Here is a 115,343-nt window from a genome sequence, read left to right as displayed (position 1 = left end):
TCGGACAACTTTTATGCTTACCATTGAAAAGCTGTCCGAACTTGTGGCTACTTCGGACAACTTTCGTGCTTAGCGTAGAAAAGCTGTCCGAACTTGGGGCTACTTTGGACAACTTTCGTGCTTACCAGTAAAAAGCTGTCCGAACCTGGGGCTACTTTGGACAACTTTTGTGCTTACCAGTAAAAAGCTGTCCGAACCTGGGGCTATTTTGGACAACTTTTGTGCTTACCGTTTAAAAGTGTCCGAACTTGTGGCTACTTTGGACAACTTTTGTGCTTACCAGTAAAAAGCTGTCCGAACTTGGGGCTGCTTCGGACAACTTTTGTGCCTACCGTTTAAAAGCTGTCCGAACTTAGGGCTACTTCGGACAACTTTTGTGCTTAGCGTAGAAAAGCTGTCCGAACCAAAGGTTACTTCATACAAATCGTATCTTAAGCCACCTATCTATAATCCTTCATCCCATTTTCAAAAGCCTGGGAGTCATCATTTTCGACTCCATGCAACGCTTCTTGCAATGCGAATGTACTTTTATAGAATTTTACTCGGTCTGCAATTTCTTTACCGCCTGGGTATTGGCCAATGCACATATTAAAAAACTCTTCTCCATAGCTTGCAAGTATGCCTGCAAAGTCATACGCCGGATCTCCCAAACCAGAGCCGCCAAAATCGATGATTCCTGATATTTCACGACTCTTTGGATTCCATAAGATGTTGGACGCTCCAAAATCACCGTGTATGAGTGTTACCTTTACATTCAAAAGTGCCTCTCCTTCTAGAAAAACCTTAAACGACTCTGACACTTTCTCTCGTGCAACATTCGTCATAAAAGGGAATAGTTTTTGTTGGATCTTCTCGTAGAGGTCGTATATTTCTTCCCGTGGACGACGAATCTCAAGATTCAGTTCCTGTCTTGCTTTTTCTTCGGGAATCGAATGAATTACTGCTAGAAAAGCAACAAGTTGTGTGGCCAGGTTTCTAATTTTCTCATCATCCTTGATTTCTAATAAACTTTTCCTCCATAAAGGCTCACCTTCAATTTTTTTATATCCAGTAAAGACCTTCCCTGGTTCTGACTCATGAAAGGAAGCGTAAATAGGGTTAGGAATTGATACCGAAATGGTCTTACTAATATACTCTAAAATTTCCGCTTCTCTTTTTAATTGTATAATCCCGCTTTTATATTTCGGAAATCTGAATACAAGCGAATTGTTAACAATTAAGACGTCATTATTCTGGCCAATTTCATTTAACTGATAATCTTTAATGTAAATATCGGGGTACACCTTTTTAATGCTTTCAATCAATTTATCTTTCATGTCATTCTGCTCCCTGATAAAAGTCAATCCAGCGACTTGATCATGATCAAGTCTATTTGCACTACATGTGCACCACTTTGCACAAAACCTATTTTATGCTCTCATCCTTCCCAATTTACAAAAAATGCACGAAGGTAAGAGCCCTCTCCCCTTTACTGTAAAAAGCTCTTTAACCTTTCTAAATTTTCTTCAAGAAACACTGCATTTTTCTCAAGTCCCCTGCGTTTACACCAGCCAATACTGTTGAACGCATCGGTAAATTGGTAAAAAGGCAGGACTCTTTCTAGTTCGATTAATGATCTTATGCTGTTATAACCTTCTCGAAAAGCAATATATAAAGTAGAATCAAAGCGCAAAAAATCCCTATACAGTTTTGTAAAATCAACTTCAGCCGACCCAAAACGGACGCTTTCAAAATCAATAATTCCTGAAACTGAATGATCGTTAACGATAATATTGGCAGGACGGAAATCCATATGTACAAAACTTGGTCCATCTGGGGATGGCAGCTGATGCTTCATTTTCTCAAATCTCTCAATCGCTTGAGTATATAATCGTGAATCCAACAAAACTTTGACGTCCTCAGCAAAACTATAAAATTGCTGCTCAACAAAATCAGACCAGTTAGCAAATTCATTTTGTATTCCAATTAGCTTTTTTCCAGCAGGTGGACGAATGGCATGCATCTCCGCCTGAAGAACTCCAACTTGGAACGCCACTTCAGGTGAAGCATCCAGCTTCAATGGTTTCCCTTTTAATTCAGATAATAAAAATGCACCGGGGCACTCTTCATTCCCATGCCAATAATCCAACATTTCAGGAATGGAGACACGTCCTTTTAAAATTTCATAGGCTTCTAACTCGCGCTGAAATTTCAGTTTTGTATAAGGGATTTTCAAGAAAACATTTAGACCGTTTGACAATTTACTTCTACAGACTGTAGAACTATGCGAATCTTCAACCTCATTCATTTCTTGTATCTGCAATCCAAATTGCTGAATGACTCGATTTAACATGAAACTTCCCCTTTTTTGCTTATAAATTTTTGACTATCCAGCTATGCTTTTTTCACGATTTCTCCGTGGTGGTATAGTATCGTTTGAATACAAAAGGAGCCTCTAGTAGACTTAATTCTTTTATTTTCAAAAAAGCCCTTCTTTAAAATTTTTTCGAATTGGTACTATTGTAAAAATGATTTGGGAATTTTCTGCTTTTTGTAGGCCAAAGGTGTCATATTTATCGATTTCCTGAATTTATCAATGAAATAACTTGTGCTGTTAAATCCTACTTGGTAGGCAACATCTGTAACGTTGGATTCTGGTTGTTTCAATAAAATTAAGCTTTTTTGAATCCGATAATCGTTCACGTAATTTAGAGGTGACTTTTTTAAAATCCGCTGAAAGTATCGACAGCATTCTGACCGGCTTAATTGACCAGCTCTTGCAATGTCCTCTAATAGGATTTTTTCGTGGTAATGCTGGTGGATCCAATTTAGCATTTGCTTCATTCGCTGACCCTTTATGATTTCCGTATGTTCGTACTTTAAAGAAAATCCGTTTTTAATCAAGTTTTTCCAAATAAACATTAGCTGGCTGCTGATGTCGATCTCATAGTACGGTGATTTTTCCCGTATCAATTGATTGATATTTACAATAGCCTCCACTATATTTTTCGCCCAATCCTCCTTTGGGACCAGATGCAAGTATGATAAATTAGTTGCTTGAATATAAGGGTGCATATAGGTAGTGTAAAGTTCTTGTGATATCATGAAGGATGGCGAAACATTTAAACAAATATAGACACAGCCTGACTCTTCGTAATCTTTTGCCATGTGCAGCCGGCCACTATTTATAAACAGACCCTCGCCCTCACTTACGTTTATATTCATTTCATTTACTTGAAAAACGGAATGTCCTTTAACAACATGCACGAATTGAAATTCGTCATGCCAATGAAGTGGTATATACCCATTGATATTCTGATGAATGATTGTTTCGTAACAGGCAATAGGCAGCTCAACTGTACGATGTTCTGTTAATTCTCTTAAACTTTGATCCACCATAAAATTCTTCATCTGCATAATACCACCTCAATATTCTTATATTTTTTCATTCGATTCAGGTATTATTCCATACATTATCTACTTATCATATAAAATATCATATACTATTCTTATAATTAAAGGTGGTAGATCAAACATGAATAGACGAAAGGGAATCTTCCTTGTTATAACAGGAGCAGTATTTTGGGGAATCGGAGGAACAGTGGCAAAAAAGCTTTTTCACGAATATCAGATCGATGTAAATTGGTTGGTAACAACCAGATTGCTTATAGCAGGTTTTTTACTTCTTGGAGTTCAATTTTTCAGAGCTGACCGTTCCCAAATATTTGATGTTTGGAAAAACCGTAAGACAGCAGCCCATTTAACAACCTTCGGGTTGCTCGGTATGCTGGGAGTGCAATACACCTATATGGCATCCATTGAACATGGAAATGCTGCTGTAGCAACACTCTTACAATATTTAGCTCCCGTAATGATTATTGTATACTTACTTGTCCGCAAACAGACAGTGCTTACACGAAAAGACGTGTTGACTGTCTCCCTGGCGTTAGTGGGGAGTTTTTTCTTATTGACGAACGGCTCATTTTCTCAGTTATCGGTGCCGGCACCTGCTATTGTTTGGGGTGTTTTATCTGGCTTAGCTTTAGCTTTTTATACACTTTATGCCATTCCGTTACTGAAACAATACGATTCGCTTGTCATTGTGGGATGGGCCATGATCATCGGTGGTTTTGCATTAAGCTTCATCCATCCACCCTGGCAAATGGACTTTGAAAAACTAAATCTGGAAGCTTATTTTTATTTAATATTCGTAATCATATTTGGAACAATGATTGCATTTTGGTTCTATATCGAAAGCCTGCAAAGCCTTCAGCCTAAAGAATCAAGTCTCCTAGGGAGCCTGGAACCACTAGCAGCCGTACTTACCACAGTTTTTTGGTTAAAAGAACCCTTTGGACTCTTTCAATGGCTTGGCACTGTTTGCATCATTGGAATGATACTTTTATTGGCATTTAATAAAGAGTCTACTTCTAATGATAATCAACCTAGCATAAACGATGAACCTCTCAAAGTTAGTTGATCAATCTCTAAGGGCATTGCAAACATTGCAATGCCTTTATTAAGTAGATTCAGTTGTTTTTTGAATGGATTTTTACAAAAACCCATTCAGTCATTGTCTCCATCCTGCACCTTCTCTTGCTTTACTGATTGAATCAAGACTGCATTGGCTAACAATAACCCCGCAGACAGCAAAACAAGTTTAGTCCCCAGGATAAAAGATAGAAGAGCAGCTAGTAAAGCACCAAACAATAGAAATTTACTTGATGGACTATTCATATTTACCCCCCTATTATTGATCTTAATTGGCTTTCCTAGTATACAGATTTCTTCATGGATTCCTTAAACCTAAACTACCTCTCCAGTTGCCTTAGAGTTATAGAAAATGCCACCCATGTAAAGCCTGAAAATATTGCTAAAGGAAGTGTTTTAGCTAACATGAACTCAGGAAGTAAATGGGAAAATATTGTTCTGAAAAATAAAAAAGTAGAAAATAAGGCTATTAAGAGTAATATACCAGAAGAAATTAAAGAGAGTTTACTAGGCATTTGGCTATCATCCTTTCATCTATATGACTCGGCAGTTATTCCTTAACCACACATTTGAAATTTATATAATCTTACCTTCTGTTGAAAAGCCAGCTCTCCTTCGTTTCTCTTAAGACTTCACTCAGCTTTGCTGACCTAAGTGTCATTCATCCGGTGTCTAATTTTGTTTTTTGCTACTAACCTGTTCATATGACCTCTCATCCCACCGTATGAATGTTTCAAGCACTATGGATAGTAAAACACCCATAATAAACCCATTCGATAGCAGCGGCTGTAAAATCACTGGGAAAACGGTAAAGAGCACAGGATCCAAATTCATGATACTCAGTCCCAGCAACACTGGGGCCGCGAGACGGAAAATAGATTTGGAATCAAATGTATAGCCGTTTAAACTTTTCAAAGAGGTTCCAAAGAGCTGAAGATAAGCAACAAACAGTACAGCATTACCCACTGTGATCGGCAAAGTAGCCAGCAATGCACCAAGGACAGGAATGATCCCCAGTATGGCCATCAACCCTCCGCCGATCAGGAATGGTTTCCGGTCAAAAATCCGTGTGCTCTCCAGAAATCCGACTGACGAGGTAAATGGAGCATAAGGGACAAGGCCCAAAAAAGCGGCCCCAATCGAATACGTTCCGGTCAAAAGATACGACCTATCCAATCTGGACTGCGTGGCCCCTTCGCCAGTAAGCTTGGAAGCTGCCTGGACAGATGCAATCGTATTGCTTAAATTAATGACACCGGCAATAAAAGTGATTGCGATGATACCATAATTCAGGTTTGGTGTTCCAAGCGGAAAGAAAGAAAACTCCATTGAAGATTGGCTGTTCATTCCTTGATCGGAAGGAAACAGTATGACATAAATTACCCAGCCCAGAATCATTCCAATCAAAATCGAAAAATTACCGACAGTCTCGTTCCCTTTTATTTTCATTAAACTGACCAGAATCACCACCGCAAAAGAAAACATGCTAACCGGCAGCTCAAGCGTCCCATCCTCCGAGACTTTTAGCATCCCTTTAAAAAATATGAGGATTAGCTGGAATGTAAGGAGAAACAAGTAAACAGTCATCACCATTGGGGTGAAGATTTTTTGTATATAAGAAACGATCCGAAATACGCCAAACACAAGGGTAACAGTCCCGGCAAGCAAAATTCCTGAGGCAATTCCCCCGCCAATCTCCGGAAGACTCATCCCGAGAGACGATGATGCCAGACTCAAGTTCAGGACCAATCCCCACATCAATCCCGAATGCCCTTCCATTAAGGGGAAACGATGACCAAACGCTCCCTGCAGGACGCAAGCCACCCCTGTAAAAATCAATGAGCTTCGCAGCATAGCGGCAATTTCCCCGCTATCCAGGCCAAAGGCAGCTCCAATCGAAACCGGAACAACAACCGTATTCGCAAAAATAAAAAACAACCATTGCAAAGACGCAAAGATTGTTTTTACATATGATGTATTCTCCATGCGCTCACCTTTCAGATGTCAATTAATCAGTTTTTAAGCGTTAAGTTATTCAAACAAGGCTCAGTTTTTAATATTAGCAAAGAACTCTCCCATATTAACTCCAAGACGATAGGAGCCATACCAAATCCATAGGGTTAGGAGCAAAGTTGTCAGGACTGGGTACTTTTTTGTTATTCTTTTCAGTTCCTTTGTAAATTCATCCATTCTCACGGTCCCCCTCTTAGAAACTTAAGTAAATTTTTTCCATTTAATTATAAACACAAATTATCTTTTTACTCAACAAGAAGATTAACTTAAGTTACTAGAAAAAGAGACTTCCGTTTTAAACTTACAATGATGGATCCGTTTTAGTTCCCTGGTGAAAAACCATTTTCCATTCACCCTCAACTAGTTTCCAAATAGAACTCCTTAAGGCATGCTGCTTCGTCTCCTCATTAAAAGTTCGGTATGTCGCCAACACAATCTCTTCCGATAAAGGATGAATCTCGAAATCGCTGAATTTAACTTTAATAATACCTATTCCACCTTCAAAGTCCTCATCCTTATACAGCACTCTTCCAGAACTGCCAAACTCAAAGAATTCATCAGCTAATAATTTTTTAAGTTCAGTTTTTGTTGAACGGACTTCTGGGGTCAGCAATTTTTCCTCTAACTGTTGTAAGTGATTTTTTAAGTTCATAGATGATATCTCCTTTAATACGAATAGAACTTTAATTCAACATAAAGGAGTGGATTTCCTCCTTGGGAAGAACGTTGAAACCTTTTCAATATTAGAAACGTATTAGGAAATATATTGAAGGGAGATGAACTTTATGAACAAATCAAGGTTGAAATGCCATAGCTGTGGCGGAAATTCGTTTGTCCAAGCAATGGATTATATCAACCTTAGGCCAGTGGATAAAAAAATGTCAAATGGGTCAGAGAGAATCTACACAGTTTGCCTGGAGTGCGGAGAAGTGATTTCGATAAAAGTGAAAAACCCTGAGAAGTTGCTGAAGTAACTGTACGCCCATCAATTCAAAAATATGTATTGGCTAATTTATTCCGATAATGCATTGGTTTTGGGCTTCTTTTGACAACTTTGCGGAATTTTCTCGTTAACCTGTCAAGATTACGAGCTTTTCTTGACAGCTTTGCGGAGTTTCAACGAAAACCTGTCAAGATTTTGAGCTTATTTTGACAACTTTGCGGAGTTTTGACCTTAACCTGTCAAGATTACGAGCTTTTCTTGACAGCTTTGCGGAGTTTCAGTGACAACCTGTCAAGATTCTGAGTTATTCCTGACAGATTTACGGAGTTTCAATGGAAACCTGTCAAGATTACGGGCTTTTCTTGACAGCTTTGCGGAGTTTCAGCGCAACCTGTCAAGATTCTGAGTTATTCCTGACAGATTTACGGAGTTTCAATGGAAACCTGTCAAGATTACGGGCTTTTCTTGACAGCTTTGCGGATTTTCAATGACAACCTGTCAAGATTCTGAGCTTATTTTGACAGCTTTGCGGTGTTTTAGCGAAAACCTGTCAAGATTATGGACTTTTTCTTAACAGCTTTAATAAATCTCGTCTAGATCATATAACAGAAAGTGGGTATCACATTATGGAAGGATTTAATATAGCTTCACTATTTTTCATTGGAATTGTTATTGTACTAATAATCTTGTTCGTGGTTTCATTCACGCTTTTTATTCGCAGAATAATAATAAATACTTCTTCAAAAAGCACCCAAACCAATGAAATTGAAAAGAAAATTGATAAAATTATTGACTTACTTGAAAAGAATAATAAAGTTTAGCAATACCTTACATCTCAACCTTCGTATTAATCGTTGAGATTTTTTTGCTTCACTTTATAAACAAACAAAAAAACAGAAAGAATTCCTTCCTGTCTACTCAACCGTTCAATCTCTGTCTATACTTTGTAATCTCTTTTGTTTAAAGCTTCAATCTTATCATCAATATGCTCACAAATTTGTCTGTGTATAATCCTAAACATTTCTTAAAGGGCACTGCTTTCAATGATGAACTTTGACCATAGGCCAAATAGCTTTCCAATTTTTCTTAACCAGCCGTTGCTCATAAATGGCAAGCCGTTCACTTGATTCTGTAAAAAAAGGAGTCGGCTTCACCTCTAGATTTAGTACATCCTCAATACCACAAGGAACTGTAAGTACCAATTGATTTTCCCTATCCAGTTTCACTCCGAGAGCTGTTGCCGTTTCAGGAAATTTGGAAATCGCATCTTCAGAGGATGTATACGGCGTAATCCGGTTCACAAAATGCATCCTTGCTTGATTTTTTACTGACCAGGGTATGCCGGGCAATAGGGCTGTCAGCTTTTTTTCCAATGCTTTTTCATATTCCTCATCAAGAATTGTTGGGTCAAAAAAAATCACGTCCACATCCGGTGTGTTGGTTCGCTTCTTGAATCCGTGTAAGGTGTCCCAAATTTTCGACCGGACAAATCCCGCACATATCCACCAGTCAGGCAAACCAAGAGTGCTTGCAGTATGTATAATCTCCATCATTTTATCATCGGACTGGATTAAGCTTATTACATCTTCTTTACTCTTTAACATATATCCCCCTCCAAACATCGAACATCTATTCTTATATTATCATAATTTATGGAAAAAGAAGTAATTACTCATCTATTAAGTACGGTAAAAGAGATCAACCTTTCTACCCTTACTGAACTTGGATTTTACAAAAAATCATGGCAACTAAACCCTACTTTCCAAAAATTCACGTTAATCTTCGGGTGAAATATACCGATAATAAAAATTGTGTGACTTATACGAAAGCAGAGGAATGAATTTATATGAGTATTAATAAAGAAGAATTAATCAAAAGGGCCAGTGCTGTATTAGGACGAGATGTGAGTCATGAAACAATTATGAAAACCGTTGAATCTCTTATCGAAAAGCTAGAAAAGGAACGGAAAAGCTAATTCGGAGCTGCAATAGGTTGGAATCCAGAAATGAATCATTAAAAGCATTAAAGCACAGTTTCGTTTCCGCTCGCATTTCAATAATTCCAAAAAAGCTGTCCGAAGTTGATCATACTTCAGACAGCTTTTCACCATTTCCCCCTAAACTTGTCCAAACTCACCCCTACTTCAGACAGCTTTTCTTCATTTCTAGCCAAACCTGTACGAACTCACCCTTGCCTCTAAAACCTTCCCTCACACCGACTCAAGTCTAATAGAATCTGCTATCATCCTGGAAACTCTGCATAAAAATTTTCCAATTGGCTAACGATATCTCTGTTGGGAATGAATCTGGTGGTGATTTCGTTTGAATTATAATCTTCTAAGGGCGAAAGAAGTGTTTTTTATCATGGTCCTGTCGACGGGGCTATTTAATCATGTGATTCTGATTCCGATGCTGTTGGAAGCAGCAGCTAGGGATGCATGGTTAAGTGTTTTGGCTTCTGTCTTTCCCTTTTTATTTTTTATCTGGATGATTTATTACATTACAAAAAATACCGAGCAGGAAAAGATAACGAACTGGCTTAAAAACCGTTATGGAAAGTTTTTAGCCGCCATGTTTGTGCTGCCATTATTGTTAATTCTTTTTGTACATGCTTCCATTACTTTCTTGGATACTTCTTACTGGGCAGAGATTTATTTTCTTCCCACCACTCCCAGTTTTCTTATTTCTGCGGTAGTGCTTACATCATGTTACTGGCTTTCTACCAGGTCTTTAAAGGTACTTGCCATCATGTCAACCATTGTTTTGCCATTGGTTGTAACGCTGGGGTTCTTTATTATGAGTGTAAATACTACGCAAAAAGACATTGAATACTTGTTTCCTTTGTTTCTGAATGGATATGTTCCTTTTATAAAAGGGATCTTCTATTCATTATCTGGTCTTACCGAAATCTATGTGATCATTTTGATTCAGCACCATCTTACGCAAAAAATTAAGTTCAAAGATATTTTTTGGTTAGGTTTTGTGTTAATTGGCTTAACCATTGGCCCCTTGTCTGCTGCTATTATGGAATTTGGTCCTGTTGAAGCCAGAAATTTTGCCTTTCCGGCTTATGAAGAATGGAAGCTTTTGAAAATTGGGGAGTTTATCTCTCGGTTGGATTTTCTGGCCATGTTTCAGTGGGTAAGCGGAGCTTTCTTCCGCATCGGATTGTTCCTTTATATCATTAACCAATATCTAAATAAACGGAAAAATAAATTTTTCTTGCCATTTTTATTTTTGATGATGTATGGTACTACCTTTCTGAAGCTGGATACTTATGACATCAATAAATTCCTGTACCTTTATTTCCTTCCATTCTGCTTAATTTTAGTAGTGAGTGTTACAACTGTATTAACCTTTTTGGTCTACTTATCAAAAAGAAGGGAGAATAATCCTCTTGAAAAGTCATAATCTGATTACCCAACTAAAAAAAGAATTCTCGAATTGTGACGACCTAGTATTCACACAAAAGAGGTACTCACATTTCTCCCTTGAAATCTCGTATTTCGCAAGTCTTGTCGATATGAATTATATTGACCAGGTTATAATACCAAAGTTAAAAAAAGCTGAAGGGAAAGTGCATGATTTTACAAATTTTATTAACGACGAATTTCTTGTCATTGATTTGTCTGATTCTCCCCTTGATGAAATACAACTGCACCTTCTCTCTGGAAGCCTTCTTATTTTTTTGGAAAAAACGATACTGGCTATCAGTGTCTCTAAAATCCCTTCCAGGACGCCGGAAGAATCTTCTATCGAACCTTCCGTACAGGGTCCTAGGGACGGCTTCATAGAAGATTTGAATTCCAACCTGGCGCTGATCAGAAAGCGCTTTAAATCAAATCAATTAAAAGTGGAGAAATTTGTAATAGGCAAAAGAAGCAATGTTAACATGGCGCTAATTTATATTGATGACATTATCAATAAGCAATTATTGAATGATATAAAAAACAAAATCAATAATCTTGATTTGGATGTAGTGTCAAGTCTTCAACAAATAGAGAAATTACTAGCAGATCAGCCAAGGTCTCTTATGTCAACTTCCGATAATAGCGGCAGACCTGATTTTGTTCTTGAAGCCCTAAATCAAGGCAGGTATGCGTTGATGATTGATGGGCAGCCTTTAGTTTCAATCGCACCTGTCCATCTTGCTAACTTAATAAAATCACCAGAGGATTTAAATCAAAATTATTTATATGTCTCATTTGAAAGGATGCTTCGTCTCAGTTCGCTCTTTATTTCCATCCTTTTGCCCGGATTTTGGGTTGCTCTGACCACCCATAATATTGATCAAATCCCTTTTCAACTTGTTGCCACCATCAGTGTTTCGCGATTAGGCATCCCACTTTCTACATCAATGGAAATGGTCATTATGCTTTTTCTTTTCGAACTTTTCCATGAGGCAGGAATGAGGCTGCCGCGTTCAGTCGGACAAACCGTTTCGGTTCTTGGCGGGTTGATCGTCGGCGATGCTGCCATTCGTTCCGGTCTTACTTCTCCTTCCATGCTGGTTGTCGGTGGTATCGTTTTCGTGAGCGGATATACTCTTGTGAATCCCACTCTCGGAGGCGCAGCAACGTTACTAAGGATTGTCATTCTATTATTAGGCACTTTTTTCGGTATTTTCGGGATTGTCGTTGGAACACTCTTGATTATTTCTTATTTTTCCACTTTAACATCCCATGGTGTACCTTATTTGTCCTTCTCATACCCTTTTTCATTATCAAAACTGGGTGTATCTTTTTTCAAAATGCCATGGAATATGCTTGCCAGAAGAGACGCTTCCTTAAGGTCAAATGATCCCACCCGACAGGAGGATTAGAATGCGGCTTTTAAAAAAATTTGCACTAGTGCTCTTGGTCCCTATTTTAACAAGCTGTGGTGCTAGCCAAAATATCCAGGATTTCACCTATGTAGTTGCCATCGGGATCGATTTCGATAAAGAAAAAAATGACTACTTAATTTATGCTATGGCCCTGGATTTTTCTGGTGTGGCCAAAACAGAAAGCGCAAAACCCGTAGGGCCCTCTCCTATTTGGGTTGGGAAAAGCTCCGGCAAAACCTTGAGTGAAGCTCTTGCAAAATTACAGAGAAGTTCCCAGCCGCAATTATATTTGCGACATGTAAGGACTATTTTATTATCTGAAGAGGTACTGCAATCAAGATTTTTAGAAGTAACCCAAGAATTGGGGAGGCTGGATTTCTTCCGTCAAACCAATTTCATCCTGGGTACTAAGGAATCTATTCCGGATATATTCACTACCCATGGGTTATTTTTTTATCCTCCGCTTTACACGATTCTCTTGAAGCCAAGGAAAGAAGATACCGAAAGCCTTCTGAAGCATTTCACATACAGAGAGTTTATTTCTCAGTTCTATGAACCAGTTGGAGCTACATATGTACCTTCAATAGGTGTAGAAGATAAATGGAGTGAAGATCAATCATCTTATAAAAACTTAACCTTTACTGGTGCTTACTTTTATGAAAATCAGACTTATCAAGGTTTTAAACCTGTTGATAAAATCAAGGGGATTAGATGGAGAGAACATGCACCTATGAAAAATACCTACATCCTCGGTGACCCAGAAAATCCACATACAGTGGTAAGAGTGAAAACTTCGAAAATGGATATTCAATTGGTCCAGCAAAAAAACAAGCCAATTTTTGATGTTTCAGTTAAAGGAGATGCAGATATTCTAGAAAGCATCCAAAACGTATCAGAAGCAAAAATAAAAGAGGACATAGAAGAAATCATTCATGAGGAAATAAATAAGAGCTTTAAGGAAGGACTGACTATTAATTCGGATGTGCTCCGCCTGGGCGTCGAATGGTTCAGGATTCACAAAGGCTCCTACCTGGATTTTATAAAAAAGAATAATCCAAATACACTTTATCTAGATGAAAATTCACTCAATAATATAAAGGTTACAATAAATTTGCATTCTACCTACAATTATAAGTTAAAAACCCGGACAAACATCTGGGATCAAAAATCGATTTACTCCAAATAAGTGACAATGGGCAGTTCTGGGCATAGGGCTGCCCTGGATTTTAAGGTTGGTTCAAAAATTACTTATGCTATATCGAAAAAGCTGAATTCATGTCAGCATATTTCAGAAGTACTACTCATATCCCCCTGTCCCTTCACAAGACAGCTTTCATTTCTCTAAGCTGGACAACTTGATTGCCCAAAAATCCATTTTCATTTTAACAAAAAATAAAGCCCTCCAGCTTAGAAGAGCTTCAATACATACACTATAGCAATGTTATTATCACTGCAAACGATATTAGCTGAGAAAAAGTTCGATTGCGACAATCGTTCCTTTCCCTTCTTCACTGGAAAAATCGATTTTCCCATTATGGTCATGAACGATTTTCAAACTGCGCATTAATCCCAGGCCTGTCCCTTTTTCTTTGGTGGAATAGTAAGGCTCGCAAAGATGTTTTAACCGTTCAGGACTGATTCCCTTTCCTGTATCGATGACACTTACCAGGACTTTTTCACCCATGCATTCTAGTTTGACCATTAGGCTTCCGCCGTAGGGCATGGCCTCAATCGAGTTTTTAAACAGATTGATAAACAGAAGCTTTAAGTGTGGCTCAATGCATTTCACCAGAATATCCTTATTACAATTGTTTTCTATACGAGTCTCAATATTGTGATCAGCAATTTCCGGCTTTAGCAAATTCAGTGAATATCGAATGATTCCGCCAAGATCTGAAACCGTCCAGTTAGATTCTTTTGAATAGGAAAGTTCGATAAATTCGTTCATGAACCTATTGATTTGTTCCAATTCCATTTTCATGACAGGAAGGTAATCAAAAATCTTATTCTCATCCTGGCCCTCTTCCGCGAATTTCAGAAGTCCCATAATGCTCGTTAGAGGGTTACGTATTTCATGAACCACTCCAGAAGCCAGCCTGCCAATCAGTGCCAGCTTTTGCGATTGCTGCATGATTTGATCCATTTCCTTTTTTTCTGTAATATCATGGAAAGTAGATAGGACGTATTCTATTTTGTTGCTGCTGCCCGCTTCAAATATTGCTCTGGTGTCAACAAGAATCCACCTTTTTTCGTTCTTCATAGGATTGAATACAAACATCTCAACATTACTGAATTCTTCACCAGTCGCTAACGTTTTCATTGCAGGATGTTCCTCGCCGTTGAATGGCTCCCCTGAAGCATCTTCAGCATCCCATTCAGCATTCAGAGAAGTCATATTGGTTAGCGAATGTTCGTCATATCCCAATATTGCGCAAGCATTTTTATTAGCATAGACTATCATCCCGTTTGTGTCCTGGAGAATCATGCCGCTCGTCAAGGCTTCATAAATCCTCTTATGGTGCTCCTCAAGGTTTTTCTTTTCTGTTATGTCACGAGTTACTCCGACAACCTCTTTTATCACGTTGTTATGTAATAAGATCGGTGACAATACACTGTGAAAATAATGAGTTTTACCATTTATCTCTAAATCCCATTCGAATTCTGCATTTTCTCCTGAAAGAGCTTTCAGGACTTCTTGTTGCTGGATTCTTGAATCGTTAAATAGATCATGTATGGATTTTCCTTCAAAGGCTTCCCGGGTAAAATCATTGGTTTTAATCCATTTCCCATGAACACTGGTAATTTTGAGGGACTGGTCAATCGTAATGACAAGGTCTTGCATTGAGGATACAAGCGCTTTATATTTTTCCCTGCTTTTCTCCAACTCTTTAAAAGAGAGAACTTTATCAGTAATATCAACACCAGTTGCTAAAACAAATTGAATATTCCCTTCTTGATCTTCAACTTTTTTACTCTTCCATTTGATAAATCTTTTTTCACCATTCTTCATTCGCCAGAAATTTTCGTGTTCTGCAGGAATTTTACCAGATAAATAATTTTTTATGATTCGTTGTTTCTCAGAATTATCGATAAAAAAGTCCCAAAACTTTTTGTGCTGTACTTCTTCAAGGTGGTATCCCGAAATTCGTTCTGTATATTGGTTCCAATTATTAATACGTCCATCTTTATCAAGAATCAATACAAAAGACTGTATCGTATCAATCACAGTACGCAAATAGTGGTTTTCTTCTTCAAGTGCATCATGATGACAGTGACGGGTTGAAAATTCTTTTAACATACAATAAATGAATTGTTGATTGCCAATATTCAATATTGATGCATTGACTTCTACTGTAATCATATTTTCATTTCGATCAGGAAGGTCTAATACAGTTGATATTTTGCCATCTTTAACGAGAAGCTCTTTTACAGTCTTTAACACTTCAGGGGCTAAATGACTATATAGAGACAAAACCTCTTTTGACAGTAACTCTTCTTTGGAATAATTCAATAAAGCACATGCGGCGTCATTCACTTCATTAATTCGATATTCCCTTAAGTTTTCATCAGCTTTTTCGAATATAATTACGGGGAATGTTAGGTTTTTAAACATATGCTCAAAAAGTGATGGCTCATTCACTACTGTTTTCATGTAACACCTCCTGTATCTAATACATTTATTTTAATAATTGCTTTACTGGACGTCCACTATCCAGTTCAGGAGAATTGGATTTTATTTTTTACAAATGAATGAGTAATAATGCGTATAGTTTTTTCTTTACCGACCACTTCATCTATTTACATATTGGAATCAAAAACGGCTATTCAGCACATTCTAAAAAAAACATGTTCAGGGAGGATTCACCATGCCGGATAAAGTACCTATAACATCTTCCGAACTAGGATCGTTATGGCTTACCTATCAAGAAAAAACAATGATATTAAGGATGTTGGAATACTTTATAGAGAAAGCCGATGATGAAAAAGCAAAGAAAATCATGACTAGCATGTATAGTGAATTAGAGGGGTTTATAAGTAAAATCGTTGCCATTTATGAAGAGGAAGGCGCTGTCACTCCCACTGGCTTTACATCACAGGACGTGTATAAGGATGTCCCAAAGTTATATGATAACGGCTTTGACATCATGTTCGTCCGGTTGTTAAAGGAAATCAGCATGGGACTCCATGCTTTGAACATATCAATGACGTTCAGGGAAGATATCAATATCCTGTTTGCGGATTTGACAGCACTTACCCAGAAGTATTTCATGCAATCCTCTCAGTATCTGCTTGAGAACGGGCTTCTTGTCAGGAGCCCATTCGTAACAATGCCAAAATCAGTGGAATTTGTTAAAGATAACGATTATTTAAGCGCAAGCAGCATCAATCCATTCACTCAGAAAAGGACCTTCAATACTGTCGAGGTAGCGCATATTCATAAAGGGATTGAATCAAACCTAACAGGACTGCAAATGATATTAGGTTTTGCCCAGTCCGCTAAAGACAAGGAGGTCAAAAAATACTTTTTTGAGGGAGCTGAGCTGGCTAAAGGAATCGTGAAAGAATTGAGTGAGCTAATGATCCAGGAGAATCTCCCGGTCCCGCAAACTGCTGGTGGAAATGCGACAAAATCTACAGAAGCTGCTTTTTCAGATAAATTAATGATGTATTGTACAAGTCTGTTTTGCAGCTTCTCGTTGGGAAGTAACTCTCTCGGAACAGCTTTTAGTTTACGGAATGATTTGCCTGCAAAGATGACTATTTTTACAAAGGATGTTTTTGAGTACGCCCATAAAGGCGCGAAAATCATGATTAAAAATGGCTGGATGGAAGAACCGCCACAAATGATTACACGCAAATAAATAAATAAAAAATGCTGAAGAGGCTGAAACACCTCTTCAGCATTTTTCCCCTTGCAAAGGTAACCTTCTCTTTACCATTACATAAATTCTGAATGAATGAAGCCTTCCTGAATGCCTTTCCTCAAAAAAGGACTCGGTTCACCTACACTGAAAAGCTGTAAATTATGCATCGCCCTGGTGCAGGCAGTATAAAATATCCTGCGCAAACTCTCTTCACTATAGACTTCCGCCGATGCATCATAAATAATGACAGCGTCGAATTCAATTCCCTTGGATAGATAAGAAGGGATGACGACTACTCCTTGCTCATATTCTATCGCCCCACTCTTGATGTGTTTAATTCCTTCAATTACGGAAAGCGACTTAAAGGCCTTTAAACTTTCCTCAGCAGATTTGCAGATGATAGCAATACTGCGATATCCATTACTTCGCAAATCATTGACCCTGGAGACAATGCACCTGTGCAGTTCTGTGTGCTCAGCCAATTGAGTCAGGACTGGACGTTCACCGTCACGTTCAAAAGGAATGATTCTTTCGCCATTTGGCACAAGCCTTCGAGTAAACTCAATAATCGGTTTTGTCGATCGGTAGCTTCGCGCCATATTGATCACTTCTGTATCTTCAGATCCGTACAGACCAGTCAATCTATGGAAATCAACCGTTTCACTGGCATGTGCGAAGATCGCCTGATTAAAGTCACCTAACACAGTCATCCTTGCAGCTGGGAACAGCCGCTTTAAAAATTCGAATTGAAAAGCTGAATAATCCTGAGCTTCATCCACCACAATGTGTCTTATCGAACTGTTCGTCTGAAAACCAAATATTATCTCTTTTAAAAATAAAAATGGTGTGGCGTCCTCATAATAGAGTTTTCCTTCGTCAAGCATGTTTACAGTTAATACGCAAAGGTCCGGCCACTCCATGGGTACCCTCCCTGCATACAACTGGTTGATCTTTGTGTGATCGGTAAATAGCTGCCTGTATATTCCCTTGATGTTAACAAAGCGGTAAGCCTTAATCCGCTTTCGTATTGGTTGAAACTTCCGTCGAACAATCAAACGCGCCAAGGCTTCGTCCTCGATCTCATAATCGTGAATGGATTCCCCTTTATATCCCTTCTTTTCAGCTAAATAGGTATAGGCCTTATGATACTCTTCATCACTAAGCAGCTCTATTTCCTCTTGGACCCAAGGCTCAGTCACTTCAAGCTTCTCGGCCTTAGCAATTTGCTTCAGCAGCCAATCCTTCACTTTTTCCAGGCGGCTATGGAACTTCGAAGAATCCTCACCATGATAAAATCTGTCCGCTATTTGCTGGGATGTAACAAGTGGCTCACCTCTAAAATTGATGTTATTGAAAACCATTCCAGATACCTCAAGCGATTTCCTGTAGGATTGAATCGCTTCAAAAAAATCGGCAGAAGCCTTAAATCGAATTCCAGCAATTCTAGTATTGTAATAATGGGTATTCGTTGCAGTTAAAACATACTCTAATTGCTCATATGGGTTTTCAACTTCAAATTCCTTACTCAAGCGATGATCCAGGTATTCCTGGAATGTTGCCTGCTGCATATTCTCTTCTCCAAGTTCAGGAAGAACATTGGATACATAACTGCTGAACATTTTGTTCGGAGAAAACAGGATAATTTGATCAGCATTTAGATGGTCGCGGTATTTGTACAGCAAATAAGCAATACGCTGCATCGCAGCTGAAGTTTTTCCGCTTCCAGCAGCACCATGGACGATGAGCAGTCTGCCTCGGTCATGCCGGATGATTTTATTTTGCTCTTGTTGAATCGTCGCAACTATATTATGCATATGGTTATCAGTGCCTTTTCCAAGCACCTGCTGGAGAATCTCGTCACCAATCGTCAGGCTCGTATCGAACATAGATTGCAGAACGCCTCCGCGTATCAGGTACTGCCACTTTTTCTCCAAACTGCCATGGATTGGACCACCGGGTGTTCGATACATTGCCGCGCCAGGCTGGTAATCGTAGTAAACACTGGAGATTGGAGCTCTCCAGTCATAAATCAGGAACTCTTCGCCTGCAGCATCAACGAGTGAGGAGATCCCAATATAGATTTGATCCGGAACAGAAGTACCTTCTTCGGTAAAATCAATCCGGCCGAAATATGGAATTTCCTGCATACGTCGTAGTGTAGCCAGTCGCTTGGATGAATGACGATGGGTACTTTGACTGACAGAAAGGGCTTGTGCCTCCTGCCTCAAACCGATGATAGTTTCAAGGAAATCATCAAAAGTGTCCGTATTTATTTTGACCTCATCCCAAAAGTGTTTACGGATGTGAACGACCTCGTTTTTCAGCCTGGAAGTTTCTTTTTCCATTTTGCCGATTTCATTTCGAATCGTCTCCATTACCCCGTTCAATCGCTTTTGCTCCCGCCGAAGTTCCATACTCATAGCAACACCCCTAAATTTTTTTAATAAAAGAGTTGACTAACTAATCGAATGCATTGTATAATTAAAATAGGGATAATTATATCCATTTCAATTAAAACGGTGCATATCTATATAAATTTATCACAGGATCCATCTTTTTTCAATGAAATTCTGTGATTCTGATACTTGAAAAGAGCAGTCATTTACGTTTGAGTACGTAAATGGCTGCTCTTTTTTTGTAGCTGTTCCCCTTCTAACAAAATAACCATCACATATTTGACAGCTTAGGCTCCTACAACTTCAAACCTGTCAAAATAACCTCGGATTCTTGACAACTTTACACTTTACACCTGCAAACCTGTCAAGATAACCTCTGATTCTTGACAGCTTTTCACTCTACACCTGCAAACCTGTCAAAATAACCTCGGATTCTTGACAACTTTACACTTTACACCTGCAAACCTGTCAAGATAACCTCTGATTCTTGACAGCTTTTCACTCTACACCTGCAAACCTGTCAAGATAACCTCGGATTCTTGACAACTTTACACTCTACACCTGGAAACCTGTCAAAAAAACCTCGGATTCTTGACAACTTTTCACTCCACACCTGCAAACCTGTCAAGATTACCTCGGATTCTTGACAACTTTACACTCTTCAACTACAAACCTGTCAAAATAACGATGGTTTCTTGACAACATTTCACTCTACACCTGCAAACCTGTCAAAATAACGATGGTTTCTTGACAGCTTTACACTCTTCACCTGCACTTCTGTCAAAAAAACCTCGGATTCTTGACAACATTTCACTCTACACCTGCAAACCTGTCAAAATAACGAAAGCCTATTACCACTTTTCTAACCAATTCCAGTTGAATGCTTAAATACATCTCACGCACAACTTAAACTGTAAGTTAGTTAATCTTTTTAGCCACATTATCTATTACCGTTCCTACCTTCGCATTCCCATGATACCTGACATACATGACGGAATCCCCTCGTGAAGCAAATACCTCTTTCGTACCTTTCTCGACATGGACAATCAATAGATCTAAGTCGGGATGGTTCTTCTTCCGATACTCGTCCTGGCTGTTTTCATATTTGTATCGTTTGATCAAGTCAGAAACCAGATTATCCGCCATGCCTGGAAATGTCAGCTTGTAGAACTGTGTATGGATTCCCGGAGAATAGTCACCACTCCCATCATTCCATTGCTTACCCGGCACCTGGCCGGACTCATCTGTTTCGTATTGCACTGGTGCAAGCGGACTCCATTTTTAAGAGTAACGGTTTCCCCAATCAACATTGTCATTCATATAAACAATTTCAGAACGAACCAATTCGGGATTCTGCTCTACTTCTGCCAATCTGACAATCGGCAAATCCTCACTTGTTTCGGGCAAGGTTTTTGTATCCATTTTCACCAGCTGCATGAAGGGAATAACCGCACTCGCACCAGCTAACACTGTAAACAGAAAAGCTGCAGCTGTGTGAATGAGGTGATGTTTCTTCCAAGGTGCTCGATGGTCAATCGGTTTACCTTCAACTAGTCTTTTACGCAAAGCACGGATTGATAGAGCTGCAACAAGTGAATGATAGGCCATATAAGCAATAAGAAGCGTAAAAATAGTCAGCTGGATGGCTGCTCCATCCACCATTGCATAAGTAGGAATACCATCGAGAAACCAAATGGAAGTCATCATGCCAATCATCAACATTAATACAACAATCACGGCTCCGGCATTAAACGCCAATTTTTTATCCAGTTTCTTTAATTTATAAGACTGTTCAGCAGGATCGGTATGAAGTTCTGGAGCTTCTAGCTCTTCAGGTGATGAAAAGACGTGAAAATTCCCGTAACTGGTGACAATATCCCAGCCTCTATCGGCATAAGTCTCAATTTGTTCAGTGGAGATTGTCTTTTTCGCAGTTACATCAATTCTATATCTCATCTTCCTCGGTTCACTTTTTTCAAACCTGGCAAAATGAATGCCCATCTTTTTCAAGAATAGCCCCTGCGCAGCCATATCTGCAAACCAGCTTTCATGCTCTCCAATTCTCCAATAATCACTTGGGCGGAGCTTATAGACCGGTTTATTCATTCTCCTCACTCTCCTCTAGGATCCAACTATCCTGGATCAGTTCTTATAACCGATCATAGTCGATTCTAAATGCTTGTTTTCCTTCCCATGTGATTTCATAAGTATTTCTTCGACCATCATTTTCAGCCAAAGCAATTAGACCGTCCTTCTGCATTCTCGAAAGTACTCCGTAAAGTGTCCCTGGTCCCATATTCACTCGGCCTTAAGACTTCTATGTAATACCATGCATAAGCTGTAGCCGTGATTGGGACGCATTAAAGCTACATAATACATCGTCATCGGCCCTCCGGGGTATGCCATTGCTTACACCATACTAAGTAAGACGATATCCTATAACATAATAGTACAGCAAAATTTTCCAGCAACATATAAAAAATAAGCACAGGAAATCTCCCTATGCTTCTAGGTGGTCAGGTATGATGTAAAATAACCCCAGAAAAACTGCCTTTCAATACTTCCTTTCCATTCTGGTTCACACAAGCAAAAGTCGCGAGAATGGCTGTACGGTGATTTGCCTGCTTTTCATATTGCTCGATTTTCACCTCACAGACAATCGTATCGCCGGTAAAAACGGGACGGATGAATTCAAAGTCCATATTCCTTGCGAGGACATTGTGATCCCCGCCCACTTTGGTTGGCAGGGTGGCCGTCAAGAGACCTTGTACAACAACCCTTCCCTGTTCATTTGGTGTCAGATGGTGGATCCCTTCGTCACCAGAAATCTCTGTGAAAAGTTCCACCTCTCTTTTGGTAAAAGTGCGTTCAAAAACAATACAATCCCCAACATTCAATGACACGGAAATATCTCCCTCCCCTGAATATCACAATAATAACAGTCAGTATTCACCTGAAGTATAAAATGAGTTCCTGACATTTTTAATTATTCATTATTAGTTTTCGAGATAAACCAATCATGAAACCATAAATAATGAAGACTAAACTTTACTTATTTTCCCTTCGCTTTATCAAGGGAAATATGTTAATATTTAGAGAACATTCGGAATCTTCAAAAACCTCTACGAGCCCTAATTCTCCATCTCTCCACCACACGCTTATTTAAGTACTTAATCAAAATCATTTCTTTATTATTTATCAACTTGCTTTCTCTTAATGCTAAACCATAAGCTTTAAGAATTCAAACGTGAGGAGACAAGAAATGTCAAAAGAAGAGTTCGAATTCATAGGTAGGAAAATATTTGAAAACCGTGACAAGCTAGCAATAATTTTTAGTGAAAATATCCTTAAATTTACCACTGAGCATTTTGAAAAGTTTAAAATGCCAGAGTCGGAATACTTGAAGTATCGATCTCAACTAATAGGATATTTTGGAGAAGCACTTTATAAAAATCAAGAAGAGGTTTATAAATCTGTAGGTAAATGGGCGAGGGAAGTAGCGAACCAAACCATTCGATATGGCGTTTCTTTAACCCAGGCACTAAGAATCATCTCCCTTTTCCGTCTGGTCATTTGGGAAATATTCACCGAGGAATTAGAGCAAAATCGAATTTCCTGTACCACGATGGTCCAGATAGCTGACCGATTCGACAAACTGATTGATTCAATCTTTAAAATCACGGGAGATGTTCACGAAAAGCATAACAACGAACGGATGAAATCAGCCTTCACAGAACTAAAGGAACTTTCTGTCCCGGTTGTTCCCATTGCTTCTGGAATTGCTGTCTTGCCAGTGATTGGATCCATTGATAACGATCGGGCAAAAATGATTATGCAGGTTTCATTGAATGAAGCGATGAGGCTAAAACTGAAATATTTTATTGTAGACCTTTCAGGAGTTACAATCATTGACAGTGTTGTTGCGAACTCCCTTTTTCAAATCGTAAAAACGTTACAACTAGTTGGGGTGGAAATTATTATTACAGGGATTCGCCCTGCAATTGCACAAACGATTACACGTATAGGATTGGATTTTAATATAACAAAGATTAGCAGTTCTCTAGAAAAAGCATTATTAGATCTAGGCTTCAAACAGGTTGCTGTCTTCTAAAATAAAGAAAATTTTTTTTTCTTGATAGGCATGGAACGTCCCTTGCTATATTTATAGTTCATGAATTCAGGTAGCAAGTCACTCTGTAAATTTGCAATGCATTACATACTTTTTGTCCTGCTTAAGCAAAAGGAGCACATTTTAAATGAGTTCAAAATTTGCTCCTTTTCTAATTAATTACTTATCTAAATCTCATTAGGCAGAAATTTATTTAATTCCAATGCTGAAATTTCTTGCTTGTAATTCGTCAATTAGATTGGCATATCAGTTCAACAGAATTCAAACATTACTTGGCTTACTGATAGGGATGCCTCCACGAAGAACCATATATGAATAAAAGAGAATTTTAAATCTGATAATTTCATGACCGATTATATGCGCCCAATTTCCCCCGCAAAACGCCTAACATCTTCATTAACTGCTCATACTCTGCATACTCAATATTGCAAAGCTTCAACTCTGTGGCGATTTTTTGCACGATTTCTTCCTTTTGTTCTTTGGCTTTTGGGAGAAGACTTATGGAAACCTTCCTTTCATCCTCAGTCGAACGCTCTCTCTTCAGCCAGCCATTGGCTTCCATCCTTTTGATCATTGGAGTCAATGTGCCTGTGCCTAGGTTCAACTTTTCACCCAGTTCCTTAACAGTAACCCCATCCTTCTCCCAAAGGGATAATAAAACCAGATATTGAGGATAGGTGAGCCCGAAGGAATCCAGTGCTTTCGTGTAAAGCTTTGTAAACTGGCTCCCTGCATCATAGACAGCAAAACACAGCTGATTTTCTAATGTTAGTAAATCCTTCAATTGACTCACCCTTTATTATGATTAAAGTAATTCGGAAAGATCATGCTCGATTTTTTCAGGCTCAGTCGTTGGAGCATAACGTTTCACAACGTGTCCTTTACGGTCGACAAGGAATTTAGTGAAATTCCATTTTATATCCTTCGTCAGTACCCCGCCTTTTTGTTCTTTTAGATAAGCAAAAAGGGGATCCGTATTCGCACCATTCACATCGATTTTAGCAAACATAGGAAAAGTGACACCATAATTCAGTTGGCAAAACTGAGTCGTCTCGTCAATATTGTCATACTCCTGATTATTGAACTGTCCACAAGGAAAACCCAGAATTTCTAATCCTTTTTCCTGGTATTGGTCATAAAGTTCCTGAAGGCCTTTAAACTGAGGAGTCAAACCGCATTTACTTGCAGTATTGACAATGAGCATTGGCTTCCCTTCAAAATCTCTCAAGGATTGAGTATCTCCATTTGCCTTTTTAACAGTAAAATCATATACCGTTTCCATTAACCGTTCCTCCTCGTAAAAATTAAATCGTGTACGATTTAATCGTATCAAATTTATAACTGTATATCAAAAATTAGCTCATTAAAAAACACAGGATGATGATTCCTGCGCTTATTTGAAATATTATTGGTCACTCAGCATGTTCAAGACTTTACCTAGCTGAAAAGTGACCGATGAAATTTTCCAGGCTGCCTTCCCAAATAAAATCCGTTAATTTTTACTCCTAAGGATGATTCTCTATATACTTTTTAAGGCGGCTGCAAAGCGCAATAACTTCTTCATTGTTTCCCATCGGCGCCTCTTCCCAATCGTAAACAGCATTAGGTCCCCAAAATTCCTTAGGTGTATTCGGATATCGAGCAACCAGGTGCATATGAAGGTGCGGAACTGAATCCCCCGCCACAAAAGAATAAATGTGTTCTGCACCCTCACTTTCCATGAGTGCTTTGCTTACTTTAGTCATTATCATCCCAAACACTTTTGCTTCCTCCATATTCATCTCTCCAAGCGTAGGAACATGCCTTTTCAAGTCAATCATAATATGACCCAAATAGTTCGGATCCCCATTACGATCGATATGACCAACATACACAAAATCATCCTCATAAATTGCTATTCCCGAAGTTTGTATATTGCCGCTGTGTTTATTGCAGATAAAACAACCATCCAAAGAAATCACCCCGATTTTTTGATATTTCTAAAAGTATAATATAAACATAGTAGGAATGGTATTATTTTCTAGAAAAATACAATCGTAGCTTTGGAGAGATTTAGATTCGAAATTAACACTGGGTATACCTGGTTCGTAATAAACAAGTGCGAGATTCCCTCAAAATAGGCTGAAAATATGTATTAATCTGCTACAATAAAATAATTGCCCATTTTTGCGTAAATTAAGGATTCGATGACCAGTATTTAATCATTTATAGATTTTCATTTGTGAAAACCAGCAGTTTATTCGCTAAATGATGATAATCTACATCCATAACATGAAAAAGCAAACGAAATCCCTTTAGATCACGTTTGCTTTATGGGAAAATCCTTTTCCAACACACAATTCAATAATGCTTTCTCCACGAAAGAAAATAAGCAATCGATTGGACAAATGGAAACAGCATGACGATAATGATTGGATAATACGGAACGGTTTCAGAAATAAACGGATAAAACAGCATGAGAGCTGTCAGAACAGGAAAGGCATACCACATCATGACATAGGAAGCTCTGCAGGCTTTCGCCGTGATTTCCTGTTCTCGCTCATCAGATTCCTCAAACTCAGGCGGCAGAAAAAATGCCTTGGCAAAGGATTTATTCTTCTTTTTGCTTTTCCTAAACAAGATGGCTGAAAGGATCCCGCCGAATACCAGGGCTGCAAAAACAGGAGTTGCATTGATAGTCACAGTCCATGGCGGTTCAGGATTTTTTATCACTTCCGCAAAATCCATCTGTGCATAATAAAGAGCGATCATACCCCAACCAAACAAAACGAAGATCCCGATTGACATTAAAAATTTTTGATTCATCGTACTTCTTCCCCCTCCATAAAAAAGATCTCTTCAATTGGCAGCTTGAACGTGCGTGCAATCTTCATGGCCAGCAATAAGGACGGTATATAGCTTCCCTTTTCAAGTGCAACAATCGTCTGCCTTGTCACGTCAACCGCTTCGGCCAGATCATTTTGCGTATAATGATGTTTTGCTCTTAATTCTTTGACACGATTTGCTAACCCCATCGGCACCACCCCTCCCTACAAAGCTTGATGCAAACTTGACTTTACATTTTGTAAAGCCAACTATACATTATGGGTAAAAAAAATTAACCCTTTCTTTCCTTTATTATCCTTATTGTATAGTCTATTTTACATTTTGTAAAGTAAACTTTACTTCTTTTCATCCATCTATTCCTCTTCCAATAGAACCTACTAGATGGGCAGATGGCAATAAAGGAAATTAAAAACGCCCGGGAATATATCCAGGCGTTTGTGTTTGCTATTGAGTTAGATTTCACTTTTCAAAAGGCTATAAATGATCAAGTCTTCATAATGATCATGAAGATATTGCCCGGCCCTCTTGATTCCTTCCATTTTAAAACCCAATCTCTCAGGAACTCTCTGGCTTTTGATGTTATTTGCAGCACATTGAATTTCAATTCTATTCACAGAATACCTGTCGAATAATTCACGAATTAACCTCTCTAAACTGGTTGTAATGACCCCTTTTCCTTCACAGTCCTTTGAAAGAAAATAACCAATACTCGCGGTTCGATTTCCCCAATCAAATTGAACGCCAATCATTCCAACTAGTCGGGCATCATACCTGATTGCCACATCAAACCCTTGATTATTCGCCAGATTCTCGAGAAAATACTTAATTACCGGAACCATATCCTCTGCCGATTTTCTCTTATCGACCCATAATAACCATTCTCTTAAATGCTCCCTATTGTCATCAATCAGCTGAAAAATTTCCTCTGCTAGATGCTGCTGCAATAACTCAAGACTTATAGATTCGTTTACTTGAAAGCTGAACATACCCATCCCCCTGTCCAACAAAAAATGGATGATTCTGGTTATAAATATGATAATCTATTAATGGAAATATTTCACTAATAACTAATCAATTATCCGAAAAGGTGAAAAAGATGAATTTCAATCTAGAACTGGACGAACAAAATTTAAAAAGCTTTTTGAAAACCATCGATCGTGTCGCCATAAGAGCCATCATTATGAAAAATAATCGTATTCTACTAGTTGAGTCCAACTGGGGAGATTATAAGTTTCCTGGAGGCGGCCTAGAGGAAAATGAAACCCATGAAGATTGTCTAAAACGAGAAGTGAGAGAAGAAACCGGTTATGTAAATAGCCTAGTTAAAGACAAGGTTGGGATTGTCATAGAGCGAAAAATGGATGAGTATGAAGATCACACATTATTTCAAATGACTTCACATTATTATCTATGCGAATTGGCAACAGACGAAAAGGTAACCCAGCAACTAGATGATTATGAAGCCAAAATGGATTTTACAGCAAAATGGGTAACCCTGGAGGAAGCTATAATCCAAAATGAATCCCTAATTAATAATCTCGAGAAAAATAGCTGGTTGAAACGGGAGACATTTGTTTTAAAACACATAAAAGAAATGCATGCTTTTAGACTTTAAAATTCATTGTGATAGCTCGTTATCAGTCAAAACTCTAAATATAACTAGCAATTCTCGCTGCTCTATTTATCCTATCAAAGCGGACGAAAGAATCAGTGTCCTATAAATCAGCATTAAATAATCTTATTTACATCATTTTCATAAAACTACTATAATTAAAAAGTCGGTTATATAGTTAGGAGTGGAGTTTTTCGTGCAAGATTTTATTATGAATGTTTTAGACTGGTTATCAGGGCTGGGTTATCTCGGAATAGCTATCGGCTTGATGCTTGAAGTAATTCCGAGCGAAATCGTCCTTGGGTATGGCGGATATATGATTTCAGAAGGGACAATCGGATTTGCAGGCGCTGTCATTGCGGGTACCATCGGAGGAACAATTGCACAGCTGTTTCTGTATTGGCTTGGCTTCTATGGCGGCAGGCCGGTATTGGAGAAGTACGGTAAATATCTTCTGATTAATAAACACCATATTGACGTATCTGAACAATGGTTTAAAAAATACGGGCCAGGTGTTATTTTTTCCGCAAGATTCATCCCTGTTGTCAGACATGCCATCTCCATTCCAGCCGGAATTGCGAGAATGTCTTTCGTAAAATTCACGCTTTATACTGTGGCTGCAGTCATTCCATGGACAATGTTCTTTCTGTATTTAGGAATGGTCCTTGGCGAAAACTGGGCCGGAATTAAGGATGCAGCAAAACCTTATATCATTCCAGTCGCCATCATTGCATTAATAGCTGGAATCATCTATTTCCTTTTGAAGAAAAAAAACAAGCGTTAAGATCTATAAGAGGCTGTCAAAAATGATTATTTTGACAGCCTTTCGCTATTTGCTTTACGGTTCAATTTCGAATCTTGCCAGACCATTTTTTGCTTTTATCCCTCACATGCAATTTACAGCCAATGAATTAAATACAACCTCTTTCATTTAAGTTTCTAAAATAGCTACACTAAAAACAGTTCAGCAAAAAAAAACTGCAGATAAGTTTGTCTGCAGTCTGAATATCAACAAGTAATTAATTTTTACCTTCAGGCCATTTTAGTTAAAACAACAATTCATAAACCTTCCTTGGCCTGCCTCTTTGTCCTGGCTGTTCTTCACCCGTGACTTTTGCAAGACCAAGGCGCTCAAGTTCGACCATGATTCTTCTAGAATTGCGTTCGGTCCTTTTCAGCCATCTAGAAACTTCCTGTGCTGTCACGATATTTTTTTTGTAATGTCTTGATAGATACTCGATTTTGCTTACGATCCCGGGGCTGATTTTGGCTTCTTTAAAGCGCTCTTCCCATTCTTCACCCCATTTACGTTGCTGGTAGGTTATGTTCAGTTCTCCCGTTTCTGACTGGTGCTCATTAATCTGTTTCTTTTCATCGACACTGACAACAGATGGGGTCTGTTTTTCCCTTGCATAATGTAATGCAAGCCGGACATTTTGTTCCGCGTCATAAGCGGTCAAACCGTAGCCTATTCCAATTCTGAGCTTTAGCTTGCTGTGAACTTTTGCTTCTTCTATCAGGGAATACATAGAGGATTCCTGGAATTGCATGTCCATCTCGCCCCTGGTCGTATAGATAAAGAACAAACCGTCACCGATTTGTACGAAGGAGCCTTGTAGTTTTTCGGCATGGTCCAGCATGACCTGCTTGATTTCAAGTTCACGGCGCTTCATTTCATAAGAAAAATACTGCTGATCCAGCGAACTTGCTGAATGGATCACCTCAAGCCCGATGATAGCGATCTGCGACTGTTTATACCAGTTGGATTGTCCTCTTTCCTTCAGGTTTTGCAGCACCAGTTTGATAGCGACTGGAGAAGGAATGACTCTGTAACAAGGAATCCCAATTTCCTTTAGGCGGTCATGAACTTCCTGTACACAGGTAAAAGCCACCTCAATTTTACCTTCATCATACAGTTTTTTATGGAATGAGATAATTTCCTCGGCTGGTTTATATTCGTTATAGGAAAAAGAATGGATATTGATCTCTCCCAAATAATAGGTACTGGTCAATGTGTCCAATTCTGATTGTTTGATGGTATCAAGGCTGGCATTCTGAATGGCCCCTTCCTTCAAAAGAGCTCCAAGGAGGGTCCCTAGCAAACTTGAACCATATAATGGGGGAAAATAAGAAGTATCTTCCCTGATCAATCCTTTAGAACGTGCATAATAGTATGGAGCCTGGCCAGAGAAAAACCAAAAATCCACTTCATCTTGATAGTCACGGATGATATTTTCCGTCTCCTTTGTTTCTTTATATATATAAGGAACCATTTCAAGATCGTTATGTTCCCGACCTAAAGCAAGGATGTGGCCAACAGAGTCTCCTGGTCCAACTATCCCGACACGGATTTTCATCTTTTACACCTACTTCTTTCGCTTCAGCTATTAACCTGCTTCATTTTTTACATATTGTGTGAGAATGTCTGTACCTATTTGTAAATCTTCAAGTGAGGCAAATTCATCAGGGTGGTGACTTAAACCGTTTCTACACTTGATAAAAATCAAGCCTGATGGCCATTGAGCGGCCATGTTCATCACATCATGGCCAGCGCCGCTTTCGAGAACCATGGCTTTATAGCCTAGAGATTCCCCCGAAGCCTGCAGTTTACTTCTCACTTTTCCATCTAACTGAACAGATGAATTATTTACCAGAGTGGTCATTTCCATTTTAACACCAAATGACTTTTCAAGCTGTATACATTTATCGCAAATTAGATCTTTCATCTTCTCCTTTAATTGATCATCCACACTGCGTATATCCACACCAAGTTCAATGATTCCCGGAATGACATTCATGGCATTAGGTTTCAATACAATTGTGCTGGCCGTAGCAACAATTGGCACTTCACTCGCATCCGAGAGGGACTCAGCTGTTTCAGAAATTAAACTGATCAAAGGTGCAGCAGCAACAAGGGCATCCTTTCTTTTCCCCATTGGCGTCGTTCCCGTATGCCCCATTTGCCCTGTAATCGTTACTTTTAAGCGGATTGGGCAAGCAATCGCGGTAACAACACCAAATTCTGCACCATTGTCCTCAATCCTGGTACCCTGTTCAATATGCAGCTCAATAAAACTTTTCAGCTCGGACTCAGTCCGATGTGCCTGGTCTATTTTCTCCCAATTAAGTCCCATACTTTCAACCGCCTGGAGGATAGTGGTGCCATGCTCGTCTTTCATGCCTTCAAGTTCTTTCTTATTCAATAACCCGCTCATCGCTTTACTGCCAATTGTTGAAACGCCGAATCGCGATGATTCCTCGGACGCAAAGCAAATTACTTCAATAGGGAAAGCAGGCTGGAAACCTTCTTCTTTTAATTTCTTAATCGCAGCAAGGCCGCATAGGACACCTGCCACACCATCATATCCGCCTCCGCCTTTTACCGTATCCAAATGGGAACCGATAGCAACTGCAGGTAAAGATTCAGCCTCGTCTATTTTCCACCTGGCAATGGCATTCCCCGCCTCATCCCTATGTACGTACAAGCCTAGAGTTTCAGCTAGTGAAACAAAAACATCAATCGCTTTCCACTCTTCATCCGTATAGCCTAGACGACAAAAACCCTCCGGACGCTCCATTGTTTCTGTTGAATTTAACTCGCACAGATGCTGCTCAAGCCAATCCTTCATTGCCATTCCTCCCTTCAAATGGTTAGATTGAAAATGAGGCAGATGTCTCTGCCTCACTCCAATACTTAATTTAGTTTCTTGATTGATTCAAATAGTACATGAACAGCGGACATTAAAGTCTTTTCATTAATATCAAACTTCTCATTATGATGGCCGGCCGCAAGCTCTGTTCCGAAAACACAGTAAGTTGCCTGCCCGCCGTTTTTCTGTACCCTTTCGATAAAGAAGGTGGCATCTTCAGAACCTGCAGGTGAGTTATCCTCTAACACACTTTCCAGAATATATGGCGATTCTTCGGCACAAGCGTGCAGCACACTCGCAAGTTCTCTCGACCCCTCCGCACTGATTGCTTCTCCAACCGTCTGAATTTCATATTCTACACCATACATTTGCGCGGACCCTGCAATTACGGCTTCGGCCTGAGATTTGACAAACTCATTGATCGCGGTGTTTTCCCCGCGGGTTTCTACTTTTAAAAAGGCCCGGTCAGCGATGATGTTTCTGCCAGAACCTGCATGAAGTTCACCGACATTGATTCTTGTCGCACCTTCCGAATGACGAGGAATGGCATAAATATTCAGTGCAGCAGACGCAGCTGCCAGTAGAGCGTTTTTCCCCTGTTCAGGATTTCCGCCTGCATGTGAGGCTACGCCTTTAAAAGTGATGTCAAGCTTCGAAGTAGCCAGGAATCCATTTTTTGAAGCCACAAAATGGCCATCTGGAACACCAGTACCTACATGGGAGGCGATAAAATAATCGACATCATCGACTACATTCGCTTCGACCATCGAGCGGGCCCCTCGGGTTCCCTCCTCAGCTGGCTGGAAAATCAATCTGATTTTCCCTTTGAGACTGTCCTTATTCTCAGCTATCAAGGTTGCCAGTCCCAATCCAATCGTTGTATGAGCGTCATGGCCGCAAGCATGCATCTTATACGGAAGAGTAGACCGGAACCCCTCAATTTCTGGGAAGTGGCTGTCCTCCTGCGATTCGTTTATGTCCAAAGCGTCCATATCAATCCGGAAAGCAATGGTTGGACCTTCCTTTTTTGTATCCCATGTGGCGACAATCCCTGTATAGCCCTCAGAAAAAGGCTCGATATACTCTTTATTCGCACCATTTTCGAGTGCCCATTGTAAATGAGCCTCTGTTTCCTCTTTACTCGGTTTTCCCATGCAATGGTCTGGTGACATGACTTCTTTTCCCACTCGAAGGTCAAAACCAAGATTGTCGAGAATGGAAGCAACAATGGAAGCTGTACGAATTTCCAAAAATCCAGTTTCAGGATAGCGATGGAAATCCCGGCGCCATTCTATTAATTTTTCTTCTAGATTGTTCATTGTATCTTTCACATCCTATTTTCATTAAAGAAATGGTGTAATACCAGGGCCAAACGGTAGTTCAAAGAAGAAGAAGATTAAAATCATGATGATCCATGTCAATAAGAACATCACCGAATATGGAAGCATCAAGGCAATGAACGTTCCAATACCGGCCTTTTTATCATACTTCTGCATGAATGACAGCACGATGACCATATATGGCATTAATGGCGTCACGATGTTTGTTGATGAATCCGCAATACGGTAGGCTACCTGTGTAAATGCTGGATGGTATCCAAGCTGCATGAACATCGGTACGAATACGGGAGCTTCGAGAGCCCATTTTGCAGAACCTGAAGTAATCAGGAAGTTCAATGCCGCGGTAAAGAATATATAGCCTATGATCAATCCTATTCCAGTAAACTCGATATCTTTCAGGAATTCCGCTCCGTTGACCGCAACCCATGTAGCAATATTGGACCAGCTAAAATAGGCGATAAACTGTGAAATTGCGAATATTAGGACAATATAGGACGAAAGATCCCTCATCGCTTCAGCCATAAAGCTGGCAACATCTTTACTGCTCTTAATATTACCAACAGTTATTCCATAGACAGTACCGATAATGATAAAGAAGAACAGAATAATCGGGATGATGCCATCCAGGAATGGTGAAGGAACCAGGCCGCCGTCCTCATTAGTCAATGGACTGTTCGGCAACAGGATCGCACCTAGAATAACCGCAATATATAGCCCGCCAGCAATAGCGGCATTACGTAAAGCTTTACCTGCTTTAGGAGGATCTTCTGTAAGTGCTTCCTCTACCGCATCCCCTGTATACTTACCAAGGCGCGGTTCAATGAATTTAGTTGTGATAAGCCCGCCAACGATTGTAAGGACAAAAACGGATACAATATTGAAATACCAGTTGTCAACTGGTGTTACGACAATATTCTCATCAATAATCTGTGCAGCTTCAGTGGTTATACCCGCTAGCAGTGCGTCCGTTCCTGCAATCAATAGGTTCGCTGTAAAACCAGCACCCGCTGAAGCGTATCCTGCCGCCAAACCGGCAATTGGATTCCGGCCAACTTTGTAGAAAACCATTGCAGCCAGAGGGGGAATCAAAACCATCGCAGCATCGGAAGCGATATTTCCCATAATGCCTACAAAAACAACCGTGTACGTGATCAGTGCGGGAGGTGCTTTCAGGATGGTTCTCTTGATCGCATAATCAAGCATACCGACCTTTTCCGCAAGGCCAATACCAAGCATCATTGATAAAACCAATCCAAGAGGCGCAAAACCAGTGAAATTATCCAGCATAGATGTCAAAATATACTTTAGGCCTTCACCAGAAGCAAGGTTTTTTACTGGAAGTTCTTCTCCTGTCCCCGGATGGGTGACAGATGCACCAAAGGCACTGAAAATAGCTGAAGCAATGATGACCAGCACTGCAAGGATTGCAAACAAAATAAATGGGTCTGGAAGCTTGTTCCCTACTCTTTCAATTCCATTCAGAAATCGCTGGGCTAAGCTTGCTTTCTTCTTCTCTGTAACCATATTTTCGCCTCGCTTTTTAATTTATTTTAATGTTGATGGCTTAACGTCTTTTGGTATTGGACATGTGTAAGGGTTGGCTTGGAGGAACTCCTCGAATTCCTGTTTAACAGTCTTCAATTTCGCATCATCCTCAAACAATTGAACCGCTGTCAATGCCATTGACTCTGCTGCCCGAAGCATTCCTTTATGGGCAAAACTGCTTATGCCCTGTGTCGTCATTTGCCAGGTGTGCAGCGGAGTACCCAGTGCTGAAGTCGCGGCAGTCAGCTGTGCGGTCGGAACAACCCAGCTTACATCTGATACATCCGTGGAGCCGGCAAGAACTTCATTAGATGCTTCATAAGGCGAGATGCTGTCCGAGAGATACTTCCCCTCGAATTCAGTTCCATTCCCCACATATCCAAACCCTTTTAAAAGATCCAAATAACTCTCTTTTTCCCCGTCTGACAGTGTGGACCAAAGTTCTTTAGCAAAAGCATTTTCTTCCTCGGTCGGCTCTTCAGTTCCAGCTTCCACAAGATTTTCATGGAGAAGCTTTTCAAGACTTCTGTTTGGTATATAGTTCGAACAAGCCTTGTCAAATTCGATGGAAAGCTCTGTTTCTGTCATCAATGCTGCACCTTCTGCAATCTTGCAGACACGTTTGTAGATGCCATCTACCTGCTGCACTTCAGGAGCTCGAATCAGATACAGCACTTCCGCATCTGCCTGTACGACATTTGGCGAAATGCCACCAGTGTTTGTCACGGCATAATGGATTCTTGCTTCAGGCACGATGTGTTCTCTTAAATAATTGACCCCTACATTCATCAGTTCTACTGCATCCAGCGCGCTTCTGCCCAAATGCGGTGAGTTTGCAGCATGGGAGGAGACTCCTTTAAACCTGAAATACACCTGATAGTTTGCCAGACTGGAAAGACTCATGATGGCGTTTGCTGGAGAAGGATGCCAGGATAACGCAGCATCTACTCCGTCAAACACGCCTTCCCTAACCATGAACGTCTTTCCAGAACCGCCTTCTTCCCCCGGACACCCGAAAAATTTCACGGTACCTGAAAGGCTATGATCTTCCAGATATTTTTTGGCTGCGCTTGCAGCGGCAAAAGCACCAGTTCCGAGCAGGTTATGGCCACAGCCATGACCGACGTTTACTTCTGTTGGCTCATAGACTGTTTTGTCTGGCTTCTGCCCCAACCCGGAAAGTGCATCAAACTCACCAAGGAACCCTATGACCGGGTAACCGCTTCCAATAGTTGCAACGAATGCAGTTTCTATACCTCCTGCATTCCTTTCCACAGAGAAACCGGCTTTTTCACACTCAGATGCTAAATACTCCGCTGACTCGTATTCTTCGAATCTAGTTTCAGGATGATCATAAATGTACTTGCTAATTCTCTCAAAAGTCTCTTTGTTTTCGGCGAGATACGTTTTCACATTGTTGTTTTTCATGTCTCCTCCTTGAATAAAACTATTAATCAATTAAATCTAGAACCGCCATTAATGATAGAGATGAATGTATCCACCGCAACCAACAGAACCTCTTCTTGAAAATCAAACTCAGGATGATGGTGCGGATGGTCAAGCTTGGTCCCGAATAGCATATAAGTCGCCTGCCCGCCGTGCTGTTGAACCCGATTCATCATCAAGCTGACATCTTCAGATCCTGAAACAGTCACGGATGGCAATACTTCTTTTACATACTCGCTTTCGGCACACCATGCAGTAATTTTCGGAATCAGCTCCTCATTGCAGACAACCACTTCGGTCAAGCCAACCGGTTCAATCGTGCAGATTACGTCGTGCATATCGGCTGCAGCCTGGAGAATTCTCGTTGCTTTATCAGCCATGTATTCGGCAATCTCAACTGTTTCTCCACGAACTTCGATTTCCATGTAACTATCTTCCGGAATGATATTTCGGCCGCTTCCAGCAACTAATCTTCCAACGTTCACCCGTGTCACACCATCGTGGTGACGGGGGATTGCATATAAATTATTGGCCGCTGTCGTTGCTGCCAGCAACGCATTTTTGCCAAGTTCCGGATTCATCCCCGCGTGGGAAGCAACACCTTTAAAATAGGCATTGTATTTCGTTGAAGCCAGGAAACCTGGTGTCGTAGCGGCAATCGTTCCTATCGGAAGAGTTTGAATGCCGATGTGCCCGGAATAGAAATAGTCAACATCATCAAGCCAGCCTTTAGCCACCATCGCCCGCGCCCCGCGTCCGCCTTCTTCAGCTGGCTGAAACAGCAGGGTGAAACTACCCTTCAGTTGATCATTATGAGCTGCAATATATTGAGCGACACCAAGACCAATCGTTGTGTGTCCGTCATGTCCGCAAGCATGCATGACATTCTGTTCCTTGGATACAAATTGGTGTTTTGCCGGAAAATGGTCCGAATCTAATGATTCATTAATCGGCAAAGCATCAATATCAAAGCGGAAGCCAACATGGTCTCCTTCTTTTCCTGTATCCCAGGTTGCCACCAGACCAGTATTTCCGCTGCGCATTCTATCCAGCCAAGACTCCTCTACTCCCCAGTTAAGAGCCTTCAACTCATGGGCCAACAAATCACTCTCCGGTGGAATCCCCATACGAGATTCCTCATCAAGCGCTTCCTTTCCAACAAACAGCTTAAAACCTAGGGCTTCAAGCTCCTTCCCGATCCTGTACGTCGTGATGTACTCCATAAATCCCAATTCTGGTAAGGCATGTAAGGAACGTCGCCATTCAATTAATCCTGGAGTTAAATCTTTTACGAAACTACTTGTCATAGATGTCTCTCCTCTCTGTAAAAAATTTATGTATGAGCAGGTAATTATAGACTACAAACGGAAAGTTGCCGTATATAAAAATGTTATTACGGAAAATTTCCGTTTAGTATCCTTAAATGCTATTATACATGAATATTTAGAAAATTCAATTTAACGGAATGAAGATTAATGGGGAAATTTGCGTAATTTCCTTTTTGTTACAGTCTTTTTGTCTTCCCTGAAAATAAAAAAGCACAGCATAAACCGTGCTTTCCATCCTTTATTTATTGACTTACATTTTTCAAAAACGACTATTTTCCGGTTGGAAAAATAAATGGGACTCCTGTAAATAATCAGGAATATCCGTTTCTTGAATACTAGCAATTGCCCCAAAAGTGACTCCTTGAGTTAAAAGGAAATTGACCATTTCCCACCCCACGTAATATGCTTCTCTCTCGTGATTCGTGGTGCCATTCCCAAACGTAAACCTTGTCACGGCTTCTGAGGAGGATTCTTCTAAATATGGATAGATCCCCTTTATGATTTCTCCTCTGTTTTCCTTACAAGATTGAAGCCAACCTTTTTTATGCTCAATATAAAGCTCATCTGGATGTCCTGGTATTAAAAATTGGCTTACACGAGTTGCTAATCCCTCTTGTAAAATAGTGGAGGCAATTGTTCTTTCCCAATCAGCAGTCAGGTTGGCAGTATAATTATGTACGACATGTGTGAGTTCATGTACGAGAGTAATAGCTGACTCTCCTAGTTCAATTGGAAGACATAGAGCCAGTCGTCCATCGTCAAAAGGGGCAACAAAAGGATTATTTTCGAACCCTCCAACAAAATAAACTAAGACAAAATCAATTGGCTGATCATAGCTTAGTAAATTTTTAACTTTTGTTAGGTATTCCCGAACTCTTTCCTCATTTGGTTTCCAATTTTCAATAAACGATAAATGCTCTTCATACCTAGCCCAAGCTTTGTCCAGCAAATTTCTAGCCATCCTTCTTCCTTCCACTCCAGGAGGGACCGCTGCAAAATTATAGTACTCCTCCCAAAGTGCCCATCTTTCCTTACTATCAATTTCAAGTTTATTTGCCTTATGATAAAAAGCTAAAAACTTAGGCACTAAATTCAGTATTTCGATTTTATCCAATTTGTCTCCCCCTTAACAGTCTAATTATTAAAATGCTTCTTAACGTAACTCCTAAAATCAATAAACAAATAAGCGAACCCAACAAAAATGAATAGACCAGCAATCCAATTACCTTGATCAGGTGGATAATATCCTTCAAAACGATTAAGTAAGTGGAACAAAAAGCCGAACGATAAATATATTGCGCCAGTTAATTGCCGCATTTAAAACGACTCCTTTAGAGATCAAATTTGATATTTAGATTTTACTAGATTAAAAATGGAAATAATAGGTTTTTAAAACAATTAATTATACGAGTAAAAATATACGCCCTAACTTAATTCATTTCCTTCGCCTCCCTCTTCAAATACAACTATAATTAAATTAGTACTCACAGGTGAAAAGCTGTCTGAACTTGAGGCAACTTCGGACTGCTTTTGTGCTTAGCATCGTATAGCTGTTTGAACTGGAGGCAACTTCAGACTACTTTTTTGCTCACGCGTGAAAAGCTGTCCGAACTACGAGCAACTTCGGACTACTTTTGTGCTTAAGCTTGTAAAGCTTTCCGAACTAGAAGCAACTTCGGACAAGTTTTGTACTTAAGCGTGAAAAGCTGTCCGAACTTGAGGCAACTTCGGACTACTTTTGTGCTTAAGCGTGAAAAGCTGTCCGAACTAGAGCCAGCTTCGGACTACTTTTGTGCTTAAGCGTGAAAAGCTGTCCGAACTAGAGACAACTTTTATAACGAAAAAATTTGAAAGGGTGATTTACAGTGAGAGAAGCGCAGCAAACAGTGTATGTAAACGAGTTTACCAATGGAATCCTGGACCCTGAACAGGAAATGCTTGGCCCTGTTAAAAATGGCGGACATATCATTGCCAACACGACGCCGGGGTGCTGGGGACCGATGATTACACCTTGCATCCGTGGAGGACATGAAGTAACAAAACCGGTTTTTGTGGAAGGTGCTGAAGTTGGTGATGCGATTGCTATCCGCATAAAGTCCATTCAGGTCACATCCATGGGAACTTCATCTGGAAACGATGCCCCTGTTGAAGGCAGGTTTGTTGGCGATCCATTTGTCGCGGTGAAATGTCCAGGCTGCGGACAGCTTTACCCGGATACCAAGGTTGTAGGCACTGGCCCTGAGTCTGTTCGCTGCAGCAACTGCGATACAGATGTAACCCCTTTTGTTTTTACAAATGGCTATACAATCGCGTTCGACTCCAATAGACAGGTGGGTGTCACTTTAAATAAAAAAGCCGCAGAAGAAGCCGCAAAACAAGGGCGAGCATTTATGAACACTCCGGAAAATTCAGTACAAAATCCAATCGTCGCATTTGCCCCACATGATTTGGTCGGAACGGTCGCAAGGCTTCGTCCTTTCCTTGGCCAGCTCGGCACAACACCTGGCAGAGCCTTGCCTGATTCACATAATGCGGGTGACTTTGGCCAATTCCTTGTGGATGCTCCTCACGAATACGGGATCACCAGGGAACAGCTTGCAGACCGAACTGATGGCCACATGGACATTAACCGAGTCCGTGAAGGCGCCATTCTGATTTGCCCTGTAAAAGTAGACGGCGGCGGAGTGTATATCGGGGACATGCATGCGATGCAGGGAGACGGTGAAATTGCAGGCCATACAACAGATGTATCAGGTATTGTCACCCTTCAAACCATCGTCATAAAAGGATTGACCATCGACGGTCCAATCCTGCTGCCTGTTGGTGATGACCTCCCTTACCTGGCAAAACCAATCACGAAAAAAGAAAAAGCAACCGCACAGAAATTAGCCGGACAATGGGGTGTCCGCAAGCTGGAGGAATCCCTGCCAATCTCCTTCATCGGCACCGGGGCCAACTTGAACGAAGCAACCGATAACGGCTTGCAGCGTGCAGCTGAGGCATTCGGAATCACAGTTCCAGAAGTCATGAACAGAGCAACCATTACTGGCTCGATCGAAATCGGCCGCCATCCAGGAGTTGTTACGGTGACTTTCCTTGCCCCAACTAGTTACATTGATCAATTGGGATTGACTCATTTGGTAAAAGACCACTATAGTGACCTATTGGAAAAATAGTTTTTTATTCAAACATCTTTCAAAGAATAAATACTCAAAGAGAAGATCACTTTAATGTCTTCTCTTTGTTTTTCCAAGTCAGACTGTTTGAGAATGATGAAGGTAAAAGTTTAATGTCAGGAGTTAAAATACTGCCCCTGACTAGATAAGCTTTTTTTTTAAAGAAAACACTTCGTTGGTAACCTGCCAGTCTGTATCTTTGAAATCACCCCTGCCCTTTTATTGTGGTGGAACAGGTGCGGTTCCCTTGCGCACACAAACCTTCACGATATCTTTCTCCTTAAATGACCAGGCAACTTCTAAGTCATTTTCAGGGTCTCTGGGATCCTGAACCGTCCCAATATTATCTGTGCGTGCAAATACATTGCAAAGGATGGCAGCTCCTGAAATGTAAAAGGTATCGCCAGCATTTGCATCTTCACGGTTAATCATGCATTGGAATGGGACCTCATCCTGAACCTGATAGCCTGTGAAGATTCCATCCCTTCCTGTTTCCGGGTTGAATAATATCGTATCATAGGTAATTGTTTTACGAAGGACTCCGCAAATCATGACCTCCTCTGGACAAACAGCTTCAACTGCTGCTTCAATCACATTTGTATAGGTAACAGGGTTGAATTCATCACCAATTAAAGCAGGCGGAACAAGCTGAGTCTTATGTTCAATCATTTGTTTGCAGCATGTCTGCGGATTGGCAACAGGACAAACGATCCTGCACACCTGAAAATTATCTATTCCTGTTTGATTAGAGCCGCCGATAATTCTAAGTCTGGCGATAGCATTCGCACCTACATCCACCGTGACTAAATCCCATACATCATATACTGGCTCCCTGAAATTTGCCGGTTTTATTAATCTTGCAATCAGCTTGCCAGCGGTATCAAAAGCCTCTATTGTTACCTGCACTGAAGACGAATAATAAAAACTGATTGAAGACACTTCAGGACTAAAGGTCATATCCCGCTCATTGCCTTCGAGCCAATAAATCACAGTACGGGGAGATGGCCAGTTCGCAACATTGCCACCAGTGATTGTCCGCCAATTATTAAACGTAACGGTGGAAACACAAAGATCCAGAGGTGGGACGAGGGTAAAGGTTGGAGGGCCTTCAAACGTAGTCATTCCGCAATTGTCCTCACAGATAATTTCAAAATCACTATCTTGCGCAGGAGCTACCTTACTTGGAGGTTTTTCGTTACAAATAAAATGAGCCATACACTAACCTCCCTTCAAAATTACATTTTATTAATCGTAATATTTTATTCATAACAAATTTTAAAGGTATGGACTTCACGGAAAAATTTACACTGCGGCATACATAGCTATTGTCCTCAAGGACCTTCTTCAAAAAACACATTGTGCTTTCTAAATGCTAATTACAAAAAGATCATTAGTTAATGACCCCTTTGGAGCTCGTTTCTCTCAAACTTAAAAATGATTAGAATTAAGAAAAAACAAAAATATTAGCTGAATAGAAAGCAGCCATATAAAAAAATGCCGAATACAATTGTATCCGGCAATCTTGTATTCCTTTTACTTAACAACCGTAACAATGCGGTTCTTGCCTACTTGCTCTGTTGGATATTTGTCAAAAACAGCCATGTCATGTCCGGGGATGATAAAGTCTACATTTCCTCCGACCAATTTATTTACTTTTTGAATGGACATGAGCTGTTCAACATTATCAAGTCCAAGTCCCAAAGGTTTATAGTCGATAACATTTTCGTATGTGTACGCGACGTCCTGGGTAAGCGCATATGTTCCATTCCTTGTCTCGACCGTAACGGCTTGTGTGCCGAATGTGTGTCCTTTGGCATTATGGGCCTTAACTCCTTCTGCTACTTCAAAATTGTCTTCTTCGATCAGCGTCAGCCTTTTTTCAGCAGCCACTTCCAACAGATCATTTATATGGTCAAGATCGGTTGCCTGCCAAACCCATTCACGCACCTTTTCAGGCAGTGACAGTGAAGAAACCCAGCCGTCAAGCTCCTCTTTTTGGACATAAAACTGGGCTTTTGGAAATTGATCAATATTCCCGGCATGGTCAAAGTGTAGATGGCTTAAAATGACGATATCTATGTCATTGGGAGTTAAGTTCACTTTTTTCAAAACCTGGGCTGGAGCTTCGATATTGGTCCCACCAAATAATTTTGACCAATCCTTTTGGGGTTTAGCAGCATCATTTCGGTACCCGATGTCATAAAGAATATTGTGTTCCTTATTCTGAATCAAAATATAAAAGAATGGCAAATACGTGGTTCCTTGATTATGAGCACCATACACCACTCCGGATTTCGGATAGTCCTGGATACCACCATACTCCAGAAGCTTTACAGTATAGTCGCTTTTTTTAGCAGCATAAGCGCTCCCTGCTAGAAGAAAGGAAAGAATCAAAGTCAGAATAAAAATCACCTTTTTCATGCTATTCATTCCCCTCCTTTTAATTAGATTTAAATATATGTATTCATTTCATAGAGGACAATTTTTATGTTATTGTTCGCCTTATTGGACGTTTTAAGGTGTTTATCAACAAATTAATTCCATTCTTATGGTGTCCCGAAATGGTTCGCACCATTAACAGCGATTTTTCAAGTGATATCGACCTTTTGCATTTTTGAACAACTCTTAAGGGTATAGTTACTTATTATTTGTTTTTACACAAACTGTTAAAGACCTTTATGGAAAAATAATAAAAAACAGACAGGATGAGTTCCTGGCTGTTTCAGTTCATTGATAGATAAGTATCCTCACAAGTACTTCTTCATAAGTGAAGCTACTTCTAAATCATTTTGATTCGAAGATTTATCTAAATTCTCAATAATCAACCCTTGCCTTTCCGCTGGATGGTTTTGACTCAGTTTTGCCTTTGCCTCTATTTTTATAATGTTTATCTTAAACGCAACAATACCTTTACTCATACCTTCAATATATTTGGAGTCTACATTTTTCAAATTGTAAGGACTATCTGGCTTTTCATATTTATTGACCATCTCATCCAAACAATCATAAATTACTTTTTCATCTTCAATTATTTCTACATTTCCGTATATATGGATGGATACATAATTCCAGGTTGGTACGGCATCCTTTATTTCATACCAGGAAGGTGAAATATAACAATGAGGACCCTGGAAAACCACGAGAACAGATTGATTCTCTATATCCTTCCATTGACCATTTGGCCGAGCAAAATGTCCATATAACGCATTTTCATCTTTTTTTAGGATCAATGGCAGATGTGTAGCATAATGTTCTCCCAGATGAGTTGAGTATAATGTTGCAAAACTATACTTCTCAATGAACTCATAAATCTTGACTTCATCCTCAATCTTAAAATGTTTGGGTATGTACATCACATATTCCCCCCTTTATTTGTTTTGATTTTCCCTCAGCCTATGATTAGTTATAGTGCGGACCAGCACACATATGCTCGATCTGATAACCTTACTTTATTGAAAATTAAATTAGGAAAAAGAAAAAAGCTACCTTGATTAGGCAGCTCTATCAGTAGCGCTCAACTCATTGATTAGAAAATTACCTTTTTTCCATTACTGCAAAATAATTCTCTTCATAATCTGCAAAGTTAAAAACTCTGCCAGATGGCATAGCTACAATTTCTCCGACTGTAATTTTTTTATCCATTAAGTCACTGTGTAATTGCTCGAGATTCTCTGTGAAAAACATTAAAGAAGGGGTACCGAGATTTAAACCAGGAGACATCTTAGAAACGAAATCCTTATTGTGCAGAATTAGGCTTGTTTCTGCACCTTTAGTAGGGGCTATTTCAATCCATCTAAATCCCTGATTATTGTTCTCTTCAGCTACAACAGAAAAACCTAATATTTCTGTCCAGAATTTTACTGCCTCATCCTGGTTATTGACATACAACATTATTTGACCAACTTTGCTTATCATATTTCCCATCCCTTCCTTATTTGAATTTAATCTATTTAATTAATATTCTTTGTTGGAACAAAAAATCCTGCTAACCTTTCCCATTGGTGGGCATCTTTTATTCCCTCATCAGGAACCATGAGAAACACAGGCTTCAAGCAGAAGTTCTTTTCTTCCAGCATCCAGGGTTAAAATCGTTAAGCTGGTTCCATGAATGAATGGCGGGTCCCATAACCGTTTTAACGAAGAATTACGGCATAGCAAGTATAGAGTTTTAATTACTACGCCATGTGTAACAATCAGGACATTGCCATTCGTCACTGTCTTTTCCAGATCATCTAAAAAACCCGCTAGCCTTTGCTGGACCTGAAAAAATGTCTCCCCTCCAACACTAGTATAGCTATCAGGCTCGTTCCAGTAAGAATGGAATTCATCGGGATACATCGTTTCGATTTCTTCCTCTGTTTTTCCCTGCCACTCCCCTAAATCGATTTCCATTAACCTTTCGTCGGTTACCAAGGGAATTCCCCTTTCTCCTCTTACCAGCCTGGCTGTTTCCAATGTTCTTCCGCTTGGAGACGAAATAATCTGGTTGAACTCTGTATCCTGAAGCCTGGCTCCCAGTAAGCGGGCATCTCCTTTTCCTTTTTCAGTAAGTGAAGAGTCGAGACGGCCCTGGCTTCTTTTTTCTTTATTCCAATCTGTTTCTCCATGTCTGATCACATATAAATTAAGCATTTTTCACCCCGAATAGATTAATTCATGATAATAGCGGCCGGAAATCGATTTCAATTCATCTAGTTTTTCTGTCGGACAAACTGCAACAAAGCAGGTAGATGGACCGGATGATTTCGTTAGTTGGATTGTTGAATCCACATTTTGTTCAGTGAATGGCGTACCGTCAAACAGAGCATTCAGCTCATGAAGGATTCCCCTCGAACCGACTGGAATCGTTACCACGTCTTCGATGGCGCAAACCTCCATAAAAACCGACAATGGCACAACCTGTTCTTCCATTTCCAAAAGCTCTTGCCCGACCAGCGGGGAGCCAATGACAGCTATGCTTGTTCCTGAATGGTATTTCAGCTTATCACTATGTACGTTTGCCCTTCTTTTTCCCAGTACAGTTAGGCCAACTGCCGATTGGTTCATCACAAAATTGGTTTCCGTGCTCCCAGTGATTTGGATGTCTAGCTTTCCAAGCTCACTTATTCCTTGTTCAATACCTTCTGAAAGTTCATGCCAGGCTTTATCACCACAGAAGTTCTGGATAACGACCGAAAAAGGTTTTCCAGCTGCACTTATGCACTCCATGACAGCCACCCTGAATGAATAGTAAGCAACCATTTTATATGGTACCTGCACCGCATCATCGTTCTTGATTCCAATACTGCCGCTGTTATCACTGGCTATCACCAGATTTTCCTCTTCTGATAAAGGAATGATTAAAATATCTCTCACTAGCTTTGTCCTCCCTGTACCGTTTTAAGTTGGTTTACGCCTGTGCAAGGCTGCGACCAAACACTCTGGCAATTCTCGGCAAAACGATAAAAGCAAGGATTGTGTTTAAAATGGAACCAAAAAACAGCGATGGAACGATTGCCAGGTAAAAAGACTTTCCCATTAGCAGAATAAACGGCAGCGGTGCGGCGAAGCTGTTGCCCAGAATAAATAGTACGCCTGCTGACCATTGTTTCCCGTTTCTTTTTAACATGCCGAAAAAATAAACCAGCAGGGCCATTTCACATGCAATAAGGAAATGAAATGGACCCAGCGGCATTCCAGAAGCCAGTGCAGAAAGCAAATGGCCAATACCGCCGACTGCTGCTCCTGCAATTCCTCCCAGAACTCCAGCAGCCACAAGGGCAGGCAAGGTATCTAAAGCGACACTCCCTATCACTGCGGGAATCTTGATGAAAGCTCCAACTGCTGAAAGAGCGATGAACATGGCTAACCAGGATCGTTCCCTATTTTTCACCCTGCTTTTCCTCCCTGCGCTTTCCTTCCCTGAACACTTTCGCACTTCTTACATATTCGACATCCTGGAGATTGAGCCTGAAATTAATCACCCTGGCGAGAGCGAAGAAATAATCGGACAATCGATTCAAGAATTGTAAAGCTGTATCTGAAACGTCCGGGTCAGCTTTCAACAATGAAACAACTAATCTTTCAGCCCTTCTTGTGACGGTACGGGCAAGGTGGACCGAAGCTGCAGCAGGAGCTCCTCCAGGCAATATGAATCTCTCAAGCACTGGAGCTTCCAAAATCAGCTCATCTATTTTCTTTTCCAGGTATTCTATTGATTCCTTTGTCAACTTGAGCTCACGGCTTTTTGTTATATTTGCCAGATCCCCGCCGCAATCGAATAACTCATGCTGGATCTTTTCAAGGTCTTCAAGCACATCAGCAAAAATCTCAGGATTCAGCTGGGTAATAGCCTGGCCAACAAAACAGTTTACTTCATCGACTGTTCCGTATGCCTCTACACGAATATCATCTTTTTCAACCCTGCCTCCGATAATGCTTGTTTTTCCTTTATCGCCTGTTCTCGTATATAGTCTCATATCCATTCCCCTTTATTTTAGTTTCTGACTGAGTCCATACCAGATCACATCAACCCGTTCAGCAGCTGATACAAGATCCTGGTAAACCCATCCTGTTACGTCGCGCCACAATCGATCTTCCGGTGCAATAGGAACGATGCCCTTAGAAATGTCATTTCCAATCAGCACCAGTTTTCGTTCTTGGTCCTTACTTTCCCACTTAATCCACTCTCGGACAAGTGACTGCCATTTTTCCCGGCATGCAGCTGCCGGAATGCTTCGAGTCACTTCTCTAATCCATACTTCGATGCCTTCCAGAACGATGATTTTCTTACCATGAAGTTCTGGGATTTCCTCGCCTTTGTAAGCAGAAATCCAAGTATGTTCCAGGTCCTCTAATTGATATTGTTCTCTGACCCATCTTGATTTTCCATTGAAGGCACCTCCTGTAACGAAATGCACCTTTCTCCCCTCCTTAAACCCTCTCTGCTCCAGGTTAATTGATAGCCTTGGCCATAAGGAATGTTCCAGTCCCAAAACTTTCTCTCTTCAGTAGCATACCGCGTCAATAAATAACGGATCACTCCTCCATGAGTGACGAGTGCAGCTGTTGGGATTCGATTTTCAAGTATCCTTTTAGTAATTTCGTTCCAGCCTTTTACTACACGCAGAGTAAAAGCAGAATAAGATTCACCATTTGGAGGAGATACCTTGAAAGGTTCATCCAGCCAATTTTGATACATGATATCGTCTTTCAGCTGTTCATATGTTTTTCCTTCCCAGTCACCGAAATTCATTTCCCGGAGCTCAGGTAAAATCTCTGGTTCATTATTGGGAAAGAGGATTTTAGCTGTTTCCCTGCATCTACCAAGATCGCTGGTAAAAATCCAATCGAAGCCCCCGGGAATCTTGGTTAAAACCTGTCTCGGGACCAGAGTTGAATCCGTCCACCCCAGGTACGCTTTACGTTTATTTTCCAAAGTCATCCCATGGCGAAATAATGCAATAGCCACAATGTCATCCACAGCAAAACCTCCGTCAATTCGACACTGGCCCCAAGCGTATCTCCAGTCGTTCCGCCGAACCACTCAATAATTTTCTTCTTAAGGAACATCACAATGAGAATGACTGCAGCGAAATAGCTGGCCGCGCCAATATATAAGCCGTAAAATAGCAGGATTCCCACAAACCCAAGAAGATATAAAGGGTAAATCCATAACGTTGTTTTTGAAGAAGCATTATTAAACAATGCCCCAAGCCCCTCATTTTTGGCGGGTCTGACAGTAACGAGCAGGGTCCCCATCACGATCCGGGCGAGGAAGGGAATAGCAATTGCTAGCAGATAGGTAGCACTGTGCAGCATGCCTGCAATTTCGTAAATAAAGAAAAACTTTGCACTCAAAAGCATAATTACGGACAAGACACCAAACGCCCCTGTCCTGGGATCTTTCATGATTTCTAAACGTTTTTCCTGATCGCGGTAAGAAAAATAGGCATCACTGGAATCGATCCACCCATCAAGATGGATTCCTCCGGTTAAAATAATGTAAGCCAGCCATACTGCAAAGGCAGCCGCTAAATCCGAAAACGGACTCCACTCTACAATCGCAAAGAGAATACCAGAATAAACGGCACCCTGCAGAAGCCCCAGAATAGGAAATGTCTGTATTGCTCTCTCAAGATGCTTCTTGTCCATCGGCAATTCAACAGGAATTGGAACCGTCGAGAAGAACTGCAGGTTGATCAGAAGCCCTTTAAACCATTTCATTTCTGCTTCTCCATTGTTCAGATATTTCCTTCAGCTTCTTCCAGTCAAGATGTTTCACAAGATGGCTAGCCAGTTCATCATACTTCTGGTCCTTTTGCCTGCTGATATAGACCGGATCTCGAAGTGGAATTCCCTTCGCACTTCTGATTGAATTCAGCCAGTGATTTCTCCATTCATCATTGTGGAAAAGATGGTGAAGGTATGTGCCGATGACTCGGCCATCACTCCCATAGAATCCATCCACTCTTCCGCCGTCTAATAACAATAGCGGCTGGTGTACTGAAGTCATTTCAGTTTCTCCAAGATGGATTTCGTAACCTGCCACAGAAAGTGCGGTTCCTAACAAGGGATGAATCACTCCTTCTGCCCTGGAGGTTGTTTTTACCCTGGCAAAAGTAGTATCCGCTGGTATAATACCTAATCCATCCTCTACGGAAGAAACAGCCCCGGTATCACTGCCGAATGGGTCAATGAGCTTTTCGCCAAGCATTTGATAACCCCCGCAAATCCCGACAATAAAACCGCCTCTATCCGCATAATTGCGGAGCCAGCTATCAATTCCGGCACTTTTAAAATATTGAAGGTCCTTGATAGTGCTTTTTGTGCCAGGCAGGATGACCGCGTCAGGTACACCTATTTCCTCAAGCGAATTGACCCAGCTGACTGAAACGTCTTTTTCCAGATAAAAAGGCTCTATATCAGTGTAATTTGAAATATAGGGGGGCTTAATTACCGCAATATCAAGACCCGAGATGTATTTGCGAGTTGGAATCGACAAGGAATCCTCGCCATCAATCATATGGTTTTCTAGAAATGGAAGGACACCAAGAACAGGTATCCCTGTCCTGGATTCCAGCCATTTTATTCCGTCTTCAAACAAGGATCGGTCTCCGCGGAATTTATTGATAATCAAGCCTTTTACCCTCGCTTTTTCTTCGGGGGACATAAGCTCCAAAGTGCCGATAATGCTGGCAAAAACCCCGCCTCTGTCAATATCCGCTACCAGTACAGCGGGAACATCGGCGATTTCCGCGACTTTCATGTTAACAAGCTCTCGGTCCTTCAAATTGATTTCCACCGGGCTGCCTGCACCCTCCATCACAACCATGTCATACTCTTCCTCAAGTTTTTCAAAAGCGAAAGAAATGGCTTCAAGTCCACGCTCGTAAAATACCTCTCTGTATGCCTTTCCGGATAAGGTATTCGCCACTTCACCAAATACGATTACTTCAGCGTCCTGGTCGGACCTCGGCTTTAGCAGAATAGGGTTCATCCATACCGTCGCCTCTGTCCTTGCTGCTTCTGCCTGGATTCCCTGGGCTCTGCCAATCTCTTTTCCATCAAAGGTGACATACGAGTTGTTGGACATATTTTGCGACTTGAACGGCGCTACTCGAAAGCCCTCTTTTGCATAGGCCCGGCAGATTGCAGTGGCAATCAGGCTCTTCCCCACATCAGATGCTGTGCCGAGAACCATAATCCCTTTCACGGAGAACCCTCTCCCTTCATTAAAATCGGCAGCCCAGCTTCAACTAAATATGCATATTCCGCCTCTTTTATAAGAGCTTGGTGGATTTGGCCAAGGACCTGAGCATAAGTGAAGACAAGCCGACCATCGCCTATTGCGTCCCCTAAGACCTCATTACTGACAACGATAAATGCCCTTGCCTGTTGAGCTACTTGCCTCAGTTCATTCATGACCTTTGTAACAATCATTTTCGGGAAGTCAGCTTTTTCCCACTGCCCATCTTCATAAAAAAATTCATTATTCAACAGTGTGGTTAGACAATCCAGCAGGACAATATCATTTTTAGTCAGAAGTGTTGAAAGCGGAGATAGATTTTTGGGGATTTCCCATGTTCTCCATTTCAGCCCGCTGAGTTCACGGTCCTGTTGATGCCGCATGATTCTCTCTCTCATTTCCACATCGCCTGGATGCCCTGCAGCGATGTAGTGCAGCTGTCCAGAATATTCTGCTTTCATTCTTCCTGCAAGGATTTCGGCAAAACGGCTTTTGCCGCTGCGAACACCACCGCTGATAAAAATCAAAGACGACTGTCCAGCCATTTTTCCACCTCCCCCATCAATTTGTCGTTGGCTTCAGGGCCCTTGATAGCAAAACGCAGCCATTTTCCTTCAAGTCCGGGAAAGTTCACAGTATGTCTTGGGATCATTCCTTTCTGAAGCAGGTATTGCAGGAAGGAATGCTGGTCATCAAGGGATGTATCCTTTAGGAGATAAAAATTCACTCTGGATGAAGAAACAAGTAGGCCCTGTTTTTGATAAAAATGGAAAAGCCGCGTTCTTTCCTTTTCGACTAAGGCTATCGTTTCTTTTATGTATGCTTCACTGTCGAGGCACCATTCACCCGCCATCAAGGCAATCGCATTTGTGCTCCAGTGCGGCTGGAATGCTGCTATCTTCTTAATGACAGCTGGATCTGCAAGCAAGTAGCCAAGCCTCAGGCCAGGTATTGCAAACATTTTTGTCATCGAACGGATGATGAGCAGATTAGGATATTCCTTTATGTCAAGTGTGATAGATTCGTATTCTGCGAGGAAGTCGTAAAACGCCTCATCTACGATCAACATGCATTGATGCCTCCTGCATTCCTCCAGCAAATAAAGGATAATGGACCTTGAATAATACACTCCAGTTGGATTATTGGGATTGCAAAGAAATAAAGCATCAGCGCTCTTTAGCTTTTCATTTAAACCATCATCCGTCCATTCCCATCCAACTGCTAGCTGGTGGTATTCTACATGGCAGCCACTTACCCTGCAAGCTTCTTCATATTCCGAAAAAGCAGGCTGGACAATTACCGCACGCTTACCAGCAAGCATCCTGCCAATCAGTGAAATGATTTCAGCACCACCATTCCCAAGCAGGACATGGCTTTCCTGCAATCCTTCCCTTTTTGCAATCTTACTTTTCAAAATCGTTCCTTGTGGATCCGGATATTCCATAACAGACTCAAGAAGCCGCAACCAATTCTCTTTTAACACAGGAGGCGGACCCAGCGGATTAATGTTGGCGCTGAAATCCAGCTTTTCGTTCGGAACCGGCAGATTCATCGCTTCAAATAAATAGTGTGGATTGGCACCATGAGATGGCCACTTCAACAAGAATCCCCCCGAGCCACAGCACTGCTAGAAAAAGCGGAACAGTAGCTGTTACGATTTTATTTACTGCTAAAATATGATTTTTCTCTAATATAACAAGTGCTTCACCCATCTTAGCGCGTTCTGAAATAATCCCTTTATAATAATTGGTGCCTCCGAGCTGTACTCCCAATATGGCTGCCACCGCTGCCTCGCCCCAGCCGCTGTTTGGGCTCGGGTGCTTCTTGGCATCGCGCCTGACCATTTTCCAGGCGGCAATTCTTGTGTTGTAAAGCGGGCGGTTCATCGTGACCATACAAAGTGAGGTAATCCTGCTAGGCACCCAGTTCACCAGATCATCCAGTTTCGCTGATGCCCAGCCAAAATCTAGATACCTTTCGTTTTTATAGCCCACCATCGAATCACAGGTATTAATTGCCCGATACAATAGCGCAAGCGGAGCACCGCCAAGCACCGCCCAGAAAAGCGGGGCTGTAATGCCGTCGCTCGTGTTTTCGGCAACTGTCTCGACAGCAGCCCGGACGATTTCTGGTTCCTCAAGCTGCTCTGTATCACGGCCAACAATCCAGGAAAGCTTTTGCCTCGATTCTTTTAAATCATGATTTGAAAGTGGATAATAGACCGATAATCCAGCTTCTTTCAGGTTTTTTTGGGCAATGGCAGTTGAAATCATCACAGCTTCCATAAGGATTCCTGCTAAGGGATGCAGGAAGTAAAAGAATGATGTAAGCAGAATACCGATGCCTCCAACAATTAACATGACGGCAGCGACCATTGCCATTCCTTTGGCTTTTCTGCCGCTGCCTCTATTCATTCTACTGTCTAATTTGTAAATAAGCGTTCCCATCCATTTCACCGGATGCGGCCAGTCAGGCGGATCACCAATATACCAATCAAGAATGACCGCCAGTGTCACGGCGATAAGGTGATTAAAGATCATGTCTTCACCCTTTTCTTGCTGTTCCTGATTGCTTCCACGGTACATTCATGGACTCCCCTGCCAATGATTCGTCCCAGGGGAGTAATCGTGCCGGCGTAGTCAATTTTTTGCCCCCGTTGTGTTGAGGCAACCAGGATGCTGTCAGTGGATGTTCCTGTTGCCACTGACCCTGATAGCTTATCCCTTATTTCCAGATCGTGAAGCGCCTTTGTCTTCGCTTCAGTAGCTGTCATGATGCTCTGAATGAAAGCTTCCTCAGTCAGTTCTCCGCTGACGAATATCCAAATGTTTATCGTTCCAGGCGACATATCAAAAGAATAATACTCACTGCTTTTCGTGGCGTCTACAGCGTTTCCAACACCTGCCGTAACAACGATAAAGATTGAAAATCCTTCTGCCTGATAGTGCTTATAGGATACATCTTCAAGCATCACTGCCGTCATCATCCCGACTGTATCTTCAGGCTGTAATCCCTGCCCCTTCAAATATTGGATCATTTCTTCCCTATGGTCGCTGCAGTCATACCCTTTATCCACATGCCGGTTTACGAAAGTGCTGTACCAGCCGGTTCCCGCTCCGACAACTCCGGAAGACATCGTTCTTAATGGGATCGGAGAATTCAAGACAATGTAATCTTGCTTCATCTGAAGATGATTTTCTCCTAATTTTACTTGTGCTGGTTCATCTGAGCCGGCTGCTGGATTCAAGACTATTTCCTGCGCAGTAGCCATTGACTGTGGCTGCTTTTTTGTGTTCGTCTGTAAATTATTTGAAAACATCCGGGTAAACGGCTTTGGCAAGCTCCTCTACTCCTTCTGTCAGTCTCGGCCCAGTTCTTGTCACCTTATCGGAATGAACATCAACCACACGGTTTTCCTTTACAGCGGTAATCTTGTCCCAGCCTTTCCGGCTTATCACATTTTTCACCGGCTCATTCGTATAGTATCCATGCGTCGTGATGATCACATCCGGATTACTCTTAATGATGGCCTCTGGGTCCAGCTTTGGCCAACCTTCTTCTTTTACAGTGTTATCCGCATTAATGATTTGCAGCATTTCGTCAATGAAGGTATTCTTGCCAGCTGCATAAATTTCTGGTGTTGGTGATACTTCAACAAATACCAACTTTCTGTCTTCTTCTTTGATTTCCTTTGCTTGTGTTTTGATTTCTTCAATCTTTTTCTTCATGTCTGCAATCAAAGTATCGGCCTTTTCCTGTTCACCTGAGGCAGTACCAATCATGCTGATCGATTCATAAACTGCATTGAATGTCGTTGCGTCGTTAACGACAAGAACAGTGATTCCGGCATCCTTAAGCTGCTGGAGGCCAGCACCAGACGTATGTGCACCTGAAGCATGTGCAAGGACCAGATCAGGTTTTAAAGAAATGATTTTCTCAACATTAAATTCCATTCCGCCAATTTTCTCTTTCTCGGCCACTTCTTCAGGGAAATTATCAAAATCAGAAACTCCAATAATTTGATCATCAAGACCTAACCCGTATGCAATTTCTGTATTGCTTGGAATCAGGGAAACTATTTTTTCAGGCTTCGATTCGATTGTGACTTCTTGTCCGGTCCCATCCTTTATGCTAACAGGGAACTTTGCTTCTTCCTGTTGAACCGTTTCAGTTTTATTTGTCTTCTCCGCGTTCGACTGCTCAACATTGCCACACCCTGCCAATGCGCCAATTGTTAATAATAGTGCGAATAAAAAGGCATTCAACTTCTTCATCTGTCATTCCTCCGAATTATCATTTCGATTTGTTTCTGTAAACTTTTTGCACAACAAAATAAGACCGTTCTATAAAACTAAAAAAACACCTCCATTTTACTCATGGAGATGTTTGTATCGGTTCCTCTAATAAAAAGCCAGAATCGTTCCCAAACACCTCCTATCCTCGTAGGTTGTGACGCGAAGAATCAGGCAGGTCTCCTGGCTTCTGGTCATTGCTATCAAGCGCCTTCCCATACAAACAGTACAGTGGCATAAAGCTTGAAGCTCCCAGTTACAGTGGCGGGACCGCGTTGGAATTTCACCAACTTCCCTATTAAGTCTCTAAACTATTAAAATTCGTTTAGCAGACACCAGATTCTTTATGTATTAAATTTTCCGCTGGTATCAATTATACACAATTCGTGTCGAAAAAAGTGTGAATTTAGATAAATTATCTAAAATTAAATTTTAATAAGGGTCAAAAGCAGTAGGATACCATAAATAAAAAATCAAAAGACATCAATATAGCCTTTTGATTTTAAAGTTATGACTATCCTAATATTGTTTAGAAACTGCTCATGTTTGATTATTCTTCTCGCAATAGAATGGCTTCCTTCGCCATGACCGCAAGTTCGATTTTTTCAATTGTTTTGCAATAATTAGTTAAAATTTCTCCATCCACACTGACTTCCTTATGAAAATAATCGAGGACATGCCAATCCTCAAACCAATCCCCGCTCTCTGCCTCTTCATGACGGGTATCCGGCCAGGTGTATTTCAAGGGCGGGCTGTATAACCGCTCGGCACCCTTTCTTAACTCGCAATTCTTGATCCGACGCTTATAAAAGGACCGGGGGAAAGATTCATTTATATCATTAAACAAATGAGGCCAATAATCTTTCCTTGAGCCTGTGTGAGGATGTTCTTGGGCCCATTTCAAGACCCCAGCCAGAATTCTTTCTTGCTGAAAAAGAAGCGAATACAACTTTTTTCCAAATAAAATTCTCTCGTGGAGCGAAGTGAAGTAGCGTAACGTGCCGCCGTTAAGGGAAGCTTTCACCTTTTTGTTCCCGGCACAACAGGGAAAAATGATATTGTTGAAATTCAAAAAATCGTACATTTTAAAGCTGACCGTACCTGTTACGATTTTTTTATAATGCTGATTTTGGATCAATCTTTTTTCCAGATAGCTCTGTTCATTGATCACCATCGCAAACGCCAATGCAGCTTGATCACCACTATTCCAAAAATAACGCCACATCGTTTCCATGAAGGTGGAAACATGAAAGTACCGTAAAAGATGGAACATTTCCTTTCTGCCTCTCACACTCAGGTCATAGATCAAAAATTGAGGATACACATCTTGAAATATCAACCAGCTGCCGCGCTCCAAAAAGGAAAAAAGGTCTTTCTGATCCTTATCAGATAAAAGCTTTGTCAGCAACTCCCCTTTTAAATCCGTCATGTTCCATCCGACGTTTCGCGATACCATATGTCCGAGGAAAGCCCAATGGATTTCAGGGTGTTGTTGGTAAAACTGAAAATAAGCCTGCGTCCGTGTTACATTGTTTCGATTGAGTTGTCTCGTCTGCTCTTTTATAAAATAAATCCATCCTTTATCTTTTTCTGATAAATCAGGCAGATGACCGAAAGCTTTCTTTTTCGACTTTTTCTTTAATTCTTTTTTTACATCTGAGAAAGATTTAAGCAAGAACGGCATCATCCTTCATAAACGTTCATTTTGTGTGGATCATTCATTCCCATCAAAGGAATGCATATTCATTTTGCACAAGGAATATGAATACAAAGATGTATATTCGGGAGAGGATGGGTTCAATGAGGCATCGGGTATATAAGGAAATGAGCAGAATCGTTGATCAGCTGATCCAGGACCAATCAGAAAACGGTGCCTGGCATTACCCTTTCGAGACCGGGATCGTAACGGACTGCAGTATGATTATCTTATTACGGACATTGGAGATTGATGATGAAGAATTAATAAAAGAATTGGTGGATCGGATTGCCGGAGAACAGCAGGAGGATGGGTCATGGAAGTTGTTTCATGACCAAGAAAAAGGAGATCTAACATCCACTGTGGAGGCTTATTATGCCCTTCTTTATTCTGGTTACCGGGATAAAAAGGATCCGGAAATCCAGGCAGCCAGGCAGTTTATTTTGGCCAACGGAGGTGCCTCGGAAGTCCATTTGTTTCTAAAAATCATGCTGGCCCTGACAGGACAATGTGAGTGGCCGCACCTCCCTATAAATATTGAAGTGATGCTTATACCAGACTCCTTTCCAATCAACCTTTTTGACATCTCCGTATACGGAAGAGCCAACCTTATCCCTTTTTTGATTCTCGCCAATACGAATTTCCGTAAGCGAACACCACGATCACCCGATCTCTCCGATTTATTTCAAAACAAAGAAGTTCGTTTTTTAACAGAAGATCAAGAAGAAGATGCGCGCTCGCTGATCAATTGGATTAAACAAGGGATAAAGGGATTGAAATCCCATGGAAACCTTCGCGAGTTGGCCTTATATCGTGCCGAAAAGTATATGCTGGACCGATTCGAACCAGACGGTACCTTCTTGAATTATTTCAGTTGTACTACCCTAATGATTTTTGCCTTAATGGCTAGAGGCTATCATACTACACATCCGGTGATTACCCGTGCAGTGCAAGGGTTGAAAGCAATGGCCACCCGGATCGACGGAAAACTCCACTGCCAGTACACGACGGCTACGGTCTGGAATACAACCTTGGTTAATTATGCTCTGCAAGAATCCGGTATTACCTATTCATCCAACACTGTTCAAAAAGCAAATGAATACATTCTCTCCCGTCAGCATCTCAAATACGGGGATTGGGCCAATCATGCACCAGACCTGTTACCAGGAGGCTGGGGATTTGCGGACCTGAACACGTTCCACCCAGATATTGACGACACAACCGCTGCACTAAGGGCGATCCGTACTTTGGCCACAGAGAAAGTGGATTGCCGGCAGGCATGGGATCGTGGAGTAAACTGGCTCACTTCCATGCAAAACAATGATGGTGGCTGGGCGGCATTCGAAAAGGATGTAGATAAAAAATTATTGACCTTGTTACCGATAGAAGGAGGAAAGGATTTATTGATTGACCCGTCCACGGTTGATTTAACAGGAAGGACATTGGAGTTCTTGGGCAACTTTACCAATTTGGATTTTCACCACCCGATGATTAAAGATGGCATTCGCTGGCTGTTGCGGCATCAAAATTCTGATGGTTCCTGGGTGGGCCGTTGGGGTGTGTATATTTATGGTACGTGGGCGGCAGTAACAGGAATGATTGCAGTTGGGGTATCCCCAAAGCATCCAGCCATTCAAAAGGCGCTAACATGGTTGCGGTCAATCCAGAAACCAGACGGCGGATGGGGAGAATCCTGTAAAAGTGATATCAAAAATCGTTATGTACCGTTGGGCGAAAGTACTCGCACGCATACCGCATGGGCTCTTGACACACTGATTACAGCAGCAACTGAAGTTACACCTGAAATTGAAAACGGTGCAGCTTTTTTAGTGGATAGGAAGGAAAAAGAGTGGACGACAGCCTATCCAAAAGGAAGAGGAATGGCTGGATCCTTTTATATCAATTACCATTGTTATGAATATGTTTTTCCATTACTAGCTCTGGCTCATTTTCAAAAATTAGCTGGCGGACAGCTACTAACCGGTGAATAACATACCAATGATTTGTATTTTCATAACGTCTCTTGTTCGGCCTTTGGCATATTATAAAATCCTGTCCCATAAAATGCAAAATAGATGACAGTACAAGGAGGTAGCGAAAGATGCTAGAGGCGCTCCACCAATTTTTAGATCTGAAAACATTAATCTGGTTGTTTCCGATTATTTTCATTTTCCATGATCTAGAAGAAATCATCACCATTGAATCTTCCATGGATGCAAACAAATATCTGAAAACCAACTTCGTCGAGATGACATTAAGAATGAGGAAAAAGCTAGGTTCCACCGCTGCCGAGCTTGCTGTTTCAGCTACATGGATTTTACTGATTATCTCCTTCACTTCAGTGATGACCGCTAAATTTTCATCTAATGCAGAAGGTTTTCTTATGTTTACCGCCATTCTTAATTTATTTGTTTTGCAGGCAACCATGCACATCGTTCAAAGCATTAAGTTCAGGAGTTATACACCTGGGATCATAACGGCACTGTTCCTGCTTATCCCTTACTGCCTCGTTACCTATTATTTTTTAGCCAAATCTGAACTGATGGACTGGCAATTGATCCTCACCAGTCTTCCGATTAGTTTGATCATGATCCTGGTTTTCCTGGTCGGCAATCTTTTAGGGCGGTATTTTATTCGATAACTAGCCCGAAATTTTTTATAGGCCTCCCAGAATGATGATGTGTTCAGACTTTGCTTATTTTAACAACACATTAATAGTCTCCGAACTTCTTATAATAACAGTTATCTTTTACCGTATTTCTACTGGTGACTTGTATTCAGTAAATTATTGGATGTGACCACGTGCAGGTTACCAGTTTTTCACCATTGGACGATCAATCAACTATTTTAAATACTGCTTTTGCTAATTTTGAAATCAAACGTATCAGTCCCTCAGAAAGTAAAATTAAAACATCAAATACAGCATCGAAGAAGGCTCACCATTTTCCTTCTTTATACTCTATTTTTCTTCTTCGTTCCTCTCTTAATATTTTACGTTCTGCTAAAGACTTCATGATCATCCCTCCTATATATTTCCTTAAATACGGTTATACTCCATAAAAGTTTCGTTAATACTCAAAAAATTAATTTAAGAATTTTAATCCTTTCGATAAGAAGCAGAATCGTAAAGTAGAAACTTCTTTTTTTCTAAAAATGGATAATTTTTCTGAAAAATATGTTACGATAGTTTTAGTTATATTTACCTATAGGAGGCACACAACTCATGGAAGCTTATATTTTACCTGTATTGATGTTTGTCATAGTTTGGATTCTGAACCGTAATTTTGCCACTATTAAGGGCTGGGTAGGAGAAAGACGAGTGGCCAACATCCTCTCTACTTAAGATCCGCAGGAACATACCTTGATGAATGACATCTATTTACCAAAAGAAAATGGCCAAACTACTCAAATTGACCATATTCTCATTTCACCTAAAGGCCTATTTGTCATAGAAACGAAGAATTATAAAGGCTGGATTACCGGCTCAGAACATAGCCAGTCTTGGAATCAGACAAATTATAAACGAAAAGATAAATTCTACAATCCAATCTGGCAGAATTCAGGCCATATAAAAGCACTTCAAACACAATTAGGAGATTTGGCCGCAGATCTACCCATCCACTCCATCATCGTTTTCGGAAAAGAAGCAACCCTGAAATTCAAAGAACCATTTAAGAATGCCTATGTCATCAAGAGCGGCGAACTCCTGTCAACAATACAGCAGATTGAAGTAACTCAGGAAATATCTCATTTCAAACGAGGAAAAGTGAAACAATTGCTTTCTCCTTTTATCATCAAGGATTTCAAACAGAAGAATGAAATAAAGAAAAAGCATGTATCCGATATTAAAAATGACCTTCAGCAAAAGAAAGTCATGGTGACAGAAAACATTTGCCCCCGCTGCGGAAGCCCGCTTGTATCCAGAACAGGTAAGAAAGGAAAATTCAAGGGTTGCAGCAGCTTTCCAAAATGCCGGTTTATTGCTTAGTTTTCTAAGTAATAATCCATGAAGACTTTCATTCCAATGTGTGTTCTTAGCTTTCCATGGACGAACTCATAACAAAAGCCTGTTTCCTGCACTTTCAGCAAGAAAACAGGCTTCTTTTATCTTTCTTAGTTGCAATTATGAACTTAATTTATTTCCCCAAAAATCCACCCTCAGATTTTATCGTTTGTCCAGTAATCCAGCCAGAGTCATCACTGGCTAGGAACGTTATTAATCGCGCAGCATCTTCAGGTACACCTATTCGTCCTGTTGGAAAAAGTGGCAGCAGCTGTTTTCTCAATTCATCATTAATCCAACCTGAATCTGTGGGACCAGGATCGACGGAATTCACAGTGATACCGATGGGTGCTAATCCAACTGATAAAGGTTCGGTTATTGCGATGATCATTCCTTTAGTTGCTATATAGGCCAGATTGTTAGGATCAGGACCTTTAGATACCATATTAATGATTCGGCCATCTTTCCCCTCAGGAAATGTATTTTCATACCTTTTTGCAAATTCCAGAGAAAGCATTAGTGTTCCACTGTTATTCACACTGTAATGCAAGTCCAGTATCTCTCTATTCAAAGTTCGAAAATCCGCTGGCGATTCAAAGGTAGCATTGTTCACTAATATACTAGGTGTCCCCAGCGTTTCTTCAACCCGGTCCATTATAAGACCAGGTGATTCACTCCTACTCAAGTCAACTTCCATATGAGCAGCATGAACTCCGATTTGTCTTAACTCTTCACATAACAAATTAGGAAAATCCTTATCTGATCCATTACCGCTAACCTCATCAAATGGAGACCAATGTGTAAAAAATACATCTGCCCCAGCATTCGCAAGTGAGCGGCAAATCGCAGCCCCTATTCCTTTAGTGCGGCTTGCGCCAGTTACTATTGCAATTTTGCCTTTTAGGTTGGTCATTGTAATCCTCCTGAAACTCATTTTGAACTAGAACAATTAAGAAAATAAAAGGTTAGCATTGAGAAAGATCATTAACGCTTTCTAGAATGATCTGTAAATAAAAGATGCTGTGTTCTTATAGATGCTGATAAGCTTTATTATTTTGTCTCTGACAACTACGTTAGTTCCTAATTATTATTTTTCTTCTTTCATCTTTTTTGAATCTGCTAAGCCGTTAAACAAATAGGCAATACCAGTTAGAAAGAATCCAAAAACAATAAAGTTATAGGCGTGCGTAGCTTTGAATCCCTCAAAGCTGTTTAGTAAATAAAACAAAAACCCAAACGATAAGTAAATGGCTCCTATTAATTGTTTCACTTAAAACGTCCCTTACAAAATGATCTTCTGGAAATCTTAGAGACAGTAATAACTCAAGCTCTCAACCCATGAAAAGAATTTTGTCCTATTCCTTTCATACCAATCATTACAAACAAGATATTTTTCTTGATGTATAGTAACCGGCATTTAATTATCTTTTCTACTCCTCAACATCAATCAAATAAATCCTTTCCTTAAACCCACCTCTGACCTCTGCTTTCCGTTGTCGTATTTCCTCAATCTGATCAAATTTATACCCGTGAACTTCTGCTAACGAATGCATTACTTCTAATAAATCCGCCAATTCTTCAGCAGCTTCTTGATTGTTAGCACTATTTGTGTATTCGTTCAGTTCCTCAAATGCTTTATTTTTCAGCTCTTTGATATATTCCTCATTTTCTAGTTTTATTGTATTAAATGATTTTCCAGACTGATTTATGATTTGTGGTATCCGATCTCGGACTAGTTTGTTATACACCATTGACTTGCCCATACTTAAACCAATAACCCACTAAAAATATTTAAATAAATACTTCTGCCTCGCATGTTACTTGGCAATTCAAATTTCTCCTGAGTGATAGATGCCATGTTATTTTCCCTCAATTCAGAATAAAGTATAGTTAAATTATACCATTCAGCTAACCTAAGTGATATATTCATAGAAAAAGGGAGTGTTATTTATGGCTATAAAGATGTTTGCTGAAATCCTGAAATATCCTTATGTAATCGTTTATGACAGCGCTAATGGAAACAAGCTTCATAAGACAAGCTGCTCCTATATCACAAAAAAGAATTTTGATCTGAAAGTGATCATTAATAAGGAGAAGAACGGATACTATCATCCTCTGGAACATCTTGAAGAGCTAAACGATCCATCCGTTAAACCTTGCAAAGTGTGCAAGCCAATCCATGATTAAATCGCATTCGAAGTTTCAAGTAATATAAAAAGGCAGACCCATTAGTCTGCCTTTGATCAATCTATTGTTGAAGCATCTCCATCAATTTCTTAAAAACCCCTGAAGGATTTTTCTCTAATTGATCAATCGAAACTGCTTCTTCTGAGTTTTTTTGAATGAATCGGATTTCCCGCTCCTGCTTATCCATGATCACTTTAATATCCTTAATCTTATACTCTGATATTCTAGAAGCCCGATCAAGATTCTCGTGGTCCAAATCAACCCTAATTTGATCAGAGACCCTTCTAAGCATCCGCCAGATGGTCATCTCTTCCTTAGACTTCATAAATAATTCAGGAAGTTCCCGAGCTTCCTTTAAAGCATTTAAGGTCGACATCACATAGCTTGATATGCCGTAATTAACGGGCTTGATATTCTGTTTTAGTTTAGACCAGGCAGCTACATGGAAACGAATATATTCATCTGTTCCATTATTAAACGGCCTGACATCTTTAATCTTCGCATAAAGCTGAACGCCATTATCAGTATTCAAGCTGTTTTTAACATACAAAGCTACATACTCTGCTTCCTGCCAGCCTTTCCTTAATTGATTGACCGGAATTTGATAATACGCTTCCTTGATGAATTGGTCAAAACTCTCTTGATCAGAAACAAGCCCAACCAACACCATTTGATCCAGGCTCGACTTCCATTCTTCATGTGCACCCCTTGGCAGGATGCCATCCCTTTGAATCTCTTCTGGGCTCTTATCAATCAATCTTTCTAAAAACCGTTCAACCATATTCGTGGTATTCGGCAGGAAAGGCAGCCCGCCAATATTCACTTTATCGATACTCTTGTAAAAATGGTGCTCTTCATAGACGGTTTCGTCAAACCATGGGAATAATACATAAGCTCCAAAAGCGGTTCTTTCAAATGGACCCCCATTTGTTGCAACAATCGAATCCCGATAGCGATGCATCGTATTAATATCATCTTCCATCGGACCGGGGGTTTTATATCGTTTTTGATAATAGCTGTCTTCCTGGGCATAATCAATCCGATATTTAGCATCAAAAATATAATGGTATTTGTAGCCCTTTCCCTTTTTCTCAATGCTCAGCATCGTATCAGGTATTTGCGAAACTGTCGGCAAGCTAGTCTCCCGCTTTTGATACGCTAATATTATTTCTTCATTCGTAACAGGGTGCTTGAATATTCTCCTGGCGGCTTTGTTTGCTTCCAGATTGACAAACAAACCTTCCCTGTTAACCTGAACAATATCCTGACTAATAAGCTTATACTTTTGACCAAGAATCTGTCCCAATTTCAAGAATGTCCAATATTCATAAAGAGTGGCAACGTCCTTTACCGACATTCGGTATAGTTTCCCCTGCAGCATCAATCCTTTTGAAACGGTTAAATAGATTTGAAAAGCGTCCCGATAACCAGGCGCCATTTGCAGAACCAGACTCATAACGGAACGGTCCAGCTTGCCAATAGACTTCCAAAAAGGACTGCTCAGTTTAGACTTTAATTGTAGAGACATTGATTTAATTTTCTCAACTAAGTCATAGTCTAGATTCTCTCTATTCCATCTATTTTTACTCGTAATAGAGTCCAACAAATCATCCAGCTTTTGTTTGATCCGCTCAATCATCCACTTAACATAGCGGTTCTCCAAAGTATCATATGTAAGCTCTTTTTTAATTTTCAACCCCTCTGATGGCATGACTGTCCTGCTATGAATGTCAATCCCTTTTGATACATCGACAAAAACGTTCGCACGCTTCCGCAAAAAATTCCTGCTGACAGAGTCCTGCTTCCTCAGCTGGTCCCCGCGTGCTTTTTCATACGTCTTCTCCAATTTATGATGAGGTTGGAACTCAATTCTCGCAACGGCCTGAAGGAATTGATGAAAATGCTCACTTATCAGCCGGTAAAATTCCGCTTTTGACGGATTTCCCTCCAGCCTTAACCTGGCACCCAAATATGTTTTTCGGATAAAATGAAAAGCCAAGTTATAGATTTCATCATTCACTTCATCTAAAAGATTTTGATAATCCTTTTTATAATCAAGTTTCACAGGAAATATCTCCAACGTGACTTCAAGGATCGCCTTACCATCCGCCCTTATTTCGAATGTTGTAAAACCAACCTCGTTTTGGAACTGCAGATTCCCCATAAGAATCGATTGGCTACCAATTGGTACTGGAGAGACGGCTTGTCTGATAAGAGGATATTCATGATAAAAAGTGAACTCCTGATCAGCTTTAGGAACGACGATCAGTTGATAGACCCCATTTTCAAAGAAGATCGGCCTTTGATCAGAAGGAGTGACCAGCTCTTGATTGGCGATATCATATACCCTAATCTCCTGAATGCTATCTCCATCCACTGTAAAATCCATCACATCATGACGGTCCATAGTCTTATATTGCCGTAATCCTTCATACCTTTCATGATAAGGTTTTCCCTTTATCACTAATGAAAGATCCTCAGTCTCTATTTTTACTAATTCAACATCATCACGAGATCCAGAAGGAAGTGAAGCCATCGTTTCTTAACCTCCCAAGCATTTCAGCAACTTTTGCTGCGCTTCGTGGATAATCGCCATTTTGAATGTCAATTTGGCCATCTTCTTCATATTCTTGATTCGCAAACAAACTATAAAGCCCTCTCAGCAATTGTTCCACTCGAGTGTCGCTGCCTGCAATTCGCGGGAGGATCTTCTGCAAAATACAGTGGTCAAATGCAGGTTCAAACTCCATTAAATTTGATTCTTCATTGTAAGCCAGATAAAAGCAGATCTCATCGCGAACACGGTAACCAACATGCGCATTAATCAACTGAAGCGCTTCATTAATCTTAACCAGTTCATCCGTGGCCCTAGCAACCATTTTTTGATTTTCTTTATATACATCCTTTAAATGAAGATACTTAGAAGCAAAACGGTCCTGACCGATAACTTTCGGCTCCACTTCTTCAAGCTCACTTAAAAAGGCCAGGTTACCAAGATTTACACGATTAAACTCAATCGTATTTGCCCGGTCCAATACCTTTTTGCTGAATGGATGTGTCGTTTCATCCATATTAACCGTTCCGATAATATAAAGATTGTTTGGAAGAGTAAGGTCCTCCCCATAAACATCACTTGAGAGAAGAGTTGAAGAAACAACCTCCCCATTCTCCCACTTGCGACTTTCCATCACACTTAAAATATCACTAAAATAATACTCAACACGCGCCAGGTTCATCTCATCCAGAAGCACAAAATAAGGCAACTCAGGATTCTGGTGAGCGCTCTTGATTACCTTAGTTAAAGGCCCCTCTTTAAATTCACCCTTAATATCAACGTAGCCAAGCAAATCAGATCCATCATTCCAATCTGGACGGATCGGGATTAAACTAAATTGCCCATTCTTTTCAGTCGCTCCTAAACTTTCAGCAAACCATTGTACGATTTTTGTTTTTCCAGTTCCTGATATACCGGAAATGATGACGAATGGTTTGGTTTTTAGGGATAAAAACAGGTTGATAACTTCTTCCTTATCGTAATAAAAGCCTTTACCTCTAATGTAAGAGAAAATATGTTTAATTAGTTCATTGTAGGATAAGTAATCATCCTTTTCTCTAATTAGATCTTTCTGATCATCATTTTGATAGTCAGTAGGAACGTTTCCATTTTTTATAGAGATGAAGTTTTCATAAATATTAACCATTTCCTCCAAATCTTCTACAAGTTCACTCTCAGCAGGCATATCCTCAAATTCATAATGTATGTATACAGCAGTAGAAAGAGCGTAATCTCTTGCTTTTTTGCTCTCTCCTAAAAAGATATTTTCATCTTTCCTAACATTACTTGCCGCAGGTATTGATTGACGGATTTCATCCTTTATCTTTAACATGTCTTGCTTCGATGTTTCTGTAACGCCCTGAGCAAGAGTAAGATAAACTCTTTTCATATCCTCACTAAACAGATAAACAATATAATATCCCCGTTGGGTAGACACAGTAATAGACCGGTTCATAATGGCAATCCAAGGTACAAAAGCCCAATTACCCTGCCCTATAGAACCTGTAACCACATAGTCAGAAGTATCGATGAAAGAAAGCTTATAGAACTCATCAGGAAAGTCATTCCTAACAAAACTTCCTAAAGGGTGGTTTGCTAAGGGCTCTGTTTTCGAGTCTAAATACTCGCTCATTACTTTTACAAAACTTTCTTTAATATTAGTTTCCATTTTGGACTCCCTATTGCTTAAAGTATTAAAGAACTGTTCAGTTGGATTCCATTCTTGATCAATTAGGTTGGTGTTTTCTAACCACATAAGAAGATTATGTGTTCTCTCCTTCGCGACTGATTCAACCATTAAATTATCCCCTCTAGAATTCCTAACAATAAGCATACCTAATTGTTCTAGAGCAGTCTTTTTCTCTCTTTTTGGTAACTCTCTTATAAGATCTAAAGTAATAAGTGCGACCCTAAAATAACCTACCTTTATTAGAATTTGCTTGATATATTCGTCCTTATCTTTTGCACTTTGGTAAAGATTAAATTGACTACTGTTAATTTCGTTATTTTCATCAAAAAAACCTAATAACCTCGCATCCTGCCGACCTCTTGACTTAATTCTATATAAATTTCCTTCTATTTGATCACTCAGATTTTTAGGGTCATACTTTCCGGTAATAACTTCATCTAAAAAGACTTTAACCTTGTGGTATTGTTCACTAGGCAAATCGTCAGTTTGAAATTCCTTTAATTTAATAGCAATCTTATTATTAATACTTACTACCTCAACAAATGGCAATTTAGCGAAGTATACCATAAGGAATGAAGAACGTCCTCTAGTCTTTTGAAAACCATCAGCTGTTGCTTCCCTTAGTAAAACAAACTCTTTCCAAGCCTCGTTAATAAACTCGAAGGACATAAATTCAAATGGCTTTTCTTTTTCTCCCCTACTAAACTTTTCTCTACTGGACTCTGTTTCTATGTATAAACCTAAATCATCAACTTTTGAAATCCAATTTGTCTTTTTTGTTCCTAAAGTTTTTAAGATATTTAACCTTTTGGCGAGGTTATATACAATTGTTTCAAACACCTGATCAACTCCAATAACTTAGCATACTTATATATATCTTAACAAAAAATGACAAAAAAAGAACCATCCTTAAAATAGGTGTAGGAAGGTTCGCTTTTTGCAAACATACTGACTTTTTTAATTTTTAAATCATAACTTTCTTATTTTAATTACTTCTGAAATACGATCGCGCACTATTTTTTTGTAATTCGGCATAAAATCCCCTCGACTAAATTCAACAATAAATAATAAAAAATCCCTATCCCTATCCCTAGTCTTTGGATACTGGTGGACAGGTTCGAAATAGGTCTTAAACCTTTGATACTGCAAGGTTCTGTATGATATATGTGTAAAATTTGTATAAATAAACAATAAATGAGATATACTGGTGCATTTTCCGTATGAAACGGTTTCCCATGATGTATCTAATAGAGAAAAAAACTTAATACTCTTCTTCTATTTCAAAATTCCTAATGTTAAAGGCTTTGTTTACATTTGTTGTTAAAAAATAATATAACCAGTTGTTGTCACTTCCTTGTGCCCTTACAATTTCAGGAACTTCTTTTGTTTCTTCGTCTTCCTCAATTTCTCCATCTGATCCTTCTTTTTCTTCTGTTTCTTCGTCCGTTCCTTCTGTTTCCCCTGTTTCTTCATCCGTTCCTTCTGTTTCTCCTGTTTCTTCATCCGTTCCTTCTGTTTCCCCTGTTTCTTCATCCGTTCCTTCTGTTTCCCCTGTTTCTTCGTCCGTTCCTTCTGTTTCCCCTGTTTCTTCATCCGTTCCTTCTGTTACTTCTGTTTCTCCTGTTTCTTCATCCCTTCGTTCTGCGTCTTCTGTTTCCACAACCGTTCCTTCTGCTGTTTTTATTTTATTAATTTCATTCAATAACTCATTATTTAATTCTTCTATTAAATTAGCTTCTATTGAAAAAGAGTAGTCTTCAATTACTTTTGACATAATATCCCGTGCTTCCATGGTCTTCATATTAGTTTGATAGTGTTTAAGGCATAAAGAAATGATTGAGTGCTTTACTTCCTCTAATACCTTAGAATGTGTCGGATTAACAAATGATACATTATTATTCAAAAGCTGTACAAAAAACTTATCATTTTTAATATGTTGATTATTTTTGTCTTTACCTAGCCAACCATGAATACAGCACTCATAGTAGAAGAGCCAATTGCTATCATACAGACTCTCTTCTGTAAGAAAACTTTCATAATATGAAAAATCTAATGCCCCTTTTAAAAGGTTCTTTGAATTTAAAACCATTACTAGTATATTTATTATCGCATTATCATTCTTTAACAATAGTTTACTTACATCTTCTTCTATAGAAATATCCAACTTTGCTGCAAAACTAAGAGCCCATGATACCTCAAAATCATTTTTTAACTCTACATTTTCTTTTATAAGAACATTTATAAAATCTTTTATTCTTTCATCATTTAATGGATAACCTCTATATTGATAGCCTTCAATAGTTTCAAACACTGTAGGTATTATTGATGAATCTACAAGGATAGATTGTAATAGTAACGATTCAAATATATCCCAATTCTCCCTATGTATCACAACTCCCCTCAATACTTTTACTGCATAGTTTAATATTCCCTTTTCATCTAATTGAATCTTATATCTAAAAGCTGTACTAAAGAATTCTTTTATATCTGTATGCTGCAGGTATATTGATTTTCTCTTATCCTTTTTATTTCTTCTAAATTCATACTTTTTAAAGTAGTACAACCACTCAGATTCCAAAACTTGCGGTATTTTAATTACTCTAGTCTTTGAATTATTTAGATCTAGCCCATAATTTTTTAAGATTTTATTCAAAATATTTTGGGCTCTTTCTGCTTCTTCTGATGAACCAAAATAATATTCCATATCATCTGTATATCTATAACCTACTAAACCATCGCCATATTCTCTTTTGAAATCAACGTCAATTGTTGTACCGACTATTTCCTGTATTATTAATGATGCAACTGGCCCAATAGGAATTCCTACAGTTTGTCCATCCTGCAAATTTCTTACAAATCTATCAATCACATTACCGTAGTATCCATCATCTCTTTGATTTGCTTTTGCAACCTCTTTTGTGTGTAGTGCCCACGGTATAGAATGAGTATAAATACTTGGGTAATACCTTGTAATATCAGCTTGTAAAATATATCTTTTTAAAACCAGATTATGTATCCTTCTATTAATCTTTTCAGACATTTTATATTTTGGTTCTATGTTATCCTTAGTAACTTGTGGAGTTGTTAAAGAAAACTGTGACTTAGAAAAATGCACCTCTAAATCTCCCCAATTATCTTCAATTAATCTTGCTAGCAATATATAATGTAGCGGGTGTGGAACTGATATAATCCTTCGGAAGTTTTCCGTCTTCGGTATTGAAAAATCTATTAGTTTACACCATTTGTTTAAACCTTCTTTTGATAGTCTTGATTTTGTTAAATCAAGTATATCTATATTCTCACTTAAAGATGTTGATTTAAATTCACCTGGTATTTGACTAGCAAAATATCCCGATGATATTATTTTTTTTGCAATTTCCTTTTTTTCTGACATTTAATCACTTCCAAATTAAAGTTCTCTTTCAATCCATTGGTATAAGACCTAATAATTCTTCCTTAATTTCTATCAAAAGCTTACGAAACTCATCACCTAAGTATCTTTTATTTTTAAAATACCTAATTGGCCCACAGTTCCTTTAGCCTGTAATAAGGTCTTTTTCTAATAAAGTAAACTCATTAACGAACCGTTCATCAAAACTAGTTTCTGATAAATCAAATTCTGCCAATGCAGGTATGTTATCTGCACCATTAAAAACTTAAGTATGTGCACCTTTTCATTATCTCGTTGATTACTTCATCTAAGTGATCTCCACATGGATCTAAGTTCACCAATGAATCGCACCATTTAAAAATCAACTAAAATAATTGTCTTTAAGGATTTGAAATTGCCTCGTAAGTTGTTTTGTTCGTTCGTATTTTATCAACTATATCCTAGACAACATATTGGTAGTGTACAAAAAGGAGCCATATAGCTCCTTAAATAAAGAAATTATTCAACTCCCAAAGCCTTAAACACTGCATCTTCTGGACTTTGGTAAAAACTTATCTGAAATTTCGCAAAGAGTTCTGGTGGAACCGTCCCAATATCAACAGCAGAAGCCATTGGTAATAGAACCTTTTTAGCCCCTGAATCAAAGCAAACTTGAAGAACATTTGCTAATTCTTCAACTTTATTAATTGTCCCGCTAATACTAATAGCTCCAAGAATAGCCAATTGACTTTGTACAGGCTTTTGCATAGCACCTGAACATAATGCTATAAAGGCTGCTAGTGACAATTCACTAGTTAATCCAATACCGTGAATATCTTGAATGTGCATCAAATAATCCTTCAAGGTAGTACTAATCGAGCCACTAATATTCTTACTATTTGCCTTAAAGTAGCGGAAAGCCGTATCAATACTTTCCTTCGCTTCTCGATCTGTTCCAAGGCCGGTTCTTTCAAATTTTCCACTTCCACTTACGACTTCAGTTTCAATTTTAAATGTTCCGATCATGCCTGATTTACCACGGGCAATAGTGTATATATGTCCCGGTTTACCTAAACCGTCAGGAATAATTTTGCCGCCACCCTGTTCTGGAACAGACACAAATTCTTCCATCATTGTTTCATTATTAATATAGGAGAAATTAACATCGTAAAATTCCATGCCACCAATTTTCTTTAACTGCTCCTTTACCCGCCGTCTTCCAATTAGGGCGTAACGAAGAATCTCCTCCACAGCTTCTACACTAAACTCTCCATTTGGATATAAAAGCTTAATTAAACCCGATACTGTCTTCCTTACTGCAATGACATCACGTTGGTTCAGATTGTTACCGAAACGAAAATATTTTTCTGCAGTATCCGAAAAAGATCGTTTCCGCATTTCACGGAAAAATTCTGCTAAATAATCAACAATAAAGCCGTATTCATTTGTTAGAAATTCTGGTCGCATCTTCGGGATTTCCCAACCTGGGAGATAAAAGTGCATCCGATCAAAAAATGCTGAGTCATATGCCATCGCTTCAGGAAATGGATCAAAGAGATGAGAAGTTTTTAGAAGCACATCCACACTTTGATTAATGTTTCCAACAAAAACCATTGATGCATTAGCATTTTTTTCTTCACGCCCCCTAGCAAAAGAACCAGAAGCCATATAATCTTTCATAATTTGTATTCCATCTTTATCCTTAAAAGTAATACCTGCTACTTCATCAAACGCTACACAGTCCCACATCCCTACTAATCCAATTTGACGGGATGACATATTGTAGAAAAGATTTGCAACTGTCGTTTGACCTCCAGAAACTAGAATGGAGTTCGGAGAAATCTCTTTATAAACATGGGATTTCCCTGTTCCCCTTGGCCCAAGTTCGCACATGTTATAGTTATTCTCTACAAGAGGTACAAGGCGTAAAAGCATATGCCATTTTACATTCTCTTGAAGTTGAGTAGGTTCCATTCCAATGGAGCGAATAAGGACGTCAATCCATTCTTCTTTAGTAAAATGTTTGCGTTGGTCAAATAGTTCTTGTAAATCCATAGTAGGCATTTGAATTGGAGTAATACTTTCTATGCTAAAAGGACTTACACCTTTTTGCTCCTCATCATAGAAGTATTCCATCTTCAAAATGCACCAAATACCACCTGCTAGTAACTTATCAAATTCTTTTACAAATCTAGATGAGATAGATACACCCTTCAAGCCTAAATTTGAAAATTCAGCTTCGTAAACATCTTTCTTCTCATTTAGTTTAACTGAAATTTTATCAATAACAGTATACCGGCCAAGCTCTTTTATTTTTGATTTAACCTTTTCAGCTTCATCTGGACGTACAAAATTGTCTGAAAGAATTTTCTTTACCATTTCAACGCCATCTTGAATACTATTTTCATCAGTAGTGGCACAATACATTCCTAACAAATATTCTAATACGTAGACTGGAACATTAGCTCCTTCTTTAATCTTTTTCGTTAGATCTTTACGCACTACTTTCCCGGCAAAGTATTCATTTAATTTATGGTTTAAATCCTCCATTTTTTCAACCCCGCATTTCTCCTAAAAACCGAAATCATTTGATATGGCGATATCAATTGTAAATGCTATTTTGTCATAAACATTCTCTACTGACTCTTCTTCATCCTCTATAATTAGATAATACTTTTTCACCTTGTCATAAGTCATGTTTTTAAACACAAATTTCTCTTTAAAAGTTCTTTCTTCTGGCTTTGATGATTTACTATCTGCAATGATAATATTTTCATTTGACAGACGATTTCCTTCTTCATCGGCAAAATAAATCTTAAGTCGAAGTGGCTTCTTTTTATCTTCAACTTTTACTGTTTGGAAAAAGTCTAAATATGTAATCATACTTGTGATTTTTCTTGAAATGCTTGTAAGTTTTACCTCAACTTTACTAACATCATTTTTTCCTGATTTCCCTCGGTCATTTTTGAACTTAATGACAGGAATCACGATTTCTTGCAGCATTTGCCCACCATGAACATAATTTGCTCCTGCTCCTTGAACTGAAAAGCGATTAGAACCTCGTGGGACGATTACATGTTTTTCATCACCATGTAAAAGGTAATTCATAGAAAATTTCATTGTGCCTTCAAGTTCTGCATTCGCATCCGAATTTAATAACAAAAATCGCCTTTTCTCAATTATTGCATTATCAATGTTTTTTATTACCTTATCACTTGCATGTAATGGGTTTCTATTATAGATAAAACCATGATCAGTAGTAATTACAATATTGGACGCACTAACACTATTTACTAGATGATTTACTAATGACCGGATCTCTACAAAAGCATCCTCCACAGCATCAAAAACTTCCCGTTCTGTTGCCGCATGATCTCCTCTAGCATCAATAGAATTATGATAAATATAAACAAGCCTTTTGCCAGATATGGTCTCACGAAGTTCTTGGCGGTTCATATCAATAATATTTCTATACTGAATAGCTATTGAATCATCTACATACTTCTGTAAGATATTATTTCGATTTTCTATACCAGATGCCCTAATACCATCTACTTCAACTTGACCATCTTGATATGTAATATGTTTATGGGGCAAAAGTACGGCCATTCCGAGATCCGTATAGGATGGTAACACACCCTGCATTGTTACGATTTCAGTCGAACCTTTTCTTTCATTATTTAAGAGCTCACTTAATTCTTTTGCTGCCTCAAATCGGAGAGCATCAGAAATTATAACAAAAACCCGTTCACCTTTGTTTATATAAGGTTGGATAGTTGTTTTATAAAAGTCATATTGTTGATCCATTCCGGTAATTGCCCAGTGATTCCTTAACTCGCCCTCAACTGAATTACACCATTTTATCGAAAGCTCATCTGCAAACCAATTCGTATACGCATTATCAACTTTTTCTTTAATTGATAATAATCGTTCCTTATTTTCAAGCTTATCGAACGCGACATAAAACTTACGATACGCTGTATCTATTTTATAGTAATTCTCGCTATATTCTTTAAACATTTCAAATGGACTTTCTTGACGAATAAAAAAGTCTAGATCATATGCCTTTTTCAGTAAATGAATGGCCTGAATTAATGATTCATACTCATATTTAAACTCAGGGTACCAGTGTAGTGTTCGTCGTTCAGAGATTAAATCAACATATGAATCATACTGATGAATATCATTTTTTAGCTGGGTAGAGATATAGTTGATGATTTTCTCATCAAAGATCTGAAATACATCAGTTTTTATGAAGTCTTTTATTTCCCATTCATCAATGTAGTCACTAACCTTAACCATATTTTCAATCTCTATTGCCAACTTGTTGTATTCCAACCGATCGGTCTTGTTATTCATAAACTGATTCATAAGGACAATACAATTTGTAGGGCTACTAGAAATATACTTTGTCCATGTATTAGGAAGCAAAAAATTCAAAGAGGCAGAAATATTTGTAAGGGTAAAGAAAATAAATAAGTCTTGAATGGAGCGCTCATTTAATGAATAGTAATAATGTTTCTCCATCAAATTCCAAAAACTATCCTCATCGCCAAACTTTTGAATGCTCTCCCACGCCTTTTTATCATCCTGATTCAGTTCTTTAAATAAGGTCTTAACTACTTCATCAAGATTGTTAATGTAACTCTTACAGAGAGTTGAAAGGACAGCTATATCTATCTTTTCCTCAGTATATTCTTGAATATCATATGATTGGAATGTAGCATAACGATCTTTATTATTGAAAAACTTCGTGTATTTCTTAAATACAGGACGAAGTGAATCGTTTGTTACACCTAAGTCCCTCATAATTACTGTAATTTTATCTGTTGCAAATTCGAAACTATATTTATATACACCAAGTAGCCAGTCTTCTCTTGGATTAGGTTTAGCCATATTTGCATAGATTAAGAAATGTGAATGAGGATCATTTTTTTCAAGTTCATATTTCGTAGCAAATAAATTATATTGTGTAAGTTTCCAGACCCTAATATTCTCGAGATTTAGGCCGTCAATATCTTCAATAAATTCCCCTTCTTCGTCATACCAAAATACAATATGACGTTTCTTTCCTTCTGTTAATTGCTTATTAAACGTATCTTGTAAAACCCTGTTTACTTCCTTGAGATTCATTTTTACACCAACCCTACATTTATGATAGCTTCAGCAATTGCTTACAGAAGCTATCACAGGTAAATATTATTTAAATCTTAGATAATAAGTTTGCTTTAAGTGGTTTTTTCCCTTCACCTTGTGGCACTTCGATATTTTGAAACTTTTCATAGTTTACCTTAACTCCATCATCTTGATTTATTTCAATCTTCTGATTAGCAACATGAGCAACAACTTGGTCATACTGTTGACATTCTAATAACTGTTTTTGAATCTTTTCTTTTAGTTTCTTTGCTTTTGTTTTTTCTTGCGTAGAAACATCCGCCTCTGAAATTAAATCTAATCTAGACATTTCTGCTTCGTACTTACGCTGTATAGTGTGTAAATAGTCAGTTCTCATTTTTGCAACAGTTCCTACATCATAACGGTGGAGGTAAATTAGTGCTTTAAACCCATCATTTTTCCCGCTGTCAAAGAGCCAATATATTGGACATTTTTGGTATGTTTGCAGATGGTCTTTATAAAACTCTTTTACAAAATAACGACGAATTCTTTGACGGGATGTCTCATTATTTTTTCGTGTTAAAGAATTAGCAATAAAATCAAGATTTTCTTCTATTTGACTCTGACCAAATGTAACTCGTACAAAATCAATAAAACGGCTTAGAACATCATCCTCGAAGTATTCATCATCAGTAATAGGAATGATATTATCTTGATCCGGTATATAAGTTACATAGTTTTCCTCATTGTAATCTCCACCAGCTAGAACTAACCCTTCATGATCAATCGAATAACGGCCAAACATACAGCCTACAGCATAAGATATAAATGATTTAATGTCTCTTTCTCTTTCGGCTTTAATAATTGTTATATCATTATCTGTAATTTCATAATTTAAAACTGACTCAAGTCCAAAAATTTTAATAAACGTTTTATTAAGCTCTTCTTCATTCTTTTTTACACATTCAAATTGTTTAATTGTGTGTGACTCCCATTTTTCATATGCTTTTTTCAAAGAATCGTTCTTATTAGCAAAATTTAAAATAGGATGCTTTTTAAAATCCCAAGATTTTTCGAAGGAATCCCAATCCCCTTTAGATATGTTAATATTTTCCTTCACTAATGTAACAATACGATCATTAATATTATCAGTTGAATAAGGTATCTTTGAAATATATCCAGATTCGAACCCAATACTTGGCGAGAGTAGATTTAAGATTTCGTATACAAGCTTAGTGTTTAAAAAACCTATTAATTTGTATGCGTCTTCATGATTATCAATAATAATTCCTTGACCACTATTACTATAAATAAATCCGTTTTCTAAAAATCTAAAAGCAGTGCTGGCTGAACTAACAACAGTCCAAGTTATTCCCATTTTAAAATAATGTTGTACATTTTGCGGTCGTGATCTTTGTTTTCCTTTTGAATCCACAAAGTTTTTTATTTCATAGCCGTCATTTTCCCAATTTACTACATATTCGTTATTTCCATACCATTTTCTGTATTCTCCACCCTTGGTATAAGGAAACCATTTTTTTTGAATTCTCTTTGATTCATCTACACTTGAAACTCCAAATCCTATTTTTTTATTACTAACTTCATACCAATACCTTAAAAAACGATTGTTATCCGCTGTAATCAATCCTTGAATTAATGTATGTTTATTTCCAAGTGGTTGATATTTTTTAAAAACTTCTATCATATTTGGTGATATCCAATAAGCTATTGGATGCCCGGGTATATTTTTATAACTAAGTTGGTTATTTACAAATTGATTAATCCCTGAAAAAAAATATTTTTCTTTTGTATTGACATCATCAACTGCACCTTGTCTAAGAAAAAGCTTTCGGTAGCAACCTTTAAAGTTTTCTATATATTTATTTCTAAAAACAAATGCAGTTGTTCCAAAATCGGATCCAAAAACTCCTCTTCCAAAATGTAACATGTTCTGAATTGTATAAGATTCAATTATTAAATCTCTATATTTTTCATAAGTTGACAAAAACATCCAGGAGGGAATGTTTATCATAGCCATAAAGCCATTTTCTTTACAGAAAAGCATACTCCTTTCCATCATTACAGTACTCATGTCACTTTTGGTTAGCTCATAATGATTATTTATATATTTTAATAATGTCGGATTTACTCCCTTACTCCCCATATAAGGTGGATTCGTAACCACAATATCGTATTTTTCACTTAAAATTGTAGCTTGTTTAATTAATTTTGGCATATGCTCCAATAACAAATCTTTAATATAAAATGCCATCAAATCATTAGGTTCAGTTTTTCCAATTTCCTCTAACCTCTTCTGAAATTCATTATAATTGATTGCATTTACTTTAATTATTGAACCAAATTCTTTCGCATCCCTAAAATCCTCAATCAAACCGAGAATGTCTTTTCTTTCTAGTGTATCACCAACAAAATAGCTTAAAGCTTCATCTGAAATAACATTACTTTCTTGAATTGAACAAACATTTACATCCAGTTTATTACGAAATATTCTTCGGTTATAACTTCTTGCCTTCATCAGTAATGCAAAATAAGCTAACTGAGCAGCACGATCATCAATATCTAACCCATAGAGGTTTTTTTCTAAGATCAATTGTGGGATTTCACGTTCTGAATACCCTGCATTTTGGTAAATTTTATATAGAACATCAAACGCATAAACAAGAATATGACCAGATCCCATACATGGGTCTAATATTTTTATTTCTTCAGGGGAGAACTCCTTGTTTTTTATCTTAATAATTTGTTCTTTAACCTTTAATTCTTGTTCTGCATCTTCTACAAAATATTTCAACTTTTTTTGCAATGCTTCATCAGGGTGTGTCTCTAACCAATATCTTCCTAAAGAGTTTTCAACCATATATTGAACAATCCATTTAGGTGTAAATAATTGAGTAGCAGCAGGAATATCCTCTTTCGAAATCTTTTTATTTTTCTTTAAGTCAGAAAAAACTTGGTCTTTCTTTTCAGATATATAATACTGATACAACCATCCAATTATTTCAACTTGTTCTTTCCAATCTAGCTCATCAATTGTTAATATTAAATCACGTACAACTGAACCTTCAGACAATAACTTATCAGGTAATAATAACTCTGTGTAATCTTCAATTTTTTCAAACATAATGGGCATAATTTCGCCTAATTTGTTACATTGCTTTACAAATATGTATTTAAATAATTCCTCTGAATTATTTTCGTCTTGCAAACGGTAAACAACGTCTAAATCAAGCTTTAGATCATCAGCAATGGTCAATACGTCTGACACTGCATCAGGTTCTACTTTGTTACTATCTATTGATGAAAGAACTCTTATTCCTGTTGGGAGGTATTCATTTACCTCCATAAACCGAATTGCAATGAAACGGTTAAACCATGTATAGGCTACTTCCTCAACTAATTGGTCAAATCCCTTATCCTGGATTTTTTGTATAAGCTTTTCTCGTTGTTTCATCTGATATTTCTTAAAAAATTTATCGTTTACCCGAAAACCATCTTTGTAAACTTCCGGTTCCTTAATACCTAATTTTGTAATTCCGAGTTCATAGGCTTTTTGTTCTATAGCTTCCAATAATTTAACCCGAGCTGTTACAGCAAAGTTTTTAATTGCTAATTTATTCATTCATAAACCTCCCTCATTCTAGGAAAGGGGGAATACAACATATCCCCCTATATCCTAAACAAGCTTAATGATAGTGTTTTCTTTTAATTCCCTTTTTAATTCCTTACGTAATTCATTCAATAAATTTTCAATATCATCATCATTTTCAATTGTTTTAGTACCACGAAGAACAGTCGATTTACTAATTGTTTTTGTTTCTTTATATCCTATTGGTGGTTCAACAATTGTTGTGCCTCCAGTACCAACAACTGGTCGAACTGGAGGTGTGTCGATTGGTTTATTGCGTCTCGCCATTTCGAAGTTTATTTCATCTATACAACGAACTTTCAATCGGTCACTCTCCGTTTGCATGGCAATCACTTCGTAGAAATTATTTACGTGTTCTAGACGGTTTTTTAAATCGACAAAACGATTTCGAAATGTTTGCCTAAACTTTTCTTTATTGCTGGCATTTTTAGACAATTCGTCCATAACAACTTTAAAGTCTTGTTCAATAATTTGACGGATTGGTTCACACTCTTTTTCTAACAAAAGAACAAAGAGATCATCGAAGTCTTTATATAAACCAGGCAATTTTTGTATATTATCGTAAGGTTTACTATTTTTGACGATTTTCTCAATTGAATCAATTATTTCACGAACATTTTTATCTGTAACATAAGACCGATTATTCTCAAAAATACCTAAGCGTTTAACAGCATTATCGTAAAGATCCTTTTGGTTTCCGAAAAAGTCCTTCACATCACCGACAGATTCTGCATAATCAAGTAAGTCGTCCTCAAACTCTTTTATTTTTTTATAAAAACTTCCTGTGTCTGTAATGGACAATAATTTCTCAATAGGTTCTTTTCCGTCCTTTAAGACATCCTGTCCTGGATATACCTTATTCCTGTAATTCATTAGTAACAATTCTATTTCATTCAGTTCTTTTTGCAATAGTTCCTTACAACGCCCCATTAGGCCATCTTCATCACTTGGAACAGCTGTAATCTCAAACATATCTTTAATAATATCTTTAGTAATTTTAATTAAATTCTGGGGAATTCTCTCTCTCTTTTTTATTACCACCTTATCAACATAATCACGTTTAGTTAAATAATTTAGAATGTCACGATCTGAAGTATTTAAGATTGACTGATTTAATTCTAACTTTATTTCCAGGCCCTTAAAAAGCTTGATGAGTATTGCTGTAGTATCGAGTTCATTCCATCCGTATGGCTGTTTAGAAAAGTAGGTGGTTAATCCTTTTATTGTAACTTGTTGTTTTCGAGAAGTTAGCCTGTCTATATAACTATTTACTTCTTGAAGAGCAAGTTTATTTAGTTCATCTTCCCCTGTTAAAGTTAATTGAGTTGTGCTTTCTTGTAGTAAATCATTTAGTTGTTTTGTCGTATCGACATACTCTTTAACATAATTTAGCTTACTAAATAGATTCTCAATCAAAGCTGTAAAGGCATCATTAATTCGCTCAATCGGATTTTTATCTTTAACCTCAAGTTGCTGTGAATTCACAAATACTTCTGCAACTCTTAAGGCTTCGGTTAAGTGTGTTGTGACTCGCTCTTTTCTTTCTGTCACTTCACGGGCTTTTCTGGTTTTAATATCCTCTATTGCTTGAGAAACAGATGAACCACTTTTCACCTTAAGATACGCTTGAATTTTTAAGATATTTTCCATTTCATCCAAATAGGAGGTATCAGCAGGTAATTTTAAAATGACATTATTCTCACGCATAGACATCATCTTTAACTCAGATTGGTTTAAGTCTGCTGCCGCTTCATAGTATGGTGTAATGATTTTTAATCCTATATCATGCGTCTGTATTCCGATGGGACGATCATCAATGATTGTGTTAAAACTAAAATGATGTCTTGTTGAGTAGCGATACTTTTTGTCAGAATAAATTCCACCAAATATTTCCTCACCTATTTTTTGGATTACCTCAGCAGTATCGACATGCATATTTTTAATTTCGCGGTTTACATCTTGTTCGTCATTGGTTAGGAAAATATATTCATCACCATTTTTTTGAATTAAGGTTTCTTTTGCTAATCGAATAAGCGATGCTTCCATTTCCTTTTTCAAATCCAACTTGTCAACATCAATATGATCGACCATTAGAGTTGATAAGTTTTCTAAATTGGACGGTAATTCTTTAACATATTTAATTAGAAATAGTAATTTTAAGATATCAACATCTTGTTCTTTAAGACGAGAATTTTTCTTAGCATGAATAATAACTGTTCGAATTGATGAATCAAGAAAAGCCTCGATTGTTTCGTAAAATGCAGAAAACGGAACCAATGATCCTTCTTCACGCTCAGCAAAACGGATAGCAGATTCCTGAAATGCACTTAAAAGAGAACGTTCCCCTTCTGACAAACTTTTCCCTGATGCCCCATGAATTCTTACACCTGTAAATACTCTTTGCAAAAGGTTAAATTGGTATGGTATAAACGGATAAACATTGACGAAATCCTCTTCAGAAGAGAATGTTTTCATTTCTGCTGTATCCTGTGAAAACACAAATAGGTTCTTTAGAATAGAACTCTTTTGCCGGTAAACTTCTTTTAACGTTGCTTTACCTTCTTCATTCTTTATAAGAATACGTTTTTTGATGACTTCATCTACATAAGCACTCGATAAACTGAGCTTGGTATCAAAACGGCCCTGGATTTTAGAAAAATCCTTTCCTTTTACACTTAATACGGAATCAATATCCTCTTGGCTTGTTACAACTATCCACGCCTTACCGCTACAATGAATTCCAAATTGATGAACAATAGTTTGTAAATTTAACATGGATTGCGAGTTATCTCCTATATACTGTCCTACTTCGTCCACTAGGAAAACAACATGATGATCTTTAGTGTTGGGTTGTTTTCTTTTATCTTCTATATACTCGCTAACTCTTTTCGCAAACTTTTCAATACTGATTGAGTACTCCTGTTCTGCTAATTCAAACCAATGCTTTGCAGCATCTTGACTCATTTTTGTAGTTTTACATAATGCTTCAATGATAGAGTCTTCTTCATAATAAAAATCTTCTCTCGAATCTTCCCATCGATTGCCGGAGATTTCTTTGAATGTTTCTTTAAATTGTTCATACAGCCCATCTTTAGCCATTTTTCGTTCAATATCAGCAATCCATGGAATAGAGCCACAAAAACCTTGCATTTCATTAAATACTTTATTTAAGACTTTAACAATTGAATCTTTGTCTGCCTTTGAATCCGATTCACTTTTTGCATCAATATCAAAAAGGATGACGTCTGTAGTGATGTCACCAGCCATTTTTAGATCCCCGAAAATCATAGGGTCCTGAATTTTTTTATCGAAAAAGCTAATGGCTTCTTTACCATTTACCATTTTATTTTCAATAAGATAGGAAAGAATTTTTAGAAAGTGTGATTTACCACTACCAAAGAATCCAGAAATCCACACACCTACTTTGTCTGTATATCCCCTTATTCCTTTTTTATAGGATTGAAAGAAATCACCTATATGTTTATGAAGTTCATTGGTTACGACATATTCTTCTAATTCCTGATAAATGTTCTTTTCATCATCTTGACCAACTTTTACTACACCCTTAATATCGCGGTGAATTGGCTTGTCAAACATTTTTTGTATTTGCACAATAATCCCCCCATTTAATTACTTATCTATTAGCTGAAAAGCTCTATAATAATTGTCATCTTTAATTTCCCCGAAAAGGACTAATTCCTGTCCATCATAGCTACCTGGAAAAAACATAACTACAGGTACCTGATCAACTTTTTTTTGTAATGTATTTAAGACCGTATGTGAACGAATAATTGGGAACGCCTTGCCAATACCGGTCAGAAACACAATATCTCTCGATGTGACACGATCAGATATGAATTGAACTACCAAATCATTATTTAATGTTAGTCGTAGTGCCTTCTTTGTTGCATTTAAAACAAAATCGCTGCCCTTTTTTTCTTCCATCTCAAAATTTTTATTAAGGAATCCCTTTTCTTGTAAAATTTCTAGAACTACTTCATATAAATCGAATTCTCTTATATAAATCTTGGAATTGTCAGTATTAACTCTTTCCTTTAAGTAAGCAACATGCTCTCTTACTATCATTTCGTACTTAGGATCATAATCGAAAACATGATACCCAATTTCATTGCCTAATCCTTTGCTTTGTCGAAATGAAGGCTCTGTTATTCTGGGAAGAATTTCATCTAGCCTCTCGTAAATACTCCGTGTTTTCATTTTACTCACCCGCTAAAATTTCAATATAAAGTTGGTCACCAATTTCCTTCAGATACTGTTTCACTTCAAAATCAAGATATGTTCTGTTGATTTCTCGGTTACCTTTCTGATTTTTTAATAACCCTGCTTCATGAAGTATTCGAATATAAACTTGTTTAAGTTTATAAAATGTATAGTCATCCCAGGAAGCAACTTTGTCACTTTGTTGCTTTTTTGAATCAAAAAAAATATTAAAGTCTTTGTCAGTCAAAAATTTTTCTTTGAGAATGAACTTTTCTCGGAACACCTCATACATAAACTCAAAAAATAATCTGTCAGTCTTCATAATGGAATAAAGAACTAACATTTTACTCGTGTCAGAATCACCATGAGCAATTTTCTCTAGCAAATAAATATCCAAATCTTTCAATCGCGTGAGAATTATTGATGCAATTTCCTTTTTTCGCGCTTCGGTTTTCACTTGGAATATATTTTCATGTTTTGCTTTATCTTTTATCTCAAATACTTTTAACCCTTGATATATAAGGTTTGCAACCTTTTTTGACTCTAAATAAAAGAAGGGTCGAGATTTAATTGTTGATTTATAATTTTTCATTTTTTCCATTTAAATACATTCCCTTGGTCCAGAATAATAACTATTTTATATTGTAACATTAATAAGATTAATTGGGTACAATATCCCTATTTATTCAATATTGCTGTTTTATTGGCAGCTATTTTTCTGAACAAATAAAATAGCCATCAAGTATAAAAAAACACTAGATAGGTGATATTTTGTATATCATGGCTTTTTAAAAATTTTATAACTGATTTGGTTTATTCTTGAGAATACTTCTGGTTATAGTGCTTCGTATGAATGAATCTTTCAAAATTGATTAACTAATTTAAGAAGAGCTAAAGTGAATTTATTCAACTATTATCTTCCTCATTATATATCCTTACGGGCTTTTGTTGAGACCATAAATTAATTAAGTACAAAAAGAAGGCATAGATAGTGTGTTGACACTTCTCCTTGCCTTTTGAATTTTAAATAAAATACTCTTCAATAAATTCATTTGATATAGGTTTTTCATCTGTGACAAAGGTTACGCTGTATCAAGCCCTTGTAAGGGCAACATAAAAACCAGCTTTTGGTTTACTAACTGTTTGAACATCGCCAGTTTTTAAATATTTATTGATTGGACCGTTACTAAAAATTAATACTCTGTCAAAAGTTAGTCCTTTTGATTTCCCGAAAATGATAGCATGGATATTTTCTGGTACTTTTGTTATCTTACTATATCTAAGTATCTTCGGTGAATATCTTTGCACATAAGTTAGAACGTCTTTACTTCGAATATAAAATATCCCATCATGACCTGTAAAAGTGTTATTTAAAGAAATGGTTTTGGGCATATTAGGGTAAGTGTATCAGGTATGTTACATATTAATTGGTTGCTTCTACGACACTCCTGCTTGTATTCAAGTGAACAAATACCTTTAGTTTCCCAATTCTTGAATAGTTCAAAAATGTTTTCACCTGTAAACTTTTAATTCTTTCTAGCGTTGTTCCTGAAATAGGTTGCTTGTCTATTATCTCCCACCAATATTGTTTTAATATTGGATTCCAGCAACTAAAAAAAAAAATCCAAATCAGGACCGGCAAGGTCTTGGATCTCATCAATCATTATTGTATCGTACAAGCCTTCTAACCTACCCACAATTTGATTAATCGGATAGATGATAATTGCTTTAAAATTAGTGGCTCCACCTGCGCTGCGGATTACGTCTTCCATATTTGGTTGATCACCATGTCGGTTGAGAGTACTATCTTGTGGGGGAATATTATACGCATTCGATACTCCTCTGAGAATCAGCAATAACATGTCCTTCATCTAAAACGTCACTTACGATAATAAAACCCTTTGCTTCATCAGAGTAGGAGCTGCCAGAAGGTAATACAGGTTCGTTCCGGTCAATTACATTATTCTCTTTTTATAGCTTTTTAAAATTAATCCTTCTTCAACTTTCCTACTACTTATGTTAAGAGGGTAATCTACAAAAAAATATTAATCCGTCTTGCTTTAAAGCATATGTTCGTTCAAGAACCATTAAAGCAGCCTAGCATAGTCAGCGTTAATAGTGTGCGATTCAAGTTGAGGCAGAAAAGATTTGCTATATCCTCCGTTTATTGTTATGATGAATAAGAATTATTTTTGTTCGGTGTAAAGGATAGTATAAGTATCAACTTTTCGTCTTGATGATCACTTTGGGCAAGGATAGTAATACGTTGTGCGATTACGCACTAGGAGGCAACAAAAATGGAACAAGGTACAGTTAAATGGTTTAATGCAGAAAAAGGCTTCGGATTCATCGAGCGCGAAGGTGGAGACGACGTATTCGTACACTTCTCTGCTATCCAAAGTGAAGGTTTCAAGTCTTTAGACGAAGGTCAAAAAGTTACTTTCGACGTTGAGCAAGGCGCTCGTGGAGCTCAAGCTGCTAACGTTCAAAAAGCTTAATCTAAAATCATTGATACGAACAGGCTCTTTATATAGAGCCTGTTTTTTTATATTCTTAAAATAATAATTCTCAATAAAAAAACCCTGCTCAAGATCTGAGCAGGGAGATGGAACTGGTAATGTAAAACGGTTTAAAGATAAAAAGGTTTGTTTCCAGTATAACACACTGGATTGACAATAGGCGGATTTTATCAAATTATTTTTCTCTACAGGAAGAGACACAGGTCCGGATCATGTATTTCATTCGCGAATCAAGTCATTTCAATTATTGAAATTTTAAAACTCACAAAGAAAATCTGGAGTTTCTTAACTGCCGCAAAACTTTTTTCCAAGAAAGCAAATGATGATTTTCAAAATCCAGTGAGACAATCAGATTCCTAGTTGTTTATTGGGGTCGGACGCATTTTTTCTCTCTCTGCCCTACTCCCACTTAAACACATAACTTGCCACAGTGAATCCGCCAATTAACCAACCGCCGAGGACAAGTGTTTCTGTCCCTAATTGGAGGAATGGTGTACCGAGGTTCATTGTCTCCCTCAACGCGGAGCTCAAATGAGCGATTGGCAGGATTTTCACGACTGGCTGGATGATGTCGGGCATATTGTTAATCGGAAAGAAGACTCCTCCAAGGAACAGCATCGGGAAAGTGATGAATCCGGCAATCGGGCCGGCGCTTTCCGGATTTTTAGCGATACCGGCGATGATGAAACCGAGTGCCATGAAAGCTAGTGTCCCGAGAATGATGAAGAAAATCAAGGCAAGCCAGGAACCAGCGACATAAATGTTAAAGACAAAATGAGCGATAAGGACGACGAGCAGTGCCTGGGTTCCGTTTAGCAGCAGGCGGGCGGTGATTTGTGAGGCGATGAAGGTGGAAGCTTTTAGTCTCGTTCCTTGCATTCTTCGCAAAATTCCTCTTTCACGCCAGGCGGAGATTTGGCCGGCGACTCCGTTCATGTTGTTGCTCATGATCATCATTGCGACGATTCCTGGAACGAGGAAGTCCACATAACGGATGGTCAGTGCTTTTATCCCCACTTTCTCAACTGTTACGACAGGTTTATATTCTGTAAGTTCCTTGCTGTATTGATCAATGATTCCGCTCACAACAGTGAGGCCGAGCTCAGATGTTGTGAGGTTTTTTTCATTATAATAAACAGGAAGTGTTGAGGCCTCCTTCTGCTTCTCAAGTTTTGCTTCATATCCTTTTGGAATCTCCATGAACAGCTGGATGTCTCCATTTTTCAGAGCTTCTTTCCCGCTTTTAACACTTTTGAACTTTTTCGCCTCAAGCCCCTCATTTTTGTAAAAACGTTCTGTTAATTTCTTTGAAGCAGCTGTTTGATCGAGGTCGATTAGCCCTACTGATAAGGATAGATTGCTGTCATTTCCTGCAAAAGTTCCAAGTGCCAGCATCAGAATAATCGGAAAGAGTAAGGTGAAAAACAAGACCTGCTTGTTTCGTGCAAAAATCCGTAATTGTGCCAGTGTCAATTGCCAATAAGCCCTCATGATTCCCTGATGCTCCTTCCAGTCATATGGATGAATACATCCTCTAATGTCGCTGATCGAGTCTGTAAATCCTCAATTTTGAATTGATGTTCTGTAGATGCATGGATCAATGAGGTCAAAGTGACTTGAACATCGTCCGTATATAACTGGACAAAGTTATCTTAGATTGACACTTCCTCTACACCATCCATTTTCAAAAACCAGTCTTCCTCTGGCGGATTGCTCAAATGGAATTCGACTGAACTTGTTGACTGCAGTCTTTTTACTAGATTCATTGGTGTATCAAGTGCAATTAGTTCGCCTTGATCCATGATGCCAATGCGGTCACAGAGCACATGGGCTTCATCCATATAATGCGTTGAGAGAATGATGGTTTTTCCCCGCTCTTTCAATCGGAGAACGATGTCCCAAAGAGTCCTTCTTGCCTGCGGATCAAGCCCGGTCGTTGGCTCATCAAGGAACACAATGTCTGGATCGTGGATCAGCGCAAGGGCTATGGCAAGACGCTGCTTTTGTCCGCCGGATAATCCCTTGATTAAGTCATTCCGCTTCTCTGTCAACAGCATATCTTCGATTAGTCCATTGATATCCACGTGGGTCGGATAAAAGCTTCCATACAAATACAGGATTTCTTCAACTTTTAACAATTCAAACAAAGAGGTGGACTGAAGCTGTACCCCAATCACCTCTTTGACTTTGGTCACCTCTTTTATCACATCGTAGCCGGAAAGCGTTGCGGTGCCTTCGTCTGGTTTTCTGAGTCCAACCAACATTTCAATCGTGGTCGTCTTGCCAGCTCCATTCGGACCTAGCAGGCCGAAGATTTCTCCTCTTTTCACCTGAAAGGAAACGCCTTTTACAGCGGTGAAAGAACCGTATTGTTTTTTAACTTCTTTTACATCGACGATGATGTCATTGTGCATTGCAAGCCTCCAAGTTTGAAAAGTATTTCACTAGCGTGTGAATTTTTTGTACGAAGATATTATTATTCCAGAAACCAGCGCGACTGCTAAAAAGGTAAATAAAAACATAAAAGGTGAACCAGTGTATCCGAATGCTACTTGTGTTTGCAGCATGTCGACCTGACCCCAGGAGCCTTCAACATCTGGTTTATAGTTTTTCGTTTTGATATAGCCAACTAACATTCCACCAGCCAAATAAAGCAAATGGATTATGAAAGAAACACCGATGGCGTGTAAGTACAGTTTCACTTTCCTAACAGCTCCTTGTTCACGAATTCTTAATACATATTCTAGTAACACGTGATCAATTCCTTTTCTCAATTCCCAGAATTTTTCTCCTATCTAATTAAGTTATAGAATTTGATTCGTAATTTTTCATGTTGGAAAAATTTCGGTCTAACCCTTTACAAAACAGTACATAATAAAAATATTGCTTAATCCCCCACTGTAAAAAAAGCATTGTGTGGTTGTAATCTAACTTAATACATTTTTGTTCCATCTTCACCATTTTAAAGTTAAATATGAAAAACATATTACTTTGCACAAAGTAATTATTCGAATATAATAAGGGGGAACAAAAGAAAGGGAGGATGTAAGATGGGGAAATTTGATAATAAAATCGTTTTGATTACTGGTGGAGCTTCTGGTATGGGGAAGAGAATGTCTGAGCTTTTCGTTGAAGAAGGGGCTTATGTAATCGCGGCTGATATCAACAAAGAATTGCTTGCAGTAGTCAGTCAGCATGAATCAATCGAGGGCAAGTTGTTGAATGTAATGTCTGAGGAAGATTGGAAAAAGGCTGTCGATGAAATCATTGCTGAACATGGAAGAATTGATATTCTGATTAATAACGCGGGTATTGCGACTGAAAAGGATATAAACGAAACAACGATTGAAGACTGGGATTTGATGATGCGTATTAATGGTTTTGGTCCATTTGCCGGTATGAAGCACGTACTGCCTCATATGGTGAAGGAAAACAGCGGTGCTGTTGTGAATATTTCAAGTTATACTGCTATGGTTGGTATGGGCGTTAATACGTATACCGCTTCAAAAGGAGCTGTGCGATCCATTTCACGTGCAGCAAGCACAGCGTATGGCAGGTTTGGTATCCGTGTAAATACTGTGTTCCCAGGTGTCATCCAAACACCTATGACGGCAAACTTGTCAGAATCAAGTGAGGTCTTGCAGCGATTGATTATGGCTACACCATTGCAGCGCCTTGGACAAGCAGATGATGTGGCACGTGCCGTATTGTTCCTGGCTTCTGATGATGCAGCTTACATTACTGGTGCCGAACTAGTCATTGATGGCGGTTTTTCTGCACAATAATATGTGCCTTATATACCAGACTAAGCCATATGGTTTAGTCTGTTTTCATTTTTCAGTTCTTCTCCCCCACTTCCTCGCTAATATAAGGAGACCTTATAACATCTCATTAAAATTACATCATTCACTTATGTGTATAAATCAGTTAGCATAGAAACAAATAGATGAATGAGATGAGGCGAATAAGAATGGATGCTAAATTGGAGTTTAGAATGGCTGAAGAAAAAGATTTAGACTCGATCGTTGCAATGCTTGCTGACGATCTTTTAGGAAGTCAGCGTGAACGTTATGAGCAGCCACTTCCACAAAGTTATCTGGATGCTTTTAAAGCAATTGCCTCGGATCCTAATAATGAATTAATCGTTGCTTGTGAAGGAAATGAAGTGATTGGAGTACAACAAATTACCTTCACCCCCTACATCACCCATCAAGGAGGATGGAGAGCGACTATTGAAGGAGTCAGGACTTCATCACGAGTCAGAGGAATGGGTGTGGGAACTGAACTAATTAAATGGGCCATAACACGAGCGAAAGATCGGGGCTGTCATTTAGTGCAGCTGACAACGGATAAACAAAGACCAGATGCATTGAGGTTTTATGAAAAATTGGGCTTTTCTGCAACCCATGAAGGTTTAAAGCTGAAACTATAATGCCTTTCTTTTTGGGAAGCTATTTTTGCGACACTTTTTTCGGCATTAATGGTATATTGTATTTCTAGTCCACTCGAAAGAAGTGAAACCATGTCCATCCAGATTGTCCTTTTAGGATTATTAAAAGAGAAATCTTATCATCCATATGAAATGAAGAAAACGATTATTGAAAATAAATGGGACCACCTCTTTCCTGTTACGGATGGAAACATTTATCATGCGATCAGAAAGCTTGAAAAGAATGAATGGGTAGAAGCTGAAAAAGAAGAGCAAGTCAATAATCGTCCTAACCGGACTGTCTATCGGATTACAGATGAAGGCATTGCTCAACTATCGAAAGAAATTCAGCTCGTATTTGAACAACGGCTGAAGGAGCCCCGCTCACTTTATCCCGCCACACTTTTCATTCATTTATCAAATGTAGATAAAATAAAGAAAATGATTCATCAATGGATTATTGAACTGCAGGAAGAAGTTTCAGTTGAGACTGAATATCCTTCGGGTTTGCCTCAACTGATTAACAGGCACTATACAGATACAAACAAACTTTATCTCAAATGGTTAAAAGACTTATTATTGAGCCTCAAAAAGAGTTAGAAAACACATTGTTCTCTAACTCTTTTTTACTTTTCATCAAAAAAATATGCCACAAAGTCAAAATTATGTATTTGGAGTAAAGTACAACGATGATAAACCCAACTGCTAGACCTGAACATTTAACCTTTAGGCGGATGGTTATTTTGATTCTATCTCCTTAAATGCGTCTTTAAAAGCATCCTCTTCTATCTCAATTTCTTTTTTCAAGCTGTTTAATATCTCCTGAACCGGTTTTGCCTTCTTACTCATAAGAGTTTGCTTAATTTGATCTTTCACCTGACTTAATGGAGTCTCCTTTATATCTGTTACTTTAATGATGTGATAACCAAATACTGTCTTGACTGGCTCACTCACTTCACCTTTTTTCAATTTCAGAGCTGCTGCAAGAAATGTCGGATCCATCTCCTGGGTACGCCCTGAAAGATATCCCAAATCTCCGCCTTCTGCTGCAGTAGCTGTATCCGTCGATTGTTTCTTGGCTATTTCTGCAAAATCGGTTCCTTTCTTTAATTCCTTTTCTATTTCTTTAGCAGTTGACTCATGATCCACGAGAATATGGCTGGTTCTTGCCTCAGTGTATTCACTTTTGTGTTGTTCATAGTAATCTTTTATTTGTTTATCTGACACTTTCACCCCTTCTGTTGTTGCTTTAAAGAAGTATAGGGATTGTTCGATATGGTCCTTTAACTCTTCTTCGTTTTTAAAGCCCTGTTTTTGCAGGAACATTGAATACTGATCTTTATCCCCGAATTGTTCCTTTATTTCCCCAAGGCGTTGGTTCACCTCTTTGTCAGATACCTCATATTTGCCTTTCAAAATCTGCATATAAACCAACTTTTGAATCAACTCTTGTCCACGCTCGGTACTTGCCACTTCTTTTAATAAATCATCTTTTGATATATCTCCGTAATCCGTTTTAATAAGCAGCTCTCTCTCTTTACCAGAAGTTTTAGCCGAACAAGCACCAAGCAAAAATAACAATGATAAAATGACTGTAACAGTGGCCAAATTCCTCAATTATCTTCACTCCTTCTTTTGACAATTTCCTAAATTCGTTGCTGCTAACAGGCCGCCTTGGGCTAAAAAGCCGATTGCTTTAAATGCCTTGGATTTATAAACATTATTTATGAGGCAATAACGAGTATAGTTGCAAATTGTTTATCTATCTTGTTTCTAAAATTTCTTAAAGGAGGCGGGACAGTTTGAGAACTGTCCCAACCATGAATTTAATTGCTTTTGCACCCCTATACTAGGTCCTTCTTAGGAATCCTCTATTGCCAGGTCTCAATCATTGCATCAGCATATGCTTTTAAACTGGTATACGCTTTGGCAGAAATCTGATCCGCATCTTTTTTGAGTTCCAGGAATTTTTTAAAATCATTGATGTGTTTGATAACCTTATCCCCAGATCCTTTCTTTTCAAATTGCCCCACAGTTTTCATATGTGCCTGCAATGCTTCTGCTGTACCTGCTTTAATAGATCCTTCATTTGCAAAGCTATCAATAACAGAGCTTATACCTGCTGCAGTTAGGCTGCCAGGTAAGAAATTGTAATCTGTAAAACTTTGATTAGCATCTGTCTCCGAAGTGGCCGTGAAGATGAGTTTGGCAGGCGCAGTCTTGCCTTTCGGGATTTTCACATAAACCGGAACAGCAACGGTTTCTCCTGGTTCCACCGCAATTACATTGTGATCAAGTTGAACTTTCCAATCACCCGCTGAAGCATTGACACGAATTAGGTCCTTTGCTTCGCCAGTATTTGTGACATTAAAATGATAGACTGCCACTTTGTCCTGTACAGCGGGCTCTACAGTGCCTGCGCTAACATTTACTCCTCGATTAAATGCACCTGCACCTTCTGTGTTTCGGACGGCAACCTGATAGCGGAGTACCCCTTCATTGTCTTTTTGTTTCCCTAAAATGTAGAAGTGAAGTTTATTGTAAGGATCGATGTACTCACTGACAACCGTGTCTTTTTCAATAGAACCATCAAATTGTCCGGCAACCAAGCTTTCCCCATTACCAGCTTTGAATAAAGCATCGAGAGTTTGCCGTGGATCACCTTTGGCTACCATCGCTGTGGTGCCGTCAGGTCTAGTAAAGTCCTTCAGATTGATATCCTCAGGATGTGAATCCACTACCCAGATATTCGGTGCAGACTCTGCATTTTTCGTCTTTGCAATTAAGACGCCAGAATCAGCGGCGAAGGAATCGGAACCGACACGGTCTACCACTTCAAGGGTGTAGTTATTATACAATCGACCGGAAAGAATATCGTTCCGCCAGTCACCAGCCAGGTAATCCGATGGTGTAGAATCGTCCATGCTAATATTGATACCATGCAATCCGGTTCTGCCGAAGTTACTGCCAATTGGTGCTTGACGTGCAGTAATATCCGCAAACGCCGGTCCAGATACCTTTAATTCATCACGGTTTAGCTTCAATACTTCATCATCGGATACAAATCCTTGTTTCATTTTATTACGAAGCATATGAGGAGCCGGTATAGAAGCACCAAGAGTAGATGGAATCATCCAGCGAGTGTGCGTTCCGCCAGGGCCATTGAAAGAGCCACGGCTCATCGTCTCCCAATAACCTGAATAGGTTCTAGGGTCAAGTGATGCATTATTGTAATTATCACCAAGACCACGAAGATGGCCAAATTCGTGAGCAAAGGTTCCCATTCCATCGCTTTCGCCCTGGATCGAGACACGTATCCTTTTGCCATTTATGTCTGCACTAGATGCTGCCGACCAGATTGTTTTTGCTGCATACCAGGAAGTCCAGGGAACATAACGAGTTTTTGCCCAGTTCGGCATGTTTTCAAATCCAGGTAAATCCGGCGGCCCAAACGCATCAGAAACCGAGTCTTGGTTTAGAAACATCATTTCGCCAAATTCTTGCCATACGGTTGATTCGTCATAGCCAGCATGTACAATGAAGGCAAAGTCATATTCTTTTCCAGCTGCGGCAATGTCAGCTGCTGCTGCATTTACCCCATCCTGAAAAAGGTTGCCACTACTATATTGAGGTGGAAGCGAACCCGCATTCATATAGTTAAGCCCATATTGAAACTCGTTTTTATCCAGACGATAGGGACCATAAGAATCCAGGGAGACGCCCCATTTCCCCTGGGAATTCTCTTTCCAAAAGCCATCAATCGTCTGATAGTTGTTGAGTTTGCTAGGCAGGTTCAGAAAATCCTCCCACCATTTCCCGAGTTCTTCACGAGGAACAGCGTCCACCTGAGGGTTGCCGGCAATCTCTGAACCCTTTGGCTGGGTCAAGATAAAATCCTGATCCGGAAAGTCGACCAGAATCAAGGCACCTTTAAGTTCTGTTTCGGGTTTAATATTTGTTGAATTCCAATCGATACCAGGTACCACATTATAATCATTCCAAGTCATATCATCTGGATTCACCCATGATTGTGAATCTACTGGGTCGGGCATTTTTTCTAAACCTGGTTCCGCAGCAAAAGCGGCTGTTGAAGAAAATGCAAGCAATAGAGTGGTGGTTGCTGCTGCAATTTTAGCTTTAATCTTCAAATCAATTCTCCTCCCAATTAGAAAAAGTCCCTACCTTTTTATGTAGGTTCGATGTTTTAATTCCTTGATGCCGAACTTACGCCATCCTTTATTTCTCCTTTTACAGCTTGAGGCACACTTGGGTTCATCACCTCCCTTAAGTTTATAAACTATAGACATAAATAGGCTAAATCCTAAAAAGTTGGCCTCTGTTTTGAATTTGCTATTAGAAGAATTTTTTGCAAGGTGCGGGATTGTTCCCATAGTGGACTTAGTAGATTGATAGATTGTTGATATTTCCTGTGTAAATATTTGAATATTCAAATATTTTTTGGCGTAATTTATTTATCTTCCCAGCAAACATTTACTAAAACGATCTTTATCTATTACGCATTCCGAAATATTGATACTTTCTATATTTCTGCATAAAAATTCACAATCCTTCAAATTTATCCCATTGGAGGAAAAACGAATCAAAAGACCCAAAATTCCCACATGAATATTAACTTTAAAATAGCCAAAAAGAAATAGTATAGCTATGGCTCATAATAAAATAAGCCTTATCCCTCAAGGATAAGACTTGAATATATTTGTATTTAATTTTCCCAAAGCATTTTAGCGGACTACGCATTTTGTGTACCCACGGATTTTTGTGATTTCATGGCAACAAACTCAGAACCGCAAAAAAGTGCATAATCGATCCGGCTAATACAAACACATGCCAAATTGCATGGTGGTAATGGAAGCCGCGCCAGACGTAAAAAATGGCTCCTACTGTATAAAGTAATCCTCCGATTACGAGGAATAGAAGTCCGTGTGAGGAGACATTCTGTGTTAATGGTCCCCAGGCAAATACAATCAGCCAGCCCATAATGACATATAACACTGTTGATGTATGCAGGAAGCGCTTAACGAACAGCGATTTGAACACCGTTCCTGCAATGGAAAGTCCCCACACAATTCCGAACAGAGTCCAACCTAATGTCCCTTTTACCGCAATGAACAAGAATGGTGTGTATGTTCCGGCAATGAAGAAATATATGGATGAGTGGTCCATGATTTCAAAAAAGTCCTTTGCCCTGCCAGGTGGAAAGCTATGGACGAGTGTTGAGGATGTATAAAGCAGGACCATGGTCGCTCCGAATAAGGTGAAACTGACGACATGCCAGGCTGTGCCGTATAGTGAAGCAAATACAATCAGGATCACCAGTGCAGCAATGCTTAATAGTCCGCCTATCCCGTGGATGATTGCGTTCGCGACTTCCTCTCTCTTCGTAAAAATATGTACATTTGCCATACCTTTATCTCCTTTGCTCTACATGACAAACGGTGTTTTGAGTTCCGTTCTTTTATTATATTAGAACAATAGTATACCATTTATGGCTTTAATAGGCGAAAGGGATTGAGTTATTGGCGGTGGGTATACTTTAACATTAATGATTAAAACGACAGTAGAAGTTATCACGACCGGAACTGACATAATTTGTCCGCCCAAAAGATGATAAATGAACTTTGCGAATTGTCCCCTTCACCTGTTAGGAAAATGCGAGAAAATTACTCCTGAGATACATGCAAAATCTGATAAATTACCCCAGCGATCCCGTTCGCTTTGTTTAAATCGTTTAAAAAGTAGAATGCTTCGTACTTCCATTTGTCTGGGTTGTATATCAATATATATTCTGTATTCGGAATTGATGGTAAACTCTCTCCTATCCTATCCCCAAAATCATTTAGGCGTTCCTGTGGCTGAATTTCTCCTTTTACCTGAAAGAGGTATCTATGATCCTTGATTTTATCGGTTGTTGTATCAATGAGAGGAATGCCGATGTTTACCTTTTGCCACCCAAATGAGTTGAGGATATTGTCATAATATCCGCTGAATAAAAACTTGTTCAGTCCGTTGCTCCCTTTCCATAAATAAAGTGGGCAATAACTATTCTGCACATTATTATGTACCCCTTTTTCAGTGATTAAATAGAGTTTGAATTTCAGTTCTTCAAATCCATCCGTTTTATAACCGTTTTCTCTTACTCTTTCTCTGATTATGTCCATACTATAATTACTTGGCAAGGTGATCTTGTACTGGCTCGCAATCATTCATGGTCCCTCCTTTTTTCGATCCTTAATAGGGCAGAGCGATTTATCTAGTAATCTTTTCACCATCATATGGGACAATGACATTTTTTATTTCGTTGCTTTTAATGAACTCCATTATCGTCTCTCTCTTCAATAAACAATGATTCCATGCCTCCATATGGACAACGACAATCAAAGAATCGGCTGCATGGTTTCTGACTTTTACGATGTCTTTAAGACCCATAGTGATAGGATCACCTGTCTGGAATTGCGCTTCCCCGCCATTTACGATGATTACATCTGGTTTGTAATTGGTGATGGCCTCTTCAGTCTCATCACACCATACCGTGTCCCCCGCAATATAAAGAGTTTCTTCAGAATCAGCTTCAAGTACGAATCCTGAAACCGGGCCCATTGCTTTTGCCAGCTCACCAGTTCCGTGGCTTCCTCCTGTTCTTAAAAGCTTGATCCCGTTCCATTGCAAGTCATCATTCACTTTTACCACATTGGAAAATCCGTGTTCTATAAGCTTCCCCTCATCTTCTGGCTGACAGAAGACAACAACATCCTTAGGGAGCGATTGGATGGCCGCGTCATCCAAATGGTCCCTGTGCAAATGAGTAATGATCACAGCTTCCACGCCCTCAAGAATCTCCTCCACAGGTAATGGAAGATCAACCAAAGGGTTGCGTCTGTCATTTGCTGCATTAGCAACTGGATCCAGGCTGCCTCTTGAGCTAAACATCGGGTCGACCAGAATGATATGGTCTTTGTATTTCATTTTCAAAGTAGCTTGTCTTATTAATTGGATCTCCATTTAAAACCCACTCCTTTTTTATAACTTTCTACCCAAAGATTAAAAACCCTTCTCTTTAGTTTTTCAACATACATCCAAGGCTTTAATATCCTGTTGCTTTTTGAATAATTCTATATTGATGAAACAAATCCCTCCAAGAATCATGAGGGTTCCCAGCATTTAAAATGGTCCTATTATTCGTGACCAACTATTTTGTTGGGAATATAAAAACATTCATTCAAAAAATAAAGACAGAAAGAACAAAGCAGGTGAAATCCATCCTTTTATGTATACAAAAAAGCTGCCAGGCTTAGGCTCGGCAGCTTTTCAAAGATTACTCTGTTTTGTCGCTATTCTGTTCAGTCTTCTTATTATAATTGTACTGTGAACGATCTACAGGGACAAAATCTTTAGGAGTGTAGAAACGTAAAAGGTCACCTTCTACAACCTTATCAGAGTAATTCAGGATGGTTTCAGTGATTTCCTTCTGATGTTTTGCTTCTTCTGTTTCCTCTATCACAGTGCCGGTTGTTGAGTCATAATACTTACCGTTGATGTAAGAGGTAGTTGGACTTACGAAATCACCATTTCGGAATGGCACTAGCTCATCGTGTTCTTCTGATAGTAAGTCTGTACCCATTTGCAGGTAAGGCTTAGTATCAATTCCCAATAAATGCATAAGAGTCGGCATCAGATCGATTTGTCCGCCATATTCATGCATTGTGCCACCTTTGACTCCAGGTACATGCATTAATAACGGTACGCGCTGAAGGCCGGCACTTTCGAATGGTGTAATTTCTTTGCCTAATACTTGCTCCATCGCCTTATTATGATTATCGGAAATGCCATAATGGTCACCGTACATGATAACAACGGTGTTATCATATAGTCCGGTTTCCTTTAGATAGTCAAAGAACTCTTTTAATGCCTCATCAGCATATCGTGCTGTCTGGAAGTATGAATCAACGGATGCATCTCCAGTAGTATGAGGTTCAATCGTAGTTTTTTCCTGATCCATATGATAAGGAAAATGGTTGGATACAGTAATTAACTTTGTATAAAATGGCTGTGGCAATGATTCGAGCATAGGCTGTGATTGCTTCAGGAAAGGCTTATCCATTAACCCATACTCTGCAAGATCTTCTTCATTCAATGTGTAATAGCTTGAATCAAAGAAGTTTTCATAGCCAAAAGATTTATAAATTTCATCACGGTTCCAGAACGATCCGTTGTTTCCGTGGAAAACAGCTGAACTGTATCCGTTTTGGCCTAAGATAGCCGGTGCGGCATGATACGTATTCATTCCTTTAGTAGAGAATGCAGACCCTTGTGGGAGTCCGTATAGGGAATTTTCGAGAATGAATTCGGCATCAGATGTTTTCCCCTGAGCTGTCTGATGGAAAAAGTTATCAAAATACAGGGTATTTGCATCTCTTGTTAAAGAGTTCAAGAAAGGTGTTACTTCTTCACCGTGAAGTTTGTAGTCAATCAAGAAATTTTGCATTGATTCAAGGTGGAAGTATACAACATTCATTCCTTTTGCCGCACCGAAATATTCCGGATTCGGTTTTGCGTAATTTGTTCTCTGGTAATTGAGGATTTCAGTTAAATCATCCGTACTAGCCATTGCCCTTTTCATCGAGCCATTGACACTCTGTACAGCATCATAAACGGTATAGTTGTACATCCCCAAATACTTAACAATATAGTTGCGGTCGAAAGTTCTTGTCAGTAATTGTGGCCGATCTTTTTCTGCTAGTCCCAGGTTCACTGACATGATCAGGATGGCTGCGATAAATACAGTTGCAACACTTCTGCGGTTTACCATTCCGCTCGTACGCTCTTTTTTGAAAAACAATCCAACAGCTAATACAATGAGCGTGTCCAGGAAAAACAAAAAGTCATACGGTTTTAAAAGAGATGACACACTCGTGCTTACATCTCCAAAGTTTTGCGTCTGCGAAATTGTTGGAATCGTAATGAAATCACTAAAGAATCGGTAATACACAACATTTGCAAATAGTAAGAAGCTCAAAATAAAGTCAAAAACAATGAGCCATAAGAATTTCCTTTTTCTTGACAATAAAGAGAAACCTAAGAATAACATGACGGAACCTAACGGATTCAGAAACAATAAAAATTTTTGTAAGTTATTATCCAAGCCTAGTTTGAATTCTAAATGTTGTACTAGATATGTTTTCACCCATAATAAAACAACAGCTAGTAGGAAAAGGCTCATGTGGTTTTTATTAAATTTTTTAAACACCTTTTTCTCCCCGCTTTCTATCGTCTACTGTTTTAATAGCTTTTAAGATTATGCAAGCCATTCAAACATTCTATAAGATTTTTAAGCTAATGTAAAGTTATTTAATATTCTATAAAAAGACTGTAAATTTATCTTTCTATTATATACTAATCTAACAAGTAGTTTAGAAGTGATATTATGTATTCGCTTATTTCTTTCCTATTATATGTATATCGGAGTAGCTGACTGCGGCGGCAAAAGTTTAGGAATTTGGCTCTGTTAAAATTAAATGGTGATCAGTAAACTTCAAAAACGTCTCCTATACATATAGACGAAAATTCCCCTGATATGTATTCCCTTCTTACATAAAAATAAACCATAACTAAAAATAAAAAAGGACTAAATTGATTTTTCTAGTTAGACTCAAATTGGCATAGCCTATAAAGGCAAAAAAAAGGAGCGGAAAACCCCGCTCCTTCCTTTCATGCTTATTTTCGGTTGCCTTTAAGATTGACTCCAATTGCTGCGCCATTTCTGCTTGAGTCTGCCACACCTTTAAACGTACCGTTTTCACGGTCGATCAAGATGCTTTGGACATTGCCAATTGTCGTCGGGCTAGAACCAAATTTATGGCCCATCGCATTCAGTTCGTTTATGGTATCAGTGCTGATACCTTCTTCAAATCGGTACGAATTAAGATTGTTGGTGTATATTCTAGGCTGTTCGACTGCTTCCTTCAGCTCCATATCATACTCGATTGCATGGAGGATGGTTTGCAGCACGGAGGTGATGATCGTCGGTCCTCCCGGGGAGCCAACCGTCAGGACTGGTTCGTCGTTTTCAAAAACGATCGTCGGTGTCATGCTGCTCAATGGACGTTTATTTGGCTGAACTTCATTGGCACCGCCAGGGACTGCGTCAAAGTCGGTCAATTCATTGTTCAGCATGAATCCATAACCAGGGACCATGATGCCCGTTCCAAACACCTGTTCAATCGTTGTTGTGTAGGAGACGACATTTCCCCATTTGTCAGCTACAGTAAAATGGGTTGTTTCTCCATACTGTCTGTCATTTGGCTGGCTTGTCTGTGAGTAATTGGCTTCTGAATTCTCATACTTCCAAGGGTCTCCGGCTGTTGGATTCTGGTTGACAGAATCAAGGCTGATCAACTCCTGGCGTTCCTTGATGTAATCAGGGTGAAGAAGTCCATTTACTGGAACATTGACGAATTCAGGATCTCCTGCGTATGCCGCGCGGTCAGCATATGCAAGATGCATGGCTTCGGCTAGAAGATGATATTTTTCTGTTGAATTGACATCATATTGGGACAGATTGTAACCATCCAATATTTTCAGCATTTGCAACAGGAAGACACCGCCTGAGCTCGGTGGAGGCATGCTGGCAATTTTGTATCCCTGATAATCTCCCCAAACCGGCTCATCAACTGTTACATCATACTTTGCCAAATCCTCGGAAGTCATTGAGCCTCCGAAGTCCTGTACCACACCAGCTAGTGCCTCTGCGATCTCTCCTTTATAAAGTGCATCCGTTCCATTTGAACGAATCAGCTTGAACGTTTTAGCCAGGTCGTCCTGAATAAGGACATCCCCCTCTTTTAGCGGCTTCCCTGCTGGCAAGAAAACTTCACCGGCTGCCGATCTTGATAACTTGTCCTGATTATCGGCAATCGCTTCTGCCAGGACTGAATCAATCGGGAATCCTTTGTCAGCCAGCTTGATGGCAGGGCCAATCAGCTGTTGGAGCGGACGTGTTCCCCACATATCAAGTGCTGTTTCAAGGCCTTTCAGTGTGCCTGGCACTCCGACTGCAGTTCCACCGGTCGAGCGTTCTCCAAAAGGAATCGGATTCCCATTTTCATCCAGGAACATATCTGGAGTCGCCCCTTCAGGAGCACGCTCCCGACTGTTGACGATGGTGGTTTCCTTTGTTTTACCGTCATAAACCATCATGAAACCGCCGCCGCCGATTCCGGACATCATCGGTTCTACTACGTTCAAGGCAAACTGAATCGCAACCGAAGCATCAATCGCGTTCCCGCCTTTGCGAAGTACCTCAGCACCTATCTCGGATGCAAGCGGATGGGCAGTCGCAACCATGCCATCCTTTCCTACATCAACCTGGCTGTACTGTTCATAACTGAACTCAGGTTTTTTAGCTAATCCAGTTGCAGGCATTGTACCGGCCAGCAATAACACACTGAGCAAAGCAAACAGCCCGGTACGTACGAATTTTTTCATATGATTCCCTCCTGTTCCAATTTGTTTACAATATAATGTTAGGGGAACGAAAGGATTAATAGCAAATATTTAACCGAATTTTCTTAATTTTAAATCTATTATACTAGTTGTTTTTGCCAAAGGGGTAATTAAGGGCTAGAGATGGTTAGGACAAAAGGACGATGGTTTCTGATCGCTGACCAAGTTAGCATTTTGGATCCACAATAAAAAGCATGAACTCGCCTGCTACAAAAGCATAAGCTGCTAACCTCTTCTCCCTCTCCAAACACCGAGCTGATAGATACTAACTGAATAGAACAGGAGAATAGAAATGGAGATAATGCCCTTTTTATGGCTGCTCCAGATCCCAAGAATCGTTTTCAGAAGATCTCCACTAAGATAGAGAAGATAGATGTACACTACAAACATTGAAAGTGTCAGAAAGAATACAAAGCGAAGTAATCGTAAGAAAGTGATTTCACTGAAGAAAGATTTGGGGTATTTTTTCCCCTTCCTGGCAAGCCCTGTCTCAGCCAATAACCACACCCCTTTTTTCCGTTTTACAAAGCCATATGCTTTTACTATTCTTCCCCTTGAGTCAATTTCCTTTGTGCTATGATAAAAAAGCCCGTTTGAAACAGCTTTATTTTTCATAATATAATTAAGTAAAAGAAATCAGGGAGAATATGCCATGAGCAAACATAAAATCTTTACAATGAGTGTCGCAAGTGTATATCCTCATTATGTGAAGAAGGCGGAAAGAAAAGGACGTACAAAAACTGAAGTGGATGAAATCATGCGTTGGATGACCGGTTATACACAGGAAGAGTTGGAATCACAGCTGGAAAAACAGACAGACTTTGAGACCTTCTTCGCCGACGCTCCCCAACTTAATCCTTCAAGGACTTTAATCAAAGGTGTCATTTGCGGTGTTCGAGTGGAAGAAATCGAAGAACCGACCATGAGGGAAATTCGCTATTTGGACAAGCTGATCGATGAATTGGCAAAGGGAAAAGCGATGGAAAAGATTTTAAGGAAATAATCATTTAAGTAGAATAAAAGATGAATTTAAGAGATTAAAAAGAGACAAAACGAGAAAGAATTCTCAGTTTGTCTCTTTTTGTCACGTTTCGATATCCAATGCGCAAATCATAGGGATGGCTTAACCCATTCATCTGGGCAGCGTAAAAAATTCTTTACTTTCGCTGTAATTCCCCGCCAACCTTCCAAGCGGCTGAAGTTTCTCTAAATCAACTTTATAATTTCCAAGATAAAATTCATCACGGATATGGTAATTTACTACTCTTCCAATAATAAGATTGTCACTGCCAAGCGGGATAATTTGTTCAAGCTTACATTCAATATTAATCGGTGATTCTTTGACCCTCATCGGTTTTACCAAATCACTTTTAATGTCAGAAAGTCCTGCTTCATCAAATTCATTAATCTTTTCCGGAAGATTTTCTGAGCTTTTTTGCATTTCATTACCGAGTGGCGTACTAACAATATTGATGACAAATTCCTTGCTTGAACGAATATTAACCAATGTATCCTTTTCAGTGCCTTCTCTTTCACCTACCCCAGGTCCGATAGAAATACAAAGCATAGGGGGTTGTCTTGAAGCAACGGTAAAAAAACTAAATGGCGCGAGATTGTGCACGCCATCTTCAGAAATGGTTGAAACCCATGCTATTGGACGCGGAACAACTGAACCGGTCAATAGCTTATACATTTCCTTTGTAGAAAGGTCGTCAGGATTAAATTTCAATGAAGGCTCCTCCCTTTATGTCTCAGTTATCGTTGAAACTGATTGTTGCTGTTTTCTCAAAATAAAAAGCAAAATTAACACTGCTATCATCAAGCAGCTAATAAAATACCAGCCATACATATAGGTGCCGCTCCTGTCGATGAGATATCCGAATAAAGGCGGCATGATGATTACTCCGGCAGAACCGAATAAAATACTGAACCCACTCGAAATTCCAGCAAACTCCTTTGGGACAAGTTCAGAGGCCAAGTTCATCCAGATCCCATTGAAACCTGAAACGGCAAACCCAAATAGTGAGATAATTGGAACGAGCCCTATAAAAGGAGTATGCTGGGGTAAAAATGTTACGGTCACACTGCATATTGCCGTTATGATGGCAATCATGATCAAAATGATAATCCGTCTCCCATTAAAAATCCTGTCACTGATCATGCCCCATGCTACCCTGCCAGCTGAGCCGCTTACTTCAGAAATCAACAGCAGCATCCCTGACATGACGATAGAAAGGTGAAAGTGTTCATGTGCAAAGAGAACCAAGTATGTGGTTAAGCACATTTGTGAGCCATTCAGTCCAGTGGCACTGAGGCTTACTAATAAAAGCTGTTTATGTCGGAATAATTGTAATAGAGATCTAAACATACTTTTAATGGAACCCTGTTTGCTGGTTTGTGCTACCAAAGGGTCCCGATAACCTTTAAACGCTGCGAATCCAATTATTATAAGCAGAAAACAGGCAAAAAAGAGAACTGGCCTCCACCCAAACGCTACTGCTGCAGGTAAGAGCAATAGACTCGCTAATGCTGCCCCTCCAGTTATCCCAGTTTGTTTAATTCCCATAGCGGTTCCCCGCTGTTTCAGTGAAAACCAGTATATGATTCCCCTATTCGTAACCGGATGCATGGCTCCATAGCCTAAACCGCCTATCATGACCAATATCATAATCAACGCAAATTGGGAACTCATCGTCATGAATAAAAAGCTGATTCCGGTACAAAGGGAAATAATCAATAACAGCTTTCTCGAACCGACGCGGTCAACCAAAAAACCTGCAGGAATAGAGCTTATCGACTGCCCTAAAAATAATGCAGAAGGAAGCAGCCCAATTTGCGCCTTTGAGAGGGAAAGGTCCATACCGATTAACACTCCCAGCGGTCCCAGGCTCCTTCCGATAAAAGCCACCATGATTTGAGCGGCAAGGAGCCATAACAGCATTCGCCATGGCTCCTTCACTTCAACCGCCTTATTTTTTAATAACAAATTCAATTGCATCATCTCTTTTATTAAAAGGATTTTTGTCTTTATGCCCTCATTTCCAGTACAGCCAGTTCTTCATCCTTAAGTGAAGATTTAGCTGTTGCAGGAATGATCAGTGAACCAACCAGGCATACAAAGAAGTTCAATCCTAATCCAAGGACCCCGCCATGGATCCCAAACACCGTTTTATGGCCAGTAAGAGTCAGGAAGCCAGCAAGTACTGCTCCCGCAAGCATTCCCCAAAACACAGCTTTTCCTGATAAGCGCTTCCAATAAAGTCCAAGGACGAAGGCAGGGAATACCTGAACAAGCAATTCAAACTTCAGTACAAAAATATCATACAATGTTCCTGGAGGATTCCATGCTATCCACAGCAATCCAAAGACTGCAATAATCCCGCCGATTTTTCCGACCATAACTTTTTTATGTTCGCTGGCGCCCGGGTTAATGAATTTTCCATAAACATCATTTGATAACATTGATGAAAAGCTTAATAATACAGAATCAGCAGTGGAAATAATCGCAGCCACAATTCCCCCAAAGAAGATGATCATCATCCAATAGAAGAAGGGATTAATTGCTGCAATATCATTAGCCATCAATCCAACTAGCTGCTCGGAACCACTCTTATCAAGACCCGGATACAGCATTAGACCAATGATACCTACAACGAATACAAGACCCGTTGTGATTGGCGGCATCCATGCCATTCTGGCAAAAGATTTCTTAAGGGTCCTCTCACTTTCAGCAGAGTAAATCCTCTGTACAGCATGAGGATAGATAGAAGCCCCAAGACCTACAAGAACTAGCATACTAAACCAGTTAATGGAAATATCCATTGTTGGTACCGCCACTTTTGCTGGCTCGGTGTCTGCAATAAATCTAGTAACATCCGGAAAGTGGCCGCCGACAAGGTAGAGGGCTCCGCCAAGGAATACAAATATACCAATCATAAGGATGATTCCCTGGAGGACGTCTGTGAACGCAACTGCCTTCATCCCGCCCATCCATTCGTAAACCAGCATAACTACAACAAAGACTAATACGGCAATTTCATAAGGGATGGTCCCGCCGGTCATTCCCGATACTGCCTGCCCGATTGCCACAAGCTGTTCAAGCAGATAGTTGCCGAGGCCCCACAGCATCAGGAATATACTTAATAATGTGACAGCCTTGGATTTAAATCTAAACTGGAGCCAGTCTGTCGGTGTTACGAAATTCTGACGTTTGGAAATGACATAGAGTCTAGGTGCGAAAAGCAAGTAAATGCCTATGATGATTGTCATGAAGGAAATGGACTGCAGCCATGAAAATCCCGTTCTGTAGGCTGTTGGTGCATAACCTACGATGGTATTTCCGCTGTATTGCGTAGCGTATAACGTAAAGAATAAGGCAATAAAACCAAGATTTTTTCCAGCTAAATAATAATTTGAAAGACTATGATGCAAATTTGTTTCTCCGCGACCGGAAAAATACCCGATTAATAACATGGCAATGGCAAATACACTCAAAATGATAATTCCATCTGGACCGGCAAAGGTTAGATTCATTTATTTGCCTCCTTCTTTTTATCTGCTTCTTCAATGTCCTCGACAATATTCCACTGTGTGATGCAGAGCCAGCTTGAATAACCACATAAAATAAGTGAAAAAACCAATGATACGAAAGCCCAAACCGGAAAGCCCAGGATAATCGGCTGAACATCGCCCTTAGGAAAATACCATGGCACGACCAGCAACACATTTAGAGCAAGCAGGATCCAAATCCATTTTTTACGAATAGGTTCCTTGATTTCCTTCGTTTTCATTACGCCACCCGCCTTTATAGTTATTAATTTATAGATCACACCATCGAATAAAAAATCCGATGCTGTTTCTCAAATTCTAGTAACTTCTCCACATCCTTAAGGGTTGTGCCAATCTCATCCAACCCTTCTATTAAAAGTTCCTTTCTATAAGCTTCAATTTCAAAGAAAGCAAAGACTCCATCAGAATCGCTGATTTTCTGCTCTTGTAAATCTACCGTTAATTTATATCCGGGTTTCTCAGAAGCATTCTTAAAAAGGCGATCAATCAATGATTCTTCTAAAACAATGGGCAACAGGCCGTTTTTAAAGGAATTGTTATAAAAGATATCCGCAAACGAAGGAGCCAAAATGACCTTGAATCCAAAGTCTGTCAGCGCCCAGGGTGCGTGCTCCCGAGAAGAACCGCAGCCAAAGTTTTTTCTGGTCAATAAAATGGATGCATCCTTGTACTCTGGATCATTAAGGACAAATCCAGGCTGTTCTCTCCATTCATGGAAAAGAAATTGTCCGTATCCCGTACGTTCGATCCGTTTTAAAAATTGCCTTGGGATAATTGCGTCAGTATCAATATTCTCATGATCCAACGGAGCAACCTTTCCTGTGTGAATTACAAATGCCTCACTCAAGATCCTACCTCCTCATCCATTTTTACTTTCCAATTCCTAACATCGGTAAAGTACCCGGTGATCGCTGCAGCTGCCGCCATTTCCGGGCTGACTAAATGGGTTCTGGCCTTTCTGCCCTGGCGTCCTTCAAAGTTGCGGTTGGAAGTGGAGGCACATCGCTCTTCAGGAAGGACAATGTCATCATTCATCCCAAGGCACATACTGCAACCTGCCTCACGCCATTCGAAACCAGCATCGGTGAATATATTGTCAATCCCTTCTGCTTCAGCCTGCTCTTTTACAAGCTGAGACCCAGGGACGATAAGAGCACGGACATGTTCGTTCACCTTGTAACCGTTAACAATTTTTGCCGCTCTCCTCAAATCTTCTAGACGACTGTTTGTACATGACCCGATAAACACGGTGTCTATAGGGATTTCACTGATTGGAGTGTTAGGTTCAAGCCCCATATATTTGAGTGCCTTTTCCACACCCTTTCTTTTCCCTTCAGCAAAGTCCTGCGGATTTGGAACACTTTCTGTAATTCCGCAAACCTGTCCAGGATTCGTTCCCCAGGTAACCTGCGGGACAACAGTGGAGGCATCAAACTGAACTTCTAAATCAAATCGCGCATCCTCATCAGTATAGAGCTGATTCCAGAATAACTCTGCTTCACTCCATTCTTCCCCTTGAGGTGCAAACTCCCTTCCTTTCAAATAGTCAAGTGTCGTTTGATCTGGTGCAATTAAACCTGCCCGTGCCCCGAATTCAATGGACATATTACAGATAGTCATTCTCTCTTCCATCGTAAGCGCTTTAATCGCTTCCCCACGATATTCAACAACATATCCTGTAGCAAAGTCGTGCCCGAATTTTCCGATGATGGCTAGAATTAAATCTTTGGCAGCTGTACCAAGTGGAAGATTCCCTTCGATGTTTATTGCAAGTGTCTTAGCCTTATATTGTTTAAGTGTCTGAGTTGCCAGAACATGTTCCACTTCACTTGTTCCAATGCCAAAAGCCAATGCTCCAAAGGCTCCATGTGTAGAGGTATGGCTATCCCCGCAGACTATTGTTTGTCCTGGCTGCGTAAGGCCAAGCTCAGGTGCCATCACATGAACAATCCCCTGATTAGGACTGAATAAGTCAAACAGCTTAATACCAAACTCCCTGCAGTTTTCAGCCAATGCTTCAACTTGCTTTTTTGCAATCTCATCTTTAATAGGAAGCAACCTATTCCTGGTTGGGATACTATGATCCATTGTCGCAATGGTTAAATCTGGCCTTCTTACCTTCCTGTTTTTGAGTCTTAGTCCCTCAAAAGCCTGAGGGGATGTCACTTCATGAACGAGATGCAAATCAATATACAGAATAGTAGGTTTCCCAGTTTCCTCTTTGACAGTATGCCTCTCCCAAATCTTTTCATATAAGGTCTTTCCCAACGTTCTCCCCTCCTTAGATTACATTTCGGTCCCGAAGCTCACTTATTTTTGCTTCATCAAATTTAAGCAATCCTGTGTATACCTCTTCGTTGTGTTTTCCCATCGTTTCGGCTCCTACTTCCTTCACCTGGCCCGGGGTTCGGCTAAGTTTCGGTACTACACCTGGCATTGGGAACTCACCAAGCTGAGGATGTTCCATCTTAATGATCATTTCACGTGCCTGGTAATGTGGATCCTCTAGAATATCCTTGGCGGAATAAATCAGGCCAGATGGCACCCCCTTCTCGTCCAGTCTTTTGAGTGCTTCTTTAGCCGTTAGTGATTTAGTCCACTCCTCGATCAGCATATCGAGAACCTTCATGTTTTCACCGCGGGCATGGTGTGTGGAAAACCTCGGATCATCAGACAGCTCAGGCTGTTCCATGGCTTCGCATAGTCTTCGAAATACACCATCCGCATTGGCTCCGATTACGATGTATGTTTTATCTCCTGTAAAATAAATATTGGATGGTGCCACACCAGGCAGGATATTGCCCATTCGCTCCCTTATATAACCAGCCAGCAAGTAATCCGGAATGATGCTTTCCATGACTGAAAAGACGGATTCATATAAAGCGGTATCTACGACCTGCCCCTTGCCTGATCTGCCTCTTTCATGCAGGGCCACAAGACAGCCTATTGTCGCAAATAACGCAGTCAATGTATCACCGATGGAAACACCGACACGAGAGGGTGGCCTGTCTTCGAACCCGGTCACATAACGGAGTCCCCCCATTGCTTCCCCCACACTGCCAAAGCCTGCCCGGTTCTTGTACGGCCCAGACTGTCCAAAACCTGAAGTACGCACCATGATTAATTTTGGATTGATCTCCGACAGTGTTTCATAAGATAAATTCCACTTCTCCATGGTTCCTGGCCTGAAGTTCTCTATAATAATGTCTGCTTCCTTAACCAATTCCTTTAATATTTCCTGGCCTTCTTCTACTCTCAGATTAAGCGTAATGGATTTTTTGTTCCTCGATTGAATAGGCCACCAGAGGCCGACTCCATCTTTTGACTTCCCCCAGCTTCTCATAGGATCGGATTTTCCCGGAGGCTCTACCTTGATTACTTCCGCTCCAAAATCACCTAAGAGTCTTCCTGTAAAAGGTCCAGCTAAAAGAGTTCCTAACTCAATGACCCTTATGTTTGAAAGTGGTAATGCTGCATTAACTTCTGCCAATTTACTACCTCCTTGCAATTGATTAAACAATGACAAAATTCTGAAATCTTACGAAAATCATAATCCTTTGTATACAATAAATCAAGAATTTATTTTTAGTTTTTTAAAATCACCAATATTTTCAACGTTCTCTGTATATTTGTCAGAAAAATCTTGCAATAATTAAAAGCTTTTGTATACAATGGTACTGAGGTGTTGAAATGAGTGCATATGAATTTATTAAAGACGCAATCCTTACCGGTAAATTTGAACCCGGCTTGCGGCTTACAGAGGAATCTTTAGCCAAGGAATTAAATATTAGCCGAACTCCTGTCAGAGAAGCGATAAAACAATTAGAATCTGAAGGATTAATCATTTCTTTAAAACGCGGAGTGAGTGTGCGCCAATTCACTCAAGAAGATATTAGGCAGATTTATGACCTGCGCACCCTGCTGGAGGGTTATGCAGCTGGGCAGGCGGCCATTCACAGGAATGATGAGGATATTGCCAAAATCAAGGAAGCAAATCTTTTTTATGAAAAAGCCATCGAAAGCTATATTGAAAATAAATCCTCTACGATTGAACAGATTGTCCATGCAAATCAACAATTTCACGAAGCAATTGTTACTGCTTCAAAAAATGAGCACATCTATTTCCATATTTCAAAAGTAGTGGTTGTACCCTTAGTTTTCCGTTCTTTTTATTGGTACGATTCTTCCAAGCTCCGCAGGTCCCTTGATACACATAAAACGATTTTGGATGCAATAGTGCAACGAGATTCAGATAGAGCGAAAATCGCCATGCATGAGCATGTTTACCAGGGGCGTGATATTGTCATGGCGCACTTGGAAGATATAAAAAATGAATATGTTATGAAGGAGGATGCTTAATGCTGGAAATTTGCGAGGTAGGTCCTAGGGATGGTCTGCAAAATGAGAAAAAAATTCTATCCACAGAAACCAAAGTGACATTGATAGAGAAGTTGATCGATTCTGGAATTACCTATATAGAAGCTGTTTCATTCGTAAACCCAAGGGTTGTTCCCCAAATGGCGGATGCCGAGGAAGTAATGAATCAAGTTCCCAAATCCAATGGAATTACCTATGCAGGTTTAGTTTTAAGCAAGTCAGGTCTCGAACGGGCCGTAAAGACAGACATCGATGTGATTCATATAGTGACGACAACGAGTGATACCTTTAATTTAAAAAACGCCCGCAGGACTGTTGAAGAAGCAACTCAGGAGTTAACCTCGGTAATGAAGGCAGGAATCAGTGCTGGAAAGAGAGCAGTGGGTGTATTGGGTACAGCATTTGGCTGCCCATATGAAGGTAATGTCCCTTTTGACAGGGTTCTAAAAACGGCTGAAGCCTTCCTTGAAGCCGGCTTCGAAAAAATTACTCTAGCTGATACAACAGGCATGGCAAACCCAGCCCAGGTTCAAGCAGCTGTATCGGAGTTTACTAAAGCGTTTGGCACATCAATCCCTCTTGGCCTTCATTTCCATAATACCAGAGGCTTAGGCCTGGCTAATATTCTTGCCGGATATAACGCAGGAGTACGTTCATTCGATTCCTCTATCGCAGGTCTCGGCGGATGCCCTTTTGCTCCTAATGCAGTCGGAAATGTTTGTACCGAGGATATGGTCAATATGTTCCACAGCATGGGAATCCATACTGGAACTAAATTGGAAGAATTGATTGAAATCGCGCAATGGATGGAACACAATATGGAACGTCCATTAGCTGGGATGTTAATGAAAGCAGGGGTTTGTTCGGCGTAATTTAAACCGCTGGATTATAGTCTAAACAAGCAGCCTGATAGTCAAGAGTCCGATTCGAAATCGAATCGGACTTTTGACTTTTAAATTCGCTGTTTTCACTTTTCTTCATTGAAAAATTTGAGACCTTCTCAACATTTGCAAAAAAACGGCCCGATCCACCCATGTTCATGGGTGACGACAAATGTCCACTTAAATTCTCGATCGACAATATATAAATCGGCATGCTCCCCATCAGCCAACAGAAGGTCCTCTGCCTTCAAATCGGATACTTCCTCTACAAGGAATACCTCATCCGCATGTTGGAAGAATATCAGGCAAGTATTTTTATATTGTTGATTGAATGCCAGTACCGCTTGTTCTTCCTTCTCACACACTCTCTTTTCATAACTGAACACATGCCATAGAAATCCGCTTGAGCCGCTATCTGTATGGAGATGAATCTGCTTTTTTTCCATAGGACTCAAATGCGATACGAATGCTTCCTCCCATTTTTTTCTTAAATCGTTCCCGTATTCTTTTGTTTTGCTGACTTGTATTTTTTTGCTTTTTAGTTTGTGAAAGAAGTCCATGCCTTGCCTCCTGTTTACTATCCATTACTACATCATTCGCCTTTTGGATAGATTAATCCTCTTATGAATTGTAACTGAAAGTTGAGGTTGTGTTTATTTTCATAGTTTATGATGTTCAATGTTCAGTACTCGTTCTAATCTCCCCTAACCCCTTAAATTCCCAGAACGAGTGCTGAAGGTAAACTCGATACAGTAACGAACATAGGAGGCTATTATTCATGAAGAAATTGCTTTATTCCATCACCGACTGGGTTTCAACGAAACGCGGGATGTGGATTACGATCATCGCCTGGCTAGTGTTGATGGTTGGCTTGAGTGCAGGCCCTCAGCTTGGCGATTACAAAGTGAACAACTTTCAATCTCTCCCGGATGATGCAAAATCGATCATCGCGCAAAATAAAACGGAGGATTTTTTCCCGAATGAACAGGGCACTCCGGGTATTCTTGTATTCCATAATGAAAAAGGCGACATCAATCTTGATGATGTGAATCAAATCCTCGATGGCATTATTTCGGAGGATATCGAAGGAATCAGAAACATCGTAGATACCCGTTCTCTCCCGCCTCAGGCACTGAGCGGTTTTATTTCCGAGGATAAATCGACGATGATTGTCCCGATGGAACTGGAACAGGGATTGGGCAATGATGAGTATGCTGAGATCAATGACCGTGCAACCGAAATTGGCACAGGTATCGCCGACAAGCTTGAAAGCACTTCTTTCTATATTACTGGTCCTGCAGGAATTGCTGGGGATACCATTAAGCTGTTTGAACGGGCAGATTTCATGTTGTTACTTGCTACAGTCGGAATCATCCTGATCCTGCTGATTGTCATTTATCGTTCACCTTTGCTGGCGATTATTCCTTTATTGGCGACAGTCATCGTGTATCAGGTTGTGAACCAGAGTGTTGCCCTTATGGGTGCAGGAGGATTGGAGATCAATAACCAAACGACCTCAATCATGAGCATCCTGCTTTTCGCAGCAGTCATTGACTATTCTTTATTTGTCTTCTCACGTTTCCGCGAGGAGCTGAATCATTACGAAAATAAATTCGATGCAATGAAGCAAGCAATGCGTGCAACAGGGGAGCCTGTCTTTTTTGCCGGCGGAACTGTGCTGGCTGCGATGCTTGTGCTTCTGTTCGCCGATTTCCGCGATTATCAGAACTTTGCTCCGATTTTCGGAACAGCGATGTTCTTCATCATGCTTGCTTCCGTTACCCTGGTGCCTGCATTGTTCACCCTATTCGGACGCAAGGCTTTCTGGCCTAAGGTTCCTAGGTATGGGAAGGAAACAGAAGTTAAGCATGGGGTCTGGGGACCGATTGCCCAATTTGTAGTCAACAAACCTGGCCTTTCCGGAGGGATTGTCGGAATTTTGCTCGTCCTTTCCGCGTTGAATGTCTTCAATCTTGATTATGAATTCGACATGGTGAAAAGCTTCCCTGAAGATTTGCCTTCCCGTGTCGGTTATGAAATAGTGGAACAGAGATATGATAAGGGAGAACTTGCCCCTACCACGCTGTTGATTGAAAGTGACAATAAGTTAACTGAAGAAAATGTTAAGGAAATCTCCGATACATTGAATGATGAAAAAGAAATTGCTTCGATTCGTCCGGCAGGATTAACAGAAAATGGCGAAGCGGCAAAATTCAGCATTGCACTCGATATGAATCCATACTCAATAGAAGCAATGGACTACATCGAAAAACTAAGGGACGATGCCCCTCAAATACTCGATGATTTAGGGCTGAACGCTGACGCTTATTTCAGCGGGATCACGCCGAAGCTTGTCGATGAGCGAGAAGTCAACAACGGTGACATCCTTAAGATCGTCCTGCTGGAAACAGCTCTGATCCTTGGTTTGCTCGTTGTCCTGACACGAAGTGTGAAAATGTCCATTTACATGATGGCCACCATCCTGCTTTCGTATGTATCTGCGCTTGGCCTCGGTGTATTCCTGATTGACGCCCTGTTCGGATATGATGCGATCAGCACACGTGTTCCGGTATATGCTTTTATCTTCCTTGTGGCCCTGGGAATCGATTATAATATTATTCTGGCTTCCCGTTTTATCGAAGAACGTAAGAATCACAAAGTGAAAGATGCTTTGGAAATTTCCATTCGCAACACGGGCGGTGTCATTTCATCAGCAGGGGTCATTTTGGCGGCTACATTCGCTGCTCTGACGACGATGCCAATCGCTGACCTGTTCATCTTCGGATTCATGGTCGCTGTCGGCATCCTGATCGATACTTTCCTTGTCCGCGGCATGCTTTTACCGGCACTGATCCTTTTCTTTGAAAAAGATAAACAAACAAGTCCTGAGATTCAATAAGGAACGGAGAGGCCTCCTCTCCCCTTCCTTTTAAGGAGGCATGACCAATGAGAATCCTGGTCGTTGATGATGATATAAATATCCAAAGACTCGTGACGATCCATTTGTCCCAGGAAGGATACCAGGTTATCAGGGCAAATGATGCCGAGGAGGCTTTATCCTTATTGGAAAGGCAAAATGTTGATCTGGCGATTGTCGACGTGATGATGCCCGGCATGAATGGCTTCGAGCTGACAAGAATCCTGACCGATGATTGGCAAATCCCTGTCATCCTCCTTACCGCTAAGGGTCAACTGAGCGATAAGGAAGAAGGGTTCCTGTCAGGCAGCGAGGATTATATTGTAAAACCTTTTGAAGTGAAGGAACTTTTGTTCAGGGTGGCTGTCGTCCTAAGGCGCATGCAGCGTGCTGTCGACTCCTTGATACTGGTGGGAAATATGAAGATTGATCGGAACAGCTTCGAAGTCGAAATCAATCAGGAGACGATTCTGTTTCCATTGAAAGAGTTTGAGCTGCTCAGCATCCTGGCATCGCGTTTGAATAAAACAACCCCTCGTGCGTATTTGATCGAGCAGGCGTGGGGAGCGGATTATGAAGGCAGCGAACAAACGCTCAACACTCATATCAACAGGATACGGGATCGCCTGAAAAAGCATGTGGCTACTGTAGAAATCCAAACAATCCGTGGGATTGGCTATAGACTTGAGGAATTGAAGTGAAGACATTGTACAGGAAGTTCATCATCGCCACCCTGCTAATCCTCGGGATCAGCATCGTGATTGCCTTCATACTTGCCAACTGGGTATATATGACTTCGACAAAGGAACGGATTGACTCACAAAATGTAAAGGTTGCCGAAGAGGTTGCTTCAAGTCTGGAGCAAATGCACTCGACCTCCCACTTAAGTTTCACGGGTTATTTGGATTCCATAAGTAAACTGGGGTATCAAATCTATGTTTTAAGTGAATCTGGCGAGGAGTTTGAGTTTGGCGAACCTTTTTCGAAAAAGAACCTGCCAGCTGAGGCAAAGAGGGTTATAGAGCAGAAGAAAATCTACCATGGAA

Annotated in this window: 102 protein-coding genes, 3 pseudogenes and 1 riboswitch (1 of these 106 cut by a window edge); of the genes and pseudogenes, 28 read left to right on the top strand and 77 right to left on the bottom strand. The window is 39.5% G+C overall.

Annotated elements, in window-relative coordinates:
- Nucleotides 1-440: 440 nt before the first annotated feature.
- The 3 genes from M3593_RS11175 to M3593_RS11165 all read right to left on the bottom strand — a co-directional run bounded on the left by M3593_RS11175 (nucleotide 441) and on the right by M3593_RS11165 (nucleotide 3,390).
- On the bottom strand, nucleotides 441-1,316 hold the full coding sequence (locus M3593_RS11175; RefSeq protein ID WP_251541375.1) for a phosphotransferase family protein: 876 nt from the start codon (nucleotides 1,314-1,316) through the stop codon (nucleotides 441-443).
- A 152-nt stretch (nucleotides 1,317-1,468) separates the two neighbouring features.
- On the bottom strand, nucleotides 1,469-2,332 hold the full coding sequence (locus tag M3593_RS11170) for a phosphotransferase family protein (RefSeq protein WP_251541376.1): 864 nt from the start codon (nucleotides 2,330-2,332) through the stop codon (nucleotides 1,469-1,471).
- A gap of 164 nt (nucleotides 2,333-2,496) precedes the next feature.
- Nucleotides 2,497-3,390 carry a helix-turn-helix domain-containing protein gene (locus M3593_RS11165; protein ID WP_251541377.1) on the bottom strand — a complete coding sequence of 298 codons (894 nt, stop codon included), beginning with the start codon at nucleotides 3,388-3,390 and terminating at the stop codon, nucleotides 2,497-2,499.
- Nucleotides 3,391-3,514: 124 nt separating this feature from the next.
- Between M3593_RS11165 and M3593_RS11160 the strand changes: the two genes are divergently transcribed.
- On the top strand, nucleotides 3,515-4,459 hold the full coding sequence (locus tag M3593_RS11160) for a DMT family transporter (RefSeq protein ID WP_251541378.1): 945 nt from the start codon (nucleotides 3,515-3,517) through the stop codon (nucleotides 4,457-4,459).
- 86 nt (nucleotides 4,460-4,545) lie between these two features.
- Here M3593_RS11160 and M3593_RS11155 read toward each other — a convergent pair whose 3' ends face one another.
- Nucleotides 4,546-4,716 carry a hypothetical protein gene (locus tag M3593_RS11155; protein ID WP_251541379.1) on the bottom strand — a complete coding sequence of 57 codons (171 nt, stop codon included), beginning with the start codon at nucleotides 4,714-4,716 and terminating at the stop codon, nucleotides 4,546-4,548.
- Nucleotides 4,717-4,770: 54 nt separating this feature from the next.
- Between M3593_RS11155 and M3593_RS11150 the strand changes: the two genes are divergently transcribed.
- Nucleotides 4,771-5,031: a hypothetical protein gene (locus M3593_RS11150; RefSeq protein ID WP_251541380.1), complete on the top strand. Its 261-nt coding sequence runs from the start codon at nucleotides 4,771-4,773 to the stop codon at nucleotides 5,029-5,031.
- Nucleotides 5,032-5,142: 111 nt separating this feature from the next.
- Here the strand turns inward: M3593_RS11150 and M3593_RS11145 are convergent, their stop codons facing one another.
- The 3 genes from M3593_RS11145 to M3593_RS11135 form a co-directional block, all read right to left on the bottom strand.
- Nucleotides 5,143-6,456: a uracil/xanthine transporter gene (locus tag M3593_RS11145; protein ID WP_251541382.1), complete on the bottom strand. Its 1,314-nt coding sequence runs from the start codon at nucleotides 6,454-6,456 to the stop codon at nucleotides 5,143-5,145.
- 60 nt (nucleotides 6,457-6,516) lie between these two features.
- A complete protein-coding gene (locus M3593_RS11140) occupies nucleotides 6,517-6,660 on the bottom strand; it encodes a hypothetical protein (protein ID WP_251541383.1) in 144 nt (47 codons plus the stop codon).
- Between the two features lie 124 nt (nucleotides 6,661-6,784).
- Entirely contained in the window at nucleotides 6,785-7,135 is a 351-nt protein-coding gene (locus M3593_RS11135) for a nuclear transport factor 2 family protein (RefSeq protein ID WP_251541385.1), read from the bottom strand.
- A 133-nt stretch (nucleotides 7,136-7,268) separates the two neighbouring features.
- Here M3593_RS11135 and M3593_RS11130 point away from each other — a divergent pair, with 133 nt between their 5' ends.
- Both M3593_RS11130 and M3593_RS11125 read left to right on the top strand, forming a co-directional pair.
- Nucleotides 7,269-7,457 (top strand): hypothetical protein, encoded by a 189-nt coding sequence (locus M3593_RS11130; protein ID WP_251541387.1) that lies wholly within the window; start codon nucleotides 7,269-7,271, stop codon nucleotides 7,455-7,457.
- A 595-nt stretch (nucleotides 7,458-8,052) separates the two neighbouring features.
- Complete coding sequence (locus tag M3593_RS11125; protein ID WP_251541389.1) at nucleotides 8,053-8,247, top strand: DUF4083 family protein; 195 nt, start codon at nucleotides 8,053-8,055, stop codon at nucleotides 8,245-8,247.
- A 219-nt stretch (nucleotides 8,248-8,466) separates the two neighbouring features.
- On the opposite strand, the gene M3593_RS11120 is transcribed toward M3593_RS11125, so the two are convergent.
- The gene (locus M3593_RS11120; RefSeq protein WP_144475631.1) at nucleotides 8,467-9,030 is read right to left on the bottom strand and encodes a nucleotidyltransferase family protein; all 564 of its coding nucleotides are present in this window, start codon (nucleotides 9,028-9,030) and stop codon (nucleotides 8,467-8,469) included.
- A 242-nt stretch (nucleotides 9,031-9,272) separates the two neighbouring features.
- Between M3593_RS11120 and M3593_RS24020 the strand changes: the two genes are divergently transcribed.
- The 4 genes from M3593_RS24020 to M3593_RS11105 all read left to right on the top strand — a co-directional run bounded on the left by M3593_RS24020 (nucleotide 9,273) and on the right by M3593_RS11105 (nucleotide 13,436).
- Complete coding sequence (locus M3593_RS24020; protein ID WP_260983551.1) at nucleotides 9,273-9,401, top strand: hypothetical protein; 129 nt, start codon at nucleotides 9,273-9,275, stop codon at nucleotides 9,399-9,401.
- A 376-nt stretch (nucleotides 9,402-9,777) separates the two neighbouring features.
- Nucleotides 9,778-10,836: a GerAB/ArcD/ProY family transporter gene (locus M3593_RS11115; RefSeq protein ID WP_353056087.1), complete on the top strand. Its 1,059-nt coding sequence runs from the start codon at nucleotides 9,778-9,780 to the stop codon at nucleotides 10,834-10,836.
- Nucleotides 10,823-12,247: a spore germination protein gene (locus tag M3593_RS11110; RefSeq protein ID WP_251541390.1), complete on the top strand. Its 1,425-nt coding sequence runs from the start codon at nucleotides 10,823-10,825 to the stop codon at nucleotides 12,245-12,247. The genes M3593_RS11115 and M3593_RS11110 overlap by 14 nt, the downstream gene beginning before the upstream one ends.
- Nucleotide 12,248: 1 nt before the next feature.
- On the top strand, nucleotides 12,249-13,436 hold the full coding sequence (locus tag M3593_RS11105) for a Ger(x)C family spore germination protein (RefSeq protein ID WP_251541392.1): 1,188 nt from the start codon (nucleotides 12,249-12,251) through the stop codon (nucleotides 13,434-13,436).
- Nucleotides 13,437-13,712: 276 nt separating this feature from the next.
- On the opposite strand, the gene M3593_RS11100 is transcribed toward M3593_RS11105, so the two are convergent.
- Nucleotides 13,713-15,902: a PAS domain-containing protein gene (locus M3593_RS11100; protein WP_251541394.1), complete on the bottom strand. Its 2,190-nt coding sequence runs from the start codon at nucleotides 15,900-15,902 to the stop codon at nucleotides 13,713-13,715.
- A gap of 214 nt (nucleotides 15,903-16,116) precedes the next feature.
- Here M3593_RS11100 and M3593_RS11095 point away from each other — a divergent pair, with 214 nt between their 5' ends.
- A complete protein-coding gene (locus M3593_RS11095; protein ID WP_251541396.1) occupies nucleotides 16,117-17,112 on the top strand; it encodes a DUF3231 family protein in 996 nt (331 codons plus the stop codon).
- Nucleotides 17,113-17,189: 77 nt separating this feature from the next.
- On the opposite strand, the gene helD is transcribed toward M3593_RS11095, so the two are convergent.
- The 5 genes from helD to M3593_RS11070 form a co-directional block, all read right to left on the bottom strand.
- On the bottom strand, nucleotides 17,190-19,535 hold the full coding sequence (helD, locus tag M3593_RS11090) for an RNA polymerase recycling motor HelD (protein ID WP_251541397.1): 2,346 nt from the start codon (nucleotides 19,533-19,535) through the stop codon (nucleotides 17,190-17,192).
- Between the two features lie 894 nt (nucleotides 19,536-20,429).
- Entirely contained in the window at nucleotides 20,430-20,771 is a 342-nt protein-coding gene (locus M3593_RS11085; RefSeq protein WP_251541398.1) for a hypothetical protein, read from the bottom strand.
- 21 nt (nucleotides 20,772-20,792) lie between these two features.
- On the bottom strand, nucleotides 20,793-21,617 hold the full coding sequence (locus M3593_RS11080) for a DUF2812 domain-containing protein (protein WP_251541399.1): 825 nt from the start codon (nucleotides 21,615-21,617) through the stop codon (nucleotides 20,793-20,795).
- Between the two features lie 43 nt (nucleotides 21,618-21,660).
- Nucleotides 21,661-21,771, bottom strand: a complete 111-nt coding sequence (locus tag M3593_RS11075; protein WP_251541400.1) for a hypothetical protein — start codon at nucleotides 21,769-21,771, stop codon at nucleotides 21,661-21,663.
- A gap of 256 nt (nucleotides 21,772-22,027) precedes the next feature.
- Nucleotides 22,028-22,414: an FAS1-like dehydratase domain-containing protein gene (locus M3593_RS11070; protein ID WP_251541401.1), complete on the bottom strand. Its 387-nt coding sequence runs from the start codon at nucleotides 22,412-22,414 to the stop codon at nucleotides 22,028-22,030.
- 359 nt (nucleotides 22,415-22,773) lie between these two features.
- On the opposite strand from M3593_RS11070, the gene M3593_RS11065 reads away from it, so the two are divergent.
- Nucleotides 22,774-23,622 carry an STAS domain-containing protein gene (locus tag M3593_RS11065; RefSeq protein WP_144475640.1) on the top strand — a complete coding sequence of 283 codons (849 nt, stop codon included), beginning with the start codon at nucleotides 22,774-22,776 and terminating at the stop codon, nucleotides 23,620-23,622.
- A 361-nt stretch (nucleotides 23,623-23,983) separates the two neighbouring features.
- On the opposite strand, the gene M3593_RS11060 is transcribed toward M3593_RS11065, so the two are convergent.
- The 6 genes from M3593_RS11060 to M3593_RS11035 all read right to left on the bottom strand — a co-directional run bounded on the left by M3593_RS11060 (nucleotide 23,984) and on the right by M3593_RS11035 (nucleotide 27,452).
- Complete coding sequence (locus M3593_RS11060; RefSeq protein WP_144475641.1) at nucleotides 23,984-24,424, bottom strand: MarR family winged helix-turn-helix transcriptional regulator; 441 nt, start codon at nucleotides 24,422-24,424, stop codon at nucleotides 23,984-23,986.
- 21 nt (nucleotides 24,425-24,445) lie between these two features.
- Entirely contained in the window at nucleotides 24,446-24,922 is a 477-nt protein-coding gene (locus tag M3593_RS11055; protein ID WP_251541402.1) for a glutathione peroxidase, read from the bottom strand.
- Between the two features lie 223 nt (nucleotides 24,923-25,145).
- On the bottom strand, nucleotides 25,146-25,592 hold the full coding sequence (locus M3593_RS11050; protein WP_251541404.1) for an HIT family protein: 447 nt from the start codon (nucleotides 25,590-25,592) through the stop codon (nucleotides 25,146-25,148).
- Between the two features lie 388 nt (nucleotides 25,593-25,980).
- Complete coding sequence (locus tag M3593_RS11045) at nucleotides 25,981-26,445, bottom strand: hypothetical protein (RefSeq protein ID WP_251541405.1); 465 nt, start codon at nucleotides 26,443-26,445, stop codon at nucleotides 25,981-25,983.
- Nucleotides 26,442-26,654, bottom strand: a complete 213-nt coding sequence (locus M3593_RS11040) for a helix-turn-helix transcriptional regulator (protein ID WP_251541407.1) — start codon at nucleotides 26,652-26,654, stop codon at nucleotides 26,442-26,444. Before M3593_RS11040 ends, M3593_RS11045 begins: the two co-directional genes overlap by 4 nt.
- A 264-nt stretch (nucleotides 26,655-26,918) precedes the next feature.
- Nucleotides 26,919-27,452 carry a GNAT family N-acetyltransferase gene (locus tag M3593_RS11035; RefSeq protein ID WP_251541409.1) on the bottom strand — a complete coding sequence of 178 codons (534 nt, stop codon included), beginning with the start codon at nucleotides 27,450-27,452 and terminating at the stop codon, nucleotides 26,919-26,921.
- A gap of 110 nt (nucleotides 27,453-27,562) precedes the next feature.
- On the opposite strand from M3593_RS11035, the gene M3593_RS11030 reads away from it, so the two are divergent.
- The gene (locus tag M3593_RS11030) at nucleotides 27,563-28,081 is read left to right on the top strand and encodes an NUDIX domain-containing protein (RefSeq protein ID WP_144475647.1); all 519 of its coding nucleotides are present in this window, start codon (nucleotides 27,563-27,565) and stop codon (nucleotides 28,079-28,081) included.
- A gap of 208 nt (nucleotides 28,082-28,289) precedes the next feature.
- A complete protein-coding gene (gene uptA, locus M3593_RS11025) occupies nucleotides 28,290-28,862 on the top strand; it encodes an undecaprenyl phosphate transporter UptA (RefSeq protein WP_251542291.1) in 573 nt (190 codons plus the stop codon).
- Between the two features lie 262 nt (nucleotides 28,863-29,124).
- On the opposite strand, the gene M3593_RS11020 is transcribed toward uptA, so the two are convergent.
- The 7 genes from M3593_RS11020 to M3593_RS10990 all read right to left on the bottom strand — a co-directional run bounded on the left by M3593_RS11020 (nucleotide 29,125) and on the right by M3593_RS10990 (nucleotide 38,501).
- Nucleotides 29,125-30,435: a helix-turn-helix domain-containing protein gene (locus M3593_RS11020; protein ID WP_144475649.1), complete on the bottom strand. Its 1,311-nt coding sequence runs from the start codon at nucleotides 30,433-30,435 to the stop codon at nucleotides 29,125-29,127.
- A gap of 30 nt (nucleotides 30,436-30,465) precedes the next feature.
- The gene (locus M3593_RS11015; RefSeq protein WP_251541411.1) at nucleotides 30,466-31,707 is read right to left on the bottom strand and encodes a M20 family metallo-hydrolase; all 1,242 of its coding nucleotides are present in this window, start codon (nucleotides 31,705-31,707) and stop codon (nucleotides 30,466-30,468) included.
- A 65-nt stretch (nucleotides 31,708-31,772) separates the two neighbouring features.
- A complete protein-coding gene (locus tag M3593_RS11010) occupies nucleotides 31,773-33,047 on the bottom strand; it encodes a M20 family metallo-hydrolase (protein WP_251541414.1) in 1,275 nt (424 codons plus the stop codon).
- A 24-nt stretch (nucleotides 33,048-33,071) separates the two neighbouring features.
- Nucleotides 33,072-34,592 carry an AbgT family transporter gene (locus M3593_RS11005; protein WP_144475652.1) on the bottom strand — a complete coding sequence of 507 codons (1,521 nt, stop codon included), beginning with the start codon at nucleotides 34,590-34,592 and terminating at the stop codon, nucleotides 33,072-33,074.
- A 21-nt stretch (nucleotides 34,593-34,613) separates the two neighbouring features.
- Nucleotides 34,614-36,041, bottom strand: a complete 1,428-nt coding sequence (locus M3593_RS11000) for a M20 family metallopeptidase (protein WP_144475653.1) — start codon at nucleotides 36,039-36,041, stop codon at nucleotides 34,614-34,616.
- Nucleotides 36,042-36,067: 26 nt separating this feature from the next.
- The gene (locus M3593_RS10995; RefSeq protein WP_251541416.1) at nucleotides 36,068-37,366 is read right to left on the bottom strand and encodes an amidohydrolase; all 1,299 of its coding nucleotides are present in this window, start codon (nucleotides 37,364-37,366) and stop codon (nucleotides 36,068-36,070) included.
- Between the two features lie 280 nt (nucleotides 37,367-37,646).
- Nucleotides 37,647-38,501: a hypothetical protein gene (locus M3593_RS10990; protein WP_251541418.1), complete on the bottom strand. Its 855-nt coding sequence runs from the start codon at nucleotides 38,499-38,501 to the stop codon at nucleotides 37,647-37,649.
- A gap of 751 nt (nucleotides 38,502-39,252) precedes the next feature.
- Between M3593_RS10990 and M3593_RS10985 the strand changes: the two genes are divergently transcribed.
- Nucleotides 39,253-40,563: an acetamidase/formamidase family protein gene (locus M3593_RS10985; protein ID WP_251541420.1), complete on the top strand. Its 1,311-nt coding sequence runs from the start codon at nucleotides 39,253-39,255 to the stop codon at nucleotides 40,561-40,563.
- Between the two features lie 219 nt (nucleotides 40,564-40,782).
- On the opposite strand, the gene M3593_RS10980 is transcribed toward M3593_RS10985, so the two are convergent.
- The 18 genes from M3593_RS10980 to M3593_RS10895 all read right to left on the bottom strand — a co-directional run bounded on the left by M3593_RS10980 (nucleotide 40,783) and on the right by M3593_RS10895 (nucleotide 56,266).
- Nucleotides 40,783-41,778 carry a hypothetical protein gene (locus M3593_RS10980; protein ID WP_251541421.1) on the bottom strand — a complete coding sequence of 332 codons (996 nt, stop codon included), beginning with the start codon at nucleotides 41,776-41,778 and terminating at the stop codon, nucleotides 40,783-40,785.
- A 318-nt stretch (nucleotides 41,779-42,096) separates the two neighbouring features.
- Entirely contained in the window at nucleotides 42,097-42,993 is an 897-nt protein-coding gene (locus M3593_RS10975) for an N-acyl homoserine lactonase family protein (RefSeq protein ID WP_251541422.1), read from the bottom strand.
- Between the two features lie 317 nt (nucleotides 42,994-43,310).
- On the bottom strand, nucleotides 43,311-43,916 hold the full coding sequence (locus tag M3593_RS10970) for an FMN-binding negative transcriptional regulator (protein WP_251541424.1): 606 nt from the start codon (nucleotides 43,914-43,916) through the stop codon (nucleotides 43,311-43,313).
- Nucleotides 43,917-44,097: 181 nt separating this feature from the next.
- Nucleotides 44,098-44,478, bottom strand: a complete 381-nt coding sequence (locus tag M3593_RS10965) for a VOC family protein (RefSeq protein WP_251541426.1) — start codon at nucleotides 44,476-44,478, stop codon at nucleotides 44,098-44,100.
- A gap of 108 nt (nucleotides 44,479-44,586) precedes the next feature.
- Nucleotides 44,587-45,195, bottom strand: a complete 609-nt coding sequence (locus tag M3593_RS10960) for a histidine phosphatase family protein (RefSeq protein ID WP_251541428.1) — start codon at nucleotides 45,193-45,195, stop codon at nucleotides 44,587-44,589.
- Between the two features lie 3 nt (nucleotides 45,196-45,198).
- Nucleotides 45,199-45,918, bottom strand: a complete 720-nt coding sequence (locus M3593_RS10955; protein WP_251541430.1) for an ATP-binding protein — start codon at nucleotides 45,916-45,918, stop codon at nucleotides 45,199-45,201.
- A 34-nt stretch (nucleotides 45,919-45,952) separates the two neighbouring features.
- Nucleotides 45,953-46,435, bottom strand: coding sequence for an ECF transporter S component (locus tag M3593_RS10950; RefSeq protein WP_251541437.1), 483 nt, complete (start codon nucleotides 46,433-46,435; stop codon nucleotides 45,953-45,955).
- Nucleotides 46,425-47,021: a cob(I)yrinic acid a,c-diamide adenosyltransferase gene (locus M3593_RS10945; RefSeq protein WP_251541449.1), complete on the bottom strand. Its 597-nt coding sequence runs from the start codon at nucleotides 47,019-47,021 to the stop codon at nucleotides 46,425-46,427. Before M3593_RS10945 ends, M3593_RS10950 begins: the two co-directional genes overlap by 11 nt.
- 12 nt (nucleotides 47,022-47,033) lie before the next feature.
- On the bottom strand, nucleotides 47,034-47,462 hold the full coding sequence (locus M3593_RS10940) for a bifunctional adenosylcobinamide kinase/adenosylcobinamide-phosphate guanylyltransferase (RefSeq protein ID WP_251541450.1): 429 nt from the start codon (nucleotides 47,460-47,462) through the stop codon (nucleotides 47,034-47,036).
- A complete protein-coding gene (locus tag M3593_RS10935) occupies nucleotides 47,396-48,025 on the bottom strand; it encodes a histidine phosphatase family protein (protein WP_251541451.1) in 630 nt (209 codons plus the stop codon). The genes M3593_RS10940 and M3593_RS10935 overlap by 67 nt, the downstream gene beginning before the upstream one ends.
- On the bottom strand, nucleotides 47,983-48,768 hold the full coding sequence (gene cobS / locus M3593_RS10930; RefSeq protein ID WP_251541452.1) for an adenosylcobinamide-GDP ribazoletransferase: 786 nt from the start codon (nucleotides 48,766-48,768) through the stop codon (nucleotides 47,983-47,985). The genes M3593_RS10935 and cobS overlap by 43 nt, the downstream gene beginning before the upstream one ends.
- A complete protein-coding gene (locus M3593_RS10925; RefSeq protein ID WP_251541453.1) occupies nucleotides 48,755-50,257 on the bottom strand; it encodes a cobyric acid synthase in 1,503 nt (500 codons plus the stop codon). Before M3593_RS10925 ends, cobS begins: the two co-directional genes overlap by 14 nt.
- Complete coding sequence (locus M3593_RS10920) at nucleotides 50,254-50,835, bottom strand: bifunctional adenosylcobinamide kinase/adenosylcobinamide-phosphate guanylyltransferase (protein ID WP_251541454.1); 582 nt, start codon at nucleotides 50,833-50,835, stop codon at nucleotides 50,254-50,256. The genes M3593_RS10925 and M3593_RS10920 overlap by 4 nt, the downstream gene beginning before the upstream one ends.
- Nucleotides 50,814-51,890 carry a threonine-phosphate decarboxylase CobD gene (gene cobD / locus M3593_RS10915; RefSeq protein WP_144475669.1) on the bottom strand — a complete coding sequence of 359 codons (1,077 nt, stop codon included), beginning with the start codon at nucleotides 51,888-51,890 and terminating at the stop codon, nucleotides 50,814-50,816. Before cobD ends, M3593_RS10920 begins: the two co-directional genes overlap by 22 nt.
- Nucleotides 51,847-52,830 (bottom strand): adenosylcobinamide-phosphate synthase CbiB, encoded by a 984-nt coding sequence (cbiB, locus tag M3593_RS10910; RefSeq protein WP_251542300.1) that lies wholly within the window; start codon nucleotides 52,828-52,830, stop codon nucleotides 51,847-51,849. Before cbiB ends, cobD begins: the two co-directional genes overlap by 44 nt.
- The gene (locus M3593_RS10905; protein WP_251541455.1) at nucleotides 52,827-53,630 is read right to left on the bottom strand and encodes an adenosylcobinamide amidohydrolase; all 804 of its coding nucleotides are present in this window, start codon (nucleotides 53,628-53,630) and stop codon (nucleotides 52,827-52,829) included. Before M3593_RS10905 ends, cbiB begins: the two co-directional genes overlap by 4 nt.
- Complete coding sequence (locus M3593_RS10900) at nucleotides 53,596-54,564, bottom strand: ABC transporter substrate-binding protein (protein WP_251541457.1); 969 nt, start codon at nucleotides 54,562-54,564, stop codon at nucleotides 53,596-53,598. Before M3593_RS10900 ends, M3593_RS10905 begins: the two co-directional genes overlap by 35 nt.
- A 174-nt stretch (nucleotides 54,565-54,738) precedes the next feature.
- A riboswitch (cobalamin riboswitch) is annotated at nucleotides 54,739-54,937 on the bottom strand.
- Between the two features lie 195 nt (nucleotides 54,938-55,132).
- On the bottom strand, nucleotides 55,133-56,266 hold the full coding sequence (locus M3593_RS10895) for a DUF2515 family protein (protein ID WP_251542302.1): 1,134 nt from the start codon (nucleotides 56,264-56,266) through the stop codon (nucleotides 55,133-55,135).
- Between the two features lie 116 nt (nucleotides 56,267-56,382).
- Between M3593_RS10895 and shc the strand changes: the two genes are divergently transcribed.
- The 4 genes and pseudogenes from shc (at nucleotide 56,383) to M3593_RS24240 (ending at nucleotide 60,266) form a co-directional block, all read left to right on the top strand.
- Entirely contained in the window at nucleotides 56,383-58,269 is a 1,887-nt protein-coding gene (gene shc / locus M3593_RS10890) for a squalene--hopene cyclase (protein WP_251541458.1), read from the top strand.
- Nucleotides 58,270-58,379: 110 nt separating this feature from the next.
- Entirely contained in the window at nucleotides 58,380-58,919 is a 540-nt protein-coding gene (locus M3593_RS10885; protein WP_251541459.1) for an HXXEE domain-containing protein, read from the top strand.
- Between the two features lie 717 nt (nucleotides 58,920-59,636).
- Nucleotides 59,637-59,903, top strand: a pseudogene (locus tag M3593_RS24245) (nuclease-related domain-containing protein); the annotation flags it as partial.
- Between the two features lie 249 nt (nucleotides 59,904-60,152).
- Nucleotides 60,153-60,266 (top strand): topoisomerase DNA-binding C4 zinc finger domain-containing protein, encoded by a 114-nt coding sequence (locus M3593_RS24240; RefSeq protein ID WP_353056086.1) that lies wholly within the window; start codon nucleotides 60,153-60,155, stop codon nucleotides 60,264-60,266.
- A gap of 148 nt (nucleotides 60,267-60,414) precedes the next feature.
- Here M3593_RS24240 and M3593_RS10875 read toward each other — a convergent pair whose 3' ends face one another.
- The 3 genes from M3593_RS10875 to M3593_RS10865 all read right to left on the bottom strand — a co-directional run bounded on the left by M3593_RS10875 (nucleotide 60,415) and on the right by M3593_RS10865 (nucleotide 62,044).
- The gene (locus M3593_RS10875; protein ID WP_251541461.1) at nucleotides 60,415-61,194 is read right to left on the bottom strand and encodes an SDR family oxidoreductase; all 780 of its coding nucleotides are present in this window, start codon (nucleotides 61,192-61,194) and stop codon (nucleotides 60,415-60,417) included.
- Between the two features lie 174 nt (nucleotides 61,195-61,368).
- On the bottom strand, nucleotides 61,369-61,551 hold the full coding sequence (locus tag M3593_RS10870) for a hypothetical protein (RefSeq protein ID WP_251541462.1): 183 nt from the start codon (nucleotides 61,549-61,551) through the stop codon (nucleotides 61,369-61,371).
- 160 nt (nucleotides 61,552-61,711) lie between these two features.
- Entirely contained in the window at nucleotides 61,712-62,044 is a 333-nt protein-coding gene (locus M3593_RS10865) for a nucleoside triphosphate pyrophosphohydrolase (protein ID WP_251541463.1), read from the bottom strand.
- Nucleotides 62,045-62,231: 187 nt separating this feature from the next.
- Between M3593_RS10865 and M3593_RS10860 the strand changes: the two genes are divergently transcribed.
- Nucleotides 62,232-62,468 (top strand): hypothetical protein, encoded by a 237-nt coding sequence (locus M3593_RS10860; protein ID WP_251541464.1) that lies wholly within the window; start codon nucleotides 62,232-62,234, stop codon nucleotides 62,466-62,468.
- A 61-nt stretch (nucleotides 62,469-62,529) separates the two neighbouring features.
- Here the strand turns inward: M3593_RS10860 and M3593_RS10855 are convergent, their stop codons facing one another.
- From M3593_RS10855 to M3593_RS10810, 10 genes and pseudogenes are all read right to left on the bottom strand, one after another.
- Nucleotides 62,530-65,004 (bottom strand): restriction endonuclease-like protein, encoded by a 2,475-nt coding sequence (locus M3593_RS10855; RefSeq protein WP_251541466.1) that lies wholly within the window; start codon nucleotides 65,002-65,004, stop codon nucleotides 62,530-62,532.
- Nucleotides 64,976-67,552, bottom strand: a complete 2,577-nt coding sequence (locus M3593_RS10850) for an MrcB family domain-containing protein (protein ID WP_251541467.1) — start codon at nucleotides 67,550-67,552, stop codon at nucleotides 64,976-64,978. Before M3593_RS10850 ends, M3593_RS10855 begins: the two co-directional genes overlap by 29 nt.
- Before the next feature lie 421 nt (nucleotides 67,553-67,973).
- Nucleotides 67,974-70,106 (bottom strand): RNA-directed DNA polymerase, encoded by a 2,133-nt coding sequence (locus M3593_RS10845; RefSeq protein ID WP_251541468.1) that lies wholly within the window; start codon nucleotides 70,104-70,106, stop codon nucleotides 67,974-67,976.
- Nucleotides 70,107-70,601: 495 nt separating this feature from the next.
- Complete coding sequence (gene brxL, locus M3593_RS10840) at nucleotides 70,602-72,632, bottom strand: protease Lon-related BREX system protein BrxL (RefSeq protein ID WP_251541469.1); 2,031 nt, start codon at nucleotides 72,630-72,632, stop codon at nucleotides 70,602-70,604.
- A 21-nt stretch (nucleotides 72,633-72,653) separates the two neighbouring features.
- Nucleotides 72,654-75,215 carry a BREX-1 system phosphatase PglZ type A gene (gene pglZ, locus M3593_RS10835; protein ID WP_251541470.1) on the bottom strand — a complete coding sequence of 854 codons (2,562 nt, stop codon included), beginning with the start codon at nucleotides 75,213-75,215 and terminating at the stop codon, nucleotides 72,654-72,656.
- 70 nt (nucleotides 75,216-75,285) lie between these two features.
- Nucleotides 75,286-78,837, bottom strand: a complete 3,552-nt coding sequence (gene pglX / locus M3593_RS10830) for a BREX-1 system adenine-specific DNA-methyltransferase PglX (RefSeq protein ID WP_251541479.1) — start codon at nucleotides 78,835-78,837, stop codon at nucleotides 75,286-75,288.
- Between the two features lie 54 nt (nucleotides 78,838-78,891).
- Nucleotides 78,892-82,476: a BREX system P-loop protein BrxC gene (brxC, locus tag M3593_RS10825; RefSeq protein ID WP_251541482.1), complete on the bottom strand. Its 3,585-nt coding sequence runs from the start codon at nucleotides 82,474-82,476 to the stop codon at nucleotides 78,892-78,894.
- An 18-nt stretch (nucleotides 82,477-82,494) separates the two neighbouring features.
- Nucleotides 82,495-83,082: a DUF1788 domain-containing protein gene (locus tag M3593_RS10820; RefSeq protein ID WP_251541484.1), complete on the bottom strand. Its 588-nt coding sequence runs from the start codon at nucleotides 83,080-83,082 to the stop codon at nucleotides 82,495-82,497.
- A gap of 1 nt (nucleotide 83,083) precedes the next feature.
- Nucleotides 83,084-83,686 carry a DUF1819 family protein gene (locus M3593_RS10815; RefSeq protein ID WP_251541486.1) on the bottom strand — a complete coding sequence of 201 codons (603 nt, stop codon included), beginning with the start codon at nucleotides 83,684-83,686 and terminating at the stop codon, nucleotides 83,084-83,086.
- A 1,108-nt stretch (nucleotides 83,687-84,794) separates the two neighbouring features.
- Nucleotides 84,795-85,038, bottom strand: a pseudogene (locus tag M3593_RS10810) (DNA/RNA non-specific endonuclease); the annotation flags it as partial.
- A gap of 344 nt (nucleotides 85,039-85,382) precedes the next feature.
- On the opposite strand from M3593_RS10810, the gene cspC reads away from it, so the two are divergent.
- The gene (cspC, locus tag M3593_RS10805; protein ID WP_044394619.1) at nucleotides 85,383-85,583 is read left to right on the top strand and encodes a cold shock protein CspC; all 201 of its coding nucleotides are present in this window, start codon (nucleotides 85,383-85,385) and stop codon (nucleotides 85,581-85,583) included.
- 420 nt (nucleotides 85,584-86,003) lie between these two features.
- Here the strand turns inward: cspC and M3593_RS10800 are convergent, their stop codons facing one another.
- The 3 genes and pseudogenes from M3593_RS10800 to M3593_RS10790 all read right to left on the bottom strand — a co-directional run bounded on the left by M3593_RS10800 (nucleotide 86,004) and on the right by M3593_RS10790 (nucleotide 88,357).
- Nucleotides 86,004-87,095 carry an ABC transporter permease gene (locus M3593_RS10800; RefSeq protein ID WP_251541488.1) on the bottom strand — a complete coding sequence of 364 codons (1,092 nt, stop codon included), beginning with the start codon at nucleotides 87,093-87,095 and terminating at the stop codon, nucleotides 86,004-86,006.
- Nucleotides 87,092-88,018 (bottom strand): annotated as a pseudogene (locus M3593_RS10795) (ABC transporter ATP-binding protein). The gene M3593_RS10800 and the pseudogene M3593_RS10795 overlap by 4 nt, the downstream one beginning before the upstream one ends.
- Before the next feature lie 30 nt (nucleotides 88,019-88,048).
- The gene (locus tag M3593_RS10790; RefSeq protein WP_251541490.1) at nucleotides 88,049-88,357 is read right to left on the bottom strand and encodes a hypothetical protein; all 309 of its coding nucleotides are present in this window, start codon (nucleotides 88,355-88,357) and stop codon (nucleotides 88,049-88,051) included.
- A gap of 297 nt (nucleotides 88,358-88,654) precedes the next feature.
- On the opposite strand from M3593_RS10790, the gene M3593_RS10785 reads away from it, so the two are divergent.
- From M3593_RS10785 to M3593_RS10775, 3 genes are all read left to right on the top strand, one after another.
- Nucleotides 88,655-89,389, top strand: a complete 735-nt coding sequence (locus M3593_RS10785; RefSeq protein WP_251541491.1) for an SDR family NAD(P)-dependent oxidoreductase — start codon at nucleotides 88,655-88,657, stop codon at nucleotides 89,387-89,389.
- Between the two features lie 185 nt (nucleotides 89,390-89,574).
- The gene (locus M3593_RS10780) at nucleotides 89,575-90,036 is read left to right on the top strand and encodes a GNAT family N-acetyltransferase (protein WP_144475691.1); all 462 of its coding nucleotides are present in this window, start codon (nucleotides 89,575-89,577) and stop codon (nucleotides 90,034-90,036) included.
- Between the two features lie 90 nt (nucleotides 90,037-90,126).
- Nucleotides 90,127-90,633, top strand: a complete 507-nt coding sequence (locus M3593_RS10775) for a PadR family transcriptional regulator (protein ID WP_144475692.1) — start codon at nucleotides 90,127-90,129, stop codon at nucleotides 90,631-90,633.
- A 138-nt stretch (nucleotides 90,634-90,771) separates the two neighbouring features.
- On the opposite strand, the gene M3593_RS10770 is transcribed toward M3593_RS10775, so the two are convergent.
- From M3593_RS10770 to M3593_RS10735, 8 genes are all read right to left on the bottom strand, one after another.
- Nucleotides 90,772-91,614 (bottom strand): peptidylprolyl isomerase, encoded by an 843-nt coding sequence (locus tag M3593_RS10770; RefSeq protein ID WP_186326706.1) that lies wholly within the window; start codon nucleotides 91,612-91,614, stop codon nucleotides 90,772-90,774.
- Between the two features lie 290 nt (nucleotides 91,615-91,904).
- The gene (locus M3593_RS10765) at nucleotides 91,905-94,181 is read right to left on the bottom strand and encodes a M6 family metalloprotease domain-containing protein (RefSeq protein WP_251541492.1); all 2,277 of its coding nucleotides are present in this window, start codon (nucleotides 94,179-94,181) and stop codon (nucleotides 91,905-91,907) included.
- Between the two features lie 637 nt (nucleotides 94,182-94,818).
- Nucleotides 94,819-95,457, bottom strand: coding sequence for a PAQR family membrane homeostasis protein TrhA (gene trhA / locus M3593_RS10760; RefSeq protein WP_144475695.1), 639 nt, complete (start codon nucleotides 95,455-95,457; stop codon nucleotides 94,819-94,821).
- A gap of 257 nt (nucleotides 95,458-95,714) precedes the next feature.
- Nucleotides 95,715-96,257: a DUF4865 family protein gene (locus M3593_RS10755; protein ID WP_144475696.1), complete on the bottom strand. Its 543-nt coding sequence runs from the start codon at nucleotides 96,255-96,257 to the stop codon at nucleotides 95,715-95,717.
- 43 nt (nucleotides 96,258-96,300) lie between these two features.
- The gene (locus M3593_RS10750; protein WP_144475697.1) at nucleotides 96,301-97,053 is read right to left on the bottom strand and encodes an MBL fold metallo-hydrolase; all 753 of its coding nucleotides are present in this window, start codon (nucleotides 97,051-97,053) and stop codon (nucleotides 96,301-96,303) included.
- A 313-nt stretch (nucleotides 97,054-97,366) separates the two neighbouring features.
- Complete coding sequence (ltaS, locus tag M3593_RS10745; protein ID WP_251542303.1) at nucleotides 97,367-99,271, bottom strand: lipoteichoic acid synthase; 1,905 nt, start codon at nucleotides 99,269-99,271, stop codon at nucleotides 97,367-97,369.
- 494 nt (nucleotides 99,272-99,765) lie between these two features.
- Complete coding sequence (ggt, locus tag M3593_RS10740; protein ID WP_251541493.1) at nucleotides 99,766-101,535, bottom strand: gamma-glutamyltransferase; 1,770 nt, start codon at nucleotides 101,533-101,535, stop codon at nucleotides 99,766-99,768.
- Between the two features lie 243 nt (nucleotides 101,536-101,778).
- Nucleotides 101,779-102,051 carry a hypothetical protein gene (locus M3593_RS10735; protein ID WP_251541494.1) on the bottom strand — a complete coding sequence of 91 codons (273 nt, stop codon included), beginning with the start codon at nucleotides 102,049-102,051 and terminating at the stop codon, nucleotides 101,779-101,781.
- A 154-nt stretch (nucleotides 102,052-102,205) separates the two neighbouring features.
- Here M3593_RS10735 and M3593_RS10730 point away from each other — a divergent pair, with 154 nt between their 5' ends.
- Nucleotides 102,206-102,556, top strand: a complete 351-nt coding sequence (locus tag M3593_RS10730) for a DUF2200 domain-containing protein (RefSeq protein WP_144475700.1) — start codon at nucleotides 102,206-102,208, stop codon at nucleotides 102,554-102,556.
- A 129-nt stretch (nucleotides 102,557-102,685) separates the two neighbouring features.
- Here the strand turns inward: M3593_RS10730 and M3593_RS10725 are convergent, their stop codons facing one another.
- The 7 genes from M3593_RS10725 to M3593_RS10695 form a co-directional block, all read right to left on the bottom strand.
- Nucleotides 102,686-103,282, bottom strand: a complete 597-nt coding sequence (locus M3593_RS10725; protein WP_251541495.1) for a flavin reductase family protein — start codon at nucleotides 103,280-103,282, stop codon at nucleotides 102,686-102,688.
- 15 nt (nucleotides 103,283-103,297) lie between these two features.
- On the bottom strand, nucleotides 103,298-104,494 hold the full coding sequence (locus M3593_RS10720; RefSeq protein ID WP_251541496.1) for an MFS transporter: 1,197 nt from the start codon (nucleotides 104,492-104,494) through the stop codon (nucleotides 103,298-103,300).
- A gap of 86 nt (nucleotides 104,495-104,580) precedes the next feature.
- Nucleotides 104,581-106,086, bottom strand: coding sequence for a sodium:solute symporter family protein (locus M3593_RS10715; RefSeq protein WP_251541497.1), 1,506 nt, complete (start codon nucleotides 106,084-106,086; stop codon nucleotides 104,581-104,583).
- Nucleotides 106,083-106,343, bottom strand: a complete 261-nt coding sequence (locus tag M3593_RS10710; protein WP_251541499.1) for a hypothetical protein — start codon at nucleotides 106,341-106,343, stop codon at nucleotides 106,083-106,085. Before M3593_RS10710 ends, M3593_RS10715 begins: the two co-directional genes overlap by 4 nt.
- Nucleotides 106,344-106,378: 35 nt before the next feature.
- Entirely contained in the window at nucleotides 106,379-106,969 is a 591-nt protein-coding gene (leuD, locus tag M3593_RS10705) for a 3-isopropylmalate dehydratase small subunit (protein WP_251541501.1), read from the bottom strand.
- Entirely contained in the window at nucleotides 106,966-108,390 is a 1,425-nt protein-coding gene (gene leuC, locus M3593_RS10700) for a 3-isopropylmalate dehydratase large subunit (protein WP_251541503.1), read from the bottom strand. The genes leuD and leuC overlap by 4 nt, the downstream gene beginning before the upstream one ends.
- A 13-nt stretch (nucleotides 108,391-108,403) precedes the next feature.
- Entirely contained in the window at nucleotides 108,404-109,612 is a 1,209-nt protein-coding gene (locus M3593_RS10695) for a CaiB/BaiF CoA transferase family protein (RefSeq protein ID WP_251541505.1), read from the bottom strand.
- 200 nt (nucleotides 109,613-109,812) lie between these two features.
- Between M3593_RS10695 and M3593_RS10690 the strand changes: the two genes are divergently transcribed.
- Both M3593_RS10690 and M3593_RS10685 read left to right on the top strand, forming a co-directional pair.
- A complete protein-coding gene (locus tag M3593_RS10690) occupies nucleotides 109,813-110,481 on the top strand; it encodes a GntR family transcriptional regulator (protein ID WP_251541506.1) in 669 nt (222 codons plus the stop codon).
- Complete coding sequence (locus M3593_RS10685) at nucleotides 110,481-111,371, top strand: hydroxymethylglutaryl-CoA lyase (RefSeq protein ID WP_251541508.1); 891 nt, start codon at nucleotides 110,481-110,483, stop codon at nucleotides 111,369-111,371. Before M3593_RS10690 ends, M3593_RS10685 begins: the two co-directional genes overlap by 1 nt.
- Before the next feature lie 128 nt (nucleotides 111,372-111,499).
- Here M3593_RS10685 and M3593_RS10680 read toward each other — a convergent pair whose 3' ends face one another.
- On the bottom strand, nucleotides 111,500-111,940 hold the full coding sequence (locus M3593_RS10680) for a DUF4275 family protein (RefSeq protein ID WP_251541510.1): 441 nt from the start codon (nucleotides 111,938-111,940) through the stop codon (nucleotides 111,500-111,502).
- A gap of 218 nt (nucleotides 111,941-112,158) precedes the next feature.
- Between M3593_RS10680 and M3593_RS10675 the strand changes: the two genes are divergently transcribed.
- The 3 genes in view from M3593_RS10675 to M3593_RS10665 are tightly spaced (at most 47 nt apart) and all read left to right on the top strand, a layout consistent with a single transcriptional unit that may run on beyond the window.
- Nucleotides 112,159-114,279 (top strand): MMPL family transporter, encoded by a 2,121-nt coding sequence (locus tag M3593_RS10675; RefSeq protein ID WP_251541512.1) that lies wholly within the window; start codon nucleotides 112,159-112,161, stop codon nucleotides 114,277-114,279.
- A gap of 47 nt (nucleotides 114,280-114,326) precedes the next feature.
- Complete coding sequence (locus M3593_RS10670; RefSeq protein ID WP_251541513.1) at nucleotides 114,327-114,998, top strand: response regulator transcription factor; 672 nt, start codon at nucleotides 114,327-114,329, stop codon at nucleotides 114,996-114,998.
- Nucleotides 114,995-115,343, top strand: partial view of a sensor histidine kinase gene (locus M3593_RS10665; RefSeq protein WP_251541515.1) — the 5' portion only. It continues 1,043 nt past the right edge of the window; 349 of the gene's 1,392 nt are visible here — the first part of the coding sequence; the start codon lies at nucleotides 114,995-114,997; its stop codon lies beyond the right edge, outside the window. The genes M3593_RS10670 and M3593_RS10665 overlap by 4 nt, the downstream gene beginning before the upstream one ends.

Source organism: Mesobacillus sp. MER 48 (genome assembly GCF_023714225.1).
GTDB lineage: Bacteria > Bacillota > Bacilli > Bacillales > Cytobacillaceae > Mesobacillus > Mesobacillus oceanisediminis_A.
This window is presented reverse-complemented; position numbering and strand designations above follow the sequence as displayed.

Bases quoted from the DNA above. Each gene is read 5' to 3' on its own strand.
- M3593_RS11175 (WP_251541375.1), bottom strand. From the start codon at position 1,316: ATGAAAGATAAATTGATTGAAAGCATTAAAAAGGTGTACCCCGATATT.
- M3593_RS11170 (WP_251541376.1), bottom strand. From the start codon at position 2,332: ATGTTAAATCGAGTCATTCAGCAATTTGGATTGCAGATACAAGAAATG.
- M3593_RS11165 (WP_251541377.1), bottom strand. From the start codon at position 3,390: ATGAAGAATTTTATGGTGGATCAAAGTTTAAGAGAATTAACAGAACAT.
- M3593_RS11160 (WP_251541378.1), top strand. From the start codon at position 3,515: ATGAATAGACGAAAGGGAATCTTCCTTGTTATAACAGGAGCAGTATTT.
- M3593_RS11155 (WP_251541379.1), bottom strand. From the start codon at position 4,716: ATGAATAGTCCATCAAGTAAATTTCTATTGTTTGGTGCTTTACTAGCT.
- M3593_RS11150 (WP_251541380.1), top strand. From the start codon at position 4,771: ATGGATTCCTTAAACCTAAACTACCTCTCCAGTTGCCTTAGAGTTATA.
- M3593_RS11145 (WP_251541382.1), bottom strand. From the start codon at position 6,456: ATGGAGAATACATCATATGTAAAAACAATCTTTGCGTCTTTGCAATGG.
- M3593_RS11140 (WP_251541383.1), bottom strand. From the start codon at position 6,660: ATGGATGAATTTACAAAGGAACTGAAAAGAATAACAAAAAAGTACCCA.
- M3593_RS11135 (WP_251541385.1), bottom strand. From the start codon at position 7,135: ATGAACTTAAAAAATCACTTACAACAGTTAGAGGAAAAATTGCTGACC.
- M3593_RS11130 (WP_251541387.1), top strand. From the start codon at position 7,269: ATGAACAAATCAAGGTTGAAATGCCATAGCTGTGGCGGAAATTCGTTT.
- M3593_RS11125 (WP_251541389.1), top strand. From the start codon at position 8,053: ATGGAAGGATTTAATATAGCTTCACTATTTTTCATTGGAATTGTTATT.
- M3593_RS11120 (WP_144475631.1), bottom strand. From the start codon at position 9,030: ATGTTAAAGAGTAAAGAAGATGTAATAAGCTTAATCCAGTCCGATGAT.
- M3593_RS24020 (WP_260983551.1), top strand. From the start codon at position 9,273: ATGAGTATTAATAAAGAAGAATTAATCAAAAGGGCCAGTGCTGTATTA.
- M3593_RS11105 (WP_251541392.1), top strand. From the start codon at position 12,249: ATGCGGCTTTTAAAAAAATTTGCACTAGTGCTCTTGGTCCCTATTTTA.
- M3593_RS11100 (WP_251541394.1), bottom strand. From the start codon at position 15,902: ATGAAAACAGTAGTGAATGAGCCATCACTTTTTGAGCATATGTTTAAA.
- M3593_RS11095 (WP_251541396.1), top strand. From the start codon at position 16,117: ATGCCGGATAAAGTACCTATAACATCTTCCGAACTAGGATCGTTATGG.
- helD (WP_251541397.1), bottom strand. From the start codon at position 19,535: ATGAGTATGGAACTTCGGCGGGAGCAAAAGCGATTGAACGGGGTAATG.
- M3593_RS11080 (WP_251541399.1), bottom strand. From the start codon at position 21,617: ATGAATAAACCGGTCTATAAGCTCCGCCCAAGTGATTATTGGAGAATT.
- M3593_RS11075 (WP_251541400.1), bottom strand. From the start codon at position 21,771: ATGCAGAAGGACGGTCTAATTGCTTTGGCTGAAAATGATGGTCGAAGA.
- M3593_RS11065 (WP_144475640.1), top strand. From the start codon at position 22,774: ATGTCAAAAGAAGAGTTCGAATTCATAGGTAGGAAAATATTTGAAAAC.
- M3593_RS11055 (WP_251541402.1), bottom strand. From the start codon at position 24,922: ATGGAAACGGTATATGATTTTACTGTTAAAAAGGCAAATGGAGATACT.
- M3593_RS11045 (WP_251541405.1), bottom strand. From the start codon at position 26,445: ATGAATCAAAAATTTTTAATGTCAATCGGGATCTTCGTTTTGTTTGGT.
- M3593_RS11040 (WP_251541407.1), bottom strand. From the start codon at position 26,654: ATGGGGTTAGCAAATCGTGTCAAAGAATTAAGAGCAAAACATCATTAT.
- M3593_RS11035 (WP_251541409.1), bottom strand. From the start codon at position 27,452: ATGTTCAGCTTTCAAGTAAACGAATCTATAAGTCTTGAGTTATTGCAG.
- M3593_RS11030 (WP_144475647.1), top strand. From the start codon at position 27,563: ATGAATTTCAATCTAGAACTGGACGAACAAAATTTAAAAAGCTTTTTG.
- uptA (WP_251542291.1), top strand. From the start codon at position 28,290: ATGAATGTTTTAGACTGGTTATCAGGGCTGGGTTATCTCGGAATAGCT.
- M3593_RS11020 (WP_144475649.1), bottom strand. From the start codon at position 30,435: ATGAAAATCCGTGTCGGGATAGTTGGACCAGGAGACTCTGTTGGCCAC.
- M3593_RS11015 (WP_251541411.1), bottom strand. From the start codon at position 31,707: ATGAAGGATTGGCTTGAGCAGCATCTGTGCGAGTTAAATTCAACAGAA.
- M3593_RS11010 (WP_251541414.1), bottom strand. From the start codon at position 33,047: ATGAACAATCTAGAAGAAAAATTAATAGAATGGCGCCGGGATTTCCAT.
- M3593_RS11005 (WP_144475652.1), bottom strand. From the start codon at position 34,592: ATGGTTACAGAGAAGAAGAAAGCAAGCTTAGCCCAGCGATTTCTGAAT.
- M3593_RS11000 (WP_144475653.1), bottom strand. From the start codon at position 36,041: ATGAAAAACAACAATGTGAAAACGTATCTCGCCGAAAACAAAGAGACT.
- M3593_RS10995 (WP_251541416.1), bottom strand. From the start codon at position 37,366: ATGACAAGTAGTTTCGTAAAAGATTTAACTCCAGGATTAATTGAATGG.
- M3593_RS10980 (WP_251541421.1), bottom strand. From the start codon at position 41,778: ATGGCTCATTTTATTTGTAACGAAAAACCTCCAAGTAAGGTAGCTCCT.
- M3593_RS10975 (WP_251541422.1), bottom strand. From the start codon at position 42,993: ATGAATAGCATGAAAAAGGTGATTTTTATTCTGACTTTGATTCTTTCC.
- M3593_RS10970 (WP_251541424.1), bottom strand. From the start codon at position 43,916: ATGTACATACCCAAACATTTTAAGATTGAGGATGAAGTCAAGATTTAT.
- M3593_RS10965 (WP_251541426.1), bottom strand. From the start codon at position 44,478: ATGATAAGCAAAGTTGGTCAAATAATGTTGTATGTCAATAACCAGGAT.
- M3593_RS10960 (WP_251541428.1), bottom strand. From the start codon at position 45,195: ATGCTTAATTTATATGTGATCAGACATGGAGAAACAGATTGGAATAAA.
- M3593_RS10945 (WP_251541449.1), bottom strand. From the start codon at position 47,021: ATGAGACTATATACGAGAACAGGCGATAAAGGAAAAACAAGCATTATC.
- cobS (WP_251541452.1), bottom strand. From the start codon at position 48,768: ATGAAATGGTTTAAAGGGCTTCTGATCAACCTGCAGTTCTTCTCGACG.
- M3593_RS10920 (WP_251541454.1), bottom strand. From the start codon at position 50,835: ATGGCTGGACAGTCGTCTTTGATTTTTATCAGCGGTGGTGTTCGCAGC.
- cbiB (WP_251542300.1), bottom strand. From the start codon at position 52,830: ATGATCTTTAATCACCTTATCGCCGTGACACTGGCGGTCATTCTTGAT.
- M3593_RS10900 (WP_251541457.1), bottom strand. From the start codon at position 54,564: ATGAAGAAGTTGAATGCCTTTTTATTCGCACTATTATTAACAATTGGC.
- M3593_RS10895 (WP_251542302.1), bottom strand. From the start codon at position 56,266: ATGCCGTTCTTGCTTAAATCTTTCTCAGATGTAAAAAAAGAATTAAAG.
- shc (WP_251541458.1), top strand. From the start codon at position 56,383: ATGAGGCATCGGGTATATAAGGAAATGAGCAGAATCGTTGATCAGCTG.
- M3593_RS10885 (WP_251541459.1), top strand. From the start codon at position 58,380: ATGCTAGAGGCGCTCCACCAATTTTTAGATCTGAAAACATTAATCTGG.
- M3593_RS24240 (WP_353056086.1), top strand. From the start codon at position 60,153: ATGGTGACAGAAAACATTTGCCCCCGCTGCGGAAGCCCGCTTGTATCC.
- M3593_RS10875 (WP_251541461.1), bottom strand. From the start codon at position 61,194: ATGACCAACCTAAAAGGCAAAATTGCAATAGTAACTGGCGCAAGCCGC.
- M3593_RS10865 (WP_251541463.1), bottom strand. From the start codon at position 62,044: ATGGGCAAGTCAATGGTGTATAACAAACTAGTCCGAGATCGGATACCA.
- M3593_RS10860 (WP_251541464.1), top strand. From the start codon at position 62,232: ATGGCTATAAAGATGTTTGCTGAAATCCTGAAATATCCTTATGTAATC.
- M3593_RS10855 (WP_251541466.1), bottom strand. From the start codon at position 65,004: ATGGCTTCACTTCCTTCTGGATCTCGTGATGATGTTGAATTAGTAAAA.
- M3593_RS10845 (WP_251541468.1), bottom strand. From the start codon at position 70,106: ATGTCAGAAAAAAAGGAAATTGCAAAAAAAATAATATCATCGGGATAT.
- brxL (WP_251541469.1), bottom strand. From the start codon at position 72,632: ATGGAGGATTTAAACCATAAATTAAATGAATACTTTGCCGGGAAAGTA.
- pglZ (WP_251541470.1), bottom strand. From the start codon at position 75,215: ATGAATCTCAAGGAAGTAAACAGGGTTTTACAAGATACGTTTAATAAG.
- pglX (WP_251541479.1), bottom strand. From the start codon at position 78,837: ATGAATAAATTAGCAATTAAAAACTTTGCTGTAACAGCTCGGGTTAAA.
- M3593_RS10820 (WP_251541484.1), bottom strand. From the start codon at position 83,082: ATGAAAACACGGAGTATTTACGAGAGGCTAGATGAAATTCTTCCCAGA.
- M3593_RS10815 (WP_251541486.1), bottom strand. From the start codon at position 83,686: ATGGAAAAAATGAAAAATTATAAATCAACAATTAAATCTCGACCCTTC.
- cspC (WP_044394619.1), top strand. From the start codon at position 85,383: ATGGAACAAGGTACAGTTAAATGGTTTAATGCAGAAAAAGGCTTCGGA.
- M3593_RS10800 (WP_251541488.1), bottom strand. From the start codon at position 87,095: ATGAGGGCTTATTGGCAATTGACACTGGCACAATTACGGATTTTTGCA.
- M3593_RS10785 (WP_251541491.1), top strand. From the start codon at position 88,655: ATGGGGAAATTTGATAATAAAATCGTTTTGATTACTGGTGGAGCTTCT.
- M3593_RS10780 (WP_144475691.1), top strand. From the start codon at position 89,575: ATGGATGCTAAATTGGAGTTTAGAATGGCTGAAGAAAAAGATTTAGAC.
- M3593_RS10775 (WP_144475692.1), top strand. From the start codon at position 90,127: ATGTCCATCCAGATTGTCCTTTTAGGATTATTAAAAGAGAAATCTTAT.
- trhA (WP_144475695.1), bottom strand. From the start codon at position 95,457: ATGGCAAATGTACATATTTTTACGAAGAGAGAGGAAGTCGCGAACGCA.
- M3593_RS10755 (WP_144475696.1), bottom strand. From the start codon at position 96,257: ATGATTGCGAGCCAGTACAAGATCACCTTGCCAAGTAATTATAGTATG.
- M3593_RS10750 (WP_144475697.1), bottom strand. From the start codon at position 97,053: ATGGAGATCCAATTAATAAGACAAGCTACTTTGAAAATGAAATACAAA.
- ltaS (WP_251542303.1), bottom strand. From the start codon at position 99,271: ATGAGCCTTTTCCTACTAGCTGTTGTTTTATTATGGGTGAAAACATAT.
- ggt (WP_251541493.1), bottom strand. From the start codon at position 101,535: ATGAAAAAATTCGTACGTACCGGGCTGTTTGCTTTGCTCAGTGTGTTA.
- M3593_RS10730 (WP_144475700.1), top strand. From the start codon at position 102,206: ATGAGCAAACATAAAATCTTTACAATGAGTGTCGCAAGTGTATATCCT.
- M3593_RS10720 (WP_251541496.1), bottom strand. From the start codon at position 104,494: ATGCTGTTATGGCTCCTTGCCGCTCAAATCATGGTGGCTTTTATCGGA.
- M3593_RS10715 (WP_251541497.1), bottom strand. From the start codon at position 106,086: ATGAATCTAACCTTTGCCGGTCCAGATGGAATTATCATTTTGAGTGTA.
- M3593_RS10710 (WP_251541499.1), bottom strand. From the start codon at position 106,343: ATGAAAACGAAGGAAATCAAGGAACCTATTCGTAAAAAATGGATTTGG.
- M3593_RS10690 (WP_251541506.1), top strand. From the start codon at position 109,813: ATGAGTGCATATGAATTTATTAAAGACGCAATCCTTACCGGTAAATTT.
- M3593_RS10685 (WP_251541508.1), top strand. From the start codon at position 110,481: ATGCTGGAAATTTGCGAGGTAGGTCCTAGGGATGGTCTGCAAAATGAG.
- M3593_RS10680 (WP_251541510.1), bottom strand. From the start codon at position 111,940: ATGGACTTCTTTCACAAACTAAAAAGCAAAAAAATACAAGTCAGCAAA.
- M3593_RS10675 (WP_251541512.1), top strand. From the start codon at position 112,159: ATGAAGAAATTGCTTTATTCCATCACCGACTGGGTTTCAACGAAACGC.
- M3593_RS10670 (WP_251541513.1), top strand. From the start codon at position 114,327: ATGAGAATCCTGGTCGTTGATGATGATATAAATATCCAAAGACTCGTG.